This is a genomic window from Paenibacillus sp. V4I5, from assembly GCF_030817255.1.
Taxonomy (GTDB): domain Bacteria; phylum Bacillota; class Bacilli; order Paenibacillales; family NBRC-103111; genus Paenibacillus_E.
This window is the reverse complement of the sequence record NZ_JAUSZB010000002.1, coordinates 1960711-2076053: the sequence shown is the minus strand read 5'-3', so window position 1 is coordinate 2076053 and position 115343 is coordinate 1960711. Positions and strand designations below refer to the sequence as shown.

At 44.5% G+C, this 115343-nt stretch carries 87 protein-coding genes, 5 pseudogenes and 1 riboswitch (1 of these 93 running past the window's edge); of the genes and pseudogenes, 69 read left to right on the top strand and 23 right to left on the bottom strand.

From position 1 onward, the window contains the following. Window positions 1-98 precede the first annotated feature (98 nt). From QFZ78_RS11495 to QFZ78_RS11480, 4 genes are all read left to right on the top strand, one after another. Window positions 99-4799, top strand: coding sequence for an OmpL47-type beta-barrel domain-containing protein (locus tag QFZ78_RS11495; RefSeq protein WP_307547546.1), 4701 nt, complete (start codon window positions 99-101; stop codon window positions 4797-4799). Between the two features lie 258 nt (window positions 4800-5057). Continuing rightward, complete coding sequence (locus QFZ78_RS11490; protein WP_307547544.1) at window positions 5058-8255, top strand: right-handed parallel beta-helix repeat-containing protein; 3198 nt, start codon at window positions 5058-5060, stop codon at window positions 8253-8255. A gap of 360 nt (window positions 8256-8615) precedes the next feature. Continuing rightward, complete coding sequence (locus QFZ78_RS11485; RefSeq protein ID WP_307547542.1) at window positions 8616-9968, top strand: alpha-L-fucosidase; 1353 nt, start codon at window positions 8616-8618, stop codon at window positions 9966-9968. Between the two features lie 245 nt (window positions 9969-10213). Then, the gene (locus QFZ78_RS11480) at window positions 10214-14554 is read left to right on the top strand and encodes a carbohydrate-binding protein (protein WP_307547540.1); all 4341 of its coding nucleotides are present in this window, start codon (window positions 10214-10216) and stop codon (window positions 14552-14554) included. A 592-nt stretch (window positions 14555-15146) separates the two neighbouring features. On the opposite strand, the gene QFZ78_RS11475 is transcribed toward QFZ78_RS11480, so the two are convergent. Beyond that, window positions 15147-15956, bottom strand: a complete 810-nt coding sequence (locus tag QFZ78_RS11475; protein WP_307547538.1) for a helix-turn-helix domain-containing protein — start codon at window positions 15954-15956, stop codon at window positions 15147-15149. Window positions 15957-16093: 137 nt separating this feature from the next. Between QFZ78_RS11475 and QFZ78_RS11470 the strand changes: the two genes are divergently transcribed. The 7 genes and pseudogenes from QFZ78_RS11470 to QFZ78_RS11445 all read left to right on the top strand — a co-directional run bounded on the left by QFZ78_RS11470 (window position 16094) and on the right by QFZ78_RS11445 (window position 22651). Next, the gene (locus QFZ78_RS11470) at window positions 16094-17302 is read left to right on the top strand and encodes a hypothetical protein (RefSeq protein ID WP_307547536.1); all 1209 of its coding nucleotides are present in this window, start codon (window positions 16094-16096) and stop codon (window positions 17300-17302) included. A gap of 117 nt (window positions 17303-17419) precedes the next feature. Beyond that, window positions 17420-17605, top strand: coding sequence for a hypothetical protein (locus QFZ78_RS11465; protein ID WP_307547534.1), 186 nt, complete (start codon window positions 17420-17422; stop codon window positions 17603-17605). After that, complete coding sequence (locus QFZ78_RS11460; protein ID WP_307547532.1) at window positions 17556-19481, top strand: hypothetical protein; 1926 nt, start codon at window positions 17556-17558, stop codon at window positions 19479-19481. Before QFZ78_RS11465 ends, QFZ78_RS11460 begins: the two co-directional genes overlap by 50 nt. Window positions 19482-19500: 19 nt before the next feature. After that, complete coding sequence (locus tag QFZ78_RS38510; RefSeq protein WP_373461022.1) at window positions 19501-19686, top strand: hypothetical protein; 186 nt, start codon at window positions 19501-19503, stop codon at window positions 19684-19686. A gap of 43 nt (window positions 19687-19729) precedes the next feature. Next, window positions 19730-20402 (top strand): annotated as a pseudogene (locus tag QFZ78_RS11455) ((Fe-S)-binding protein). Continuing rightward, window positions 20389-21903, top strand: a complete 1515-nt coding sequence (locus QFZ78_RS11450) for a LutB/LldF family L-lactate oxidation iron-sulfur protein (protein ID WP_307547530.1) — start codon at window positions 20389-20391, stop codon at window positions 21901-21903. Before QFZ78_RS11455 ends, QFZ78_RS11450 begins: the two are co-directional and overlap by 14 nt. After that, window positions 21896-22651: a LutC/YkgG family protein gene (locus QFZ78_RS11445; RefSeq protein ID WP_307547528.1), complete on the top strand. Its 756-nt coding sequence runs from the start codon at window positions 21896-21898 to the stop codon at window positions 22649-22651. Before QFZ78_RS11450 ends, QFZ78_RS11445 begins: the two co-directional genes overlap by 8 nt. A 186-nt stretch (window positions 22652-22837) precedes the next feature. Here QFZ78_RS11445 and QFZ78_RS11440 read toward each other — a convergent pair whose 3' ends face one another. Together QFZ78_RS11440 and QFZ78_RS11435 are read right to left on the bottom strand one after the other, a co-directional pair. Beyond that, window positions 22838-23710, bottom strand: a complete 873-nt coding sequence (locus QFZ78_RS11440; protein WP_307547526.1) for an AraC family transcriptional regulator — start codon at window positions 23708-23710, stop codon at window positions 22838-22840. 214 nt (window positions 23711-23924) lie between these two features. After that, window positions 23925-24188, bottom strand: a complete 264-nt coding sequence (locus tag QFZ78_RS11435) for a cupin domain-containing protein (protein ID WP_307547524.1) — start codon at window positions 24186-24188, stop codon at window positions 23925-23927. 245 nt (window positions 24189-24433) lie between these two features. On the opposite strand from QFZ78_RS11435, the gene QFZ78_RS11430 reads away from it, so the two are divergent. Further along, window positions 24434-24679: a DUF5107 domain-containing protein gene (locus tag QFZ78_RS11430; protein ID WP_307547522.1), complete on the top strand. Its 246-nt coding sequence runs from the start codon at window positions 24434-24436 to the stop codon at window positions 24677-24679. Window positions 24680-25110: 431 nt separating this feature from the next. Here the strand turns inward: QFZ78_RS11430 and QFZ78_RS38505 are convergent, their stop codons facing one another. Both QFZ78_RS38505 and QFZ78_RS11425 read right to left on the bottom strand, forming a co-directional pair. Next, window positions 25111-25287 (bottom strand): HEAT repeat domain-containing protein, encoded by a 177-nt coding sequence (locus QFZ78_RS38505; RefSeq protein WP_373460386.1) that lies wholly within the window; start codon window positions 25285-25287, stop codon window positions 25111-25113. Between the two features lie 156 nt (window positions 25288-25443). Beyond that, a pseudogene (locus QFZ78_RS11425) lies at window positions 25444-26559 on the bottom strand (HEAT repeat domain-containing protein); the annotation flags it as partial. Window positions 26560-26831: 272 nt separating this feature from the next. On the opposite strand from QFZ78_RS11425, the gene QFZ78_RS11420 reads away from it, so the two are divergent. Beyond that, window positions 26832-27704: an AraC family transcriptional regulator gene (locus QFZ78_RS11420; protein WP_307547517.1), complete on the top strand. Its 873-nt coding sequence runs from the start codon at window positions 26832-26834 to the stop codon at window positions 27702-27704. A gap of 182 nt (window positions 27705-27886) precedes the next feature. Here the strand turns inward: QFZ78_RS11420 and QFZ78_RS11415 are convergent, their stop codons facing one another. From QFZ78_RS11415 to QFZ78_RS11405, 3 genes are read right to left on the bottom strand one after another with little or no spacing between them, the layout of a single operon-like run. Next, entirely contained in the window at window positions 27887-29029 is a 1143-nt protein-coding gene (locus tag QFZ78_RS11415) for a Ger(x)C family spore germination protein (RefSeq protein WP_307547515.1), read from the bottom strand. Beyond that, on the bottom strand, window positions 29026-30111 hold the full coding sequence (locus tag QFZ78_RS11410) for a GerAB/ArcD/ProY family transporter (protein ID WP_307547513.1): 1086 nt from the start codon (window positions 30109-30111) through the stop codon (window positions 29026-29028). Before QFZ78_RS11410 ends, QFZ78_RS11415 begins: the two co-directional genes overlap by 4 nt. Beyond that, window positions 30108-31607: a spore germination protein gene (locus QFZ78_RS11405; protein ID WP_307547511.1), complete on the bottom strand. Its 1500-nt coding sequence runs from the start codon at window positions 31605-31607 to the stop codon at window positions 30108-30110. Before QFZ78_RS11405 ends, QFZ78_RS11410 begins: the two co-directional genes overlap by 4 nt. A 210-nt stretch (window positions 31608-31817) precedes the next feature. Between QFZ78_RS11405 and QFZ78_RS11400 the strand changes: the two genes are divergently transcribed. The 32 genes from QFZ78_RS11400 (at window position 31818) to QFZ78_RS11245 (ending at window position 75678) form a co-directional block, all read left to right on the top strand. Next, window positions 31818-33011: a helix-turn-helix domain-containing protein gene (locus tag QFZ78_RS11400; RefSeq protein WP_307547509.1), complete on the top strand. Its 1194-nt coding sequence runs from the start codon at window positions 31818-31820 to the stop codon at window positions 33009-33011. Between the two features lie 205 nt (window positions 33012-33216). Further along, window positions 33217-34209, top strand: coding sequence for a formimidoylglutamase (gene hutG / locus QFZ78_RS11395; RefSeq protein ID WP_307547507.1), 993 nt, complete (start codon window positions 33217-33219; stop codon window positions 34207-34209). Between the two features lie 6 nt (window positions 34210-34215). Then, entirely contained in the window at window positions 34216-35880 is a 1665-nt protein-coding gene (gene hutU / locus QFZ78_RS11390) for a urocanate hydratase (protein ID WP_307547505.1), read from the top strand. 81 nt (window positions 35881-35961) lie between these two features. Continuing rightward, entirely contained in the window at window positions 35962-37245 is a 1284-nt protein-coding gene (gene hutI / locus QFZ78_RS11385) for an imidazolonepropionase (RefSeq protein WP_307547503.1), read from the top strand. A gap of 32 nt (window positions 37246-37277) precedes the next feature. Then, complete coding sequence (locus QFZ78_RS11380; RefSeq protein ID WP_307547501.1) at window positions 37278-38558, top strand: Glu/Leu/Phe/Val family dehydrogenase; 1281 nt, start codon at window positions 37278-37280, stop codon at window positions 38556-38558. Between the two features lie 39 nt (window positions 38559-38597). Continuing rightward, a complete protein-coding gene (locus QFZ78_RS11375) occupies window positions 38598-39878 on the top strand; it encodes an NAD(P)-dependent malic enzyme (RefSeq protein ID WP_307547499.1) in 1281 nt (426 codons plus the stop codon). Window positions 39879-39964: 86 nt separating this feature from the next. Next, window positions 39965-40588 (top strand): HutD/Ves family protein, encoded by a 624-nt coding sequence (locus QFZ78_RS11370; RefSeq protein WP_307547497.1) that lies wholly within the window; start codon window positions 39965-39967, stop codon window positions 40586-40588. A gap of 45 nt (window positions 40589-40633) precedes the next feature. Then, complete coding sequence (locus QFZ78_RS11365; protein ID WP_307547496.1) at window positions 40634-40816, top strand: hypothetical protein; 183 nt, start codon at window positions 40634-40636, stop codon at window positions 40814-40816. Window positions 40817-41070: 254 nt separating this feature from the next. Continuing rightward, window positions 41071-42552: a spore germination protein gene (locus QFZ78_RS11360; RefSeq protein ID WP_307547494.1), complete on the top strand. Its 1482-nt coding sequence runs from the start codon at window positions 41071-41073 to the stop codon at window positions 42550-42552. Then, window positions 42539-43693 (top strand): Ger(x)C family spore germination protein, encoded by a 1155-nt coding sequence (locus QFZ78_RS11355; protein WP_307547492.1) that lies wholly within the window; start codon window positions 42539-42541, stop codon window positions 43691-43693. Before QFZ78_RS11360 ends, QFZ78_RS11355 begins: the two co-directional genes overlap by 14 nt. Before the next feature lie 248 nt (window positions 43694-43941). Continuing rightward, entirely contained in the window at window positions 43942-45033 is a 1092-nt protein-coding gene (locus tag QFZ78_RS11350) for a GerAB/ArcD/ProY family transporter (protein ID WP_307547491.1), read from the top strand. Window positions 45034-45433: 400 nt separating this feature from the next. Next, entirely contained in the window at window positions 45434-47239 is a 1806-nt protein-coding gene (locus QFZ78_RS11345; RefSeq protein ID WP_307547489.1) for a sensor histidine kinase, read from the top strand. Next, window positions 47232-48839 carry a response regulator transcription factor gene (locus QFZ78_RS11340; protein ID WP_307547486.1) on the top strand — a complete coding sequence of 536 codons (1608 nt, stop codon included), beginning with the start codon at window positions 47232-47234 and terminating at the stop codon, window positions 48837-48839. Before QFZ78_RS11345 ends, QFZ78_RS11340 begins: the two co-directional genes overlap by 8 nt. Before the next feature lie 88 nt (window positions 48840-48927). After that, on the top strand, window positions 48928-49845 hold the full coding sequence (locus tag QFZ78_RS11335; protein WP_307547485.1) for a carbohydrate ABC transporter permease: 918 nt from the start codon (window positions 48928-48930) through the stop codon (window positions 49843-49845). A 4-nt stretch (window positions 49846-49849) separates the two neighbouring features. Further along, window positions 49850-50689 carry a carbohydrate ABC transporter permease gene (locus tag QFZ78_RS11330; RefSeq protein WP_307547483.1) on the top strand — a complete coding sequence of 280 codons (840 nt, stop codon included), beginning with the start codon at window positions 49850-49852 and terminating at the stop codon, window positions 50687-50689. Between the two features lie 112 nt (window positions 50690-50801). After that, complete coding sequence (locus tag QFZ78_RS11325; protein WP_307547481.1) at window positions 50802-52136, top strand: ABC transporter substrate-binding protein; 1335 nt, start codon at window positions 50802-50804, stop codon at window positions 52134-52136. A gap of 101 nt (window positions 52137-52237) precedes the next feature. Further along, window positions 52238-53890: an MGH1-like glycoside hydrolase domain-containing protein gene (locus QFZ78_RS11320; RefSeq protein ID WP_307547480.1), complete on the top strand. Its 1653-nt coding sequence runs from the start codon at window positions 52238-52240 to the stop codon at window positions 53888-53890. Between the two features lie 205 nt (window positions 53891-54095). Then, window positions 54096-54953, top strand: a complete 858-nt coding sequence (locus QFZ78_RS11315; RefSeq protein WP_307547478.1) for a MurR/RpiR family transcriptional regulator — start codon at window positions 54096-54098, stop codon at window positions 54951-54953. Beyond that, a complete protein-coding gene (locus QFZ78_RS11310; protein ID WP_307547476.1) occupies window positions 54946-55968 on the top strand; it encodes a serine hydrolase domain-containing protein in 1023 nt (340 codons plus the stop codon). The genes QFZ78_RS11315 and QFZ78_RS11310 overlap by 8 nt, the downstream gene beginning before the upstream one ends. A 40-nt stretch (window positions 55969-56008) precedes the next feature. After that, window positions 56009-57310 carry an ABC transporter substrate-binding protein gene (locus QFZ78_RS11305; RefSeq protein ID WP_307547474.1) on the top strand — a complete coding sequence of 434 codons (1302 nt, stop codon included), beginning with the start codon at window positions 56009-56011 and terminating at the stop codon, window positions 57308-57310. A gap of 29 nt (window positions 57311-57339) precedes the next feature. After that, window positions 57340-58266 (top strand): carbohydrate ABC transporter permease, encoded by a 927-nt coding sequence (locus QFZ78_RS11300; protein ID WP_307547472.1) that lies wholly within the window; start codon window positions 57340-57342, stop codon window positions 58264-58266. 87 nt (window positions 58267-58353) lie between these two features. Beyond that, window positions 58354-59178, top strand: coding sequence for a carbohydrate ABC transporter permease (locus tag QFZ78_RS11295; protein ID WP_307547469.1), 825 nt, complete (start codon window positions 58354-58356; stop codon window positions 59176-59178). A 1-nt stretch (window position 59179) separates the two neighbouring features. Further along, window positions 59180-60199: an N-acetylglucosamine kinase gene (locus QFZ78_RS11290; RefSeq protein WP_307547467.1), complete on the top strand. Its 1020-nt coding sequence runs from the start codon at window positions 59180-59182 to the stop codon at window positions 60197-60199. 39 nt (window positions 60200-60238) lie between these two features. Next, window positions 60239-61150, top strand: coding sequence for an N-acetylmuramic acid 6-phosphate etherase (gene murQ / locus QFZ78_RS11285; RefSeq protein ID WP_307547465.1), 912 nt, complete (start codon window positions 60239-60241; stop codon window positions 61148-61150). A 350-nt stretch (window positions 61151-61500) separates the two neighbouring features. Beyond that, the gene (locus QFZ78_RS11280) at window positions 61501-63324 is read left to right on the top strand and encodes a sensor histidine kinase (RefSeq protein ID WP_307547464.1); all 1824 of its coding nucleotides are present in this window, start codon (window positions 61501-61503) and stop codon (window positions 63322-63324) included. Further along, window positions 63314-64837, top strand: a complete 1524-nt coding sequence (locus QFZ78_RS11275) for a response regulator transcription factor (RefSeq protein WP_307547463.1) — start codon at window positions 63314-63316, stop codon at window positions 64835-64837. The genes QFZ78_RS11280 and QFZ78_RS11275 overlap by 11 nt, the downstream gene beginning before the upstream one ends. A 174-nt stretch (window positions 64838-65011) precedes the next feature. Beyond that, window positions 65012-66481: an ABC transporter substrate-binding protein gene (locus tag QFZ78_RS11270; protein ID WP_307547462.1), complete on the top strand. Its 1470-nt coding sequence runs from the start codon at window positions 65012-65014 to the stop codon at window positions 66479-66481. Between the two features lie 78 nt (window positions 66482-66559). After that, window positions 66560-67498, top strand: coding sequence for an ABC transporter permease (locus QFZ78_RS11265; RefSeq protein WP_171643243.1), 939 nt, complete (start codon window positions 66560-66562; stop codon window positions 67496-67498). Between the two features lie 29 nt (window positions 67499-67527). Then, window positions 67528-68445 (top strand): carbohydrate ABC transporter permease, encoded by a 918-nt coding sequence (locus QFZ78_RS11260; protein ID WP_307547460.1) that lies wholly within the window; start codon window positions 67528-67530, stop codon window positions 68443-68445. A gap of 46 nt (window positions 68446-68491) precedes the next feature. After that, complete coding sequence (locus QFZ78_RS11255) at window positions 68492-69811, top strand: glycoside hydrolase family 125 protein (protein ID WP_307547458.1); 1320 nt, start codon at window positions 68492-68494, stop codon at window positions 69809-69811. Further along, window positions 69808-72945, top strand: coding sequence for a beta-galactosidase (locus tag QFZ78_RS11250; RefSeq protein ID WP_307547456.1), 3138 nt, complete (start codon window positions 69808-69810; stop codon window positions 72943-72945). Before QFZ78_RS11255 ends, QFZ78_RS11250 begins: the two co-directional genes overlap by 4 nt. A 3-nt stretch (window positions 72946-72948) precedes the next feature. After that, window positions 72949-75678, top strand: a complete 2730-nt coding sequence (locus tag QFZ78_RS11245) for an alpha-mannosidase (protein WP_307547455.1) — start codon at window positions 72949-72951, stop codon at window positions 75676-75678. Between the two features lie 191 nt (window positions 75679-75869). Here the strand turns inward: QFZ78_RS11245 and QFZ78_RS11240 are convergent, their stop codons facing one another. After that, window positions 75870-76472, bottom strand: a complete 603-nt coding sequence (locus QFZ78_RS11240; protein WP_307547454.1) for a DUF2238 domain-containing protein — start codon at window positions 76470-76472, stop codon at window positions 75870-75872. Window positions 76473-76766: 294 nt separating this feature from the next. Here QFZ78_RS11240 and QFZ78_RS11235 point away from each other — a divergent pair. The 6 genes and pseudogenes from QFZ78_RS11235 to QFZ78_RS11210 all read left to right on the top strand — a co-directional run. Next, window positions 76767-76928: pseudogene (locus QFZ78_RS11235) on the top strand (NAD(P)/FAD-dependent oxidoreductase); the annotation flags it as partial. Between the two features lie 302 nt (window positions 76929-77230). Beyond that, window positions 77231-78286 carry a type I glyceraldehyde-3-phosphate dehydrogenase gene (gene gap, locus QFZ78_RS11230; protein WP_307547452.1) on the top strand — a complete coding sequence of 352 codons (1056 nt, stop codon included), beginning with the start codon at window positions 77231-77233 and terminating at the stop codon, window positions 78284-78286. Further along, window positions 78265-78441, top strand: coding sequence for a GapA-binding peptide SR1P (locus QFZ78_RS11225; RefSeq protein WP_171689955.1), 177 nt, complete (start codon window positions 78265-78267; stop codon window positions 78439-78441). The genes gap and QFZ78_RS11225 overlap by 22 nt, the downstream gene beginning before the upstream one ends. Further along, the gene (ppdK, locus tag QFZ78_RS11220) at window positions 78438-81122 is read left to right on the top strand and encodes a pyruvate, phosphate dikinase (protein ID WP_307547450.1); all 2685 of its coding nucleotides are present in this window, start codon (window positions 78438-78440) and stop codon (window positions 81120-81122) included. The genes QFZ78_RS11225 and ppdK overlap by 4 nt, the downstream gene beginning before the upstream one ends. Before the next feature lie 80 nt (window positions 81123-81202). Next, window positions 81203-81811, top strand: coding sequence for a helix-turn-helix transcriptional regulator (locus QFZ78_RS11215; protein WP_307547449.1), 609 nt, complete (start codon window positions 81203-81205; stop codon window positions 81809-81811). A 13-nt stretch (window positions 81812-81824) separates the two neighbouring features. Beyond that, window positions 81825-82625 carry a pyruvate, water dikinase regulatory protein gene (locus QFZ78_RS11210; protein WP_307547447.1) on the top strand — a complete coding sequence of 267 codons (801 nt, stop codon included), beginning with the start codon at window positions 81825-81827 and terminating at the stop codon, window positions 82623-82625. 84 nt (window positions 82626-82709) lie between these two features. Here QFZ78_RS11210 and QFZ78_RS11205 read toward each other — a convergent pair whose 3' ends face one another. Then, the gene (locus tag QFZ78_RS11205; protein WP_307547446.1) at window positions 82710-82901 is read right to left on the bottom strand and encodes a hypothetical protein; all 192 of its coding nucleotides are present in this window, start codon (window positions 82899-82901) and stop codon (window positions 82710-82712) included. 244 nt (window positions 82902-83145) lie between these two features. Here QFZ78_RS11205 and QFZ78_RS11200 point away from each other — a divergent pair, with 244 nt between their 5' ends. From QFZ78_RS11200 to QFZ78_RS11180, 5 genes are all read left to right on the top strand, one after another. Further along, window positions 83146-84978 (top strand): assimilatory sulfite reductase (NADPH) flavoprotein subunit, encoded by a 1833-nt coding sequence (locus QFZ78_RS11200; protein WP_307547445.1) that lies wholly within the window; start codon window positions 83146-83148, stop codon window positions 84976-84978. A gap of 38 nt (window positions 84979-85016) precedes the next feature. Then, window positions 85017-86738, top strand: a complete 1722-nt coding sequence (gene cysI, locus QFZ78_RS11195) for an assimilatory sulfite reductase (NADPH) hemoprotein subunit (RefSeq protein WP_307547444.1) — start codon at window positions 85017-85019, stop codon at window positions 86736-86738. 225 nt (window positions 86739-86963) lie between these two features. Then, on the top strand, window positions 86964-87293 hold the full coding sequence (locus QFZ78_RS11190) for an ArsR/SmtB family transcription factor (RefSeq protein ID WP_307547443.1): 330 nt from the start codon (window positions 86964-86966) through the stop codon (window positions 87291-87293). Window positions 87294-87311: 18 nt separating this feature from the next. After that, window positions 87312-87821 (top strand): SRPBCC domain-containing protein, encoded by a 510-nt coding sequence (locus QFZ78_RS11185; protein WP_307547442.1) that lies wholly within the window; start codon window positions 87312-87314, stop codon window positions 87819-87821. Window positions 87822-88441: 620 nt separating this feature from the next. Continuing rightward, window positions 88442-88597 (top strand): aspartyl-phosphate phosphatase Spo0E family protein, encoded by a 156-nt coding sequence (locus QFZ78_RS11180; RefSeq protein WP_307547441.1) that lies wholly within the window; start codon window positions 88442-88444, stop codon window positions 88595-88597. 115 nt (window positions 88598-88712) lie between these two features. Here QFZ78_RS11180 and cydS read toward each other — a convergent pair whose 3' ends face one another. The 8 genes from cydS to QFZ78_RS11145 all read right to left on the bottom strand — a co-directional run bounded on the left by cydS (window position 88713) and on the right by QFZ78_RS11145 (window position 96976). Continuing rightward, entirely contained in the window at window positions 88713-88817 is a 105-nt protein-coding gene (gene cydS / locus QFZ78_RS38500) for a cytochrome bd oxidase small subunit CydS family protein (RefSeq protein WP_373461021.1), read from the bottom strand. A gap of 5 nt (window positions 88818-88822) precedes the next feature. Continuing rightward, window positions 88823-89854, bottom strand: coding sequence for a cytochrome d ubiquinol oxidase subunit II (locus QFZ78_RS11175; RefSeq protein ID WP_307547440.1), 1032 nt, complete (start codon window positions 89852-89854; stop codon window positions 88823-88825). Then, a complete protein-coding gene (locus tag QFZ78_RS11170; RefSeq protein ID WP_307547439.1) occupies window positions 89851-91194 on the bottom strand; it encodes a cytochrome ubiquinol oxidase subunit I in 1344 nt (447 codons plus the stop codon). The genes QFZ78_RS11175 and QFZ78_RS11170 overlap by 4 nt, the downstream gene beginning before the upstream one ends. A 365-nt stretch (window positions 91195-91559) precedes the next feature. Continuing rightward, window positions 91560-91883, bottom strand: coding sequence for a luciferase domain-containing protein (locus QFZ78_RS11165; RefSeq protein ID WP_307547438.1), 324 nt, complete (start codon window positions 91881-91883; stop codon window positions 91560-91562). Window positions 91884-91914: 31 nt separating this feature from the next. Further along, window positions 91915-93291 (bottom strand): MFS transporter, encoded by a 1377-nt coding sequence (locus QFZ78_RS11160; protein WP_307547437.1) that lies wholly within the window; start codon window positions 93289-93291, stop codon window positions 91915-91917. Window positions 93292-93350: 59 nt separating this feature from the next. Beyond that, window positions 93351-93920, bottom strand: coding sequence for a TetR/AcrR family transcriptional regulator (locus QFZ78_RS11155; RefSeq protein WP_307547436.1), 570 nt, complete (start codon window positions 93918-93920; stop codon window positions 93351-93353). 152 nt (window positions 93921-94072) lie between these two features. After that, window positions 94073-95518, bottom strand: coding sequence for a MocR-like pyridoxine biosynthesis transcription factor PdxR (gene pdxR, locus QFZ78_RS11150; RefSeq protein ID WP_307547435.1), 1446 nt, complete (start codon window positions 95516-95518; stop codon window positions 94073-94075). A gap of 225 nt (window positions 95519-95743) precedes the next feature. Continuing rightward, window positions 95744-96976 (bottom strand): cysteine desulfurase, encoded by a 1233-nt coding sequence (locus QFZ78_RS11145; protein WP_307547434.1) that lies wholly within the window; start codon window positions 96974-96976, stop codon window positions 95744-95746. A 114-nt stretch (window positions 96977-97090) separates the two neighbouring features. Here QFZ78_RS11145 and QFZ78_RS11140 point away from each other — a divergent pair, with 114 nt between their 5' ends. Together QFZ78_RS11140 and QFZ78_RS11135 are read left to right on the top strand one after the other, a co-directional pair. Further along, window positions 97091-97918, top strand: coding sequence for a LysR family transcriptional regulator (locus QFZ78_RS11140; RefSeq protein ID WP_307547433.1), 828 nt, complete (start codon window positions 97091-97093; stop codon window positions 97916-97918). Window positions 97919-98057: 139 nt separating this feature from the next. Then, window positions 98058-99245, top strand: coding sequence for a benzoate/H(+) symporter BenE family transporter (locus QFZ78_RS11135; protein WP_307547432.1), 1188 nt, complete (start codon window positions 98058-98060; stop codon window positions 99243-99245). Between the two features lie 9 nt (window positions 99246-99254). Here the strand turns inward: QFZ78_RS11135 and QFZ78_RS11130 are convergent, their stop codons facing one another. Beyond that, window positions 99255-100445 (bottom strand): MFS transporter, encoded by a 1191-nt coding sequence (locus QFZ78_RS11130; RefSeq protein ID WP_307547431.1) that lies wholly within the window; start codon window positions 100443-100445, stop codon window positions 99255-99257. 417 nt (window positions 100446-100862) lie between these two features. On the opposite strand from QFZ78_RS11130, the gene QFZ78_RS11125 reads away from it, so the two are divergent. The 3 genes from QFZ78_RS11125 to QFZ78_RS11115 all read left to right on the top strand — a co-directional run bounded on the left by QFZ78_RS11125 (window position 100863) and on the right by QFZ78_RS11115 (window position 104989). Beyond that, window positions 100863-101060 carry a hypothetical protein gene (locus tag QFZ78_RS11125; protein ID WP_307547430.1) on the top strand — a complete coding sequence of 66 codons (198 nt, stop codon included), beginning with the start codon at window positions 100863-100865 and terminating at the stop codon, window positions 101058-101060. Window positions 101061-101152: 92 nt separating this feature from the next. After that, entirely contained in the window at window positions 101153-103789 is a 2637-nt protein-coding gene (locus tag QFZ78_RS11120; RefSeq protein ID WP_307547429.1) for a PAS domain S-box protein, read from the top strand. Further along, window positions 103790-104989: a metallophosphoesterase family protein gene (locus tag QFZ78_RS11115; protein WP_307547428.1), complete on the top strand. Its 1200-nt coding sequence runs from the start codon at window positions 103790-103792 to the stop codon at window positions 104987-104989. Window positions 104990-105067: 78 nt separating this feature from the next. Here the strand turns inward: QFZ78_RS11115 and QFZ78_RS11110 are convergent, their stop codons facing one another. Continuing rightward, the gene (locus tag QFZ78_RS11110) at window positions 105068-105529 is read right to left on the bottom strand and encodes an Lrp/AsnC family transcriptional regulator (protein WP_307547426.1); all 462 of its coding nucleotides are present in this window, start codon (window positions 105527-105529) and stop codon (window positions 105068-105070) included. A 172-nt stretch (window positions 105530-105701) separates the two neighbouring features. Between QFZ78_RS11110 and QFZ78_RS11105 the strand changes: the two are divergent. The 5 genes and pseudogenes from QFZ78_RS11105 to QFZ78_RS38495 all read left to right on the top strand — a co-directional run. Continuing rightward, a pseudogene (locus QFZ78_RS11105) lies at window positions 105702-105953 on the top strand (serine hydrolase); the annotation flags it as partial. Between the two features lie 109 nt (window positions 105954-106062). Further along, window positions 106063-106881 (top strand): serine hydrolase domain-containing protein, encoded by an 819-nt coding sequence (locus tag QFZ78_RS11100; protein ID WP_307547424.1) that lies wholly within the window; start codon window positions 106063-106065, stop codon window positions 106879-106881. Then, complete coding sequence (locus QFZ78_RS11095) at window positions 106878-108065, top strand: MFS transporter (RefSeq protein WP_307547422.1); 1188 nt, start codon at window positions 106878-106880, stop codon at window positions 108063-108065. Before QFZ78_RS11100 ends, QFZ78_RS11095 begins: the two co-directional genes overlap by 4 nt. Window positions 108066-108277: 212 nt before the next feature. Then, a complete protein-coding gene (locus tag QFZ78_RS11090; RefSeq protein ID WP_307547420.1) occupies window positions 108278-109921 on the top strand; it encodes an alpha-amylase family glycosyl hydrolase in 1644 nt (547 codons plus the stop codon). 47 nt (window positions 109922-109968) lie between these two features. Further along, a pseudogene (locus tag QFZ78_RS38495) lies at window positions 109969-110055 on the top strand (ion channel); the annotation flags it as partial. Window positions 110056-110207: 152 nt separating this feature from the next. Here QFZ78_RS38495 and QFZ78_RS11080 read toward each other — a convergent pair. Next, the gene (locus QFZ78_RS11080; protein WP_307547418.1) at window positions 110208-111212 is read right to left on the bottom strand and encodes a DUF3231 family protein; all 1005 of its coding nucleotides are present in this window, start codon (window positions 111210-111212) and stop codon (window positions 110208-110210) included. 47 nt (window positions 111213-111259) lie between these two features. Then, window positions 111260-112591: an MFS transporter gene (locus QFZ78_RS11075; RefSeq protein WP_307547416.1), complete on the bottom strand. Its 1332-nt coding sequence runs from the start codon at window positions 112589-112591 to the stop codon at window positions 111260-111262. 206 nt (window positions 112592-112797) lie between these two features. Between QFZ78_RS11075 and QFZ78_RS11070 the strand changes: the two genes are divergently transcribed. The 3 genes from QFZ78_RS11070 (at window position 112798) to QFZ78_RS11060 (ending at window position 115237) form a co-directional block, all read left to right on the top strand. Further along, entirely contained in the window at window positions 112798-113379 is a 582-nt protein-coding gene (locus tag QFZ78_RS11070; protein WP_307547414.1) for a CBO0543 family protein, read from the top strand. A gap of 155 nt (window positions 113380-113534) precedes the next feature. Next, window positions 113535-113828 (top strand): hypothetical protein, encoded by a 294-nt coding sequence (locus QFZ78_RS11065; protein WP_307547411.1) that lies wholly within the window; start codon window positions 113535-113537, stop codon window positions 113826-113828. A 133-nt stretch (window positions 113829-113961) separates the two neighbouring features. Further along, window positions 113962-114109: riboswitch (FMN riboswitch) on the top strand. Between the two features lie 159 nt (window positions 114110-114268). Beyond that, complete coding sequence (locus tag QFZ78_RS11060) at window positions 114269-115237, top strand: DMT family transporter (RefSeq protein ID WP_373461019.1); 969 nt, start codon at window positions 114269-114271, stop codon at window positions 115235-115237. A gap of 77 nt (window positions 115238-115314) precedes the next feature. Here the strand turns inward: QFZ78_RS11060 and QFZ78_RS11055 are convergent, their stop codons facing one another. After that, window positions 115315-115343, bottom strand: partial view of an FMN-dependent NADH-azoreductase gene (locus tag QFZ78_RS11055; RefSeq protein ID WP_307547409.1) — the end only. The gene runs 607 nt beyond the window's last position; only the last 29 of its 636 coding nucleotides appear in the window; its start codon lies beyond the right edge, outside the window; it ends in the stop codon at window positions 115315-115317.

The window sequence follows — 115343 nt, the reverse complement described above, 5'->3', positions numbered from 1 at the left end:
AAAGTCAATTCCGTTTTGAGAGCACGAATCAAGAGGGATATAGTTATTGTTATTAGACGATGACAACGCTTACAAATTGCAAATAGGAGGTAATGAGAATGCTTCAAGCAAGTGCAACTAAGACTTATAAATGGATGGCCCTGGTATTAGCGGTGATAATGATTTGCACACCAGTTTTATCGATACCGTCAAAAACTTTTGCATCGACGGAAACAAACTTCTATGTTGATGGCACGAACGGAAACGATTCTAACAATGGTCAGTCCACATTGGCAGCTTTTAAGACGATCCAAAAAGCTGCCAATGTTGCGGTTTCTGGCGACAAAGTCAAAATTATGGCCGGTGTTTACCGTGAAACAGTCATACCTAAAAGTGATGGGGTGACGTTTCAGAACTACAATGGTGACAAAGTTACCTTGTCCGGAGGTGATTTGGTCACTGGATGGACGCCCACAGCAACAAATGCTGCCATCTATTCGGCACCTATGGGTTGGGATTACAATAACGGTTATGGCAATATTGTCTATTATACGGATGCCAGTGGGAATACCACATCGTTGAGTCCGGCAAGATGGCCTAACATCCCGGACAGTAAGATGTTTGACAAGACAAAATACGCAAAATATACATCCAATCCTAGCAGTCCTGTTGCAACAAACGGAGGAGCTAATTTACAATTTAACAGCGTTGCGGTTAGTAGCTCGTACACGGTGCCTTCTACAATAGCAAATGATTTGCAAGGGGCTTTGCTTGTTTCCTCGGTAAATAATGGATTCGTGGTGTACACCGGAAAGATTACGGGTAACACCGGAAATACCTTGCAGGTTGAGTGGCCTTACACGGCTTCCGGTTACTATCCACAAAGCGGCAATCCAGGTTTTGGTTTTTATATCACTAACTCTTATAATGCATTGATTCATGATGTGGCAAATCCGGTAAGTGGCGTACCTACAGCAGTATGGTACAAGGATGTTGCGAACAAAAATTTGTATGTATCTGTACCAGGTGGAGCGGATCCAAATACTGGGACTATTGAGGCGAAGAGTAGAGAGTATGTTTTCGACTTATCCAGTCGTACAGGTATTACCATCAGTGGAATTAATATACGTTCTGCCGGTATCAACTTTGCGAATTCCAGCTCCAACACATTCAAGGGCGCTACCATTGAAATGGTCGATTCCACTAACCAACCCTTTGCTGCTAATACAACTTTGGGTGGTTTTGTTTCTGGCTTTACATTGGATGGCGACCACAACACCGTTCGCGATTGTGAAATTAAAAATATGTATGGATTTGGGATCATTGTCAAAGGCCATGATAACAATGTGATTAATAATGACATTCACGATTTTAATCGTTATGGACTTTATGCCGACGGTATAAACGTTAATGGGTACAATCATCTGATTAGTCATAACAGTGTGTACAACGGAGGACGTGCTGCCATTGGCGGTTTTTTCACCAGTTCAATATTCCAGTACAATGACATACATGATTGTATGAAGATTTCCTATGACGGCGGTGTGTTTTACGTCTCAAACAGCGATTTTGGCAGCTCAGAGATCCACCACAATACCGTGCATGATACTGCAGGTGAAGGCATTTATTTCGATAATGTGTCCTTCAATGCCGCGGTTTATAACAACATCGTTTATAACGTTAGTGTGGGTTTCCTAATCAACACCCCCAATGAACGCATGATTTTGTTAAATAATACGGTATACAACTGCCCTACAAGTCTTAGCAGCTGGGGTGCTGCCTATGATGGAACAGGCTCTTTCGGAACCACGGTCGTCGGCAATATTTTTGCGGCAAATACTTACAACTCTCAGACCTCAGGTGGCTCCTTTGAACAATTTAATACCATAGGTACTAGTTCAGCTCTTGCTCCTATGTTTGTAAATGCTGCTGGCAACAATTTTGCTTTGAAGAACCCGAACGACTACCGTAGTGTTGTGTTACCCGGTGTTACTGACGGATTCACTTCCACTTACCCTGTCATGGGCGCTATTCAGCCCGGAGTGACATGGAAAGCGGGAAGCGACTTAGCCAATGCTGCCAATATCAATCCAACTTTCCAGCTTCATAATATTCCTTACAAGCAATTGCTTGTAAATGGCGGTTTCCCTACTGGTGATATGAGTGGTTGGACTACCACCGGCTCTCCTCAAATCGTAACACAAAACGGATGGGATTTTAGAACCAGCGGTTTGATAAGAAGTGGTTCTTACGGTGTTGTCCTGAACGATGGAGATAAGATTTCCCAGACGGTTACAGGGCTGAAACCAAACACCACTTATAACGTTAGTGTTTGGGGTAAGGTAATGGGACAACAGGTATTGGCAAGCACCATGGATACCGCCGCAAGCACACCTGTTACGAATACGAAATACCGTTCAATGAATAGTTACATCATTCCGGGTACGACGACTACCCTAAAATTCAATCAAATTAATTTTGGGTCCTCTGCGCTGTACAACTCCGTGTACTTTGGTACAGTCGCTAATTCTAGTACCGGTACAATTAAAATGTATATTGATAGCCCTACTACGGGTACTCTAGTTGCCACGGATACAATGAACTTAGACACAGCACAAAATGGTCAATGGTTCTATAGAAGAAGTATACCGCTTTCTTCGGTAGCAGGGACGCATGACGTTTATTTGGTATTTTCTAACACCAATCCAGCGACGGCTATCAATTGTTATTTCGGTGACTTTACATTATTTAATTCTAACCCTAATCCTGCTACGGACAGCCTTGTATTGGGAGCTAGCGGATTTGATAACAGTGGTACTCCAAAGACATTAAGTAAAAGTACCATAAATGCTGGCAATAACGTTGTCGGTGCAGGAAGTCGTCCTGACCATTTTTCCTTTACAACAGGGTCAAACAGTACCAGTGCTACCATATATGCAACTAAAACTGGTGGCGGCGGATTGAGAGGTTATGTGGATGAGTTTGGTTTGGCAGAGAGTACAACCACAGCTCCTGTTTATCAATCCTTAAACGCATTGGAGGGCTTTGAAAACGGATTGGGTAACTGGGTAGCATCAGCAGGTTCTAAATCGACTTCTACAGCAGTGAAGCATTCCGGCAATAACAGCTATATTGTCAATGAAGATGTTGATAACATCACTCAAAATTTCGAAACTAGCTACAACAAAGTGGTTACGATGTGGTTTTATGACAATCTCAACAAGACGAACATGCAAATGGCAGCGTTTGTGGATGATGGGGTAACGAATCGGGCAATCATGGTTAATACACCGACTTCGACAACTAAATATTCATTGCGACTAAGTGGTGGAATTACGGCAACAACCGTAAACAGAAGCCTAGGCTGGCATGAGTTCAAGTGGGACTATAGCTCTGGTACGAAACTGGATATGTATATCGATGGGATACTCATTACACCACCGACAGGCGTGACTGGCGTGACTAGTTTCAACAAGATAAGAATAGGAGATTTTTGGTCTGGAAATCCGAACACCGTGTATTTTGATGATATCAGTATCAAAGATGCCAATAGTAAGCCTGTTGGCGTAAGCTCTGAATTGACGACTCCGCAAAATAGAGCTATTAGCGGCATTTTATCTGCAAGCGATGCAAACGGAGATCCGCTGACTTACAGCATTGTGAGCAATGGTACGCAAGGAACGGCAGTGGTTACGAATCCGTCAACTGGAGAGTTTACGTATACGCCAAACCCTGATGTGATTGGCACAGATACATTTAGTTTCATCGTAAATGATGGAGTTGTAAATTCAGATGTCTCCACAGTGACGGTTCGCATATTGGATATTACTTCGCCTGTGACGACGGATGATGCGCAAAGTGGTTGGCATCAAGATGCACAGACGATCCAGTTAACAGCAACGGATGAAGGCAGTGGCGTTGCGCAAACCTTTTACAGCCTAAATGGTAGTCTGTTCGCAGAAGGAAATACGGTTCAAATTGATGAAGAAGGCTTGAATGAGCTCAATTACTACAGCATCGATGCTGCAGGCAATCAGGAAACTCAGAAATCAGTAACAATCAAAATCGATAGAACCGCACCTGTCATTACAGCAGCAGTGACAGCTGCCTCTCCTGATGGACAGAATGGGTGGTATGTAGATGAGGTGACGGTAAGCCTAGCTGCCGAAGATACTTTATCAGGCGTGGCCACAATGGAATACAGCGTAGATGAAGGCGCTAACTGGCAAACTTACCAGGCACCGGTAACCATAAATCAAGATGGCAGTTATATCATCATGTATCGATCGGTTGACAACGCGGGGAACGTGGAAACAGCACGGAACATCTCGTTCAATCTGGACGCACACATGCCGAGCGTTACCATCTCTTCGCCTGTTAATGGTAATAGCTATAACGATTCAGGGGATTTAACGCTGCAATTTAACGTGACCGATGATTTGTCAGGAGTGGATAACAACTTGACAACTGTTACACTAGATGGCATGACTGTGCAGCAAGCAACAACGATTCCGCTCTATTCGTTAGCGCTTGGCACACACACGCTTACAGTGACATTGAGTGACCTGGCGGGGAATACGCAAAGTGTGACGGTGACATTCCAGACCATCACCAATATCGATTCTTTAATGGCATTGGTAACTCGCTTCAGCGGTAACAACGGGATTGATAACGGCGGAATTGCTAATAGCTTACAGAAAAAACTCGAAAAAGGTAACTTGAATAGCTTCATAAATGAAGTGCAGGCTCAAAGCGGCAAGCATATTTCAAATGAGGCAGCAGCCTATTTGCTTAGGGATGCAAATTTCTTACAAAAATAGTGTGATTTTATGATGTTTCAAATGGAAAATTAACTCTATAGCTTTCAGCAGCAGGAGCCATTGGCTTCTGCTTTTTCTCTTTTTGTTGGAGTCATATTTTATGTCGAGAAAATCAATTTAACGTCCATATCTTTATTTTGTCTCCCTATTCATATAGACCACTGTTTCATAAAATTAAAGATATAAATGAAAGGTGGTGATCAAACGATTGTTGGTTGGTGAAAGAGCTTTAAAAATTTTAACTAAGGAGGAATGACAATGACATCCAAGTTAGAACAAAACTTTTGGCTCGGAAAGAAAGCGTTTACAAGAAAGGTGGGAATGATTCATTTCATCTGCTTGATCATCTGTTCCTTGTTCGTCGGTTTAGCTCCAATTCAAACAGCACACGCTGCCGTGCAGGATACGTTCTATGTTTCACCAACAGGCAACGACACAACAGGTAACGGCTCATCCGGGAACCCTTGGGCGACTATTGAGAAAGCCCGAGATTATATCCGCACCAACAGTCTTAATGCTAACATGACGGGTGATATTGTCGTGTACGTAGCAGCAGGTGACTATTATGTCACCAGTACGATCCAATTCACAGAAGCAGATTCCGGCTCAAACGGGTTCAATATCATCTACAAAAATAAGGATGCTGTAGGCAGCGCCAAATTGATTGGTGGTCAACCAATTACAGGCTGGACTCTGCATTCAGGAAACATTTATAAAGTCAATGTGGGAACAGGTTGGAGGTTCGACACCCTATACGAGAATGGCACTAGGGCGATTAAAGCCCGTTATCCGAATTATACGGCAGATGCTAACTATGTCACAGCAAAAGCACCGTATCTTTATAGTGAAAATAGTAATTCCTCCACGGTACTCCAGTATAAATCAGGAGACCTTGATCCAACTGGCTGGGATTTGACAGATGCACAGTTATTCGTCTGGTCACTTGGACCTGCTGCCTGGTTCACAGATACGGTTCCTATCAGTTCCATCAATACCTCAACTAGACAAATCTCATTATCTCAATCTACGCGCTATTTGAATAGAGCCAACTCGCGATATGTGATCCAAGGGGCACTGGCGCTTCTTGACCAACCTGGTGAGTTCTATCTGGATACGACGTCTGGTTATTTATATTACTGGTCAAAAGATGGATCAATCTCGCAGCAAACGATCATCGCCCCTAAAGTAAAGAGCCTCATTTCTCTTCAAGGCGCTTCGGAAAGCAGTCGCGTACATCACGTTCAATTGGATGGATTAAACTTCCAGGACACTGATTTTACGGACTGGTACAGACATGCTTGGCCGAATAACGGCGATTCTGGAGAAGGCCACACGTTTCCGCAATATGACAGGCAGATGACTATGCCGCAGCACCGAACAGGGATGCTGCTATTGCAAAATACAGACCATATTGCGATTACCAACTCGCACTTCCTTAATTCCGGTTATTCGGCTGTCTACATGCTGTTTTACAACCAGAACAACACCGTCAGTGGAAACTTGATTGAGCATGCCGGACATTCGGGAGTTATTCTTGAAGGCAAGTACCCGGGTGAAGGCGATGTAAGCAAAAATAACCTCATAACGAACAATGTCATTCATGATGTAGGTGAATTGGTCGGACATGGCAGTGGCGTATATCTGATGAACAGTGGAAGTAACGAGGTTTCGTACAGTGATATTTACAATTCTCCCCGATATGCAGTTGCCTTTGACACGTATGTGGGCATCGCTACAACCAATATTTATTTAAAAAATAATGTAATGAAATATTTAAAGATTTCTAATACGTCTCAAGACAGTGGAGACACGGCATCCATCTATTCCTGGGGCCGTAGTGCAGCTGCTAACACGGTGGATCAAGTGACTATTGATCATGTGTATGCTCATCCATCCATGCAAGATTATGCCCCGAACGGCATCTTTATGGATAATGAATCTTCAGGTCAAATATTCAGTAATATTAAAATTAGCAACACGCAAGGAGGGCCATACCGTTTGAACTCCTCAAGCGGGCATACCCTTACCAATGTCAGCTGGCAATCAGAGTTTAACGATTCTTTGATGGATTACGCGAATATCGGCATTAAGGCAAGCTTTCCTTATGCGGTCACACCTCTCGGTTTAACGACTTCATTCACGGGATCCCAAGTGAACTTGTCCTGGCAAAATGTGAACAATGCCTCGAGCTACGACGTATTGCGTTCAACGGTGCAAGGCGGCCCTTACACAACGACTGTGTGCAGTGCGGTAACGACGACGACCTGCGGTGATGCAACGGGTACACCCGGAACTACTTATTATTACGTAGTGAAGTCACGAACTTCAGCTGGTTTGACCAGTGGAAATTCCAACGAAGCTACTCAGTTGTACAAGGAATTAGTCTTTGATGGATTTGAAAATGGACTTACGATTTGGACTGCGGTTAAAGGAACTGCGTCTACGAGTACCGCTCAAGCTCATTCCGGCAGCAATAGCTACGTGATCAATCAAGATACGGATGTGATTACGCATTCATTCAGCACGAACATTAACAAAATCGTAACCCTGTGGTTCTATGATGATGCTAGTGACACGTCTATGCAAACGATGGCCAAGGTGGACAACACCATATGGAGCGACGCTACGGTATTCAGAGGTTTAGGCGTGAATACCCCTACATCGACCACCAAATACGTGACACGTATTAACGGTCCTATTACGGCAACATCAGTAACGCGTACCACGGGGTGGCACGAATTGAAGTGGGACTACACCTCAGGAACCAAAGTGGATATGTACATCGATGGAATACTGGTTGCTTCCCCGACCGGAGTGACAAACTTCAATCAGATCTCCATGGGTGACTGGTGGACTAGTAATACCGGTACGGTGTATTTTGATGATATTAGCATCACCAATCCATTTAATGATGGCTTTGAGAGTGGGCTTAGCAACTGGACAGCTGCGAAAGGTACCAGCAGCACAAGTACGGCTCAGGCTCATTCTGGAAGTAATAGCTATATCATTGATCAAGACACGGACGCCATAACGCATTCCTTTAGTTCAAGTGAAAACTCAGTCGTGACCCTATGGTTCTATGACGATGCTGCTGACACGAGCTTGCAGACGATGGCCAAAGTAGATAATACGATTTGGAGTGACTCGCAGTGGAGAGGTTTAGGCGTGAATACACCAACCTCTACAACCAAATACGCGACACGTATTGGCAGCTCTTATGCGGCGACTTCCATATCTCGAACTACGGGATGGCATGAATTCAAATGGGATTACACCTCAGGCACGAAAGTCGACATGTATATCGATGGTGTACTTGTTGCATCTCCTACTGGAATGACGGAATTCAATCAAATCTCTATCGGTGACTGGTGGTCAGGAAATACAGGAACTGTTTATTTTGATGATGTGAATGTAATTCCTTACAGCATAATAGATGAAAAAAGTTACTTTAATTGATTTTAGTAACCTTTATTACTCAGAATAACAATTTAATATTATTATCTTTATTTTGACTCCCTATTCATAAGTAGTCCTATTTCGTAAAATTAAAGTAAGATCATTCATAGAAAGGAGTCATTGTAAGTAATAGCAATGGCTCCTTTCTACTAGGGTTAAGTAGCGAATGTCATATTTCATAAATAAAAAAGGGTGCTTCGCATATTCGCTCCAGAAATTGTCTTTCTATCTTTTTTTTATTATAAATCATACACGATTAATGATTATGGAACAGGGAGGCATGAAGTTGTATCTTTGAAAGCGGATACATCTAGGCATAACAACGAAATGTGAATCAAAGACTTAGGAGATGAGAGAACCATGACTAAGACAAAGGGCAATGACGGCAATGCCGTACAAGACCAACATCAAATGATCGGAGCTGCAAGTACGCAGATTGAGGGGGAATTCGTAAGCAATTCCCATTCAGGTGCGCAATGGTTCAAGAAAGCGGGGCTCGGATTGTTCATCCATTGGGGGATCTCCAGCGTTCACGGGGATTGCGAGCACTCGTGGGGGATGATGGCGGAAACGCCCTGGGATCCAAGCCCTAACCGAGTGAAACCCGAGGATTACTTCAAATTGGCGGAGAAGTTCAATCCTGAGAACTACGATCCCGATCTATGGTTGAAGCCCGCTGCCGACGCCGGCTTTACTTACGCCGTGCTGACGACGCGCCATCATGACGGCTATACGATGTGGCCAAGCCGATACGGTGAGTACGGAACCCGAACACACATGGACAGCCGCGATTTGGTACGTCCGTTCGTCGAATCATGCCGACGCAACAACTTGAAGGTAGGGCTCTATTATTCTCCACCTGATTGGTATTACAACAGAGCGAATATGTCTTTTGGATATAAACACAGTAAAGGGGAAGGACCGGCGTTGGGACTTGGGCACGAACCTATTGAGCTGCCCGCCAAGCCGGAGGGCTGGGAAGAGCAATACCGGCAATATGTCCGAGGGCAAATCACCGAACTTCTCACGGAATACGGCGAAGTCGATATCATCTGGTTTGACGGCGGATTAGATGTGAAAGACGCGATCTCAATCGAAGAAATCCGCAAACTGCAGCCGGGAATCATCATCAGTCCGAGAATGCATGGCGTCGGAGATTTTATTACTTCCGAGTGTTACAACTGGGTGAAAACCATCACATCTAAGCCCAAGGAAATATGGGAGCATTGCGACGTTTGGAGTAGTCATCCCACGGGAATATGGGGATATACACATAAGAGTGAGGCCTACAGACCAACGGCTTGGATGCTGTCTCTTCTGTCCCGCGTACGCGCATGGGGCGGCAACTTCCTGATTAACATAGGCCCCAAGCCGGACGGCACACTGCCAAGTGACGTGCTCGTACGCTTTGATGAAATAAAGCAATGGATGAGCGCACATCGTCAGGCAGTCTTCGGCGTGGAGAGCGATGATTATCAGGAGTACAGCAGTGTTCCCGTAACGAAGCGTGGCAACATCTGGTACCTGCATCTTCTGCCGGAGCACACGGGTCCGGTTACGGTGGAATGCATTTCCAAGCCGACTTCCGTTCGACTGCTTCGTAACGGGCAAGATTTGACTTTTGCCTGGAACGACTCAGACCACCGATTCACTCTTGAGCTGCCTGCATCATGGAGCAGGGAGACAGTGGACATTGTGGAGCTTCAGTTATGATTTCGATACGTAACACAGGAGGATAATGTCATTGAGACAAAGGAGTCATTGTCTCATATTAGAGCAAGCATTGACTCCTCTTTACTATATGGGTGGCAGAGGCTGTTCGTGTTGTCCTGTTTCATGAGCAGCCTCTCACATATAAGTGTACTTATAAAATTAAGGATAGGGGGAACAAGTAAAGATTGGTTTAACTCTGCACAGACAGATATCTTGCAATAAAAGACAAGTTGAGGAGTGAAAGTATGACTAAAAAAAGTTGGCACATCATGATCTGTTTCAGTTTGCTTTTCGCATTATGTTCTGTGGATTTGACGAGATCGAATATCGCAAATGCTACGGGTAACATCTATTATGTCTCCACCTCTGGAGATGATAATGCGAATAATGGGTTGACGCTCGGGGCACCTTTTCAAACGATTCAAAAAGCAGCATCGTTAGCACAGGCGGGAGATACCGTATATATACGTGGAGGGACCTATAGAGAAACCGTAACACCAGCATATTCCGGTTCAGCAGGTAATCCAATTACCTTCCAAAATTACAACGGAGAGACCGTAAATGTAAGTGGTGGTGATTTAGTCACTGTTTGGACTCAGCATGCCGGATCCGTTTATAAAGCACCCATGAACTGGACTATCAATTCTGGGGATGGGGACATTATATATGTGGATGGTCAACCGGCCCATGAAGCCAGGTGGCCGAATGCCAGTGACCCTTTATTGAGATCAGGATTTGCTTCAGTCGACTCGGGTACGGGTTCAGCTACGGAGTACACCATTACAGATGCTGCACTATCTTCTTTTGCTCCTGGCTATTGGAACGGAGCCAAAGTATATGCAATAAGTGGACATGAATATTATGCATTTATCAGTACAATTACGAACCACGAAGGTAGTCCGACCAATAAATTACATTTCGCTCCATTTGCTTGGACCTCTTCCGGTTATTATCCTACTGGAGGAAATGAATATTATATTTTCCATTCGCTGAATGCGCTAGACCAACAAATGGAATGGTATCGGGATAGCGCTACGAATACCTTATATCTATGGGTACCTGGAGGGGACAGCCCGGCTAATCATATAGTTGAAGCCAAGAGTAGGAATTATGCGATTGACTTGTCCAATAAATCCTACATTACATTTTCTGGTGTAAACGCTTACGGGGCTCAAATTACGACAAATGGCGGCAGTCATAGTACCATTGCCAAAGCCATCATTGAAACAACAGATCTGGATTATTCATCTCAGAGCAGTCCGGAATTCGCTCGAGGTCAGGGCATCTTGCTTGGCGGAACCTACAATACTGTCCGTGATTCAGAAATTAAGAATATGTATGGAAATGCTATTACGATGTCTGGTTCACATAACAGCGTTATTAATAACTATATTCATGATGTCACTTTTGAAGCAAGCAATGCTGCTCCCATTCAAGCAGACGGAAGTAACCAATTGATCAGTCATAATACCGTTAATCGAGCTTCACGGGGTCTCATAAGAGGGTTTCCTAGAGCAAGTTCCATTCAGTATAACGATTTCAGTATTGCTAATTTGACAACAACAGATTCCGGGGTATTAGCACTTGGTAATGGGGAATACCAGAATACACAAATTCACCACAACCGGATCCATGATAACAAAGCGCCTTCATTCGCAGGTGGTTTATACGCGGATGCCTTTACCGAAAATTTGATTATGTACAAGAACGTTATTTATAACATTAATCCAGGGTTACTTTTAAATTCACCAAGTAACTTCAATCTTGTTTTTAATAATACAGTCTACAATGCGAGTAATTTACAAAATGGGGCACCTAATTCCTATGCCGGTGATACGTATGGGGATAAAGTCTATAACAACATCATAAGCAGTGTTGCAATTAGCGGCGAGGCCGATGTAACCTCCAACCAAATATTTACCAACTGCTCGTATGTGAATACGGCTTCCTACGATTTTCGTCTTCAGTCTGGCTCAGCGTGCATTGATGGAGGCAGAGTGATAGGGGGAGTAACAGATGGGTATGTAGGAAATCAACCAGATGTTGGGGCATTTGAATTTGGTGGCGTCGATTGGACAGCCGGTCATAACTTCTCGAGTCCTCCCAATCCGACGTTTGCACTCAACGAGATTGAATATAGCAATAGAGTAAATGATGGAGGCTTCGAGTCTGGTACTTTAGCCTCTTGGACATCTGCAGCTGGCTCGCCTTCCTTAGCTACAGGAGCATCTTGGGATTATAAAACGAACTCGATGAGCCGGATGCATAAGAAAGCTGCGTATCTAGAGGCAGGAGACAAGATCGAACAAACAATAACGGGACTTCAACCGAACACCAATTATGTCTTCTCGGCTTGGGCCAAGATCAACGGATTAACAACGCAAGCAGAAGACTACAGTAGTGGCAGCGGCAGCGCACATTGGGATTATACAAACGGCGATTTTAGAGTCTATCGAGATGCTAAATATGTGGGTCCTATGCAAAATGACGATTACCTGGTTTTCAATAACATCGACTTTGGTGCCACTGCCAAATATAATAAATTGTCCGCAGGAATCAATACAACGGTTGACAGTGGAAGCATTGAAATTCGGCTAGGCAGTACGACTGGAACACTGCTCGGGACCGTAGACCTTGCCAATTACGATAGTATATGGAAATGGCAAGATACGGATATCAGCGCTGCAACAGGTATGCAAGACGTTTACCTAGTTTTCAAAGGAACAGGAAATATAGCTCTCTTTGATGGCTTTAAGCTTTGGAATTCAAATATGGCTGATGATGTAACGCTAGGTGTTACAAATTATGGAGGAACTGATGTTACGACATCTGTAAACTCGACATCGTGGGGATCAAGCGAATATCAAATCAAATTTACGACCGGTGCAACGAATACTAGCGCAACCGTATATGTGAATAAGCCGGACGGTGATTACTCAGCATATATCGACAATGTAGGATTGCTTAAAGACCACTTTATAACGAAGACTGCGCTTGAGGATGACGGATTTGAATCCGGCACAAGCAAGTGGGCTACCGGAAGGGGAACTTCAACAACGACTACGGCAGAGAAGCATCTTGGTGATTCCAGTTTCCCAATAAATGATGATACAGAAGTTATTTACCAGAAGGCTACTTCAAAGGTGAATAAAGTCGCAACGCTTTGGTTCTACGACGATGCAGCAGATACGTCAGTAAGAGCACAAGCACGAGTTGACGATGCTGCTAACTGGAATGAAAATGGAACAACATGGCGTTCAATCGGCGTTGATACGAATTATTATCCCGATCATTATTTCTATAGAATCGACGGAACTCTGACGAATTCTAATATTGCCCGCTCAACTGGCTGGCACGAATTCAAATGGGATTACACATCGGGTACGAAAGTGGATATGTATATCGATGGAACGCTTATTGCTTCGCCTGCGGGAGTGACTGCTTTTAGTTTGGTAGCAATGGGCGATTGGTCGGGGTCATCGATTACAGGCAACGTCTATTTCGATGATTTTACGACTCAGTCCACAGCTCTTATCAATGACGGATTTGAATTCGGCTTTGGCAACTGGACGATCGGCAACGGTACCGCAAGTAGCAGTACTTCAGTCTATCATGGAGGCAGCAAAAGCTACGCAGTTGATCAAGATATGGATGTTATTTACCAAAAGGTTAGTTCTAGCGTTAATAAAATCGCTACGCTTTGGTTTTATGATGATGCAGTAGATACAGGAATGAAAACATTTGCACGAGTTGATAATGGTACATGGAATGATAGTACGGGTTGGCGTGGAATCGGCGTGGATACGCCTACCTCTGTCACTAATTATGTTTATAGGGTCGGTGGTACTGTTAAGGCAACTACTATTCCCCGTTTAAGCGGCTGGCACGAATTCAAATGGGATTACACATCGGGTACAAAAGTGGATATGTACATTGACGGAACATTAATTGCTTCCCCTACAGGGACTACTGCTTATAGTATGGTAGCCATGGGGGATTGGTGGAGGTCAACGTCAACAGGCGACGTTTATTTCGATGATTTTAAAGCTTATACGGTGGATTTCACTGACGGATTTGAATCCGGATTTGCCAACTGGACTACCGTTAACGGTACAGCAAGTACAGGCACTCCATTAATTCCTAAAGGAAGCTATAGCTATGAAGTTAATGAAGATATGGATGTTATCCAACATGCGATAGGTGCAACGACAAATCAAGTCGGTGTAGTGTGGTTTTATGATGATGCAACCGATAATAATTTGAGAACATCGGCTTTTGTCGACAAAGGCACGTCATCCACGCAAGTCGGATTAGGTGTAGATACGCCTACATCAACTAGTAAGTATGTATACCGCGTTGGCAGTACGAACACAGCGACCACTATCGACCGAACAACTGGTTGGCACCAGTTGGTTTTCGATTACCGCTCTGGCACTGATGTCAAATTATACATCGATGAAACACTGGTTAAGACGTCCACGTCTCAAACGGGCTTTGACGTTATCCGATTAGGGGACTATTGGGGTGGTGGTTCGACGGGTACCGTTTATTTCGATGACATAAGTGTTCAGTCAGAATTACCTTAAAAAGAAGAAATATGAGTACATGCTGATTTGGTCGAATACTTCAAAAGGTTTAATTTTATTGTCAAAAAAACGAAATCCAGACATACATGTCGATAGCAGTATTTCCAACCAAGCTATCGATACGAGATGATCAATGCAGGATCTCATGGACATTCGGTTCCAATTATAGATGGCTGTAGACAAGGGTTCGGAAAATCATACCGGTCTGAGATTGCATACAGCCAAATTTCAGAAGATAACGTTCATATTGTCATGGATTGCTCCGTACAGCCTCAGGAATCAGGATTCGCAATATAAAACAGGGACTCCATTTTACCGAATCGTGTTGAATCGCACGCAGGTGGAACGGGAGATCATTTCCGAGTTTCGTTTTGAAATGAGGTGAATATCGGATTGGAGTTATCATACTCCAGTCCGGCTTTTTTTCTTTATGGATCATGTATGCAAAATATCAACAAAATTGTGAAAACCAGCGAAACTTTACAGCCAAGTTATGAAGTACGATAAGGGTATAAAGAACATCAAATCGAAGAGCGGTCACAAGCTGGAAAACTTGGCAATTGGCTGCTTTCTTGGGATGTCGCTCCATCAGTTATGGAAGTTCAGAAGATGTACTTTTACGTAAATCTGAAGCTTTCTTTCCCGTAAATTGCTTGAACTGTCTACTGAAAAAATAAATGTTACGGTAGCCTAATGCTTCCGCTACTTCCGTCACTTTCATGCCGCTAAAGCGCAAAAGATGTTCGGCCCGTTCAATTTTTGTTTGAATGATGAAAATTTCTAACGTGACCTTCATGATTTCTTTGAATTTGATGGAAAAATATCGGGGAGATAGTTCGGTGCGTTCAGCTAGGTTTTCCATGCTATGTGACATGCTGGGATTTTGCCGAATAAAACTAGCTACCTCCCGAATGGATTGTTCAAGATGATGTCTTGCCGAAGTTTCCTTTGAATGACCATCCATATCGTCACGGTGTAAATAAATGAGCAGTAAATTTAACATTAGCTTGGCTTCTTCTGTACTACCAAACCTTGGATTGAGAAGCGTTTCCACGTATCGATTCAACATGGTTTCGAACATAAAAGAGTCCGAAACGATCCGGTAAGCATCCGGCAAATCGACTTCTAAGGATGGAAACGGAAAATGAATATATGTGATGGTTAGCGGTTTATGCGGATTATGTTTAGCCAAAGTAAGGTCACCCGGACGAAACAGAAAGCAACTGCCCCGGGAAAGTGCATACGTATGCCCGTTTAGAAGCATCTCGCCTTCACCGCTCCATACATACCACAAATCGCAATCTTCGAAGGGGCGATCGATCCTATCCCATTTCCACGAATCTTCGCAAGTGATTTTGCCATATGATAAACCTAGTTCAAGTGATAATGGTAGTATAGTCACAGAGGTCCGCTCCTTTAAATTTATGTAGTATAGTGTAAATGTTTTACTGCTATAGTGCATTTATTTTATCACATTTATTAGATAAACTGAATTTATATTAAAGGTAAAATAATATAAATGAATTGGGGCAATGACATATGATGAAACCGTTTATGGAGATCGAAGACTGGGACAGAATAGGATTATCTGTGGCTGAATCAGCAAAAAGATTGCAAAGAATTGCTTATATCGATCGACAATTGATGAGAATTCAAGCGGGTCATATGATCGCAAGGCCAGAATATGAAATCAAAGGCGCTTTAGGAAGAATGGTCTGGGAAGATGCCAGCCACTATGATCAATTTCGCAATCGATGCAAGCAGATGCGTATGAGTACGGTCGCTTTTGATAAATGTCCAGATCCGTTTCTTGAGCGTACCATGATCAAATTGCTGGATTCAGGAAATACCTTGACCTTGCTCACGGCGATGTTTGAGGTCATCAAACCGGCGCAGATCGAAGCCATTCAAGATTATCTCTCTCTAGCTCAGCCAATCGCCGATTATCCAACCATTCATATGCTGAGACATCAACTGATGGATCGAGAAAATCAAGTCCAGTGGGGGTTAGAGGCCATTCGTGCCATCTCCGAGCAGACAAATGAGGAAGAACGCACGCAGGCAGAGAATTGGAAAGCTTGTATGAAGGATTACTTGCTAGCTGCCGGTGGCGTAAATGGCCTGGGAGAGCGTAAAGAACTGGACCCTACACTTGAAGTCGCTTCCACATCGTTTGAATTACCGGAGTCGAGTACGCGTGACAGTCGGTTCAAAAAAACCGTTGCCAAATTTACGGACGTTACTTTTGAAGATAGTGATGCAGGACGGTTTAAAAGAATGATGTTCACCCGTTTTAATGAAATGACCCCGGCGGAAGCCGTTGCCTGTGTTCACTTTGCTTCCGAAGGGAAGCCATGGTTATTTTATTATGATACCGCTCGTCATTTATGGGATGAAATCCGGCATTCCTGGTTTGGAGAAGCTGCATTGCGAATCCACGGTTTCAACATTTATGAGTCAGCTAACTGGACAGGCTGGTATGATATGACCCAGAATCTGTTTAGCATCGAGGAGGCTTATACCCATTTAACGATTGCTATCGAAAAATCAGCGATGAAATATCCTCCGGGGAAACGGGAGGAATGGGAATTTTGCCGCGACGTTGTGAAGGACTCCTTAATGACCACCTTTCAGGACTTTGATTGGGCGGATGAAGTCGTTCATGCCGGCTTTGGACAGAAATGGGTCATTGACCATCAATATAATGGAGATAGTACCCAAGCTCAGCAAGCGGCCGACCTAACTTAGGAAAAGCGAAACGCATTTATGGCTCGTTATGCAAACGAGGGTAAGGAAACGAAGAACTTTTTTGCCGGAGACTATTGAGATATGTAAGGTGACAGGACAAATTATCGGAGGTACAGCATGTTTACAGCGAACGAACTGGACTATTTAGAAAGCTTATCCGGGGTAAACCCGATTCAGCAAGATATCGACGCGTTTAAACAAAAAGGCGATTTAGAAAATCTCGAAGAAACTGGATTTAACTCGAGACAAATATTTGGACTTTTCCGAAGCGCGAATTCGTCAATTCGCCCCATGCTTAAGTGAATACGGGGGGATACTGGATCCAGGCGATGGGAAGGAACACGAATATGCAACCGCTGCATTTGTAAAAGCTGGGGCTATTCTACTAGCAAACGATCGCTGCAAGGATCTCAAAGAACAGATTTTGCTCGCGATGGATTGGGCCAGTACCTGTTTGGGAGAGAATAAAGTCCCTGACGATCATGCCGATTTCACTACGCACATGCTGGTTAGGGCGTATCAGCTTTTGGCACCGATAGTAGATAAGGAGCGGAGCGATAGCTGGAAAGCGAGTTTGTCCAACGTTGAGCCTGAGGTAACGTATTGCCAAACGGTTCGAAGTTTTCCAGACATTCGTACCATACGTAACTGGGCTACTTATGCCATGCATGGCGAAATGATGAGGCTAAATGAAGGGTTCACGGACTCTATGGCTTTCATTGTTAAGTATTTGAAACCGCAAATGCCGCGTTTTGCGCGTGAAGGGCTATACCGCGATCCGAATATTCCGGTCGCCTATGATTTGGCTGCGCGTCAACAGCTTAGCGGGTTATTAGATGCCGGTTATAACGGCGAATGGAAGACATTTCTAGAAAGGCAACTTCGCAAAGGTGCTCAAACGATGCTGTTTATGCAGTCTACCACCGGTGGAACGAGCTGCGGAGGCAGGAGTAACCAGATTATTTGGAATGAACTGACCTTTGCCAATCTGTGTGAACGGGAAGCCTCGCTTTATGCCAAAGAAGGAGATCAAGAATGGGCAGGTATCTTTAAACGAGCTGCACGCAAAGCACTACAATCCATTCTGCGCTGGATAGAGGATCCCACCCAATTTCGGTTGTTGAAAAATCGGTTTGATAGCGGGCTCCGAAACGGTTGGGAGTTCTATGCCTATTATTCGACGTACAGCTTGTATGCCGCTCAAATTGCAGCTTCATGCTTTGAAAGTGCTGACGAGAGCATTTCCGAAAAGGCAACACCGGCCGATTTGGGCGGATATGTAGTGCCAATTAAATCCTTCAACCGGATCTATGCCACTACGGGACCAGAGCAAGGTGCTTATCACCTCGTTATGGATACTGCCGCGCAAATGGGTCATGACGCAACCGGATGGGTGCGGCTCCATAAAGCGGAATATCTAGAGGAAACGGCGCTCTCGATGGGGATAGCTGGGCTCAACGGCAATATTCATTTGAATTATTTTGTGGCTAAACAAATCATTCCGCGCCCCCATACGCCAGCAGCTATAGGCTTGACATGGAGGGATGCACACGGTACGTGGCACAGGTTAGCTAACTATGGCAGAAGAAAGCATGAAACGTTTCATTCCTTGAGTGAGGACGGGGAGCCGACTAATCCTGAAAAGCTGCATTGGAATGCTTTGCTTGAAAGTGGGGATGGAAATAGCGATGTGCTATCTTTCAAACTACGCTACGAGTCTACGAGACTTCAGCTAATAAACGACATGGATTTGCGTTCACCGTATGAGGATCAACACCCAGTCATTTTACGTGCTATCGGTGATTTGATGCCAAGGCCTGGCATCGAGGGTGTAGCGGCGATCACGGAATCTTATCGCATTGCACACGATGGCGTGACAACGGCATGGTCGGTGGAGGCTGCAGAGGATACGGAATTATCCGCAATTGGTGTAACGGTTCCGGTGCTCGTGACGAACGGAACCGATGAGACGGTCATCCGTGTGGATGGGAATAAGCTTTTCGTCTTGTATTCGAATGCCATTTATGTTATTCAGCCAGATGGTGAAACTGGCGATGTCGAACTTGAGCTTCTTCCTGGGTTGATGCCGAATCGAAATGGCAACTATCGTCTCGCGCAATGGAGTAGCAAGGATGCTCAGAAGGAAATCAAGCTTCATTTCTCATTAGAGCAGGCTTAGATTTATAACCAACGATCGTTTGATTACTCATCTTGGTGAAGATCAACAAGCCTACAAGCAAACAGGTTGGCCAAATCTACCGCTTGATTATTTCCGATCCGATAAGTTCAGCTCACCACATGGCATTTGTGTCGATTCAAAGCACAATGTATATGTGGCGGAGTGGACGCAATTCGGCCGTATTACCAAGTTAGCTCGCATGTAACGAGAAGACCATTTGCTATCGCTTTAGGAAGGGAAGAGATCTCATGAAAGTTTCTCTATTCATCACATGTTTAAGCGACCTAGTATATCCCGTTGTAGGTGAATCCATGGTTAAGCTCTTGGCTAGATATGGAGTGAAATTGGATTTTCCTGGAGGGCAGACATGCTGCGGTCAGACAGTGATTTTGTCATATCGCCATCTGGTTCATGTACGAGTATGATCCATCATTACTATCCGAAGCTTTTTGAGCATGATCCTGTGAATTTAGTTAAGGCGAACCGTCTTGTTGAGAAAACGTACGAATTTACGCAGTTCCTCGTTCAAGTACTGGGTGTTTCCGACCTGGGAGCTATGTTTCCTCACAAAGTTACCTATCACCCGTCTTGTCACGGTAGTCGGTTATTAGGCGTAAAAGAGGAGCCAAAGCTGCTCATGCAGCATGTTCGTGACATGGAACTGGTACCACTCCCGCATGCGGAGGATTGCTGCGGGTTTGGAGGCACGTTTGCTGTGAAAATGTGTGATATTTCCGGTGCCATGGTGTCCGAGAAATCCGATCATGTATTGGAGACGGAAGCAGAAGTGCTGGTGGGTCTGGATATGGGATGCTTGATGAACATTGCTGGGATTTATCATACCGTGGAAAACCCGTGAAGGTCATGCATTTAGCGGAATTACTGGCTGAAGGAGTGAAGCTGGCGCATGAGCGAAAATAAAGGAAGCGGGACCGTCAAAGAAAGATCGAAAGTCGCTCTGAATAATGATTTCTTGCGAAATGCCGTAAAGTTCACGACCGAACGGCTCAAGAAAGGGAAGCTGACTGCAACGGAAGAACATGGGAACTGGGAAGAGTGGCGGGAGCGTGGTCGACAGATTCGTTTGCACACGATTGCTCACGTAGACTACTACTTAGCTCGATTTGTAGAAAATGCAAGAGCTCAAGGCGTTCACGTACACTTCGCTTCTGATGCAGCTGATGCTGTTCGTTTGACGATGCTAATTGCTGAACACAAGAAAGCCAAGAGTGTTGTGAAATCCAAGTCGATGGTATCTGAGGAACTGCATATGAACCATGCGCTTGAACAAATCGGGGTCGAGGCTATAGAGACGGACCTTGGCGAATATATAATCCAACTTGCTGGTGAAACGCCTTCGCATATTATCATTCCGGCTATTCATAAGAACCGGTATCAGATCGCTGAGCTGCTCTCTGAGGATGCGGGGGAGAAGCTCGCGCCTGACACCGGTATTTTGGCTGGTTATGTACGCAGAAAGCTGCGGGAGAAATTTCTGGAAGCCGATATCGGCATGACGGGATGCAACTTTGCCATTGCAGAGACGGGCTCAATCGTTCTTTTCGAGAATGAAGGGAATGCCCGGATGGTGAGCACCATCCCCAAAACGCAAATTACATTTATGGGTATGGAGCGTATCATCCCCACCTTGGACGATCTAGAAGTGATGGCGACACTACTCCCTCGTTCAGCTACTGGTCAAAAGCTAACGGTATATATGTCTGTCATATCGGGACCCCAGCGTGAGCAGGATGGGGATGGTCCGGAAGAAATGCACGTCATCATCTTGGATAATGGACGTTCCTTGCAGCTCGGAGACCCACAATTCCAGGAACTGCTTAATTGCATTCGCTGCGGCGCCTGCCTTAACGCTTGTCCGGTGTATCGTCATATTGGAGGTCATGCTTACGGTGGAGTGTATAGCGGACCCATAGGTGCTGTACTGACACCTGCACTGAATAAAAATGTCGACCAATGGGATGACATTGCAAGTGCATCGAGTCTTTGTGGGGCCTGTTATGAGGCGTGTCCAGTGAAGATTCCGCTGCACGATATGCTGGTTTACTTGCGTCAGCGTAAAGTGGAGCGCAGGGCGACCGATCTCGTGGAAAAAGCCGGAATGAAAGGCTTTAACTTGTTGATGTCAGATGCCAAGCGAGTTAAAGCATTAATCAAGTTTGGGCGCATTGGGCAAAAATTGTTAGTCCGTGATGGACATATTAAAGCCAAAATAGGCCCTTTAAAAGGTTGGAATTCGTATCGCTATGCGCCAAGCCTAGCAAAGAAGACGTTCAGTGAATCTTGGAAAGATATTGAGCAAGGATTGGAAGGCACATTGCCGGAGCTTGATTCGGTGATGAAAGCACGAATGGAGAAGCTTGTGGCTGCTCGTAAAGAGGGAGGAGGAAATCATTATGGCTAAATCAGATATGTCTTTTCTCCAGAAGCTAGAAGTAGAAGCACGCAAGGACCAGGCATCATTCTTCGAAAATATTGCTGCACGGCTAGGAAGAGCAAAGCCTTTGCAAAGTGCTCCGGCGCACAGCATGAAGGGGGCCCCTGAATTTTGGGATCTGGTGGATCTGCCTCTTGAAGGACGCATTCAATTATTTATGTCGAACTGGCATAAGGCTGGTGGCCATGCAAAACGATTGATAGGAATGGCTGAAGCCGAAGCCTTTATTGAACATTTCATTGAAGAGACACAAGCAAAGCACTTGATCATCCAAGATCAACCCGAGCTAGAATCCCTCGGAGCTGCACTTACGGATAAAGAAATTGACATCACGGTTTGGAATGCTTTCGGAGTTGATTGCGATGGCAAAGATGAACTCATCGCTTTCGCCGCAGGAGCCGACATTGGTGTTATAGCGGCTGAGCATGCAATTGCTTATACAGGTTCGCTTGTTATTACTTCAGCCCCGACTAGGGGAAGAAGTGTCAGCTTGCTGCCCACAACGCTTATCGCTATCATACCTGTGGAGCGACTAAAGACAAGTTTGGGTGAAGTGCTCCAGCCTTTCGATGATTTGGAAATGACGGACATGCCCGCAGGTATTCATTTTATCTCTGGTCCCAGTCGTTCCGCTGATATTGAGAATGATTTAACCATCGGTGTTCATGGCCCAGGTATTGTATATGCACTTATAATTGAATATAAGCCTTTATAAAAATCAATGCGCTAGGATCGGAAGCGGTTATTTTCAACAGTCTCGAGAATAGTATGGGGCAAAATAAACGGAGCCACGCGGGTCACTTCAGGGTTTGCGGGCTCCGTTTTACATTTATTTATGAAACTGTGCAATTCCTTTGTTGCAAGGTTCAAAAGAACCCTCCTTCATTGCTTCAATCCGTAATTACTTTTTCAAAATCGGTATCCATATTTCACTTTTAAAAGTTGGTGAGGTTACATCTTTATTCTCATTCCACAGGATTTCTGGACCTTCTATTGATTCATAGTTTGAGGATGGAAACCATTCGGAATAAATGCGTCCCCATACATTTTGCAGTGTATCAGGAAAGGGTCCGATTGCTTCGAATACAGCCCATGTTGAGGCAGAAACATCCAGCTGTGTTAGGTTATCTGGACACTCCTTCGTTGTTGCTACGCCAATATAGTGATCAAACTCCCCTTTTTCCTCCATCCTGCCCTCAGAAAAGTTTGTGGATGCACTAAGCAGTCCCATAGGCTCGACATTAGAAAGTTTTTTGAGGTTATTGATCGTTTCGCCATCTAAACTTTTCCACATAGACGCAATCTCCGGATTAACCCCGTTGAATTGGATAGGAACTCTTTTCTTAATTCCAACAATGCGAAATGCCTCTTTTTCTTCAATTCGATAGATCATTTCATTTCCTCCTTTGATAGATAACTGGAAGGTCATTGGTGGATAGGCTTTAAGTGAATGGCCATTATTTCTGGCTTCTGACGGTGCAATACCATGCAAATTTTGAAAAGCTCTTGCAAAAGAATCTGGTGAGTTGTACCCGTATTTCACTGCAATGTCAATGACCTTTACACTGCTGCCTTTAAGCTCAAATGCTGCAAGAGTAAGACGTCTACGGCGGATGTATTCCGATAGCGAAATACCTGCAAGAAAGGAAAACATCCTTTTAAAATGGTATTCGGAGCAGAAAGCCCTTCTTGCTATTTCTTTAAAGTCAATATCGTTCGTAAGATTTTCTTCCATATACTTTAAAGCACCATTCATGTTTTTGAGCAAATCCATTTATCTGACCTCCTTTATCAAAAGAATAGCAGGAATTGCATGTATCCATCCGACATATCGTGCACAATTATGTAGGGTCTATTCTTAGGTACATCGTTACCCTTGGAATTTTACGATATTCGCTCTCGTACAAATTGTACATTTTAATTAATGGAGCGATATGATCGCCATGCAAATGAAACCAGTGAATACTCCAGGGTGAATGGGAAGATGATCAGTAACGGTGCGGTATGCCTGCAGGTATTACAGCCAAATACCTGACTGATAGTTGCAGTGGTTTACGGTTTTCAAACTCGATCCATCCTTCGCCATCTGTGCAATAGATAACAATATGGGCGTTGCAGCCGTCAGAACGTTCCCGATAATGGTACTGGGCTCGCGGAAATACGCCGATATCGCTGATATATAGGTTCTTGGTCAATTCCGATTGCTCTAATTCTTTCACAATATATTCGGGCATGACATGAAGCAATTCCACTTGGAAGCTCTCAGGCTTCATAATCGTTTCATAAATCTCACACCTCTAGTTGAAATAAGAATATCGTCCATCATAAACTGCATTTCGTCAATTGGCAGAACGAAATCCTAGAAGTAAATTAGAGATATAATCTAGCAGGAGGTCATCCAATGAGGAATGAAAAGACAGATTGAATAGCTCAGCATAACATTCAAGCGGTTCGAGTATGGGATGAAGCAGTTGAAATACCCACTTACGGAATCGGAGTGCCCAATCCAAATCCAATGTTCTTGAAAAAAACGGGTGTATCAAGGAAGCTCGGCCGCGTCTATCCGCATCCTGTCATTGATAAAATAGAAGATGAGAAAGTAATGAAAAGCTATCGACTGGTTATTCTTGAAAACGAATATGTTCGAATTGAAATGATGCCTGAGCTCGAAGGACGGATCTATCGCGCGCTGGACAAAACGAATCATTTTGATTTCAGAAGACACGGACTCCTGGCATGCTAGTCGGTCGAAGAGCGAGTAGGCGCTATCGCCAGATTAAACCGGATATGGTATCGAGCTATATCTATTATCATTATCAAAAGCAAGAAGAGTCACCTGACAGCTTTAATCAGAGCTATGCGTAAAATGTCGCGAATGATGTGATTTTTGCTTGATGAATATCGAAGGCTATCAAATCCTTACTTCCATTGGATAAAATCCAGTGGAAGTAAGGAGTTGACAGCCTGGAAGCCAATTCCATTGGAATATTTCCAATATAAATGCGAATTTTGAAGCATGAGAGTCGATTCTATTGGAAAATCACCAATGGAATTATTAATTCCATGCTGAATACGATTCGAATGTTCCATAAGTTCAAGAGAACCTAAAGGGCTGTCCTCAAGTAGATTATTACCTACTTGTAGAACAGCCCCGCTGAGTTCGTAATCGGGTCCTTAAAAAGTACTGACTTTACTTGTATCCGGACACCAGCGGGAAGTGCGGTAATATCGAATCAAGATATCGACCGCTTCCTCCGTTCGCAGATGGGTGAGTGCTTCCGCTGCATAAGCTCTGACGTAACGGTCTTTGCTGTAAAGCGCTTGCTCCAAGGAGCGGACAGCTTCCTTCACATCGCCAGCATTACCGGTGCGCAGCAGTGAAAGTGCTGCAGTATATCCGACCTTGTTGGTAATGTATGGCTGATTGCTTACATACGACTTTTTGGACTCCGTATTATTCGATATTGAAGCATCTTCAGTTTCACAAAGTAGAGAATCCTTCAATACTTTCGCTAATGCCGAAACAACCTGGTCACCTGCATTTTTGAGCATACCTAATGATTCAACCGCATTCCGGCGTACCCATTCGCTCTGATCCTGCAAGCTCGAGATCAGCGAGGGCACAACGTCACCTTCGGAAGATCCTATCATCCCGAGTACGAAAACCGCCAAAGCTCTTCGCTTCTCATCCTCATGCTTCAAAACACGGAGAAGCTCGGGAATCGCCTCAATGCCAGCTCCTTGCAATCCGTAAGCAGCCCGTTCCGCTGTCAGGCTCGACCCCTCCGTTATTTGCTTGATCAGCATTTCGATCCCTGGAGTTCCAAGTTGTCCTAGCGCATAGGCGGCATTCAAAGCGGTCGTTTCCACTTGATCGTTTAATAAAAACCCTAGCAAGGGAGCACAAGAAGCCGCTTCTGCTCCGATGCGCCCCAATTCGTCCGCTGCCCGCCCGCGTTCGGTCGGGTTCTCTGACTCAAGCTCTTGCCGTAATGCCAACAATCGCTCCTCAGTCGTTGTCGTGCCAACCTGCTTTGTTGTAGGTTCTCCGCGTAGCCAATCCCATACGTCTTGCCATAAATTAAAATGAGTAGCGGGTGTTCCTTCCGGCACAATCATCTCCCTGCTTTGATGATTCCAGCTCGGAAACTCCGGTGCGCTTAATCTGAGAAATTGAAATTTAAGCATATAACGATCTAGTTCTGATATATTAAGCGAAGCTCTATGCCACAAGTCGAAATGCACGAGTACCATAGTACCCGCCTTGCCTGTGGGCAGCAGTGTCTCACCTTGGTCTCCGAGAAATTTTTCGTAGTATTGGGTGCCTGGCATGATCGCTGTAGGCCCTAAATCTTCGGTAATATCATGGGTATAATAGAAAATCATTGCCCACCAAGGTCGATGGCTGCGCATGGAAGACCAATAGCCGTCTTTGTGCCATTTTCCGCCACCCGGTGTCTGATTTCCCGGTTGGTTGTAATGACAGTGGCGATGTGGATGCATGTAATAGTCTGAACCAAGTACACTGCTTAAGGCTCCCTTGACGATTGGCGTATCGAACAGCTGCTGAATGTCCGGAACACGGGGGAGAATGTTGTTGCCGGGGTTGCCTTCATTATGCATAACATGATTGATCTGGTTCATGATGCTCAAATGAAGTTGATGAGGCATGTCGTTCTGAAGTACAAGATATCCTTTGCTAATAAATTGCATCATTTGCTCATCTGTCAACAAATACTTGGTATCTAACATGTTAAATCCTCCTTAGAAATCTTCGTCCTTACTTAAAAATACTACAGTATTCGGTTTATTTTGTATTTGCAAAATCGTCAATTATTTGTACAATCGTCATATCAATTACATTTTAATTTTTTCGAATAAGGTGGTGATCATGGATGGATTTCGCCGACTTACATCCTTATGTGTACTTTGCAACCCGGTACCCATTCTCCAAAGGACAGACTAGCAAGAATCGGATCTGTTATGCCTCCTCCCTATATTTGATCAGCGAGGGAAGAGGTGTCATTCACACCAATGGTCGCACTTATGAAACGGTAGCCGGCTCTCTCGTGTACATACCAGCAGGGCAGCCCCATCATTGGGTTGCCGACAGCCAAGACCCGATGGTCCACATCTGCTGTTATTTCGATTGGTATTACATAGATCGTAGGGCCGAATTCACCCACCCGAGCATGATCTGCTATGATGCAGCCACGCTGGTTTCTACCCTGATCGGACCTGCATTTCCTTATTCTTTACCCGAGCATGTGAAAGTGGAGAAGCTGCGGCTGTGGATAGATTTATTCGAGAAGTTTTATACTAACAATTACTATACAAACGAGAGGACTTACGTTCGCAGCTTAAAGATCCAGAGCAGCTTCCAGCAGTTTATCGAGTTTTTTCTCACTTTTGCCCTGAAAGAGGAGCATATCCCCAATCTCCGCATGTCCAAGTTGCTCGAGCGATTGGATCAGGATCTGGTACAAGGAAATCTGCAGCCTTTGGAAATCTATTACAGAGAGCTGCGCATTAGCCGTGGTTACTTTTTTGATTTGTTCAAAGATGCAACCGGATTGACACCAACCCAGTATGTCATCCAATTCAGGATCAATCGGGTGAAGGACGACCTCCTCTTTACGAATCTGAACATCACCGAGATCGCAGACAAGCACGGATTTTCATCTTTGCATTATTTTTCGAAGCTATTCCGCAAGATAAACGGTCTATCACCACGGGAGTTCCGAGAAATGAACAGAGACGGTCTATGACGAATGAAGACGAAAGAAGCACGAGAAGGGCAGCAGTTGCGGCGTAAAATGGTGCGAATGATATGACAACAGCCGGTTAGGAGTCAAGCGACTCTTAACCGGCTGTTGCACTTTCAGCGACTTACTCGATTCCGATGATTTGGAAATGATGGACATGCCCGCGAGTATACCTTCCCATACGTTCAGTTGATGACACCTGTACTTGTTATGTGGACTTGAATACTAGGCTTCAACTTCACTTCTTTGTATTTGTTCTTCCAGTCGATGTTTTTCCACAGCTCAGAGTGATTTACTCTCAGCTTTCTGCCGATTCCAAGAGCATCGCAGTTCGCTTCTAGCAATTTGTTTGCGACACCTGCTGCTTGTGTGTTTAGTGATGCAGATAATTCTTGATTTAGCTGCTCGCGGTCGATTTTTTGGCCCATACTGCTTGGGGAGCTGCTAATGGCACCGAAGAGGTCAACCTTAATTGAACATTCAATTTCCTGCGTATTTTTATCAACAGAAACTTCGAATGATCTCTTTAATTTACGTACTTCAAATGAAATCACATTAGTCTCCAACTTTTTAGGCTTGCTCTGTCCAGAGCTCTGATGAATTGGAATATCCATGAATGCATGTTTGTTTAGCTTGTCTTTTAGAAGCAATAAGATTGTACTGCTTTCCCGCGACAATGTCACTCCGGTATATTTGTCTCCATCAAATAATCCGATACTGTCAACGATTAGGGCTTTATCCTTAATTCTACGAATCATAGGCAGCACCGTATCTTCACCAGGGTCAGAGATTTGACTCCATAAGGAGTACAGAGTTTGCTCTGGAACAATCGTTGTTTTCTCTGCTCCATTAATCATTTGCTTAATGCCAAAAGCGACTGGACTCTTCTCTATTTTTTTAAATGATAGTATTTCAGAAGCTAATCCCGTACTTATTAAAATATTCGTTTTCAGATACCCTTTAGGATTCCGGTAGAAGGTCTCCAAAGGGAGCATAATCCCTCGTCTCGCCAGATCTTCCCCAATGATCATAACATGAGTCTTGCTTGCTTCAATGGTACCTGGAAGCATACTGTCAATCGTAGAACCAATTTTGAAAACGGAATCCCCGGTTGCTTGCATGACTTCATCCTTCACATCGAATTGTCCGCCGCCTTTACTCTCCAAAATGATAGCTCTAACAGTCCCACTAATTTGGTTATCTTTAGCAGCATCAAGGCTTATCCCATTTACCATCTTTTTAGTAGTTAAATATTGAATGTCCCAGCACCCTGTTAGGATCATTAAAAGAATTCCTAGACAAACCGTAAGAAAAAGTTTTACTCTCATGTTGACCCGACCTTATTATTATTTTTTATCAGGAAGGATATCATCCACAACAAAATTGGAATTGCTGCAATCATAATCAGGTATCCATATTCAAACCATTTACTGAATAAATCCAAATTTTCCAATTTGGATAGATACCAAGCAAATAGATAGATAAGAACCGCACTGATCCATACCATCTTTCGATAAGAACTTTGACTTGCAGTTAGACTTTTTCCGGCTATGCATAGGTAAGAAACGATGGTGGAGGTCATTGGAATAATCCAAATCGTCAAAAAGATCAGATCTAAGCGGTCAAACAGTTGATAAGTTAATCCTTTAAAAATAAACAAAACGGGTTCATTCACCTGTTGTAACGCTTTAGGACTAAATCCGATCAGGCAAATGAATACAAAATACGTATAAAATAAGGTAACAAAGCAATTTGCTAATGAGATTACACTAAGCAAACCTCTGGGACTTTTTTGTACGTGGGCGGAGAAATAGAGGATCACCTCAAAACCGAGCATTGAAAAAAAAGTGCTTTCACTTCCCTTGAAAATTTGCGCACCACCTGATTCACCTATTGGCAAAATGTTAGAAAAGTGCATGTCATTCGAAAAGGTTAAAAAACTGATCAGGAGCAACAAAGCGAATAGTACGGAAGTTAATACAAAAAATCTTGCAATGACGCGCAAATTTTCCGTAGCCAGATAAACACTGGTCCCTATGATGAGCAAAAGTAGAACCCAACCAGGAGTAAGTGAGAGCATCCAAGTATGAACTAATTGAATATAGAGTGTACTCGCATATCCAGCTATAACAATAAAAAAAACATAATAAAGGAGGTTTAGAGCTTTACCCATATAAGGTCCAAGCATTCGAACCGTAATTTCTCTTAAGGTGTGATTTGGAAATTTTTTGAGCAGATGCCAGTACACGAAAAGCAATAGCTGAATGGCGACCCCTGCGATAAGAACCGAGATCCAGGCATCTCCCTTAGCTGTGCTCTGAATTTTCGAAGGCAAGGATAAGAGACCTATTCCAATTTGCGTCTTGATGATCAAAAAAAACAATTGGAATCTGCTTATCGTAGGATTCAAGAGCGTTTCCACCTCACGAAGAATGACTGTTTACTGTGGCCGGGTTCTGCATTTTGTGGGACTTTATTGAACCTCCAAATAGGAAGTCTTAGAAAAATATCTTTTACACCCTCCTTACCATAATAAGGACCAAATGGTTCGAAATAAGGTATCCCTAATGTCTCTATTTTGCAAAGGTGAATAAAGATGATCATCATCACGATGGAAATTCCAAAAAAACCAAACAAAGATGCGGCAAGCATTGTCGGAAACCCTAAAATTCTCAAGCTGGTGCCTAACTCGTTTAGCGGAGTTACAAAAGATGCAATCGCCGTCAGTCCGATGACAACGATCATTGTATGAGAAACCAAATGGGCTTCCACTACGGCTGTGCCAATAACTAATCCCCCTACAATACCAATCGTTTGGGCAATGGGTGATGGCAACCGGATTGCAGCCTCTTTCAGCAATTCAAGAATGATTTGCATGACGATCGCCTCCAAGATAGGGGGTAATGGAACGTATGTTAATGAAACCTTTACGGAATATAGAATTCCGATCGGAAGCACTTCGGAATTGTACGACACGGTAGCAATATAGATCGCGGGTAAAGAAATGGCCAAAATGAAACTAATTAATCGAATCAACCGAAAAAATGATCCTGTGGTCCATCGGTTGTTGTAATCATCAGGAGATTGATAAAATGCAAAAAAAGTGATGGGAAGAACCAAAACACTGGGGCTGCCGTCAACGAGAATATTAATTTTTCCTTCCATTAAATAAGAAACAGCTCGATCCGGCCGTTCGGTCTGAATGGATTGAGGAAAAGGCGAAAATGGGTGCTCTTCGATCATCTCGTTAATAGTACCAACGGAATACAAATAATCAAGATCGATAGTCTTAATCCTTTTCTCACATTCTTCAACGATAGTTGGAGCAGCTATGTTATCCATATAAATCATAGCTACCTTCGTATTCGTAACATTGCCTAAAGTAAAGTACTTTACCTTCAATTTAGGACTTTTGATTCGATTGCGGAGTAAATAAATATTCGTGCTTAAACTTTCTATAAAGCCTTCATGCGATCCCTGAATGATTTGTTCGCCTTTGGGTTCTTCGATAGATCGGCCTTGTGATAGCGCGGCTAGCATCATGATCGCGGCGGAATCATTCTCGATGACCATCATGCAAAAACCATTCATTAATAATTTTCCTATTTGAAGAACATCGGAAGATTTCGTGATTTCGATTGATGTCACGATTTGTTCAACAACGCCTGAGTTTGTTTCCAACAAAGGCTTAATAATATTGGATTGAATGAACTCGGCCTTTACAAGGGATTCAACGTATAGCAATGCGCAAGATTGATTGTTAAATACGAGCTTATGAATTTTTAGGTCCTCAGTATGTGATAAATGTTCCCCAATCTGAGCAATTTTCAGTTCGATATCTCCAGACTCTAACTGGATTGTCTCTGTTTCCGTGGGTGTTTGGATTCTATTTTTAAAGTGTTTCATGTCACTATCACCCCGCCGTTAATAATCATTACCTATTATTAACAACTACGCTCGTAATTATTTTCATAAATATGGGGTATTGCGGAAAATATCGTAAAGGTTGTTGAAGTCATGATAGGTGAGATAGAATAAAATAACATGGAAGCGGTTTTCTCTGAAGTTTAGGAGTAAAACGGCTTCTTTTTTAAGATAGGGGGAGGTGATTAGACCATGAAATTGGATACGGCCCAAGCTTCCTTTTCGCAACTTCTCATATCCGGGACGTTAATCCATGAAGCGGATTTTGATGAAATGCGTGAGCGGCTTGGCATCGAACCGCGGCCCCAAGTCGTTATCGTTTTATCCATCGACCGTTATACCGATTTGGCTTTAGACAAGTCATTGCAATGGAGTATTGAGATCGGGCAGGTGCTGGTGGAAGCGATTTTTGAGAGTATCACCTTGCCATTCCTGTGGGTATGGGTAGGAGAAGGCGTATTAGCTGTATTATTGGAACTCCAATCGGTTCAACCCGTAGAACCGTCCTATAAGCAAGTTACGTATGGCATGGTCCGGAAAATTCAAAACTTCGTAGATGCGAAGGGCTTTTCTGTCTCAGCTGGAATAGGCACCTATTACGAAGATCCTTACAAGCTTCATCTTTCCTACAGCGAAGCCAAAGAATCATTGATCGACCGTTTCTTTCAAGGAAACCGGATGATTTTTCAATATGAAGGACAAAGAAGCATTCAGGAAGAACGTGCAAAGCCGGTGACCCACGAAGAGAAAATCGAATTGCTGTCACGTGTCCGAATCGGCGATGAAGAAGGTTCGATTGCTTATTTGGTCGAGTTATTAGAAAGTCTTTCCCGATCGTATAAGCACAATATTGATCTATTTAAGTCAGAAGCCTATGATCTAGTACTCTCTTTGTCAAGAATGGTTGTCGACTTAGGCGGTAATGCTTCTGAAATTTTATCTGAAAATGCAAGAATGCTTCAAGACTTGTACAGTACCATTCGGTATGACAAATTTGTTAAAAAGCTGTGCGCATACTGGAGGAAGCTAGCCAAGCAAGTGTCGGACGATCATGCCCTAGAGGTGTCCCCTATTGTGCGATCCGCCATTGTCTATATAAGAGAGCATCATCAAGACAGAATGTTATTAAAAGAAATTGCCCAGCATTGTTACTTGAGCACCCATTATTTTGCCCATGTATTCAAGAAAGAAGCGGGAGTAAGCTTTGTCGACTTTCTAAATAAGGTTCGTATTGAGAAGGCGGTTTATTTCTTAGAGAAAACGGAATTAACCATGCAAGAGATTGCAGCGAGAGTCGGTTTTCAGGATGCGAACTATTTTGCAAGGAAATTTAAAATGATTATGGGGTGCAGTCCGACGGACTATCGGTCATCAGCCCAGTGCTAGTGTTATAGGAATAATCACTTTAAGCCAACCCTATTAGGGGTTGGCTTTTAAGCGTTTTCATAAGAATGATCCGTTTAAGGTTAAACCGTAATATTGTGCTACCTTTCCGCAAATTCGGCTAGATTCAGATGCTCCTATTTTAAGTATGATGGAGTCATAAGAACAAACAAACATTGTTTCATCAACCTACAGGAGGGAAGCAGCTTTGAGACAAATTGAACTGCTGAATCCGCCAGAATTCGTACGAAACTCCAATTGGCGGGATCGATTCGAGACCAAGGTATCCCAGTGGTTGACCCCTTGGGAAGGCGAGGAAGAAGTCCAAGTCGGTTTCATCGGTGTTCCGCTTTCTAAAACGTCGATCAGTATTTCAGGCGCTTCGATGACACCGAATGCATTACGGGAACTATTTACAAATGTTACAACATACAGTATCGACCACGGTGTCGATTTGCAGGAATTACATGCACGTGATCTAGGTGATATTCAGATGCATGTGACGGATCTGCTGCGCTGTCATGCCAATATCGAACAAGGGCTGAAGAACATTTATGCCGCAATGCCTCATTTGTTTCCGATTATTGCTGGCGGCGATCATTCTATCACTTGCCCCTCAGTGAAAGCGATTAAGCACCATGTCGGTGGTAAGGTGGGGATCGTTCAACTAGACTCCCACATGGATGTCCGGAATCTGGAGGACGGTGGTCCTTCCAACGGAACGCCAATTCGCGGGTTGATCGAATCGGGCACGGTTGAAGGCCGCCATATTGCACAAATCGGACTTCACAGCTTCGCCAATTCAAGAGCGTACCATGAATATGCCATGGCGCAAGGAATCACCCAATATACAGCGCGACAAGTTGCCAAGAATGGGATCGAATCCTTGGTGAAACAGGTGCTGGAGGTTGCCGGTGACGGGACGGATGCTATCTATGTAACCGTTGACATGGATGTATTGGATCAAGCTTATGCACCAGGTGTGCCAGCGCTCGTTCCAGCCGGAATGACCTCATGGCAGCTGTTGGAAGCCGTATTCCTATTAGGGCAGCATCCTAAGGTACGAGGCTTTGATATTGTTTGTGTAGATCCAATGCAAGACCCCCGCAGAGCGACGGTTAGGACTGCCTTGCATGTCATATTGACTTTCTTGACGGGATATATGAAACGAAATGAATTCGAACACAACATAGAGGAGTGACTATTCATGGAACAATCAACCAAACGTACGATTCGAGCAGCGCACGGAACGAAGCTAACAGCAAAAGGTTGGCAGCAGGAAGCTGTCCTGCGTATGTTGATGAACAATCTGGACCCTGACGTAGCAGAACGTCCGGAAGATCTCGTCGTTTACGGCGGAATCGGCAAGGCTGCACGGAACTGGGAGTCTTATGACAAGATCGTAGAATGTTTAACAAACCTGGAAGCGGATGAAACCCTGCTAGTACAATCCGGGAAACCGGTTGGTGTATTCAGAACACATTCGCATGCGCCGCGGGTTCTCATCTCCAACTCGGTCATTGTTCCGGCCTATGCCAACTGGGAGACGTTTCATGAACTTGATAAACAGGGACTTATGATGTACGGACAAATGACGGCTGGCAGCTGGATTTATATCGGTACGCAAGGCATCTTGCAAGGGACCTATGAGACTTTCGCTGAGGCAGCTAGGCAGCGTTCGGGAGGCACATTAAGAGGTACCTTGACATTAACGGCTGGACTTGGCGGTATGGGCGGTGCTCAACCACTCGCCGTAACGATGAATGATGGCGTGGTCATCGGTGTAGATGTAGATCCAACCCGTATTCAACGCAGAATCGACACTCGTTATTGTGACGTCATGGTTTACGATCTGGATGAAGCTTTGAGGCTAGCGAACGAAGCGAAAGCTGAGGGAAAAGCACTCGCTATTGGGCTAGTAGGAAACGCAGCAGTGGTTTTCACAGAATTTGTGAAACGGGGAATTGTGCCTGATTTCGTAACCGATCAAACATCGGCCCACGATCCGCTTAACGGATATGTGCCGGTCGGTTATTCATTGGAAGCTGCGGCTGACTTGCGTAAAAACGATCCGACGCAGTATGTGAAGCTGTCCAAAAAGTCGATGGCTGCGCATGTGCAGGCGATGCTTGATCTTCAAAAACTGGGGTCAACCGTATTTGATTACGGCAACAACATCCGCCAAGTGGCTCTTGATGAAGGGGTTAAGGATGCCTTTAACTTCCCTGGTTTTGTTCCGGCTTACATTCGTCCGCTCTTCTGTGAGGGAAAAGGACCGTTCCGTTGGGCGGCATTGTCCGGTAATCCGGAAGATATCTACAAAACCGATGAACTTGCTTTGAAACTGTTCCCAGAAAATGCGCATCTGCGTAAATGGATCGAATTAGCAAGAGAAAAAGTTGCATTCCAAGGTTTGCCAGCTCGTATTTGCTGGTTGGGGTATGGGGAACGGGCCAAGATGGGGCTAGCTATTAACGAAATGGTGCGCACTGGAGAATTATCCGCGCCGATCGTTATCGGACGTGATCATCTGGATTGCGGGTCCGTGGCTTCTCCAAACCGTGAGACCGAGTCCATGAAAGACGGCAGTGATGTTGTCGGTGACTGGGCCATATTGAATGCGCTTGTGAATACAGCATCAGGTGCTAGCTGGGTTTCCGTCCATCATGGCGGCGGCGTAGGCATGGGGTACTCGCTGCACGCAGGTATGGTCGTAGTTGCGGACGGTTCCAAAGAAGCAGACGAAAGATTAGCCCGCGTCTTGAACACGGACCCTGGAATGGGCGTCATCCGTCATGCAGATGCCGGTTATGAGATTGCCATTGAAACGGCGAAGGAACGCGGCGTTCGCGTACCGATGATGGGCATTTAATCAGTAATGAATATATAAAATGAATGATGATAACTCGCAGCAAGCCCAATCGGGCTTGCTGTATTTCGAGGGGGAGAAACGATGGAGAACAATCGAATTGACCTGCTGATCTATAACATTGGTACCCTGATCACCATGCAAGGAACTCAGGAACCACGCCGAGGCGGTGAAATGTCTGAGGTTGCGGATGTTCGAAGGGGAGCTGTGGCAATCAGAGACGGTATCATTGTTGCAGCGGGATCGGGAGAAGAAGTTTTGGCTCAAATCGGTGAACTGCCGGTAACTCATAAGTATGATGCTGAGGGTAAGCTTGTTACCCCGGGACTTATTGATCCTCATACCCATTTGGTTCACGGCGGATCTCGCGAGAATGAGCTAGCCTTAAAGCTGAAAGGCGCTTCTTATTTAGAAATTTTAGCTCAAGGCGGCGGTATTCTCAGCACAGTCCGTTCAACCCGTCAGGCTTCGGAAGAAGAGTTGTACGTAAAGGCTAAGAAAAGCTTGGATACCATGCTTTCTTATGGGGTTACCACAGCTGAAGCTAAGAGCGGATATGGTCTAACTCTGGATGATGAGCTTAAGCAGCTCAGAGTCACTCGCAAACTCAATCAAGAACATCCAGTAGATTTGGTATCTACTTTCATGGGTGCTCATATGGTGCCAGAAGAATATAAGGGCAGGTCTCAAGAATTCGTTCAGTTTATCATTGAAGAAATGCTTCCCGAAGTGAAACGTCAGGGACTTGCTGAATTTTGCGATGTGTTTTGTGAGCATGGCGTATTTTCTGTGGAAGAATCAGAGCAAATCCTGTTGGCCGCAAAAGTGATGGGCTTCGGCTTGAAGATCCATGCGGACGAAATTGAGCCGATGGGCGGCGCGCAGCTTGCCGGCAAACTGGGCTGTATCTCTGCCGAACATTTGATAGCTGCTTCAGATGAAGGATTGGAAGCGATGAAGCGGGCTGGCGTCATTGCCGTCTGTCTGCCGGCCACTTCTTTTAATTTAAGGCTGAAGCATCACGCCCGTGCGCGTAGGATGATAGAAATGGGACTCCCCATAGCTTTATCCACGGATTATAATCCGGGTAGTTCGCCAACGGAATCTATGCAGCTTGTTATGACGCTGGGCTGCCTGAACTTAGGGATGACGCCGGAGGAAGTTCTGACGGCTGTGACCATCAATGCGGCTCACGCGATCGGAAAAGCGAATACAATTGGCAGTTTGGAAGCGGGCAAACAGGCCGATCTGGTTATTTTCAATGCGGATAACTTGGCCTATCTGCCTTATCACTTTGGGATCAACCATGTCCATTCCGTATTCAAACAAGGAAAAATGGTGGTCTTGGAGGGAAAACGGATTCATTAAATAGTCTGTACTAAGACTCGAGGGGGATCATCATGGAAGCTCCGACGGATTTAAAAGAGAAGCCTATGCAAGCGGAAAGCTTGAATGTTTTGAGCAGAACGCAGCTTGTTATCCAAGCTGCTCTCGACAAAATGGGATGCGCGGAATCCTTATACGAATTGCTAAAGGAACCGCTTCGGTTGCTAACCGTACGTATTCCCGTGAAAATGGACAACGGTTCGGTAAAGGTATTCACAGGGTACCGTGCGCAGCATAATGATGCGGTTGGACCGACCAAAGGCGGGATTCGCTTTCATCCCGGGGTCACCGAAGACGAAGTGAAGGCTCTTTCCATGTGGATGACGATTAAATGCGGCATTGCCGATCTTCCCTATGGCGGAGGAAAAGGCGGAATCCAATGCGATCCGCGCACGCTATCCTTCGGAGAGCTGGAACGGTTAAGCAGAGGCTATGTAAGAGCTATTAGCCAGCTAGTCGGGCCGACAAAGGATATTCCAGCGCCGGACGTGTTCACGAATTCACAAATCATGGCGTGGATGATGGATGAATACAGCCGGATCCGGGAATTCGATTCACCAGGTTTTATTACAGGCAAGCCGCTCGTTTTAGGCGGATCGATTGGAAGAGAATCGTCTACCGCCTTGGGCGTGGTGCTATTGCTTAGAGAAGCTGCTCACGTCGCAGGGATTCCGATTGAGGGCGCGCGAGTCATTATCCAAGGCTTTGGCAATGCAGGCAGCTTTCTTGCTCAGTTCCTTCACGAGGCTGGAGCCAAAGTGGTAGGCATCTCGGATGCTCAAGGGGCTCTCTACGATCCTGAAGGCTTGGACGTGCAGTATTTATTGGATCGACGTGATTCTTTCGGAACGGTGACGAATTTGTTCCCGAATGCGATCTCGAACCAAGAGCTGTTAATCCAAGACTGTGATATCTTAGTGCCGGCTGCAATTGAAAACCAGATCACAGAAGACAATGCGCCCGATATAAAGGCAAAGATTTTGGTGGAAGCGGCCAACGGACCGACGACTTTGAAGGCTACGGAAATTTTGACGAATAAAGGCGTTTTGATCGTTCCGGACGTGCTTGCCAGCTCGGGCGGGGTGATCGTTTCTTACTTTGAATGGGTCCAAAACAATCAGGGATATTATTGGAATGAAGAAGAAGTGAATGAAAAGCTTCAACAAATTTTGAAGAAATCATTTTACAACGTCTATCAATTATCCTTGCAGAAGCAAGTAGATATGAGATTGGCAGCTTATATCGTTGGTTTAAAGCGAATGGTGGAAGCGATAAAATGGCGCGGCTGGATCTAATCGATGCTCTGACCCAAATTCCTTGGAAGGTGATGAATCATGAACAATTTACGTGAAGATTCTCTTCACATGCATAAAAAGTATGCCGGAAAGCTTGAGGTTATTGCCAAGGTTCCGGTAGGCACTGTCCGTGATTTGAGCCTTGCCTACTCCCCAGGAGTTGCAGAGCCTTGTAAAGAGATTTTTATTGAAGAAGATAAAGTCTACGATTATACGATGAAAGGAAACCTCGTTGCCGTCGTTACGAATGGAACGGCTGTGCTCGGTTTGGGCAATATCGGTCCGCATGCTGCTATGCCGGTGATGGAGGGAAAGGCTTTACTTTTCAAAGTATTTGCTGTAGACGCGATTCCGATCTGTTTAGATACCAAGGATAAAGAGAAAGTGATTGAGACGGTCAAGCAGCTTTCACCTTCGTTCGGCGGAATTAATTTAGAAGACATCGCGGCCCCGGATTGCTTTGAAATTGAAGAGAGGTTGAGAAAGGAATGTGCTATTCCTGTTTTCCATGATGATCAGCATGGTACGGCTATTGTCATTGCGGCTGGATTAATCAACGCTCTCCAATTAGTCGACAAAACGATGGACCAAATTCGTGTGGTTATTAATGGGGCAGGCGCAGCCGGCATAGCGGCCATGAAGCTTCTTGGCCATATGGGTGCTAAGGATATCATCGTATGTGATACGAAGGGTATTATCCATGAAGAAAGACAAGAAGGCATGAATCCATTTAAGCAGGAAATCGCACGGATCACCAACAATGATAAACTAACAGGGAAGCTCGCCGATGCAGTGAGAGGAGCCGATGTTTTCATTGGTGTTTCTGCGGCTGGCGCACTTACGAAAGAAATGGTCAGCTCCATGAACCGTGATTCTATCATATTTGCATTGGCGAATCCGGTGCCGGAGATTATGCCGGAAGAAGCGAAAGCTGCCGGAGCAGCAATTGTTGGGACGGGTCGCTCCGATTTTCCCAACCAAATCAACAATGTGTTGGCGTTTCCGGGTATTTTTCGCGGCGTACTAGATGTGCGTGCTAGAGAGATTAATGAGGCAATGAAACTAGCCGCTGTGTATGCCATTGCCGGTTTGGTTCCAGCAGATAAGTTGAACCGGGACTATGTGATTCCGAATCCGTTTGAACCGATGATTGCTGCCAATGTGGCTGCCGCCGTTGCTCAAGCAGCCATGGATACAGGGTGCGCACGCATAAATGTCAATGCGTATGAGATAAAGGATAGAACAAAGAAATTGATTCGTAAAAACGATGCGGTAGGTTCGTATTTTTCTTGGTATGCTGATATGACTGAGAAAAAATAGGGCATTGTTCAGACTACTACGTGGGACTTGGTATTTCCAGGTCCTTTTTTTCATTAGTCAGAGAATAAATTCAAGGAGATATCTACATGTCTTATTCGATCAAAGTCATTAAAAAACATGAGCAAATAACGGCCGCTTGGTCAGGCGGAACAACAACGCAGCTTGCCATATATCCTGAACATGCGGAGTATAATAAACGAAATTTTTTATGGAGAATCAGCACGGCCAGCATTCAAGATGAACAATCTTTGTTCACCTGCCTTCCTGATTTTTGGAGAAAGCTTATGGTTATAGAAGGCGAGGTGATTCTAGCATATGAAGGATCACATCATGTGAGGTTAAAGCCCTACGAGCAGGAGAGCTTCAGCGGGGGATGGGTCACACGTAGTATGGGGAAGGTAACAGACTTCAATCTCATCACAGCAGCAGGCTGCCGTGGAGAATTAGAAGCTTTATATATCAAAGAAGGAACTTCTCATGAGATCAAATGTCCCACGGATGATGTGGAATTTTCTTTAGTGACAGAAGCTTTTTATTGTACCGAGGGTCGACTAAGATTAAGTATAAATGAAGATCAGTCTCTATGGTTAGAGAAAGGCGACTTCTGCTTATTATCATGGAGAGCTTCATTGGATAAAGTGAGTATTAGCATTAGTCATTGTCACGATGAATCTACAGCCTATGTCATTCGAGCCCGTATTGTGAGTTGAACCATTTCTCGGAAAAGCGGATCTATATTCGATTAACGTGGAAAATTGGAAACCTTGCTGGCCGACTTACTGGAATTGTACCCTACCGCCGCAAGCGGTATTCCTCCAGTGAGATTGGCACATCTGATAACAGGCGCATTGCGCGGCTTTAAAACTGTTGCCAAGAGCTCGGACGAGCTTCGACATATGATTCAGGACTTGCTCCAAATCGTCTCTGCCGGTCAATAGGGAAAAGCCATCGATGTAAATTTTACTCCAATGGAGCGCGGTGCAGTATGAGGTCAGCCAGTTTTTACTGGTTGACCTCTTTTTATTAAGTGGTGTATTTATCGGTAGCCGGGACAGAACGTTTTATTCTTACTCATGATGGCCTACAGGACCGTTAGGACGCTGTCAAGCGATCGGGAGCATGGGTTGAATAACTTAAGTTCAACTAGCAAATACTCCCATTAAGAACTTTGAACCTCTCTGGAGGAACTGTAATGAACATGCGAACGGATACAATCGATCCTTCAGTTGCTCGGAATGTGACCAATCTTCGGCACTTATATTCGGATAACGAACTAATTAGCTTCCATCATTTCGATAACGTCGAGGGCGAACTACTCGGATCGGTTGCCTATTTAAGCGTTCTAGTCGATGAACAAAGATTACACCAATATATTGTCCCGAAAATTCACGAGGATCTTCACCTGCGGACGAAACGCGCGGATGAATCCATTTTTGAATCAATAAGCTCGTTGGGATTGGTGTCCGCTTTGCCGAATATGAGTTCGGCAGCAGATTTGATTGCAGGTGCCGGCATCATTGTTTTTATTGAGGGGCGATCCGAAGCGTACGGGATATATTTACCGGGCTATGAGAAGCGTGCGATAGAGGAGCCGAAAATGGAGCCGAACTTGCGCGGGCCTCGAGAAGGGTTCATCGAAGACCTTCAGATTAATTTGGGATTGGTTTATCGCCGGCTAAAGACCGCGAAGCTAAAATCGAAATCTTATATCGTCGGACGACAAAGTCAGACCAAAGTCATGATTTTATATCTCGAGGATCAGGTGGACACAACTGTATTGAGTGAAGTTCAGCGAAGAATGGAATCCATTCGTCTTAACGTGGTAGTGGATAACGCTCAAATCGAAGAGTGGATTCAGGACAGCCCTTATTCCCCATTTTCTCAAATACAGAATACGGAACGACCGGACCGGGTCGTTACAGCCATGAATCAGGGGAAAGTTGCAATCTTGACAGATGGGAGCCCGAATGCGCTTCTTGCGCCTGCTATGCTTACCGACTTTCTGCATCCAAGTGAGGATCTCTACGAAAAGTTTTATTTTGCCAATTTCCTGCGCATTTTACGATTGTTTACGCTATTTGTTTCCTTATTTGGCCCATCATTATATATCGCTCTTACAACATTTCATTTGGAGATGATTCCGACCCCGTTGATACAAGCTTTCCTAACGACCAAAGCCGGCATACCATTGCCGACTTTTCTGGAAGCATTCATTATGGAGGTAGCCTTTGAAGTGCTAAGAGAAGCCAGCGTGCGGCTCCCTCGTTCCGTGGGGCAATCCGTAAGCATCGTAGGGGCACTCATTATAGGAGAAGCCGCAGTACAATCGGGAATCGTGTCCAGACCGATGGTTATTGTGGTAGCCATGACGGGAATCGCATCTTTTACAATACCCTCGTTTAATACGGCAATTTCGTTGCGAATGCTTCGGTTTCCGCTCATTTTTATTGCTGCTTGGACTGGCGTATTAGGGCTTGCCCTCAGCATGTTCGCCATCATCCTGCATTTATGCTCTTTGAGATCATTCGGCAAGTTGTACTTACCCACGTTTGATCCCCAACACTGGAAAGATGCAGTCGAACATTATGTTCTTCTCCCGATTAAAAACAGAAGAGTCTCGAAGAAAGATACGTTGATTACAGGGATGGAAGGGCAGGAGTATGAAGAACATTAAAAGGCATTTGGTGTGGAGTGTGCTCTTATGTCTTCTTACAGGTTGCTCGCCGGATATTCGCGAAATCAGCGATATCGCGCTGGTTATGATATCGGGTATAGACTACGATGAGCAGAAAAGTAAATATATTATCACTGCGTATTGCATCCAAGCAACGACGAAAAGCACGGAAAAGACGGGGAAAATTGAATGGGTAGCAAGCGCATCGGGGGATTCTATCATGGACGCCACTCGAAATTTGCGAAGCCGTGCCGGAAAAATCTTGATTGGGGAGCATAATAAATTTATCGTCATCGGGGAGAGCGCGGCCCGTCACTCTTTTTATGAAATCGTGGATTATTTAACCCGCGCGCGCGAAGTTCGAATGTCCAGCTACGTGTTTATCAGCGAGGGAATGGCAGCGGACAAAATGATGATCAAATCCGAAAGCGGCGATCTGATGTCGAACGAATTTCTCGGAAAAATCATGAACGAAAATGTATTGGGCAATACCTTATCGTTAAAGCTTAAGGATATTGCCAATTACTGCACTGATCCTTACAGAGGCTTTGTTACAAGCAAGTTGGGCACTTCAAAGCCGAAAAACAGTGCCCATGAAGTTCTCATCCTTAGCGGGGGATCCGTGTTTAACAAGGGAAAACTGGTAGGCTGGTTGATGGGTAAGGACGTCCTTTCACTTCATATGTTAACGAAGAAAAAAGAATCTAAAAACCTTGAATATCCCGTAACCGTGTCGTTTAAGTCTTCTAAAGTTACACTGCTCCTGAACGCAACCAAAAAAACAATTCATTCCGGCCATTCTAACGGAAAGCCCATGTTGGCAATCGATCTTCATTTTAGAGGAAAAATGGTCAATATGAATCGATCGTTGCCTGTTGCCGATCCAGTTACTCTAAGACAATTGGAGCGAGCTGCTGCCGAGCATATTGAGGAAAGTTTAAAAGAAAGTCTGGCGTATTTCCAAAACGAGTTGAAGGTTGATGTGGTCGGATTTTCTGATTATTTTAGCCAGCATGACCCTAACGAGTGGAAAAGAATAAAAAACGAATGGACCAACGTATATCCCTCGATTCCGATTAAAGTCAACGTCGACGTAAACATCTTCACACCTGGAATGAGTGAAACTTTAGGAGGGAATTAAATGCTTATCCTTACAATTTGTGCTCTTTACGTTTGTTACGAAATAAGGATAACGGTAAATCTTTGGAAACAACGAAAGCGACGCGACGCCATCGTTCTGTCGGTCCTTTCGGCTGGTATCACATGTTACTTTATTCCGGTCATCGGCGATATAATGCCAACGACGGAATCCATAAATACGTATGTTTTCAAACCGCTTTCTGAATATGTACAAGAAGTTTTGAATGTTAGGTCGGAGGTTCATTCAACGTGAATCAAGAAAAAGTATCACATTTCCAACTAGGCTGCCTCTGTTTTACGTTTATGTCAGGATTTTCGACTTTATATTTATTGGAAGCGAAATTGATAAAGCAGGATGTCTGGATGGCTTACCTATCTGCCATGATCGTCATAGTTATCGTATTGTGGATGGTAACCTATGTACAAAAAAACTTTAACAACTTAAACATGACTGATATTATCGAAATCTTGCTTGGGAAGTGGCTGGGAAAAATCGTGCTTTCCGTTTACTTACTGAACGTTATTGGATTGGGGGTATTATCCCTTAGATCTCTTTCGTTTTTTTATACAACTGCTATTCTCCCCAAAACGTCTCCCATCTTGATCATATTAATGATAACAATCGTGACCACCTATGCCGTTTCGCTCGGCCTCGGATCGATCGTACGGTCCGTCCTCGTGATTCTCCCGTTTATTTTAGCTTCAATGGTGGTGATCTGCTTACTAATCATTCGGGATATGGACATCAATCCATTACTTCCGCAATTTCAAAGCCGCTTTTCACTTATCTTTTACGGATCATTGATATCCTTTGGATTTCCCTTCGGAAAAGCGGGAGTGTTGGCTTTTCTCTTCTCAGAAGTGAAGAATCCAAAAAAAATTTTCGTAAGCTGCAGTGTCGGAGTGGTGTTTTCTTGCGTGTATCTTCTTATAGCGACGTATATATCAATGGGTTTTTTAGGGTTGAATCTGTTCAAAACAGCCTTGTTTCCTTTTTTTTCAGCCATTCAATTGGTTAAGTTCGGAGTATACCTGGAACGAATAGAGATTATCATTATCAGTATTTGGACCATTTTTACGCTTTTTGAGATCATTATTGTCCAATATGTTGTTGTAAAAATACTGGGCAAAATGTTCGCGATAAAGGAGACGAAACCTTTCATTCTACCTGTAGGAGCTTTGCTTCTTGCCGTAGCCATGAAAAGTTATCTGCACCTTACGGATTTGACAACATACGACTCTGACATCCTTCCATTATCAATTATTTTGCCGGTCATTGCCTTTAACCTGTTATTAGTGATTTTAACCTGGGTGAGGAAGCACAAGTTGAGACCGACCTGACATATTTACAAGATAGTAAGGTTGAGCAAATTCGATTAACAAAACCTTTCGCCAAACGAGAGCATACTACCCATGTGCTAAACGTCGTTTCAGGATTACTAAATTCTGGCTGCTGCTTAAGGGTAAGATTTCACTCGGAGTACCCAGTAATATCCGTTCCCATTTCTGGTTATTTAGCGCACTTCATTGAAGATCAATCGCTTTTATTCAAAGGGGACAGCTCAATAAAACAAATAGGAACATGTCGGAGCCGAAAGGCTCCTTTTTTTAGTTCCTACAACAATTTGCAAGCAAGGCTTCGACACCTCGCAAGTATGTTTATAGTTGACAAACCCCAGCTTCTAGGCGTTATATGGATGTAATTAACTAGCGATGGTTGAGCAGACTGAGGGGGGTTACGATGTTCTATTCGCTCAAAAACCGATTGATCGTTTTTTTTGTGGTTTTGTTGTTCGTTTCGTTCGGGACGATGTCCTATCTTTTTTTCACGGAGTCCCGCTCAATCATTCGCTCCTATATCGAGTCGTCAGCTTATGAAAAGATGGACGAATATGGGTCGTTCGTCAATATGGCGCTTATGCAAATTTACGATGTTTCCTCGATTGTGTTTAATAGCAGCACAACGAAAAATTGGGATACGGCGCTCTCTGATCTGGCTTTGCCCGCCGGTGAGAAGATGCTCGCGAACATTAATCTAAGTCAGTTTTTGACACAGACGACGAACAATTATTCGATCGTATCGTCGGTAACGGTGTATCGGCAAGAGGGGATGTGGATCTCCTCGGATAACCAGATCACCAATGATACATCGTTTAAGAGTGAGCGGTGGTATGATCATTTTAAAACAAGAGGAATCCAATGGGTATCCGCTCATCAAGACCCGATTGAGGTAAGACGCTCGAAACCATTTGACGTCCTGAGTTTATTGCTTCCTATCGGCACTTTTGAGCCCTCTCAATCCAAAAATATGATGAAAATCAATGTAAAATCCGAATTCTTTCTCGAACCGCTAAGTCGGATTCATCTTGGAGAGAAAGGTACCATATTCCTGTTGGATGGGCAGGGAGACTCAGTTCTAGGTCAACATGAATATGCTTCCTCCCATCCGGAGGCAGCGAAACAAATGGAGACGATCCGCACGAACCATCTCCAGAATGGGGTTGTCTATGTAAAGAATGAGCAGGGCACTAAAGACATTCTCGTCTATAAAAAGCTGAAGCTTAATAATTGGCTGCTGGTTGGGATCGTGCCTGAAGCTGATCTATACGGCAAGCTTTACAAGCTTCGAACGAGCATCCTGATCTTCGCATCGTTATTGCTTGTTGCAGCGATCGCTACAGCAATATGGCTTTCGCATGGGATTTCCAAACCGCTCTCTCGGCTCGCCTCCGCGATGCGTTATGTGCAAATGGGCGATTTCCACGCCGCTGAGAATCGGATTCCGGAAGAGGCAAAGGTTCGGAATGAAGTCGGCTATGTGACGACAACGTTCCGGAACATGGTGAGTCAGTTGCAGCACCATATTAAGACGGAATTTGAACTAAAGCTGTTGAGGCAGCAGGCTGAGTATAAAGCGTTATTCATGCAGATTAACCCTCATTTTCTATTTAACACCTTAGAGCTGCTGAGCAGTCTGGCGATGCAGCACCGCACACAAGATACTGTGAGAGTAATTGAATCTCTAGGGAAAATGATGCGCTTCTCATTGAAAATAAGTGACGACCTTATACCACTGGACGAGGAGCTGAAATATGTTCGCCATTATATGTCTATCTTACAAATCCGATTTGCCGACCGGCTTCATATTACGGTTGAGGAAGACCCAAATATGCGTCAATGCGCCATACCTAAATTCATTTTGCAGCCTTTAATTGAAAATGCCGTGAAGTACAGCTTTAGGGAACAAGCTGAGGCTAATGTAATTATACGGGTACGACATGAACATGACCGACTCATCCTTTCAGTTGCGGATAACGGTCCCGGGATCCCGGAGGAACTGGCACAGCAACTGAGATCGGAATCGTTAACCTCGCAGTTCGAGCAAATATTGAACAGTCGATCACAGCAGATCGGATTACGCAATGTTTTAGCCAGATGCCAACTTTATTATGGGCCGTTGTTTGCTTTTGAGATCGATTCCACAAAGGAGCAGGGGACCTATATAGCACTTATTTTGCCGCTGCAAGGAGGAACGATCGATGTATAGTGTACTCATAGTCGATGATGAACCCGAAATTCGGCAAGGGCTTAGACTCAAAATTGACTGGGAAAGTCTCGGGTTGTCCATCGTAGGGGAGGCGGGAAACGGGGCAGAGGCTGTAGCATGGTTGACGAATCATCCAGTTGACATTGTAATTACAGATATGAACATGCCCATGATGGATGGGGTATCCTTTTTGGAGGCATGCCATGAGCACTATCCTTCTTTAAGGCTGATCGTCATTACAGGCTATGAAGATTTTCATTATGCCAAGGCAGCTATTCGTACTCAGGCGAGGGATTATTTGCTGAAGCCAGTCACGCAAGATGAACTCAGAGAAGCTATGCTAAAGGTTATCTATGAGCTCGATGTGCAGCGAAATGAGCGCGATCAGCAAGTTATGATGGAGTGGCGGCTTTCGCAATATTATAAAGAAATGAAAGAGCATTTTATCGTTCATCTAGTTAAAGAGGAATTGGCACGGGAAGCAACGATTAGGGAGAAGGCTAAGTTGTTTCAATTGGATACCTGGGAGGAATGCCGTGTTTGTTTCCTTACAGCGGGATTCATGGAACGCACGGGTGACGCGGGGCGATTAGAGCGTTCACCGGACAAGCTGCGGCTGCCGTTTGAAATGGTTTGCAGGGAAGTTGCAGAGATCATCCCTGGTCAAATTCAAGTTTTCCGCGATGCGAACTATATCGGATTAATGCATTTTATAGCTGTGGCGTCGAATACAAACCTAGATCACTTGGTCGATACGCTTCGCATTGCCGTGACTGATCATTTGGGATATCAGCCAGTGATTAGCATCGGTAAGACGGTTATTGGGCTTAATCAGTGGAAGGATGGTTATTTGTCTTCACTTTTGGAGTGGAATTTGAAGGGCAATAAAGATGCACAAACCCTGAGCAATCTATCAACGCCAGAGGCTGTACTCTCAGAGGAAACGAATAAGGTCATGCAGCGTTACTTGGCTCGTGGAGAGCTTGCTGCTTTCGAACAGGCGATTCACAAAGAATTGAATGAAGCTTTCGCAGCATCGCAAGCCAGATTCGTTAAACTTATTTTTCAACTATATCTCATGTTGGACACGCTTGCCTATGCGGCTCGCATTACCTTGGATAACGGAGAACAGCTGTGGATTCGTCCCGAGCAGGTATGGGGGTTCGATACGGCAGCTAAAGCAAAGCAGTTTTTATATAACCTGGCACACAAAATTGTCAGCACCGGTAATGATCCTGTCGGAGATGAACTTTCCATGATACAAGCAGCTGAGCAATTCATTCATGATAACTATATGTACGATATTAATTTGACCATGTTGGCCGAACGCTTTAATTATAATTCTTCGTATTTCTCCGAAATGTTTAAAGCCAAAGCCGGAAAAACGTTCATTCAATACATCACAGATGTGCGTATGGCAAAAGCTGTACAGCTGCTTGAAGAAACGATGCTGAGCTTATGGGATATCGCTGAACTGACAGGCTTCTCGAATGCCAGCTACTTCAGTTCTAAGTTTAAACGCACGTATGGGATGCCGCCATCTGATTATCGTCTTCGCAAAGCATCTGAAAAAATTGATAATCAAGTGCCGAAGAAATAGCATTCAAAGGAGCGCCTATAATCCTTATGATGATCTTACAAGTGATGAATATTCATCACTATCGATCACGAAGGAGGAGGGCGCTCTCATGTCATCATTAGGTAAAACCGCCCTTTCGCGGCAAAATCGCACAGCCTATTTATTCCTATTGCCTTGGTTAGTTGGTTTTTTCTGCTTAACATTGGGGCCAATGCTGGGTTCGCTGTATCTATCCTTTACGAAATTTAATTTATTGAATGCCCCCAGGTGGCTAGGACTTGACAATTATGTGCAAATTTTTAACGAAGATGACTCCTTTTATCACTCAATGGGATTAACCTTTCAATACGCCCTATTATCTGTGCCCCTAAGACTTATTTTCGCATTAATAGTGGCCTTGGCGCTGAATAAAGGGATTCGTGCACTTGGGGTTTATCGGACGGTTTATTACATTCCCTCCTTGCTTGGGGGTAGCGTTGCGATCGCTATCGTTTGGAGGAAAATATTCGATGGGGATGGATTATTCAATCAATTCCTAAGTTGGTTTGGTATTCAAGGGCCATCTTGGGTGGCTCACCCGGACTACATTTTGTCCACAATCATCACTTTATCAGTATGGCAATTTGGATCGGCCATGGTCATCTTTCTCGCAGGTCTGAAGCAAGTGCCTGCTGATCTTTATGAAGCTTCGCAAGTGGACGGAGCTGGCAAGGTAAGGCAGTTTTTTCGAATAACGCTTCCGCTGCTATCCCCTGTTATTTTTTTCAACCTAGTGATGAGCATTATTAATTCATTCCAAGTTTTCACACCCGGTTATGTCATAGGAGATGGTCGTGGAGGACCGTTAAACTCCACTTTATTTTACACCTTGTATTTATATTTGAAAGGATTTTCCTTTTTCGATATGGGATACGCCTCTGCGCTTGCTTGGATTATGCTTGTTGTAATCGGTGTGCTAACGGCCATTGTATTTGTGACATCGAAGTATTGGGTATTCTATGGGGACGGCAAGGATGAAAGGGGATGAACAGATGAGTTTGAACACGAACTACACCAAACTGCTGAAGCATCTGTTGATTATCGCTTTTGGCTTGTTGATGCTCTATCCAGTCTTATGGCTGCTTAGCAGTTCCTTTAAGCCGAATCAATTGATATTCTCAGATACAAGTCTTTGGCCTAAGAAAGTGACATTTGACAATTATATGAACGGTTGGAAAGGGCTGCAGGGCACAACGTTTGGTCGTTTCTTCCTGAATTCAGCTCAAATCTCGGTTCTCTCCGTCCTAGGCAACATTATCACATGCTCCTTTGCCGCCTATGCGTTTGCACGGTTAGAATTTAGATTCAAAAAGCTTTGGTTTAGCCTAATGCTGGTCACTATTATGCTTCCGTACCATGTCACGTTAGTTCCTCAATACATTATTTATAACAAGATTGAATGGATCAACACGTATTTACCGTTGATCGTACCGAAATGGTTAGCGCACGATTCGTTTTTCATCTTACTCATGGTTCAGTTCATTCGAGGAATTCCGAAGGAATTGGACGAAAGCGCAACCATTGATGGCTGCGGGCAAGGCCAGATTTATTTTCGCATCATTATGCCTCTTCTTGTTCCTGCTTTAATCACAACCGCTATTTTCACGTTCATCTGGACATGGGACGATTTTTTCTCGCAAATGATTTACCTCAACAATATCAAGCTATTTACCGTTCAGCTCGGAATTCGCTCGTTATTTGATCCATCCGGAGAATCCGATTGGGGAGCGCTGCTCGCAATGTCCGTTCTTTCGCTAGTTCCGATCATGACGATTTTCCTCTCATTCCAGAAGTACTTTCTTGAGGGAATTGCGACCACCGGACTTAAATAATCCGAAAAAATGATGAATCAACACCCGAAGAAATGACATTCTATTGGTTTTAAAAATGAATTACGATCAGGTTGAAAACGTTTACTATCATGTATTCAGGGGGAGATTTCATATGAAAAAACGCTTTGCGATAACAACACTTGCCATGCTGATGGCCGTTACAACGGCTTGTTCTTCAGGGACCGGCACGGGAAGCAGCTCTCCAAACGCAGCAGCTACAAGCGCTGCTAAAGAAACCTCAAAGGCAGAGCCAGTAGAGTTAAGAGTGATGTGGTGGGGTGACCAAAAGCGAGCAGATCGCACCAATGAGGCACTTCGCAAGTTCGAGGAGAAAAACCCGAATATCAAAATTGTCGGTGAATTTGCTCCGAGTTCAGGTTATTTTGATAAGCTAAATACGCAGTTGGCTTCGGGTACTGCGCCAGATGCATTTTTCCTCGGAGGGAACGTAGTCGATTATGCGAATAAAAACGTGCTGCTTGAACTGGATCCATTCGTGGGGAAAGAGCTTGATTTAAACGATATGGACAAATCGATGATCCAATATGGCACGCTCAAAGGAAAGCTGCTTCACATCTCAGCCGGAGCTAACGCACGTGGTATCGTCGTTAATACGGAGTTGTTCAAAAAAGCAGGCATTCCAGTTCCGCAAGATGGCTGGTCTTGGGAGGATTATGCACGAATCAGCAAAGAAGTTACGGATAAACTCGGTAAAGATGTTTTCGGGACATATAATTTTACGGTAGACGGTATGGATATTTACCTGAAACAAAGAGGCAAACAGCTCTACGATATGGATAACGCGAAGCTAGGCTTTGAACAGAAGGATGCGGAAGAGTGGTTCACTTTATGGGATACGATGACAAAAACAGGCGGGGTTGTAACACCAGCTTTGCAAGTATCCAATCCGCCTGCAGATACAAGTAAATCACTCGTTGTAACAGGCAAAGTAGCGATGAGCTTACTCGCCTCCAATCAACTGGGCGCTCATCAAAACCTGATCCCAGACAAGCTGGCACTTGTTCAACTGCCGCGTGGACCGAAAGGGACCGGTGTTGTTTTCGAATCGAGTCAAGGGTTATCGGGTTATGCGAAAACGAAGCATCCAAAGGAAGTTGCGATGCTCATGAACTATTGGATCAATGATCCGGACGCGGCGAAAATTCTTGGTAATGATCGTGGTGTTCCTGTGACTTCCAAAATGCGGGATCTTCTGAAGAAGGATGCGAATCCGGTTGAGCAGGTCATCTATGATTACACAAGCCGCGTTTCGGCAGCGACAAATAAAGAGCCGTTTGCGATCAGTTATAACCCTCCAGGCAATACGGAATATACGAAACTGATTGAAACAACTGTGCAGGAAATTGGCTTTGGTAAAAAAGATGTGAAAAAGGGCGCTGAGGATTTCTATAACGGAACCGTAAAAATTTTCAACAATAACAAATAACGAAAGCCGCTTGTCGGAGAAATAGGCTGCCAATGGCAGTCTATTTCTTTTCAATTGGATGACATAAGGCGTATTCCTAACTAGAGAGAAGAGGCGGATATATGAGAGAAGCATTGTTGAGCAAGCTGCGCGGGATTCGTACGGAGGAGCGGATTGGCACTTTAAAAAAGGAATCCGATGGCCCCGTTCTTGCGGAATGGAACCAATCTGGAGTGAAGTTTGCGGCATCTTCCGATAAATTGGAGGGCGTGTACTACGAAGCTCTGCGTAAACTATTGGACTGTGTCGTACCGACGGGTGGAGAGAAGCCTATTTTGCATGAAGGGGGTATTTATCTAGGTTGTTGGCTGGAGAGCACGGGGACGATTAACGCTGAACTGTTATCGCGTTTCATTCCTTCTGTTTCGCAATCGACTTATGAATTGTTTGCTGATTATCAGCGTGAAGATGGTCTAATGCCTTATAAACTCACGGAGTCGGGTCCTTCTTACAGACAAATTCAATTGGTGACGCCGCTTGCTAGAAGCGTATGGAATCATTATCAGTTGAATGGGCAGGATAAGACGTTTTTACGAAAAATGTATACAGCTATGCAGAAGTATGATGATTGGCTGCATACCTATCGCAATACGCGCGGGACGAATGGGGTGGAAGCCTTTTGCACATTTGATACGGGACATGATTTATCACCACGCTTTTGGCATGTTCCGGATACGCCCCATGGGAATGACGCAAGAAATTGTAATCCGGACTCTCCAATCTTGCCATTCGTTGCGCCTGACTTAACGGCAAATGTCTACTGTCAGCGAGTCTACCTCGCGAGAATTGCAGAAGAACTCGAGGAGAGTGGCGAGCCTTGGCGGGAAAAAGCGGAAATGAGCTTAAACAGCTTGTTCCAGTTTTGCTTTGATGAGAGGGATCAGTTCTTTTATGATCTGGATAAAAATGATGAGCATGTTCGTGTACAGTCCGATGTCCTTCTGCGTGTGCTCGCATGCGAAGTGGGAGATCGAGCATTCTTTGATCAAGCATTGCGCAAATACTTGCTGAATACGCGAAAGTTTTTCGCCAAATATCCATTTACGTCTATCGCAATGGACGATCCAAGGTTTGATCCTTTTTCCAGTTATAACAGCTGGGCAGGGCCGTCCAATTTCCTTAGTTTGATCCGTGCACCTCATGCTTTTGAGCATCATGGAAGGTTTGTAGAACTCACCTATGTGTTATATCCGTTAATGGCTGCATTTCATAAAATGACACGCTTCGCTCAAGCGCTAAGTCCATGGACAGGTGAGGAGGGTTTCACGGAGACTTATTCACCAGCGATTTTGTGTATGTTGGACTATATTGAACGATTGAGTGGTATCATGCCTAGACCGGAAGATGAACTTTGGTTTACAGGACTGCTGCCTTATGCAGTTGATCACGGGGAAGTGATTGCGGATGGGACTGCATACAGTCGGATTATAAATGGTGTTACATTTGAGCTGGTTAATACACGGGATGAATCGGTTGTTTATCGAGACGGTGTGGTCACTCTACTATTTCCAAATGGCTTAAGAGCCGTGACCGACCGTCAAGGAAAATTGAAGTCGCTTATCGGTATGACGGTTCGAACGGTAGAAGGAGTTATCTCGTATGAAGGGCACGAATGGCATGTTGCTGTGAAAGGAAATGAACGAATCGATTTGGTAAACGGTTTTGAGTTGATAAAGCATGCAGCCGATCTAGGTGTTATTGCACCAACTTATTAATACACAGCGCCACGCAAAGATAAGATCAAGCTCTCAATCAAATGAGACCTGATCTTTTTTTAGTTATAAGCTTAATTGATATCGATCCAAACCTATGCAAAGAGTGAAATATTATTTCAAAAATATATAGACAAAATGAAATAAAACTCTATAATAAGGGTATGCAAGTTCAAAGTTACACATGAAACCGTAGAGGGTGACTCCTATGTTAAAAGGTGGATTAGTAAGTATAGAAGCGGCTATGGGGAGCTTAAAGCCTATGGAGCGCAGGGCTGCACAATATATAATGGGGCATCCGGAACAGGTAGTCAGTCTTTCCGTTCAGAAGCTGGCAGAGTTTGCTGGCGTAAGTGAAGCAACGATTGTTAGGCTTTCACGCTCCCTTCACTGCAAAGGATTTCAAGAGTTGAAGCTTAGAATCGCTGGTGATTTAACACAATCATCGCTACCTACAGAATCGTATCAAGAAATCCGTACCGACGGATCGATCGTAGATCTCATTAAATCAGTATCCAATAACAATATTGTTTCTATTCAAGATACTTTGACGGTGCTCTCTCCGGAAAGTGTGGAAAAAGCCATTAATTCGCTGAGCAGCGCAAGAAAAGTCGGCGTGTTCGGCGTAGGTGCATCGGCAGTTATCGCGAAGGATTTCATGCAAAAGCTAACGCGTATTAATCGTTGGTGTGAAATCGGCACCGGGTTCGATGCTCAAGCAACCATTGCAGCCAATCTAATTCCTGGTGACGTTGTCTTCGGAATTTCCTATTCAGGCCAAACCGAAGACATGATTCGTGCACTGGCCGTCGCTAAGAATAATGGTGCCTCGGTCATTACGCTGACCCGATTCGGAGCCAATCCGGTATCGGATCTTGCAGATATACAGTTGTTTATAAGTACCTTAGAAAAGAGTATCCGCAGCGGGGCGATGGCCTCAAGGATTTCTCAACTGAATGTAATCGATATTTTGTACGCCGGAATTGCTGGCCGACATTATGAGGAAAGCATCAAATCTCTGGAAAAGACGCGACAAGCCGTCATGGTGGGGAAACGCAATGGATAAAGTGGATCGCTTAGTGGAAGGATGGGTGCGCGATGGGCTCTTGCCCGGCGCTGTGCTCGATATTACTGTAACGAACCGATTTCGATTCCAAAAATCATACGGGTTATACTCAGACGGCACAAGGGAGCTTCCGATCCAGCTGAACACCATGTTCGACATCGCATCCCTTACGAAGATTACCGTAACGCTTCCATCGATTCTCGTTCTAGTGGCACAAGGGAAGCTGTCGCTGGATAGCTCCGTGCAGGCTTACTTGCCTGCATTCCGACATCCGCAAATCACACTGCGTCATCTATTGATGCATGCGTCTGGGCTGCCGCCGGATTTACCTTATCTTCCGCGCAAAGCAGCAAGGCCAAGTCTCATCGAGGAAATTCTCGCGCAAGAGCTTTTATTTCAGCCAGGTAAGGACAAGCTGTATAGTGATCTCGGTATGATCCTCCTTGGGATCATTGTAGAACGTGTGTCTGGCGAGCCGCTGGATCGCTTTGTTAAGCAGCATATATTCGATCCACTTGATATGCGGCATGCGATATTTAACCCAAGCTCCGAACTTCAAGATCGCATTGCTGCAACCGAACTGGTAGATGGAGCTTATATCATCGGCGAAGTTCACGATGAGAAGAGCTACCACCTTGGCGGTGTTACCGGCAGCGCGGGATTATTCGCAACAGCGGACGACCTTGCACGCTATGCGGCATGGTGGTTGCAGCCGGAACAGTGGGGTATCGTTCCGCCATCGCTGATGCGAGAAACCACAGCGGCTCCCGCACGTGGCCGCGGACTTGGCTGGGAGGTCAAGCATGATCCAGCAAACGTTCCGAGCTGCGGAGAAAGCTGGCCTGCGGGTAGTTTCGGTCATACAGGTTTTACTGGAACGAGCTTGTGGATTGAACCCGAACATGGCATCAGTGTCGTATTTCTTACCAATGCGGTTCACTTGGGTCGAGATAACAAGATCCGGGAGCTGCGTCCAATTTTACATGAAGCGGTTTTGTCCTCATATCAATCTTGAGGTTTAACATATAAGTAAACATTAAAGGGAGGCTTTCTAAATGAAACGTTTATTCAGTGGGGCATTATTAACTATGGTCGCTGCTTCTTCCATGCTTGTCGCTTGCAGCAACAATTCCGCAACTCCTAGCACGACTCCTGGTGGAGCAAATACGTCACCAACGGCAGCACCTCAGGAAAAAGTGAAGTTGACAATGGGCAGCTGGCGTACGGAAGATGCGGAAGCTTACACTAAAATCATAGCTGAATTTAAGAAAAACAACCCGAACATTGATATCGAATTCAAGCCGATTAAAAATACGGAATACAACACAGCCCTAAACACAGGTCTGCAAAGTGGAAATGGCCCTGATATTATTCATCTTCGTCCTTATGCTGCAGGTGCTGCTTTGGCAGATGCCGGTTACTTAGAGCCGCTAACAAGCGTCAAAGGAATGGATGTATTCTCGAAGGACACTTTGCTGGCCGCTACAGGAACAGATGGTAAAGTTTACGGCGTACCGACTGTATTCAGTTCGACGCAAGTTTTTTACAACAAGAAAATCTTTCAAAAATATAATCTGACAGAACCAAAAACGTGGGATGAGCTGTTGAAAACGGCGGATACTTTGAAGAGCAATAAAGTAACTCCTTTTGCTTTCGGTTCTAAGGAAGGTTGGATTCTTTCCCTGACCCAAGGTACACTCGCACCTTCCGTCTACGGTACAGATTTCATTAAGAAGATACTTGCCGGAGAAGCGAATTTCAAAAGCCCGGAATATGTAAGTTCGATTAAAATGCTCAAAGATATGACCCCGTACTTCCCAGATAATTATGTAGGGATTGGTATGGACGATATGAGAAACATGTTTGTTTCCGAGCAAGCAGCTATGATGGTCATGGGTGATTGGGAATATGCCGTCATGAAGAAAACGAATCCAGATCTGCAAATGGATGTATTCCCTGTTCCTCCGATGAAGGCAGATGGCAAAGCAACGGTTACGACTTGGGTAGACGGCTCTTTTTCAGTGAATGCGAAATCTGCTCATAAGGCGGAAGCTCTGAAATTTATGGAGTTCTTGACAACGAAAGAGTTCGGCGCGCTTGCTGTAAATGAACTGCAAAAACCAAGCACTATCCCAGGTGTAGCGGCGAAAGACCCGCTTGTAGCCAAAATTGCTAAAAATGCAGATACGATTTCTACACCTTACGCTTCCGTTGTCTATTTCAATGCAGGCAACCCTACGACCAAATCTACTTTAGAAAACTCAATTCAAGGCATGTATTTGAACAAATTGACTCCAGAGCAAGTGACGGAAGAAGTTCAAAAGAGCGCAGATACATGGTTCAAGCCTAAGAAATAAATCAGTTTTAAAAAGAGGGGTGGGAGCACATGAATAACTTTGCAAAATCAACTTGGTGGAAAAAGGGAGCAGTTCATCTGTTCCCGGTTCCTGCCCTTGCAGTTTACATTCTCTTCGTGATCTATCCGATCCTTTCGGCTTTCGGTTACAGTTTTTATGACTGGAAAGGTCACACCCGCGGGGAGTTTGTGGGGCTAGGCAACTTTGTAAGCCTGTTTACGAAAGAACCGTTCAACCATTTATTTTGGAATGCGTTCGGTCACAATCTTTATTATTTTGCTGTTGAGATGGCTGTTCAGAACGTGATTGCGTTTGTGCTTGCCTATCTTGTTTATAGCAAACTTAAGGGTTCGAACTTTCTGAAAATGGCTTACTTTTTACCAAGGCTGCTTTCTGTCATCGTCGTAGGCTTTTTGTGGAAACTCATGTTGAACCCGAACAACGGTATTGTCAATGTGCTGCTCAAAAAGATTGGTCTTGTTTCGTGGGCTAAGCCTTGGCTCGGTGATCCGACTTATGCGTTAACATCAATTACACTGGTCAACAGTTGGTTTGGCATAGGTTTCTCCATGTTGATTTTTCTCGCTGGTCTGCACGCTATTTCGACAGAAGTCATTGAAGCGGCGCGGCTGGACGGAGTAAAAGGTTTACGCTTGATCCGTTCCATTATCCTGCCGATGATGAGTCAGTCATTAATCATCATTACGGTGTTTACGTTTATTCATGCTTTCGAAGCGTTCGAACTCATCTATGCCATGGAAGGTTCGCAAGGGGAACCTTACAACTCCACCGACACGCTTGCTGTGTTCTTTTATCGGATTGCGTTTGGCGGCTCATCTGGCGGCGATTCGGTCGCATTAGGCCTGGGCTCGGCACTGGCAGTGGTACTATTTTTCATTATCGCAACGATTTCCGCTTTGTTCCTGTACTTTACTAGGAACCAATCGGCTCAGTGATAATGAGAGACTTTGAACTACGTCCAAAGATCCCAGAGCGGAGAGACTTTGAACTACGTCCAAAGATCCCTATATTAGGAGGCACACATGAAAACCAACAAATCCGTTCGGGGGCTCCAATACGTTGCGGCGTACTTTGGTGCACTGGTCAGTTTGTATCCGATCTTTCTGATGCTGACCTCCTCTTTCAAGACGAATATCCAGATTTTGAAAAACCCGATGTCGCTTCCGACTTCTATATCGTTTACGGCATATTGTAAGCTAATCCATCAAATTCCGTTCGGAACTTATTTTTGGAACAGTGTTGTGGTTAGTGTCGTTTCCGTAGCTTTCATTCTGCTGTTTGGCGTTTTGGCGTCATTTTATATCGCAAGATATCCGTTCCGTTGGAATGGTGCGCTGTTCTTCTTTTTCCTCTTAGGCATGATGATTCCAATTAAGCTTGGGATCGTACCTTTATTCCTATTAATGAAAAAGCTATCTCTTTTGAATAGCGTTTGGTCTCTTGTCAGCGTGTATACGGCGATTGGATTGCCCCTTGCTGTCTTGATCTTAACTGGTTTTTTTAGGACGCTGCCGAAGGAGCTAGAAGAAGCAGCGCGTATCGATGGTGCTTCGGATTTCGGTGTCATGTGGAACGTTTTGCTGCCGCTTATTCGCCCTGCACTGGGAACGGTTATGATTATGAATTTTATTATGGCGTGGAACGATTTCTTTTTCCCGCTGATTTTTATCCAAGATGATATGAAAAAGACGATACCGGTTGGCATGCTGTCGCTGTTCGGACAGTACTCAACGGATTTAAGTATGCTATTCGCCGGGCTCACGTTGGCTTCAGTGCCAATGATTATCATGTTTTTCCTAGCGTCTAAACAGTTTATGGAAGGCATGACGGCAGGAGCGGTGAAATAATATGGCTGAAACTAGATATATTGGAATTGACGGCGGAGGGACCAAAACGGTATGTATTCTCGGCGATGCGGAAGGTAACATTTTGGCTGAAAGCCGCGGAGAATCCAGCAGCGTGAAGTCCCGTCCATGGGAAGATGTTCAGCGAGTTCTGCTCACACTCATCCAAGACGTAATAGATCAATCAGGTACGGAGATGTCCCAGTTAGGTGGGATCTTCCTTGGGCTGGCTGGGAGTGACCGTCCCGAAGACCGGAAACGGATCAGTGACTGGCTGCAAACCGAATTGCCGGAAGGTGTTCCGATCACCGTGCACAATGACGCAGTGACTGCTTTGGCCGCTGGTACTTGGGGACAGAAGGGGATTGCGCTCATTTCAGGCACGGGCTCGATCGCATATGGATTCGATCCGGCGACGGGCGAATTTGTAAGAGTCGGAGGCTGGGGTTATTTACTCGGTGATGAAGGAAGCGGGTTTGATCTTGGGCGGAAAGCGCTAGTGGCCGTTATGCGGGCGTATGACGGCCGAGGGGAGCCTACAGCTTTAACAGGATTAGTGCTTGAACGTTGGTCCTTACAGCATCCTGGGCAATTGATCAACACCATTTATGGCCAGGATAATGTACGGACCGCGATTGCGGATGGATCTAAGCTCGTCATGCGGGCTGCAGCAGATGGGGATCCGATTGCTGTTAAGCTCGTGGAAGAAGCGATTCAGGAGTTAGAAGAGCTCGTAAAGACTGTTATAACTTCCATGGAGAAACAACAGACGATTGAGGTAAGCGATAGCCCTCACTTAGCTAAGAATACAATTCCTCTTGTGATAACAGGTGGCTTATTTTCAGATCAAATGTTCGAGCATCGCTTTATGCAAACACCGTTGATGCTGTCCGGCATGTTTGATGTCCGGCTGCTCGAACGCCCACCAGTGATTGGAGCCTATCTTCTTGCCTTGCAGGAACGGGGCTTCGAGTTAACGGAAGTAAGGAAACAACGGATAGCAGCGTTTGTCTTTCGTAAATAGAGGCAATGTAACGCATCCATAAAAAGGAGGCAAGGTAACGTGGTACAACAAGTTAATCAAACGGTTACCGAGCAGAGAAATGCAAAGTCAAGTCACCTTGACCGACTGACCGTTCGGGAGATCGTGACGCTAATGAATGAAGAAGACCAAACGGTAGCTCTCTCCGTAAACGGAGCTTTACCTCAAATCTCTGATGCAACTGAAGCGGTGGTCGAAGCGATGACTCGCGGCGGCCGACTTTTCTACATTGGAGCTGGAACCAGTGGCCGTCTCGGCGTTCTAGATGCATCCGAATGCCCGCCTACGTTCGGTGTTGAGCCGGAGCTTGTGAACGGTATTATTGCTGGAGGAGAAATAGCCATTCGTTCAGCTGTAGAGAATGCTGAAGATGATGAAGAAGCTGGTACACGTGCGATAGCAGATGTTGCACGAGCAGGTGATGTGGTCATCGGTATTACAGCAAGCGGAACTGCTCCCTATGTGATCGGCGCCATACGAGAGGCTAACCGGTTGGGTCTATTGACGATCGGCATTAGCTGTAACCAAGATACGCAGCTAAGTGCAGTTGTGAAATATCCGATCGAGGTGCCCGTCGGACCTGAGATTATTACGGGGTCGACAAGGTTAAAGGCGGGAACGGCGCAAAAAATGGTTCTCAACATGATCTCCACGACCGTGATGATTCAGATGGGTAAAGTTTATGGTAATCTGATGGTAAATGTGCAGGCGACGAATAAGAAGCTTAGGGATCGTACCGTGCGGATTATTCAAGAGGCGACTGGCGCTAATGAAGAAACAGCCCGCCGCGTCGGAATGGAAGCTAAAGGAGACGCAAGAGTCGCGATTCTGATGCTGATGTTCAACGTAAGCCGTGAGAAAGCTTTGGATGCGCTTGTACAAGTAAATGATCATTTCGGTAATGCTGTAAAGCAGCTCGAACAAGCTCAATAAGAAATCATTCTATTTAAACCTTATATGCCTAGCTGATAGTACTCAGTTTAGGCATTTTTATTTTGTGTGGAGAATTAAGGAAATTATGAAAGGTGCCGATCTATGGATATGTTTGGGTTTTACGTCCTGAGAAGGCAGAAAAGGCCGTCTCAGAGGCTCGAATGCAGCGAAAGAGGTGCGAGACGTCAGAAAAGGACCTCTCAGCTGCTAAGAGCAGGCGAGTTAGTGGGTTTATATGCTACAAGAGGTTATGTTGATTTTAGGATGTTAACGCATAACCGGATGCGAATTCATGTGCGATCTCTGATATGCTATAATGTACCCGATTAACAGCAGGAGTTGATGGCAGAATGGGGTTACGCAAGATGTACCGAAATTACTTGAAAAATAACTTATTTATGAAGCTGCTTCTGCTATTCTCCTTGATAACTGTCATTACGATTATTTCGTTTTCTTATTTCATGTATCATTCGATGTCGCAAGCGGCGATTAATCGTGAGCTGGATATACAGAAGAAGGCAATGACGAATGTGAACAATTATTTGGGGGGGAAATACGATTCAGCGCAGTCTATCGTGTTCGGCTTATATCGGGATAGTTCGCTTGCCGCGGGCATCTCTTTCATGCTGCAGCACCCGTTCCAAGAGTATGTACAGCATGGTCTGGAGCAATACAATTTAGGCGGCAACAGCACGTGGAATGCCGGCCTGCAATATTTTAAAAATCGGGTGGAAGATGACCAAGATATTCGCAGTCTGATGCTGTACAGCGTGGATCAACAGACCTTATACGTGCTAGATCATAACCGGCAATTGAAGATCGTTCCTACGAATGCAGCCCACTCCTACATTCCTGAAGTCATGGCGCTTGATACCAAGAGCGTTACCTTGCCGAATATATGGGTTCGTGAAGCCGCAGGTCAATGGGATAACCATCTGTACTCGATTAGGACACCCATCAACGACAAGCAAACCTTGAAAAATATAGGGCAACAGGTCGTGTACTTCAGCTCAGACGGCATTTGGAAGATTCTGACCAATGATAAGGAAGATTTAAAGGGGACGATTCTCGTTCTATCACCGGATGGAGGCGTCCTATTTGATTCTTCGGATCAGTATTATGGCGAACCCTATCCTTTCATGAATCAGGTTAATTCGTTATACGAGAATAGCGGCTCGAATCAAAGTGGATATGTGACGAAGCTGACGCAGAGTAAAGGGGACTTTATTGTCGTTGGTATCATTCCGAAGAATGAACTTGAAGCATCCTCAAGGCGAATCGGAAGCACGATCTTTATGATTAGCGCGATATGTATTTTTTTCGCCATTCTGATTCCTTCTCTGGTTGTACTGAATGTCTCTAAACGCACCAACCAGATCATTCGCTTTACACGGAAGGTTAAACAAGGCGATCTGAATGCACGAATTCCGGATGAGCGAGAGGACGAGCTGGGACAAATTTCTCGCAGCTTTAATGAAATGATTGAAGAGTTGAATCAATATATCGATAGGGTGTATAAGGCGGATATTAAGCAGAAGCATACAGAGTTAACGGCTCTGCAAGCTCGCGTCAATCCTCATTTTTTATACAATACACTAGAAGTCATTCGGATGCGGGCAATCTCTCATGGGGCGCATGACGTTGGTGAAATGATTTACAGCTTATCGGCATTATTCCGAAGCCTGGTACAGCAGAAAAAGATATATACCCTGAAGGATGAGCTGGAAGCCTGTCGCTTATACCTCGAGCTGTTCCAAATTCGCTATAAGGACAAGTTTACGTATTCGATCGAGTGGGATCGGAAGCTGGCGCCTACACGTGTAATGAAAATGTCACTGCAGCCTGTAATTGAGAATTACATCGTACATGGCTTGCGAAGCGAATGCACCGACAATGAGCTTCATATTCGTGTGAAACAAACGGATGAGTTTCTTCATGCGCAAGTGGAAGACAACGGGAACGGCATTACGCCTGTGCGTTTGAGCGAGCTGGAGTCATTCTTACAAGCAGAGGAAACCGAAGGGGAATCCTTCGGCCTGCGGAGCATCAATCAACGCCTCAAGCTGCTCTACGGCAGCAAGTTTGGCGTAAAATTATTGAGTGAACGTGGCAAAGGAACGGTAGTCGACATATGGCTGCCTATGGACGACGGAAAAGAGGGTTATGATGTTTAGGGTTTTTCTTGTGGATGACGAGCCTTTCATTATCGAAGGGTTGTATGACATTATTGATTGGGCCGAAGCAGGGTTGGAAATTGTCGGACATGCCAGCAATGGGCAGAGGGCTTTGGATGCCCTGAAGGAAACATCGGTGGATATATTGTTGACGGATATTTCCATGCCGGTGATGACCGGTTTGGATCTGATTCGCCATGCCCGAATGGTTCATCCCAATTTGAAAGTCATCGTGCTCAGCGGTTTCGATGAGTTTACCTATTTAAAAGAAGGCATGCAGCTCGGCATCGAAAATTACCTGCTGAAGCCCATCAACATTCAAGAGCTCAAGGCAACGCTTTACAACACTGTCGAGAAGCTGAATACGTTCGAAGAGACACGACAGGTTCAGGCCTACAGCAAACAAATATTGAAAGATAACACCCTTCACCGTTGGTTAACCCATCAGATTGCGCCTTTGGAATTCTACGAACGCGCGGACCTTCTGGGCATGAATCTCGATCGTGCCTACATGATAGCTTCTGTACTCCGAGCGACATCTGATGCTGCCGAGATTTTCGAGTTTATCTCCGATCGGGTGCAATCCTATGATTGGATCACGTCATTCTTCGATATGGATGGCGATATCGTTCTGCTTGCAGCTATGGATGATGCCGACCGCGGCAGAACGGATTTGACCGCTCTGCTTCAGCAGCTTCAGGCTGATCTTCAAGATCGTCCTCTCCGCATATCTATCGGCAGTGTAGAGCTTCTGCCTGAACAAGCTGGACAAAGCTATGCGGCCGCGAAGAAAGCGCAGGAGTATTTCTGGGTATATCCGGAATTGAACATGATTGATTATACGGACCTTGCGATGAAGCAAGACAATCGAAAGGTTGATTTCTCCATCATTGACTGGCCGGTCTACGCGAAACTAATTATTGCCAAAGATCAAGAGAATTTGCGCGAGCAAATTCAAAGCGACTTCAAACAAATTCGAGCGATTCCGGGTATTACGCCGCACGATTTTCAGAATATCGCATTTGAGATGATCATTCATTTCAAGCTGGAGATCAAAGCGATTCGCCATACCGAGGAACTAGATGTCTATAATCACGCTTTTCACCAAATCAGGAGCGCAGTTACGTTGGAAGAGCTGGAAACGGCCATCCTCGAAATTGCCCATACGACTATCGGTTTCTTAATTTCAGACGTTCGAAGTCCGATTGTGCAGCAGGTTTTAAAATATATCCATCAGTCCTATGCGGAAGAGCTATCGCTCAAAATGCTGGGGGCGCACTATCATATTCACCCCGTTTACTTGGGTCAATTGTTCCATAAGGAGATTAATGAGACTTTTACGGAATATATCAATCGCTACCGTATAGAGAAAGCAAAGGAACTGTTAAAGACAACGAATTTGAAGGTTCATGTTATTGCCAATGACGTGGGCTATTCGGAATTAGGTTACTTTTATAAACAATTTAAAAAGTATGTGGGAATCTCCCCAACGGATTACAGAGGATTGCTCTAGGGAAAACTGAGGAGCAGTCCTTTTTTTTGCCAGAAAGGATAAATAGCTGCTTTTTTCTTAACTTTAGACAGGGTTCATTTAGTTTATCGTCTATTTGTAACTGCTTTCATGCGGTACTGTAAAGGTAGCCCCACGGGGCGTAAACAATAGAGCATTTAACAGGGAGGATACAAAATGAAAAAACGTTTGGTCACCACACTAGGATTGACGCTAGCAGTTTCAATGGCGCTTAGCGCGTGCGGCAGCAAAGAAGCCGGCGGTGCGAAAGGGAATGAAACGACAAATAAACCGGTAGAGTTAATCTGGTACACAATCGGAACGCCGCAAAAAGACGTGGATCGCGTTATGGCTGAGGTTAGTAAATATACCGCGGAAAAAATCGGTGTTACCGTTAAAATGAACATGGCAGACTGGGGCGACTATGCACAAAAAATGCAAGTCATGACAGCATCCGGCACACCAATGGACATTATGTTTACGTCTTCATGGGCTTTTGATTACGTGCAAAACGTGCGCAAAGGCGCGTTTAAGCCAATTGACGAGCTTCTTCAAAAAAATGGACAAGGCATCGTGAAAGCATTAGATCCTGCTTTTCTTAACGGCTCCAAAGTGGACGGGCACAATTACGGCGTACCTGCCAATAAAGAGCTGCCAGCTCAAGACGTATGGCGTTTCAACAAAAACCTGGCCGACAAATACAACCTTAGCTTAGATAATGTGAACACGCTTGAAAGCTTGGAGCCACTGCTCAAAGCAATCAAAGAAAAAGAACCGAACATTTACGGATTAGCCGTTGATAAAAATTACATGCCATATGTGCCTTATGATTACATTATTGAGAAAATGCCGATGGCCGTGAAAGTAGAGAATTCGGATTTCAAAGTGGTTAACATTTTTGACACTCCGGAAATGAAGCAAGCGCTTAAAACCATGAACAAATACTACAAAGCGGGATATGTTCCAACGGAAGCATCGACACTTTCCTCGCTTAATGATGTTCAAGTAACTGGCAAATGGTTTGCGGATAAAGCGACGAATCAGCCATTTGCGGACAACCTTTGGTCAGCTAGCTATGGCTATCCGGTTGTTTCCAAGGCAGCAAGCCCTGCTTTGATTTACAACTGGTCCGTTATGGGCTCCATGCAGGCAATCTCGGCTAATTCCAAATATCCGGAAAAAGCTATGGAATTCCTGAACTTGCTGAATACGGATCCTGTACTTCGTAATTTGGTCGATTCCGGTATTGAAGGCGTTCACTACAAAAAAGTTGATAACGACAAAATGGAAAATTTACCAGAATCCAAAAATTACGATATGCCGACTTTCTCACTTGGAAACGTTCTGCTGACGTATAAAGATGTCAAAGATCCTGCGAACAAATGGGAAGAGTTCAAGAAGTTTAATGATACAGGTGTACCTGCACCTCTGCTTGGCTTCAACTTCGATCCATCCAAGGTGATTAACGAAATCGCGGCGGTTCAAAACGTAAAAGAAGAATTCTGGGCAACTTTAATGACAGGTACAGTAGATCCGGATAAATACATTCCGCTAGCCAACGAAAAATTCAAAAAGGCTGGATTGGATAAAATCATGGCGGAAGCGCAAAGCCAGATTGATGCTTGGAAAGCAGCTAACAAGAAATAATTTCAGCATAGTTGATTAGGCGAATGTTCAACATTCGCCTGATCTTTTTACTACAATGTGATCTTGAGGGGTGATTTTATGAAGGGAATAGGAGCATTTTTTAAAGATGTTAAACAAAGTAGAGTTCTGCTGCTCATGGCATTGCCGGCGACGCTTTGGTTCCTGTTCTTCTCTTATTTGCCGATGGCCGGCATGGTGATTGCTTTTAAGCAGTACCGCTATAGCCGCGACGGTTTTTGGGCAAGTATTATGGAAAGCAAATGGGTAGGACTGCAAAATTTCAAATTTTTATTCAGCACCAATGACGCCTATATTATTACGCGGAACACGCTGCTCTACAACATTGTCTTCATTATTGCAGGACTTGTACTATCCGTGGGGTTAGCCATTGTATTATCGGAAATCGTGAATAAAAAACTGGCGAAGCTTTATCAAACAGGGATGTTCTTGCCTTACTTCCTATCATGGGTAATCGTCGGTTACTTCGTGTTCAGTTTTCTTAGTGTAGATAAAGGCATGCTGAATCACATTCTCTCCGGGTTTGGAATCGATCCGATCCATTGGTATAACGACAAGACGTATTGGCCTCTTATTATCATTTTTGTTTACCTGTGGAAATCGGTCGGTTATAGCAGTGTTGTGTACTTAGCCGCGATCATGGGGATCGACAAATCGCTGTATGAAGCCGCTATGATTGACGGAGCGAGCAAATGGCAGCAAATTAAACACATTACCTTCCCTATGCTGAAGCCGCTCATGACAATTCTGACATTGCTGGCAATCGGACGCATTTTCTATGCAGACTTCGGATTGTTCCTGCAAGTGCCAAGAGATTCAGGAACGCTGTATTCAGTGACGAATGTTATTGATACGTATGTATATCGTGGTCTTAAATCTACAGGAGAAATCGGTATGAGTACGGCAGCCGGTCTATATCAATCGGTTATCGGGTTCATTCTAGTTATGACTTCGAACTACATCGTTAGAAAATTCGATAAGGACAATGCGTTGTTCTAAACTATTTTCATGGAAAGGAGGACATTCAAATGATTGCTAAACCAATGAAAAGCCGTGACTTTCATACATTGCCGCCTGCTTTGAATATACTCTTTAATCTTGTCGCGGGCCTCTTTGCGCTCGCTTGTATCTTTCCGTTTTTGTTTGTAACGATCATTTCATTTACGGATGAGAAGACGTTAAGTGCGAACGGATACCGCATTATTCCGGAAAAATGGAGCCTCGATGCCTATCGTTATCTCTTCAAAGCGGGTGATCAGCTGCTGCTTTCCTATGGAGTTACCATTCTTGTAACTGTGGTAGGGACGCTTGTAAGCTTACTTATAACAGCAACGTTTGCCTATGCGATTTCACGTAAAAGCTTTAAATTCCGCAATTTCTTCGGTTTTTTTGCTTTCTTCACGATGCTGTTTAACGGTGGACTTGTACCGACATATATCGTTGTTACACAACTAATGGGACTTAAAGATTCGATTTGGGCCTTGATTTTACCGCTGGCAGGAAATGCATTTTATATTATGATTATGCGTACTTTCTTCATCACATCTGTTCCTGACGCCATTATTGAATCTGGGAAAATCGACGGGGCCGGCGAATTTGGGATTTTCGTCAAACTGGTGCTGCCGCTCTCGCTTCCGGGATTGGCCACTATAGGTTTGTTCAGTACTCTGGGATACTGGAACGATTGGTTTAATGCACTGCTCTATATCGATACGCCGAATCTGGTGCCTTTGCAATCGATGCTGATGCGGATTGAGAACAGCATGCAGTTCCTGCTCCAGAACACAAGCAACCCTTCTATTGGCGTGAGCTTACTTCAGTCGCTGCCGCAAGATACGTCCCGTATGGCGATGGTTGTTCTTGCAACCGGGCCGATTATTTTTGCTTATCCATTCTTCCAGCGGTACTTTATCCAAGGCTTGACGATTGGTGCCGTGAAAGAGTAACGTATTCGTACATTCTTCGATACTAGAAAAATTTGGAGGACTTACCGTGGAACAATTCAGACTGCCGAAAATTCCGATGCCGAAACTGGAACTGCCAAAGGTGATCCAAGACGTATTGCTGGAAGCCGAAGAGAAGCTGGCGCATCGTCCGAAGCTGCTGCAGCTATTTAAAAATTGTTTTCCTAACACATTAGAGACGACGACCAAATTGATGGAGGATGGAACTACATTCGTCATCACCGGAGATATCCCGGCCTCGTGGCTTCGCGATTCGGTTGAACAAGTCATTCACTATGTGCCATTTGCCAAACAGGATTCTGACCTACAGCGCATCATTAGCGGTTTAATCAAGCGTCATATTCAATATATTCATATCGATCCGTATGCCAATGCGTTTAACGAATCAGCGAACGACTGGCACTGGAACAAAGCGGATCAAACCGATATGTCGCCATGGGTATGGGAACGTAAATTTGAACTGGATTCGTTATGTTTCTCGATGCGGCTGGCTTATGCGTATTGGAAGGAAACGGAGCTAACGGATATTTTCGACGCGGGATTTAAAGCCGCGATGTTTAAAATCTACGAATTGTTTAAGACGGAGCAAGTTCACTTTGAAAAGTCTCCTTATCGTTTCACGCGCAATAATGGAATTCCGACGGATTCGCTGCGCAATAACGGGATGGGGATGCCTGTGAATTATACGGGAATGGTATGGTCAGGCTTTCGTTCAAGTGACGACGCTTGCGACTTCCATTACAATATTCCGGCGAATATGTTCGCGGTTGTGGCCCTTCGCCATATGCAAGAGTTTGCGGAATGGGTGTTCAGGGATATGGACTTCCTCCAAGACCTGAAAGCCCTTGAAGCGGATATTGACCATGGAATCCAGCTGTATGGTATCTATCGCCATCCAGCGTTTGGACCGATCTATGCCTATGAGACAGACGGCTTCGGCAACTACTGTTTAATGGATGATGCGGGCACGCCAGGTCTGATGTCGATTCCGTATCTGGGTTATGTTTCGGCGGATGATCCGATCTATCAGAACACAAGACGATTCGCGCTAAGTAAAGAGAATCCGTTTTACTTCGAAGGCAAAGTTGCCAGAGGCATCGGCAGCCCGCATACGCCGGACGATTACATTTGGCATATGGCTTTATCTATGCAAGGCTTGACGGCTTCCACGGCAGAAGAGAAGCTGGCGATGATCGCGATGCTTGAGGCAACGGATGCAGACACCGGGTTTATGCACGAGGGCTTTCATGTTGATGATCCAACGATTTTTACACGGAAATGGTTCGCCTGGTCGAACAGTTTATTCTCCCAGTTGGTGTATAAAGCGATGAAGGATGGTTTACTATGAGTCGACCGGTCATTATTTTCTATGATGCCACATTTCCGATCAGCAATTGTGGTGAAGTGAATGCCGATCTACTCACGGCGCAAGGAGCTATTGTTGTAGGCGCTGATGCATTAGGAGAAGCTCTCCGGTCGGCGGTTGGAGGATGCTTTGTTAATCTGCATGCCCCGTACTTCCCTAAGTCCGAATGGACGGAAATCCTTGCATTCTTGAAACGCAGCGGCGGGCTGCTTAGTATTGGCGGCGCAGCCTTCAAGCGTCCGGTGCGCCGGGAAGCGGATGGCTGGCATATAGAGTCGGAGCAGACCGCCTATCATCAGCAGTTGTACATTCATGAAATACTTCGTGTTGAAGCCGTACCAATGCGCTCCTATACCGCGTTAGAAACCTTGCCGCTGCTTCAAGGGCAGGAATCGATGTTCGCGCTTGGAGATACGTGGAATCTGGTTCCGCATACGACACGCAACAGCGACCTGCCCGATCAAATGGGCGCTGCGGGTACCATGAGCACACAGATTTATCCGCTTTTGAAAAGCATCAGTAAGGAAGGCCGTGAAGTTGCTGCGCCTGTTGTTCTTTGGGAAAACTCGCGCGGCGCGTTTATCGGTTCGCGTTGGATGTTTGTCAATGTACCGCTTAGTCCTTCGTTTTGGAACGAGGGCGGTGCCCAAGCATTGATGACGTGGGCGGCATTTTGCGAAAGTGGCGTTACGGAGCTGTGGATCAAGCCGAATTATGCCAGCTTTGAGCCAGGAGAGCATGCCATGCTGACACTCCAAACTCAGCTTATCGGAAGGATCGAAGCTGGAGCTGCCTCTAAGCAATGGACATTTGATCTTCGTGTATCGCATGAGGGTGGTGCACAGGACATGTGGACGCATCGTTTGACAGTCCAAGTGAATAAAGAATTCAACGTGGTGCGCATTCCGGTGCCGCTTGATATACAACGTGGTTTATATCGTGTGACTTGCAAGGCAACATCAGAGGATGGGGAGTTTCGCGTGCTTCGCCAAGGCTTCTGGGGGCACGATCCCTTACTGCTTGCCGAGGGACAACCGATTACCTGCGATCGCGATTATTTCATCAAGGATGGACGTCCGCTGCCGATCGTCGGCATGACGTATATGACCTCCGATGTCGCTCGCAAATTTCTGTTTCTGCCCAATAGTGATGTCTGGGATCGAGACATGGCCCAAATGGCCAAAGCAGGCATCAATTGGATTCGAACAGGGATTTGGACAGCTTACCGCAATATCATGCAGGTGGACGGACATGCTTCTGAAGAGGTTCTGAGAGCCATTGATGCTTTCTTCTTAACGGCTAAGAAGCACAATCTCCAGGTAACGTTCACCTTCTTCTCCTTTACGCCAGAAACTTGGGAAGGGGTTAACCCATATCTCGATCCGCAAAGCGTAGAGGCACAGAAGCGGTTTATCCGCTCCATTGTTTCGCGTCACCGTGCGACGACACATGTGGATTGGGATCTGATTAACGAGCCTTCCATGTTTGATCCCGCTCTGATTTTTTCCGAGGGACCGCGTTCCACCCGGGATATCTATGAACGGCAGGCTTTTGTAGAGTGGCTTAAGCATCGTCATGGCAGCATCGAGCTTCTTCAAGAACGATGGAATATGTCGCCTGAACAGCTTCCGACTTTTGCAGCGGCGGCTATTCCCGAGGCTGGAGAAATCAATTTCGACGTGCAGGATATGCACAAGGGCAAGAAAGGAACACGCTGGCTGGATTACTGCTTGTTCTCGATGGAGATGCATAACCGTTGGGCCAAAGAGCTCTACAATACGATTAAAGAGATCAGTCCGGATCATCTCGTGGTGGTCGGACAGGATGAAGCGCTTGGCGCGCAGCGACCTTCCCCATTGTTTTATGAGGAGGCGGTGGACTATACAACCGTGCACTCTTGGTGGTTGAACGATAACCTCGTTTGGGACGGTATTTTTGCAAAAACAGCGAATAAGCCGAATGTCATTCAAGAAACAGGCATCATGTACGTGGAGACACCGGATGGACGCGCCAAACGTTCGGAGATTGAACTGCGTAGTCTGTTGGAGCGCAAATATGCCTATGCATTTGCAACCGGAGGCGCCGGTGCTATTCATTGGATTTGGAATACCAACTTCTATATGGATAATGCGAACGAATCGCATATCGGTGCACTTCGGGCTGACGGCACAGAGAAGCCGGAAGCTGATGTATCTTACGATTTCGGGAGGTTTATGGCTGAAATCAGAGATTTATTCCAGGATCGTGCGCTGGAAGACATCGTAGCGATTTTCCCTTATTCAAACGATTTTTCCAACCGGAAATTGGCGTTCGATGCAACGACTAGAATGACGCGTGTGCTGTCCTATCAAATGAAGATGCCGTTCCGTTCGGCATCGGAATATCATTTGGATGCGCTGGAGAATCAACCAGCGAAGCTGATCATTCTGCCGAGCGCGCATAATCTTGAGGAACAAGCTTGGACGAAGCTTGTAGATATCGTTCAGCGAACAGGTGCGACGCTGCTTGCGACAGGTCCACTCAGCCTTGATGCGTATTGGAAGCAAACGCCTCGCCTAATCGATGAGCTAGGCGCAGCTGAGCTTCAAAATATACGGCGGGAAGAAATGCTTCAATTGCAGGGCGCAGTGCTCCCGGTTTCCTTTGACAAGCGCCGTATAGCTGAAGTCGTGAAAGAAGTGCGGGCTGGATATTCGGAAGCGGGGACTGTTTCTGAGTCTGGCAGCGCAGGCGATGCGGTTGTCAATATTCCGCTGGGCAAAGGCAGACTCATTTGGAGTCCGCTGCCCGTTGAATTGAACGAACGACTGGATACGGTCGCCAGCCTATATCGTTATGCCCTCGATGCCGCGGGCTGTGAAAGCGGAATGCAATGGCTGCAAGGTGGCGATATTGCAGGTGTATACGGAAGGAAGCTACGCTTTAAGAACGGCTTCCTGTATGTATTCGTATCTGAATTTGCATGGAATGTGAATATCGAAGTGAAAGATACGGATAGTGGAGCAACCTATACATTTACGCTAGAGAGAGAGCGTTCCGTACTCTTTGCTGCAGATGCGCAAGGTAATCTCATCTCCGTATACCGTCCGGAGGAAGTCCATATTGAAAGGAGTTAAACGATGAGCACCAAGAGAACCGCTCATATCATTTCCCATACCCATTGGGATCGGGAATGGTATTTACCATATGAGAAACATCATGTTCGTCTCGTCAAGCTAGTAGATACACTGTTGGATAAAATGGATCAGGATCCGAATTATCGCAGCTTCTTTTTGGACGGACAAACGATCATTTTGGAGGACTACCTCCAGGTTCGACCGGATCAAAAGGATCGATTGACCAAATTTATTCAGGACGGCCGTATTTTGATAGGTCCGTGGTATATTTTGCAGGATGCGTTTCTGACGAGCGGTGAAGCCAATGTACGAAATATGCAGATCGGGCATCAAGATGCGAAGAAATATGGCGATGTATCGAAGATCGGTTATTTTCCCGATACGTTCGGTCTCGTAGGCCAAACGCCGCAATTGATGCAGCAATCCGGAATCACGAATGCTTTGTTTGGCCGCGGCGTGAAGCCGACAGGCTTTAACAATACCGTTTCTGACGGTGATTACGAATCGTCATTCTCGGAGCTGCTTTGGGAAGGGCCCGATGGCTCCCAAGTGCTCGGCATTCTGTTCGCCAACTGGTATTCGAATGGCAATGAAATTCCTGTGGACCGGGAAGAAGCGAAAGCGTACTGGGAGCGGAAGCTAGCGGACGCGGAGAAATACGCATCGACTGGCGAGCTGCTCTTTATGAATGGCTGTGACCATCAGCCGGTTCAGTTGGACTTGCCTGAAGCGATTCAAGCTGCGCGCGAGCTGTATCCGGATACGACCTTTGTTCACTCGAATTTTAACGATTACTTGCAGGCTGTTCAGCGTTCCTTGAAGCATGAGCTTTCTACGGTAAAGGGTGAGCTCCGCAGTCAACGGACAGACGGTTGGTCTACGCTCGTGAATACCGCTTCGGCTCGTGTTTACTTGAAGCAGATGAATCAGCTGGGACAAGCGATGCTGGAAAAAGTGGCTGAACCTCTGGCCGCTTTCGCACATGTGCTCGAAGTTGGGGAGAAATACCCGCATCATCTGTTCACGTATGCTTGGAAAACATTAATGCAGAATCATCCGCACGATAGTATTTGCGGCTGCTCCGTGGACGAAGTACACCGGGAAATGGTGACTCGCTTCGAGAAAAGCCGGCATGTGGCGGAAGCGATCGTCGATGACAGCAAACGAGTGATTGCTGAAGCGATCGATACGTCGAGCTTTGCGCAAACGGGCGAAAGCGCCCTGCCGGTCGTTGTTTTTAATACCTCCGGTTGGGAGCGTACCGGCGTCGTGAGTATCGAGGCAGATGCCTTGCGTTTGTATTTCCGTGATGGTTACACACTAGAAGAAGCAAGCAGTTTTGCGAAGGCGGCGGATCTTAAGGGCCGTACGCTCGTGGACGCGCTGGGAAATGTCGCAGCATGTACTTTTGAAGATCTCGGACTGCAATTCGGTTACGATTTGCCGGACGATAAGTTCCGTCAGCCGTATATGTGCCGTAGAGTGAAGCTGACTTTTGAAGCGGAGAAGGTTCCTGCCTTAGGTCTGAAGACGTACGCTTGGGTTAAGAGGGAAGAAGAGATATCATCTACCTCGCTGCTAGCGGGTGATCGGGTACTGGAGAATGAATCGCTTAAGATCGAAATTGCGGATAACGGTTCATTCATGTTAACGGACAAGAAGAATGGCCGAACTTACCGGGATTTAGGCGTATATGAGAATACCGGGGATATCGGCAACGAATATATGTACAAACAACCGGAAGGCGAGACAGCTCTAACAACCCACGGCTTAGCAGCATACATTCGTGTGTTAAAGGATACGCCTTATCAGGCAGCTATTGAAATTGTACATGACTGGGAAATTCCTGCGTCAGCGGATGACTTACTGGAGGAAGAGCAGCGCGATTTGATCTACTATCCGCACAGAAAAGCGCAGCGATCGGCTCGCATGGTACCTATGCAGATCCGTACCATTGTCAGTCTGAGCCGCGGCGGCAAAGGAGTAGAGATCGAGGCATCCTTCAACAATCAGGCCAAAGATCATCGTTTACGGATGTTGTTCCCATCGGATCTGAATACACAAGTTCACCGCGTCGACTCCATGTTTGAAATCCCGCAGCGCGACAACACGCCGACAGCTGAATGGGAAAATCCAAGCAATACGCAGCATCAACAGGCATTCATTGATGTAAGCGAGGCAGAGTCTGGTCTTGTTGTTGCTAACCTCGGATTGAACGAATACGAAGTTCTGCAGGGCGGACGCAATACGATTGCCGTGACACTGCTTCGCGCAGTTGGCGAGCTGGGCGACTGGGGCTTGTTCCCGACGCCGGAAGCGCAGTGTCTGGGCGAACACACCGTCCGAATGACCATCATTCCGTATAACGGCGAAGACGAACAATACGGCGCTTACGAGCAAGCCTACCAGTTCCAAATTCCGTGGACGTTATGTCAAACGGGCATTCACACTGGACGCATCGCATCTACTTATGCACCATTCCGTTGGGAAGGTGATAAGATGGCCTTTTCCTCCATGAAAATGAATGAAGGAACTGGCGATCTGCTGCTCCGTTGGTACAACATGAGCGCCCAAAACACCGAGCTCAAACTCAGTTCCAACATACCTCAATACTCCTTCTATAAGAGTACGATTATGGAAGCATACGGCCCAAGGATTGAAGCTGACGCCGGAGGCCAAATGTCTTTACCGACAGGTCCTTGCGAAATTGTTACAATCGGGATTCAACGATAAGATTAGCGTTTTGGATAAGGGGCTGTCCCACAAGTTGGATAAATCTACTTGAGGACAGCCCTTTAAGTTCTTTTGACCTTATGGAACATTAGACACTGGATTAATCCAATGCAATTAGCAATCAGGCTTCGAAATTCACAAACTGGGTCTGAATATTCAGAATATGGCATTTTAGGACAGTCTCGTTGAGGTCAGGATTGCACATCAATCAGTGGCATTTTTTTGCGCTTCGCCTTGAAAGCTAGATACATACTTGTCACTACGGAGCCTATGGTTCCGCAAATGATATCCGCCATCGTGTCGACCAAGCTTCCGTTTTGCGAATGGAGACCGAAGAGACCGTCCGTCGTAAACTCATATATTTCCCAGACCCCGGCCATGGCGATGGAAAAGAAAAGGCAAAACCACACGGCAACTTTCGCATTCGGCACGTCCGCTTTCTCGCCTTTACTTGCTCTCATATAAATCAATAAACCGACGAAGCAAAGGATTAAGCCCGAAAAGAGATGCTCGATTTTATCTAGGTAAGGGATTACGCTGTAAAATCCAAACTCGTTTGCCATAAACATTGTGATAAAAATGAACAATAGGACGGAAAACCGTAACGCTGCAAACATCGTGGTCTTTGTGATTTTGACGACGATTCGGATGATCAGCAGCACAGCAACAATCAAAATGGCCTGAAGCATTTTTGCTTGGATGCCGTTCACCCAAAAATAAACAAAGCAGACTGCGGCAGTCACATACATGGCCAGTTCGAACAGGTCGTTCCATTTGTCTTTGTGTTTTTTCATTTGCATCTCCATCACTCGCTTCGAATTCCGAAATTAGTCTTTTTGGTAATTATTAAACATTATAGTTTGTTCTTAAACAAGACAGCACAATCATTGATGGATAAAATCGTATGTTGCCTCGTTCAATAATTGCCCGGGAAATGGTAAACCGAGTCCCGTCTCTTCATTGTTACCCATTATCCATATCGCATTATCCTTTTCGGGTGATTCTATTTGTTCAAATGCTATTGGGGAGAGGACTATCTTGGCACATCTAGAATAAATCGACATTATAGATATATGAAGTCTATAATGGGTGGAATTAGGACGGATGAGTTTGGAAGAAGTTCGGTCACGGGTTTATATGCCGCCGGGGATGCGTCGTATTTCATGCCTTCGCAATTAATTTTTGCTGCGGCCGATGGCAGCAAAGCAGCTATGGGTGTGAATATGGATTTGATGGAAGAATTCATATAATGACCGTTTTTATTTCAACGATAGGGATGACCTAAAAATCTTATCCGTTTTTCAATCATTGAAACCGCCTTACGACAAAATCGTAAGGTGGTTTCTTTATTATATAGGAAATTATGAAAGATGCCGGCCGTTAAGCGCCGAGATCCTTTGTGTCTTAAATACGACACTATATATGACGTCATATATATAACAATCCCCGATAATAGTGATAAATGATGATATTTATGTGAATTTTTAAATATATATTGTGTATTATATAACCGTATGATATATTTATGACATACTAAATAACGAATTGGAGGATGGAGATGCGAGTTGGAATTACTGGTACAGGGAGAATCGGAAGGCTTTGTTTGAGAAAAGCTTTGACCGAGAAGCAGCAGGGTTTTGAAATCAACGTGATCAACTCAACAAGCCCCATTCATGTATTGGCTCATCTGTTGAAATATGATTCGGTTCATGGTACATGGGACGCGAAAATTGATGTGTTAAATGACAACTTAATGAGGATTAATGGAAAGCTGATTTCCGTCATTTGTGAAAGAGAGCCGGATTTATTGCCATGGGAGGATTATGGTGTTGAATTGGTTGTGGATGCAACCGGAAAGTTCAATCATCGGCATGGTGCTGAACGACACTTATTTGCTGGAACCAAGAAAGTTTTGATTACTGCACCAGGAACGAACATGGACCTCACGGTTGTCATGGGTGTGAATGAAGAGAAGTATGATCCTAAGCAGCATCGTTTGCTATCTGCAGCTTCTTGTACAACCAACTGTATCGCACCAATTCTACATATCCTAGATGAAGCTTTTTCCGTCAAACAGGGTTGGATGACAACGGTTCATGCTTTTACGAATGATCAAAATCATATGGACAACCCGCATAAAGATCTTCGACGCGCTAGGGCATGCACCAATTCTATTATTCCGACTTCGACTGGCGTGGGCAAAGCACTTATTGATGTTATTCCACATCTGGCTTCCCAAATTCAAGGCGTCTCTATTCGCGTGCCAACACAAGATGTTTCTCTGCTAGATCTTCAAGTTGTGGTCGACCGTAAAGTTAGCGTTGATGATGTGAAGTTCGCCATTAAAAAGGCGATTGCTGGGCAAATAGGATCCTTTGTTGACTACAATGAATTGCCGCTTGTTTCTACGGATTATATAGGTAATGAGAAATCAGCCATCATCGACGGACTCAGCATTATGACGCACGAAAACCAAATCAAGCTGCTGGCCTGGTATGACAATGAATGGGGTTACGCAAGCCGAGTCATTGATTTAGTAGCTCATATGTCACGTGCGGAAAGCACACAACTAAAGGGGGAAACGAAATGTCTAACACAAACCATGTAACATTGGCAGCCATTCATCGGTATGATCTTGGTGTTATCATTTGTAAATCATGTAATGAAGTGATTGCAACGTTACCAACGGACGGATATAAAAAATTCTATGGCCTATGCAATTCAACGCTATGTATCGATAAAAATAAGGAGGCTAACAAATGACGATTCAGAAACAAGTGGTACCCTTTCAGGAGGGAAATGCTTCAATGAAAGCTTTACTGGGAGGAAAGGGGGCTAATCTCGCTGAGATGACACGTGCCGGCCTTCCCGTACCACCGGGTTTCACCATTACGACCGAGGCCTGCTTAGCTTTTTTTAAGGTTGGTAATCGGATCTCAGAGGAACTGCTTGAACAAATTGCAGCAGCTCTCAAGCAGTTAGAGAAACAGAAGGGACAAACGTTCGGGGATGCGAACAATCCACTTCTTGTTTCCGTACGATCCGGTTCTGTCTCTTCGATGCCGGGTATGATGGACACCATTTTGAATCTCGGTCTCAACGACGTAACCGTTCAAGGTTTGGCTTCTCTTACGAACAATGAAAAGTTCGCTTACGATTGCTACCGGCGTTTGATGCAGATGTTTGGAAACGTGGTGCTTGGCATTGAAGCCTACCATTTTGAGCAGCTGCTGCACCGTTTGAAAGAGAAAGAGGGCGTCCATCAAGATCAGGAGGTTACAGCTGAGGGTTGGAAGAATCTAATCGAAGATTATAAGAAATGCATTATGGCTAAAACAGGCCTAGCTTTTCCTCAGCATGTCTACGAGCAGTTGCGAATGGCCGTCGAGGCTGTATTCAAGTCATGGAACAATCAACGAGCTCAGATTTACCGCAAAATAAATCGGATTCCAGATGAACAGGGGACGGCCGTTAACATTCAGAGCATGGTATTTGGCAATATGGGCAGCAGTTGCGGCACAGGCGTTGTCTTTACGAGAAACCCATCCACGGGCGAGAATACATTTTTCGGTGAATACTTGATTAATGCACAGGGGGAAGATGTGGTTGCAGGTATCCGAACACCGCTGGAGATCGCTGCGCTGAAAAGCGAAATGCCCCTGATTTATGAGCAGTTGTTTGCGGCATCCAAGCAGTTAGAGAAGCATTACAAAGATATGCAGGATATCGAGTTTACGGTTGAAAATAATAAGCTTTATCTGCTGCAGACCAGAAATGGGAAACGAAATGCCCAAGCTGCGCTCAAGATTGCCGTCGATTTGGTGCATGAAGGTTTATTGACTAAGCAGGAAGCCGTTGAGCGCATCGAAGTGTCACATCTAGATCAGCTGCTCCACAGAGGTATTGATGAAGAGGCTGTAAAGGATGTGTTGGCCAAAGGACTTCCTGCTTCGCCGGGCGCAGCGGTTGGACAGCTTGTGTTTGACGCTGATACGGCTGCAGAATGGAACCGCGCTGGCAAGACGGTCATTCTAGCCAGAAACGAAACAACACCCGAAGATATTCATGGCGTGATCGCATCGGAAGGCGTACTCACGAGCCGCGGAGGGATGACGAGCCATGCGGCTGTTGTGACAAGGGGAATGGGCAAACCATGCGTATGCGGCTGCGAAGAAGTCCGAATTGTCCTTGACGAGAAGCGGATGTTGGCGGGAAGCAGGGTCGTAGAAGAAGGCGATTGGATTACGCTCGACGGTGCAACCGGACGCGTTATTGTCGGTGCAATGCCATTACGAGAAGCCAGGATGACGGATGAGCTTCTCGTTATGCTGAAGTGGGCGGATGAGATTCGTACGCTGAAAGTATACGCGAATGCAGACAATCCGGAAGATGCGAAAATCGCCAGATCGTTGGGAGCCGAAGGGATCGGATTATGCCGAACAGAGCATATGTTTTTCTCACCAACTCGTCTGCCTGTTGTTCAACGAATGATCCTCGCGGATGACAAAGAAGATCGCTTGCATGCTCTTTCACAGCTGCTTCCCATGCAGCAGTCAGACTTTGAAGGCATGTTCGAGGAAATGGATGGCCTTCCGGTAACGATCCGGTTGCTGGATCCGCCTTTGCATGAGTTTTTACCGAACCTCGAAGATCTGCAAAAAAAACATACGGAGCTGACTTATAATAAAGGTGCGTCAGACTTAGAAAGAGAAGAGATCGCTCACCTTCTCCGCAAAGTGCAAGCTCTCCATGAGGCTAACCCTATGTTAGGACAGCGGGGCTGCAGATTGGGAATTGTCTATCCGGAGATTTATGATATGCAGATAGAGGCCATCTTCCGTGCAGCTTCAGGCTGTATCGACAGAGGCATCCGAGTTCTTCCGGAAATCATGATTCCGCTTGTGGGTCATGCCAACGAACTGAAAATTTTAAGGGAACTTGTTGACTTTGTTGCAGAACAGGTGCTGGGGAAAGACAAACTGCGGGATTGTCCGTACAAGGTCGGGACCATGATAGAGGTTCCACGAGCGGCTCTTACTGCGCGCCAAATTGTGGCTTATGCCGATTTCTTCTCTTTTGGTACCAATGACTTGACGCAAATGACGTATGGTTATAGCCGTGACGATGCGGAGGGTAAATTTCTAACCCACTATGTCGATCAGAAGCTTCTTCCGCATAATCCGTTTCAAGTGCTTGACACAGAAGGAGTCGGACAATTGATTGACTTAGCCGTGAATGCGGGTAGGCTCGTTAAGCCGTCGCTCAAAACTGGCATATGCGGGGAGCATGGCGGAGATAAAGAGTCGATTTTCTTTTGCCACTTGACCGGATTGGATTATGTAAGCTGTTCCCCTTACCGAATTCCTTTGGCTCGAATAGCCGCAGCACAAGCGTTCATCCTGCATGGTGTTATCGGTGAACAAAAGGTAGCTCAAGCGATTTGATATAGCGAGAAAATCGGTTAAAATGGGGATGAACATGAAAGTTCGGGGAGGGAAATACGATAGAACTTACATCCCGTCAAATGGAAATCATTGAACGCGTAAAAAAACATGCTCCGATTACCGGAGAACACCTAGCAGAAATGCTCGGAATCGCTCGTCCTACTATTCGTTCCGACCTTGCCCTGCTTGTTATGCTAGGTTATTTGGATGCGAAGCCAAAGGTTGGTTATTTTCTTGGCAAAACGCTGGAACGTGAGGAATCATCGTACAAAAAGCTTGATGGCATCTATGTTAAAGATGTTATGGGTTTACCTGTCGTTCTTCAAGAAACAGCTACGGTGAATGATGCCGTCGTCTCTCTGTTTCTTGAGAATGTGGGTACTCTGATGATTGTGAGCAGTAATCGGGCATTAGTGGGCATTGTCTCTAGAAAAGATTTGTTAAAGGTAACGTTAGGCAATGCGGGTGCTCCATCCATGCCCATTAGTCTTGTGATGACGAGACACCCGAACATCGTTACCGTAAGTCCGGAGGACCACGTCATTGATGCAGCGCGCAAAATGATTCATCATCAAGTTGACAGCCTGCCAGTTGTGAGTTTGGACTCTGAACAAGACCAGTATGGCGTTACAGGACGAATAACGAAAACAACCATGACCAAATTACTGTTGGAACTAGCTGCGAATTAGGAGGTATTCACGGGTGGAGGAGAAAGTCCATACGATATTTGTTTGTTCGGACTCGGTTGGGGAAACGGCAAACACGGTTGTTCAAGCTACAATTCGTCAGTTTAACGCCAGTCAAGTTCATGTGAGACGTTTTGGAACTATGCGTACGGAGGAAGAAATCCGAAGTATGATGGAGGAAGCTTCCCGACTTGGCAGTTTTGTAGTCTACACGCTCGTTCTTCCGGAATTAAGAGAGATGATGCGTCAAGAAGCGATTCGATTAAACGTGACCAGCATAGACATCCTAGGTCCTGTTATGCAAGCTTTCATTGACACTTTTAATGATTCTCCCAAAAGGAAAGCAGGGTTGCTGCACCAAATGGATGAAGAATATTATAAGCGTGTCGAAGCGATTGAGTTTGCTGTAAAAAGCGATGACGGTAAAGACACAAGCGCTCTAAAACAAGCTCATATTGTTTTGTTGGGCGTTTCGAGGACGTCGAAAACACCGCTAAGTATTTATTTGGCGCATAAAGGCTATAAAGTAGCCAACTATCCACTAGTTCCGGAAGTAAAACCTCCGCAAGGATTGTTTACACTTAACAAAAGCAAATTGATCGGATTGACGATGAGCGCTGAACAGCTTGTTAAGATCCGTACAGAACGGCTGAAGGCAGTTGGGCTGCCATTTGGCGCTAAATATTCGGCGTTAGAAAGAGTGGCGGAAGAGCTGGAGTTTGCATTCGGATTGTATAAGCAGCTTGGATGTACTGTAATCGATGTCACTGAAAAAGCGATTGAGGAAACGGCTGGTATCATACTGGATGCCATGTAACCGCGAATACTTGGTTTAATAATAAAATGCGAAACGAACTTTAGAAGCAATTCAAGAGGTTCGTTTTTTTTGCTATTTTTTTGCTTATTTCCGTTCGTTTGGCCGTCGCTTCAAGCCGCTTAAACTGATCGGTTTTTCAATTTCCGCATAGTTATCATCGATATCAGAACGAATCGAATTCAGCAGATGAAGAGCGTGGCTTCTTTCGTCGTACTCAGGAATCAATTGAATCAATTCTTCCAATCGTTTTAATCTTGTTTCTGTAACAAATCTCATTTGCGAAGCTCCCTTGCTTAAATCCTGTATCCTATACTATTCGTCTATGATTGTTTATATCGGTCTGTACTTTTGACATCCGGTAAAAGGGGTTTTATCCCTTTATCAGTATTACTGATAGATCATATAAGATCATTCTAATTGACCTATTTCGACATACATGATAGTTTCAAGAGAGTGAAAATAATGAGAAAAATGTATAATAGGAAATAATATCATTGCAGGCTATGAGAGGTGGATATTCTTGGTACTTCAAGTAACAAACAGTCCTTTTAATCAGGAACAAGTAGAATTACTTAATCGATTACTTCCTACACTAACGGAATCACAACGAATCTGGCTGAACGGGTATCTTGCAGCACTTCAGGGATCGGCTGTAGTGACGGCTTCTGGTGCAGCTCCTGTAGCTCCCTTAGCAACTTTGGCGGCGAATGCGCCGGTAATCTCCAAAGAGGTGACCGTACTCTTCGGATCACAGACAGGTAAATCTCAAGGCTTAGCGAAGAAAATGTCCAAAAAGCTTGAAGAGCAAGGTTTTCAGGTAACGCTTTCCTCGATGGCAGATTTTAAACCGAATAACTTAAAAAAGATTCAAAACTTGCTTGTTCTAGTGAGTACCCACGGAGAAGGAGATCCACCGGATAACGCGATTTCCTTCCATGAGTTCCTTCATAGCAAGAGAGCTCCTAAATTGGAGGATCTGCGGTTTTCCGTGCTTTCACTTGGAGATACATCTTACGAGCTTTTCTGCCAAACAGGTAAGGATTTCGACAAACGCTTGGAAGAGCTGGGCGGCAAACGCCTTGCGCCGCGTGTCGACTGCGATGTGGATTTCGATGAGCCAGCTGCAGAGTGGATGAATTCCGTTTTAGGCTCTTTAAGTGAAGTTTCAGCGGGCACGACTGTTGTAAGTGGCGTCGGAGCAGCGGTTGAAAGTGGCACTGAATCCGAATATTCGAGAACAAATCCGTTCCAAGCCGAGGTTCTTGAGAATTTGAATCTGAATGGCCGTGGATCGGACCGTGAAACCCGCCACATTGAGATCTCCTTGGAGGGATCCAATCTTCAATACGAACCGGGTGACTGTTTAGGTATCTATCCGGAGAACCACCCACGTCTTGTGGATGAATTGATCGAAGCCATGGACTGGAAAGCCGAGGAACTTGTTACAATTAATAAGAACGGCGAGAAGCGTTCATTGCGCGAGGCGTTGCTTCATAATTATGAAATTACTGTATTAACGAAGCCGTTGCTGGAGCAAGTGGCAAAGCTTACCTCAAGCAATGGGCTGCAAGAGCTGTTGGTTGCAGGACGTGAGCAAGATCTTAAATCGTATATCAGTGGTCGGGATTTATTGGATTTGGTGCAGGATTACTCCCTTAAGGGAGTACCAGCGGGCGAATTCGTAGCGATCCTTCGGAAAATGCCTGCTCGACTGTACTCGATTGCAAGCAGTTCCAAAGCTTTCCCGGATGAGGTTCACGTTACCGTCCGTACGGTACGTTACGAGACTCAAGGTAGAGAACGTTACGGCGTGTGCTCCGTACAGCTCGCTGAGCGAATCAAGTCTGGCGAAACGCTGCCGGTTTACATTCAAAACAACCCGAATTTCAAGCTACCCGAAAACTCGGAAACACCTATTATTATGATCGGACCTGGCACGGGCGTCGCTCCGTTCAGAGCTTTTCTAGGAGAAAGAGAAGAGACTGGGGCCGAAGGCAAATCATGGCTCTTCTACGGTGATCAGCACTTCTCCACTGATTTCCTTTATCAGATTGAATGGCAGAAGTGGCTTAAAGACGGCGTGTTGACGCGCATGGATGTTGCGTTCTCCCGTGATACCGACCAGAAAGTATATGTGCAGCACAGGATGCTTGAGAAGAGCGCCGAGCTCTATAAATGGCTTCAAGAAGGGGCAATCGTGTACGTATGTGGTGACGAAAAGAAGATGGCACACGACGTCCATGCGACCCTAGCAACCATTATTGAACAAGAGGGCGGTTTCAGCTCGGAGGAAGCAGCGGAGTATTTGACCCGTATGCAACAGCAAAAACGTTATCAGAGGGATGTTTACTAAGTTCAAATCCCAAAGATCGCGAGAGGAGAAAGGCCAATATGTCAGAAAACAATTTACTTTCAAAGAACAGTGCGCCGCACAGCGAAGTAGAGCACATTAAAATTAGAACCAATTACTTGCGGGGGAGTCTCGAAGAGACGCTGAAAGACGCAATTACGGGGTCCATCCCCGAGGATGATAACCGTTTGATGAAGTTTCACGGAAGTTATATGCAGGATGACAGGGATCTGCGCAACGAACGGCAGAAGCAGAAGCTAGAGCCGGCTTATCAGTTCATGCTGCGTGTGCGTGCCGCTGGCGGAGTCGTTACACCAGAGCAATGGTTGATGATGGACGAGGTCGCACAGAAGTATGCTAACGGTACAATTCGTCTGACGACTCGTCAATCTTTCCAGCTTCACGGCGTGCTGAAGTGGAATTTGAAGAAGACGATTCGTGAAGTGAATGATTCGTTGCTGAGCACGCTAGCTGCTTGCGGTGACGTTAACCGAAACGTCATGTGTAATCCGAATCCTTACCAGTCAGATGTTCATGCTGAAGTATACGAATGGGCCTGCCGCGTGAGCAACCATCTTGATCCACAGACCAAGGCCTATCACGAGATCTGGCTTGACGGCGAGAAGGTAGTGGACAGCCAAGATGGGGTAGAGCAAGAGCCGATCTATGGAAAGGTGTATTTGCCGCGTAAGTTCAAAATCGGTATTGCAGTACCTCCTTCCAATGATGTGGATGTCTTCTCGCAGGATTTGGGTTTCATTGCTATTGTTGAAGATGGACGTTTGAAAGGCTTCAATGTATCTGTAGGTGGCGGCATGGGGATGAGTCATGGCGACCCGTTGACTTACCCGCAGGTAGCCCAAGTGATCGGGTTCATCACGCCGGATCAAATGGTTGATTTGGCAGAGAAGACGGTTACGATTCAACGGGATTATGGCGATCGCTCTGTACGGAAACATGCACGTTTTAAATATACGATTGATGACCGCGGCATTGATTGGTTCGTTGGTGAATTAACTGCTCGTTTAGGTTGGAAGCTCGAAGCGGCGCGTCCATACCATTTTGATCATAATGGAGATCGCTATGGTTGGGTTAAGGGAAGTAACGGGAAATGGCATTTCAACCTGTTTATTCAAAACGGTCGTGTTAAAGACGAGGATAACTACCAACTGATGACCGGACTTCGTGAAATTGCCAAAGTGCATACCGGGGATTTCAGACTTACGGCGAACCAGAATCTGGTGATCGGTAATGTAAGCACTCAGAAGAAGAAAAAGATTGAAGAGCTGATCAAAGAATACGGACTTACGGATGGGCTTCAAAACTCCGCGTTGCGCAGAAGCTCTATGGCTTGCGTGTCTCTGCCGACTTGCGGTATGGCGATGGCTGAAGCCGAGCGCTACCTTCCCGACTTAATCGATAAAATCGAGCCGATGTTGGAAGAAGCTGGTTTGAGTGACAAAGAAATCATCATTCGCATGACCGGTTGTCCGAATGGATGCGCCCGCCCAATGCTGGCGGAGATCGCGTTCATTGGCAAGGCTCCTGGCAAATACAACATGTATTTGGGCGGTGGACATTCCGGAAACCGACTGAACAAATTATATAAGGAAAACATCGGAGAAGCGGAGATTCTGGAGTCGCTACGACCGATTGTTAATCAATATGCGAAGGAACGGCAAGAAAACGAGCATTTCGGCGATTTTGTCATTCGCGCCGGTTATGTCAAAGAAGTTCGTTCTGGGCAAGATTTTCATTCGTAAGAAATGGTTAACTAATTTCAATAGCTTCCCGGAAATTATCGGAAATAGAAAGAAGTGCGTTTACTTAGACGCACTTCTTTTTTTTGACTCAGTTTTGATTTTATTTTTATAATATTCCTTGACAGGAATATTCCAATTAAGGTATATTGTAAATAGAAATAAGGTAACTTGCTAACGAAACGAGGTGGCCTGACTTGACTAGAACAGGAAGTGGAAAACATCATCATGAATAACACAACATTTAACGCACTTGCCGAACCCAACCGTTTACGCATTGTTGAACTCCTGTTAGACGGTCCCTTGACCGTAGGGGATATCGCCGATGGCCTTGGGCTTCGCCAGCCTCAAGCCTCGAAGCATTTACGTGTCCTGCTGGAGGCTGGACTAGTCGAAGTGCAGGCTGTCGCCAATCGCCGGAACTACAAGCTTCGATTGGAACCATTTCAAGAACTGGACACTTGGCTTGAAACCTACCGCAGTGTCTGGGATGAACGACTTGACGCTCTGGAGAATTACCTGCAGAAGCTGAAAGACAAACAAAACAAACAAAACTAAATTTTAGGAGGATTTTCAATGTCAAACCAAATGATTACCAAAGTAGAGGGTCAGGAACTAATTTTGGAGCGTGTTTTTAACGCGCCGCGCGAGCTTGTATTCAAAGCATTCTCCGAAGCTGAACATCTAAAGCACTGGTGGGGACCTCGCGGTTGGACGCTTACAGTTTGCAATGTCGATTTTCGTCCGGGTGGTATCTGGCATTACTGCATGAAGTGTATCGATGAGAAACAAGGGGATTTCTACGGATACGAATCTTGGGGCAAGGCAGTCTATGGAGAAATCGTTGAGGCGGAGAAAATCGTTTATGTCGATTACTTCTCAGATGCCGAAGGGAATGAAACGGAGGGTATGCCATCGGCTCATGTAACGATGACTTTTATAGAGCATGAAGGCAAGACGAAGCTTGTCAACCGCGGACGATACGCTTCACCCGAAGCGCTCAAAGCCGTCATGGAAATGGGAATGGAGCAAGGAATTACTGAAACTTGGGATCGTCTCTCCGAGCATCTGGAATCCATTCAATAATCTCTTATCACAAGGCCGTCCGGTATATAGCCGGCGGCTTATTTTTTTAAGGGTTAGGGGATAGGCGACGAAGCTTACCTGATTTTGGATAGTTAGTTAGCTGCGGATTATTATTAGGCTAAGTGAGATTGTGGGAAATGCATAGTCATTTATTCGGTAAGAAACTATGTTTTCCTAGTATTTATTTTCTGGTTTTTTGAAGAAATGGAGAATTAGAAGGGCAAGTTGCACTCCGTACAGTAATTTCATTGATTTCTTCTTGGTAAGCTACGAATATAGTATGTTATACAACAATTTAGCCTTTTTTGTAGGAAAAAGAGCTACTTTCGGCTGAAATTGTTTTATTTATTACAATATTCGAATGAATAACGCGGATTAACTTGCTTATTGTTGTATAAAACACAACTTTGTCGTTCCATCCAACCATGTTCGATCATGTTAGATACCCATCATCAGCATATGACATGAAGGTGCAAAAAAACAGAATTAATATTCTATGTTGAAATAATATTTCACAAATTTGTCATAAATTTAGCCGACCCAATCATTACCTTTTCCAGCATCCTGTTTTATAATAGGGATACAAACCATATTGAACAGAATTGGTGTGAATGAGGGATATGGAACTACTATTATTAGAAAAAATCGAAGCATTACGCATTGAAATGATAGAAGAAGCATATTTACACGGAAGTTTAACGCATGAGAAAGTAGTTAATCTTAGTCAAAAATTAGATGAATATATTGTTAATTTTCAAGAGTTAAAATTTTCATAGAATGACTCAAGGGATATGCAGCTGCATATCCTCTTTTGTTATTTAAGTTCGATAAGAGAAATGTTTCTCAAATCAGCCTGTTTCTTTATATTGCTATAGCATGAATTCAAATGGATTATTCAGGAAACTTATCCTGCCCTCTTGCGAACATCATGAATAAGATCCCGAGGGAAAACGCCACAAGAAGAAAAGGCGCAATCATAAGCAGAAAGAAATCCATAATCATCACCCTTTCTTGGAGGGATTCCCTCGCACATACTCAGCGTCGAATAGGAACAGCCGCATCAGTAGAACAAGTGATGGGATAAGCAGACATAATCCAGCAAGGAAAACGACAATTAGCGAGATAGCCATAGCATCGTTCGTGAAATTTTGGTGAATCGTAATAAACGGGTAAAGGATATACGGCAAGTGGGAAGCTCCATATCCGAAGAAGGCAAAGGCAAATTGCAGCATAACAAGAATAAATGCCCAGCCATAGCTTTTTCGTTTATAAATCAGATAGACGGCCGCTATGAAGCATAGTAACGAAGCGACGAACATCCAAGACAGATCCAGCATAGCCCGAAAATGCTCCGGATTGTGCCAGCGAATAGCGAAAAAAACAAATATACTGCACACAATTGTGGGTGGACTCCAGCCTAGTGCGTAGCTCCGGACGATTTCAAGAGCTTCATAATCCTGGGCTTTGTTGGCATAGTAGGAAAGAAACATCGCAGAAATGTACAGAACGCTAACAAGTGCAAGCAGCACAACCGACCAGGAATAGGAGCTTGTGAAGAGCTTGCTAAAGTGTAAAATAACCTTGCCATTCTCCTCTGTCATATAACCTCCCTCGGATATCGTCAGGACGGTTGATAAGGAAGCGGGAATGAGGAGGCCGGTGGCTCCATACAAAAATGTATACAAGTGGCTTTGTTTTTGCATTTGACCATAAATACTAAAAGCATAGTAAGAGCCGCGTATCGCAAGTAGAACAATCGCGATGCTGCCAGGCACCAGAAGGGCAGTTCCAAAGTAATACGAGCTATCCGGAAAGAAGCCGACTATGCCGACAAAGAAGAAAACTAGGAAAACATTCGTTACTTCCCATACCGGTGATAGGTAACGTTTGATGATGTTTTCAACGAGATGTTTTTTTCCTGTAGCGTAGGAGTAATAGCTAAAGAAGCCTGCCCCGAAATCAATGGAAGCAACGATCAGATAGCCGTACAGAAATATCCATAGGACCGTAATGCCCATTAACTCGTACTTCATTGTGTTGGCCCCCCCTCAATTCCTCTGCTCTTGAGTTCTTCTTGTACATCGCTGTTCGTGAACATTTTCCTTAGTACTTTGACCAAAGTGAATCCAATAGCTATATATAGGATGCAGAACAAAAGGAGCATCAAATCCACATGTGTGGAGGTGGTCGCTCCATGGACGGTCTTCATATAACCTCGAAGTATCCAAGGCTGTCGTCCTACCTCGGCGTAAATCCAACCCAATTCAATTCCCAAAATGGCAAGAGGGCCTGAAAGGACGACCAACCTCAACAGCCAACTGGGATATTGGATACTCTTTAATTTGTAAACCATCCAAACAGATGCCATAGAAAGTACCGTAAGGAAGATGCCTATCGTGACCATCGAATCAAAATAGTAATGAACAATAAGAGGGGGTTGCTCAGCAACAGGTGTTTCATTTAAGCCCTGAACTTCTGAATTCGGGTTATCGTGAGCTAGAATACTTAGGGCGAATGGGATTTTTAACCCATATTTAATCTGATGATCTTCTGTTAATATCCCCCCTAGAACAAGCGGCACTTGTCTAGCCGTCTCAAAATGCCATTCAGCGGCAGCCAGCTTCTCGGGTTGATATTTAGCCAAAAATTTCCCGGAAAGATCTCCAATAAGTGCAGTTGTAATTGAAAAAATAAGAGCCGCAACCATCGTTAGCTTGAGTGCTTTACGGTGATAGAGCGAATCGCGCTTCTTAAGCAAAGCAGCTCCGGCTATCGCCGCAAGGACGAAGGCGCTTGTCATATAAGCAGAAGAAAGCACATGTGCGACCTTCGTTGGAGTAGCGGGATTAAACATGGCTACGAGCGGCTGAATGTCAGTAATGGAGCCGTTGTTCATCTTAAAGCCCTGCGGGGTATTCATAAACGCGTTAACCGTTGTGATAAAAAAAGCAGACGCTGAAGATCCCAGCATGACCGGAATATTGAGTAAGAAATGAGTGATGGGCTTGCGGAATCGATCCCATGTGTATAGATAGATGCCTAAAAATATAGCTTCAAAGAAAAAGGCGAAGGTCTCCATAAACAAAGGCAAGGCAATAGCTTGGCCGGCAACGCGCATAAAGCTTGGCCATAGCAGGCTGAGCTGGAGACCTATTGCGGTTCCAGTGACAACACCAACTGCGACGGTTATAACGAAGCCGCGGGCCCAGCGCCGCGCAAGAAGCAGGTAGTAAGGATCGTTTCGTTTAATGCCAGACCATTCGGCGAATGCGATCATGATCGGAATACCGACACCTACGGTGGCGAAGATAATATGGAAGGCGAATGTGAGCTCTGTGAGCATTCGGCTATAAAGCACGGGATCATAAGTCATATGTGATGTACTCCTTTTCAGCTTGAAAATTGATTGGGAAATCAGTTATTACGATTATGCGATCATCTGCCGAAGCCAGGAAAGCAGCATGAGGGAAGCGACGATGATACAGAGCCATATTAACCATTTCTCTTGCTTTTTGTACTTATCTATTTGATCACCTACTGTACGGGTCAGAATGAATGGTTACATCCTATTAGAATGCCAATATTATGAAAATTTACACCACATACTTGATTGCAAATCCGACATTTTGGTGAAAAGTAACCCTGTTGATATTCATACATACAGAAAAACCCTCAGGCATAGTGCCTGAGGGCTCTCCATCGACAACAAACTAAAAATAATAGGGAGTGCTCTTATCATCATTCATTTCGTTTTGTCACTAGATAATCATACTTGAATCGTAGAAGTTCAATGGCGTTAGTAACATCCCCATTTGACGTTAAATAAACAGATACCCAACCGGAATCAGGATACATATGATGGGGTTGCGCACGCCCTGAAACTATAAGCTGATCGCGAAACGATTTTGGCATGAGCAAGTCGACTAGATGATCTCCATGTAGATGACCAATTTCTTTTCCGATAAACAAAAATTCAATCCCTCCGAAACGGTGTGGCTGCTGAGTTACTTCTGGCCATGAAAACAATTGGTCGATAATAATTTGCCTCACATTACCATTCATCTTTTTGCTCCCTCCCAAATCAATGATTTGTTCAGTGTTCTATTGCAACACTTATTTTCTTGGTACGGAATTGCAAGTGATAGAAGAACAAGATCCCCACATGCATTGCGGCAAGAACGAGATAAAAATTGCTGAATAGGTAACTGTTCGAATCCACATTTAACGGATTCCAATGTACGGAGGGTCCCTGGGTAGCCACAATACCGTATATGCCTGCAGCTATCCCTTGAGCTATAAAACTGACCATCGAAAAAAGACCCATACCCACGCCAACCTGATCATTGGGCAATGATCTTGAGATGGAATTGGACATTGCAATCTGCATGAAAGATTGGCCTACGTTACCGAAAATCAAAAAGAATGAGATCCATAGCGGCGAGATTCCTGTAAAGATGGACAACAAGACAAAACAGGTAATTAACGAACCGGAAGCAACCGAGAACAGATAGGAGTTGCCTTTTAGATCCGCCAGTTTCCCGCCTTTTCTCCCTAGAAGGGCGGAGGCTGCCGCCGCAGGGACCATGGCGAAACCGATCCAATTGGAACCAAGATGATAAACTTCCGAAAACAGAATCGGAGTTAAAAAATACAAGGAAACGCCTATGCCACTGATGAGAAACGCCAGTGTTGTTGCGATGGAATACTTCTTGTTACGAAACAACTGAGGTTGGATAAATGGTTCTTCGGCGGTGCGAATTCGTACGATGAAGAGAAGTAAGGACGCTAATCCGATAACCAAATACCACCAGGTTCGATTCGTGACCCCAAGCAGAAGCAGCGCAATAGATGCGGCGAGCAAGCTTCCGCCAAGCCAATCGAATTTTCGCGGAGCTTGTTTCACTTCATGCTCGAGATATTTTCGATACAGCGGCAGCAGTAACAAAATCAACAGGGAAGGCAAAAACAGCCATCTCCAATTCGCAAAGCTGACGATAGCAGCGGAAATAACAGGCGCAAGAGCGCTTCCGAGCGCAATCCCAACGGCTGACATGCTTAATGCGGAGCCCCTCTTCTCAGGCGAAAAATATCGTACAGGGATAATCAACGCAATGGCCGGAATAGCTGCAGCCCCCGCAGATTGCAGGCACCTTCCGAGAAGTGCGAACCAGAATGTTTGGGAAACGAGTCCCATTAGAGAACCAGCCGCAAATAACGTCAGACCGAACGTCAATAGGCTCTTCAGTTGGAATCTGTCTGCCAGTTTCCCATAAGTCACAGTTCCAAACGCATAGATAAGCGTATAGGCGGATGACAGCCAGCTCACCTGAGCAAGGGTAAGATGAAACTCCTCGCTGATTTGCGGAAGCACAACATTAAACATAAGGGCGCTCATCGATGACATCATAACCGTAAACATCAATAATCGCATTAAGATAGGGCCTTTTTGCAGCGTTGTTTCAGAATTCATGGTTCATCGCTCCTTAGTATGAATGCAAGCACATACTTGCATTATGGTTTGTAAAAAAGCTAGGGAGTTAATGCCCTAGCGAATAACCGCACGCCTTCCTCGATAAATTCGTCCAAATCTATGGGGGACATGTTAGTATTGAACGCACCATGATTCATCAACATGAAAGCATATGCCTGTATGTCAGGTTTTGAAGTTAACACTTTACCTTGCTCAGACATGGAAACCAAATAATTCGTTAGAAGCTTCCTAAGTTCCTGAGGATGGCGGTGTGCCTCCTGATAAACTTCTGGAGGGAGACTGCTGCTTCCTTTTTGAATGATCTGAAACAGTTTTCTATTCCGATTCATGAGAGTATGATACTTTCGGCTGATGATAAGAAGGTCCTCATGCAGCTCGCCTGTCAGAGATTCGCTAAAAAGCTTAGTCATCTCTAAGGCATAGTGATAACGGTTAAAGGCAGCCGCTAGCAGTTTCTCTTTCGTTCCGAAATGGCGAAACAACGTCACTTCGTTTACTCCGGCAACAGCAGCGATTTCCTTCGTTGTGGTACCATCGTACCCTTTTTCTGCCATGAGATCGATTGTTGCTAACAGAAGTTTATCACTCGTACTTGGATTGCTGCTCATTTATCTACCCTTCTTTAATGCAAGTACTTACTTACATTTTTATTGTATTAGAGTCATACTGCAATGTCAAGGACTGGAAGAATAAATTTTTAAGTCAGTATAATAGTAAGCAGCCCTTCCTATGTAAATAGCAAAGGGCTGCTTTCACAATCCTATTCACATTTCTGTGTTAATGCATGAAAAGCCTGAGCTAGTTTGGATATGCCAGGAGCGATCTCATCCATAGAGGGACGAGCAAAGCTTAACCTTAGATGTCCAGGCTCAGAGCCAAATATGGTTCCTGGCATAAAGACAACCCCGCGTTTTATCGCTTCCTCCAATAATTTCTGATCGTCAAGCTTGTCCTTGATGGTGCACCATATATTTAAACCTCCTCGAGCAGGGGTAAAGCTGATTTGATCATGTAACTCTTGCTGAAGGGATCGAATCATAAGATGCTGCTTCAGAGAAAGGGAGTCCCTTAGGAAGTACATATGTTTATCAAACAAATCCGATCCCAGAAATTTATTAGCAAGCCACTGTGGGACAATGCTTAGGCCAAAGTCCATTTGCTGGCGAGCATCAGCTAATCGTTGTACGACAGCCTGGGGAGCTACCAACCAGCCGATCCGTAATCCTGAAGCTGCAACCTTGGATAAGGAACCGACATAGAGTACAGAACCGTGTGTATCGATGGATTTCAACGTATCAGGTGGATAATGATCAAAGGAAGTAAGGCTGAAAGGATCATCTTCTACGATGGGTATACCAAGTTCAGCAGCGATCTTCAGTAAGGCCTCTCTTTTAGATGCTTGAAGGATCGTCCCTGTTGGGTTCTGATAGTTCGGATTCAAAAAAATCATGCGAATGCGATGTTGGCGGTACAACGTCATAATGTCTTCGGGGTCGATGCCATCTTCTTTTACCGGTAAGCGAAAAATGCGGAGCCCGGCAGATTGGAACATGGATAAAGAGTAGTAGTAAGACGGATCTTCAATGGCAACCGCATCCCCAGGAGCTAACAAACATTGCATGATCAAATATAGAGATTGCTGTGAGCCGGAGGTGATAAGGATGGAAGCTTCTGTCGCTCGAATACGTAATCTTTCCTCCAAAAAACCTACAAGAGTCTCTCTAAGCGGCAAATACCCACTTGGATCGTCATATCCTAAGTAGGCTTCGAAAGGAATGTCCCTCATTAATTGCTTAATCGCCTCATTGGGGAATAAGTCGGCAGATAACTCGCCACTAGCAAAGTCAATGATTGATTCTCGCTCACGTAGAACCTCACGGACCCGGCGGATATAGGGAAGATTGGGGGCAAATGTACCTCCTTCTACATATTGACGCCAATTGGGTGTTAAATTGGGCCTAATACCCCAAATATGGTTGCTCACCATGGTACCGCTTCCGCTGATACTTTCGACTATTCCTCTTGCACGTAATTCCTCATAGGCTTGTACGACGGTGCTTCGGTTTACTTCCAGTCGTTCGGCTAGCTTACGTTCAGAAGGCAAGAAACTTCCAGGTGGATATTCGCCATGTAGGATACTCCTCTCCATCTCATCTGAGATCTGTTGATAGAGAGGTTTTTTACTCGTTCGGTCAGGTTTGCGCATGTATACCACCATCTTTGAGAAATATCAATTTATTCCATAGTATAATACAGTTCACGAATTCGTAGTTGAACTCTCGCGTAGAATGTTTGACAAACTCGCTAATCTTTTCATAATGGTGGGGATAAAATGTGCAAGAGTGGAGAAATGACCCGTTTATTATTCACGTAACAACTGGAAAGTATTCCAAGGAATTGACGGCGGAGAACCCTTCATTCCTTCACATTCTCATTGAGCTACATATTTGAAATAAGATAGTGCCCGCTTTAAGCCCTTTATGAGAGCATCAATATCTTCTTCCGTATTGTATAGATAAAAACTCGCACGAGCTGTGGATGAAACGTTAAGCCATCTCATCAAAGGCTGGCAGCAGTGATGGCCCGATCGAATGGCGATTCCTTCCACGTCCAGAATGGTTGCGAGATCATGCGGATGCACGTCTGATAAGTTAAAGGTGACTAAGCCACTTCTTAGTTCGGGTTGCATTGGGCCATAGATCGAAATCTCTTCCATCAATGAAAGCTGCTCTAAGGCATACTTGATCAGTTGATTCTCATGATGACGAATGGTAGATAACCCGATTTGTTGCAGGAAATCGATGGCGGCACCAAGCCCGATAGCGCCTGCAATATTCGGCGTTCCTCCTTCAAACTTCCAAGGAAGCTCCTTCCAAGTGGATTCGTATAAGTCCACGTGATCGATCATTTCTCCGCCATATTCATAAGGCGCCATTTTTTCCAAGAGGGCTTTCTTGCCATATAGAACGCCTATGCCGGTTGGACCTGCCATCTTATGACCGGAAAAGGCCATAAAGTCACAATCCAAATCTTGAACATCCAGCTGAAGGTGTGGAGCACTTTGAGCCGCATCGACGCAAATCACGGCCCCGTGACGGTGGACAATTGCCGCAATCTGTTTCACAGGATGAATAGTTCCCATCACGTTGGAAACATGAGTTATGGATACGAACTTGGTTTTCGATGTGATGGCTTCCTCTACATCCTCTAAGCGAATGGTGCCATCAGGTTGGATGGGGATATAGCGAAGCGTTGCGCCTGTTTTTTTAGCTGCCTGCTGCCAAGGGATGAGATTGCTGTGATGCTCCATTAAGGTGGTCAAGATTTCATCGCCTTCTTTTAGAAACTCTCTCACATAACATTGGGCGACTAGATTTAATGATGCTGTAGTACCGCGAGTGAACACGATTTCTGCCGACTCCTTGGCATGGATAAACGACTTGACTTTATCTCTGGCATTCTCAAATGCATCCGTAGCTAGTGAACCTAACGTGTGTGCACCGCGATGAACATTGGAGTTGTAACTTGTATAATAATCCCGTAATGCTTCAATGACAGCATAGGGCTTCTGGGATGTGGCCGAACTATCTAAATACACCAGAGGATGTCCATTAACTTGCTGCTTTAAAATCGGAAATTGGTCTCTTATTTCTTGGATATTCAATGAAAACACTTCCCTTCAAAAGAATGACTATAGAATGACACGATTTGATCTATAATACAAATATCATTAAAATTATGTAATCATAATAATTTAGTTATATGTTTGGGGGCGCTTATGAATACGAAACACTTGTCTTTGTTCATGCAAGTTATTAAAAAGGGGAGTATTACTCAAGTAGCAAAGGAAACCTATGTGAGTCAACCTGCGATTTCCATGCAGCTTAAGCGTTTAGAGCAGGAAGTAGGAGTTCCCCTGTTTACAGTTGTTGGTAGGGATATCGCTGTGACTGATGCAGGACTTACTCTGATGGAGTATGCAGAATCCATGCTGTCCTTGGAAGGGCAGATTTATCGAGCAATGGAGGAATATCGGCTAGGGAATCGAGGCAAAATCATTGTTGCTGCCTCCCAGGTAGTTGCCGCTTATTTGTTACCGAAAATCATGTATTCGTTTACTCAAACTTATTCGGATATTACGGTAGAGCTGCAAACAAGAACGGATGAGGAAATTGAGAGATTAGTCAGAATGGGCAGTATTGATATCGGAATGACGCTGCAGCCACCAGACGACCATTTTTCATTTCGAGTCACGCCATTCGCTCAGGAGCGATTGATAGGTATTCAACCTTCGTTGTCATTCCATAGCCGAAAGATGATTGTTCCTCGAGACATTGTATCCTTACCCTTAAACGATACATGGGATATGGAGATCATGCATCTCGATTCCACCGAGACTGTTAAACAATTTGTTATGCAGGGAATGGGGTACGGAGTGGTCTTGGAATCAGCAGCAAGTTTAGAGCTATCTTATGGGAGGCTGCTGCCTTGGACAACGTTCACACCAATACCTGTGGTAGCGAGTGTTATTACACGGCCTGCTGAACGTTTATCCAAGAGTGTTTGGTATTTCTTGAATCATCTAAGGAATGGAGAGGACGGATGAGATGAGAAAAAGTGCGGGATTGGTTGGGAAAGAAATCTCGAAATTGGGTGGTTACTTACCAATAAGGCTAAGCTATTATTATGTAAATGAGTAGTCACCTCTTCATATAAAAAAAACAATAGGATAGATTGGGGAGTATATGTCAGCTCTGAATACACAAAACCTATCGACCGGCGTTATGTCTGCATTGATGGCCTGCACAGGTGGCGCCATCATGATCATAAATAGTGCAGAAACAGCGGGGTTTAGCCGCTCGCAGCTGATTTCCTGGTTGTTCTGTGTCTACTGCTTAGGCGGTATTCTAAATTTGGTATTGACGTGGACATACAAGATCCCTTTTGCCGGGGCACACTCGATCACGGCTGTTGCTTTTCTAAGCACGGTTGTCGATCAATTTACGCTGAATGAATTGGCAGCCGGTTTCATTATGGCGGGGGGACTTATCGCTGTATTCGGCTTTACGGGATTATTCAGTAAAGCGTTGGATTTCATCCCAAAGCCTTTTATTGATGCTATGCTAGCCGGCTTGCTTCTTCAATATGTGGTGAATATCATTCCGGCGTTAAAGGATTCACCTCTTATTGGCGGATTGGCCATTTTAGGTTTTTTTATCGCACCCAAAATTTCGAAATCAATACCGCCGTTACTAGGGGTGATACTCTTCGGTGTCTTGGGGCTTTTTATCGGCTATGATTTTCCGGGAGTACCGGAGGCTGCTGAGTTTGCTTTACCTCAAATCATTATTCCTTCCTTCACCGTTCACAGTTTCTTTTCGATTGCGATTCCGATTGCCGTTCTGATTTTGACAAACGATATTGCAGTGGCTTTGGCTGCGCTGAAGAAAAACGACTATCAACCTCCAGTTAACCAGACGCTTGTGCTTTCAGGGATTGGTACGTTTATCGCCGGTTTTTTTGGAGGCCATGCCGTGAACATCGGGGGGATGATGACTGCGCTATGCAGCAGTAAGGAAGCAGGGCCAAAAGAAAATCGGATAGGTGCGGCACTAGTTTCCGGAGCATTAGTCACTTTATTCGGTTTTTTTGCATGGAAAGTCATTGTGATTATTGAAATGCTGCCATCCGCTTTTATTACGATGTTATCCGGATTTGCCCTCCTGGCTGTATTGTTAAATAGCATGCAAGCAGCGTTCTCAGAGTCGTCTTATCGATACTCGACCTTGTTTGCTTTTCTAATCGCGATTTCCAATGTCTCATTTGTTGGGGTATCCTCTCCTGTATGGTCTTTGTTAGTAGGGATTATATCAGCTCAAATTTTCGGTGAAGGAAAGTTCAATAAGAGAACAGTACGGGGAGAGCAGACTTAACGATATTGGCTATCTTCCTAAAGATCCTGATTTCAATATTCTCTTCTCCTTATAAAGCACATTCATAATAATAACTAGCGCAACCATCACCAATGTGATCGGTATGATAAAAATAGTTGGCGATATACCTTGGATCAACACGGGCAGTAAGTAGCCGATGAGCGATGCTGCTTGGGAGATAAAAAGGTATAAACTGGCCCCAAAACCAGTGTGGTTGATAAACATGCGCTGAACGTAACCCATTGCTACTCCATATAAAATAGAGATGGACAATGAATAGACAGGCTGAACCGTAAAAAACAGCGCTAAAGGAGAAGCTAGTGCATAGACGGTATAAGTGACGAGCGCACATACTCCGCCTAATACCATGATGGATTTGCTCCCGAACTTGGCTGCCCAATAACCTGTTAAGGTCATGAATAACAGTTCAAAAACGGCCTGGCCGCTCCACAGGTAAGACATTAGATCTGGCCTACCGAACCTTTCATTGAAAACTAAGGGTAAATACAATCCACGGATGGCGTCAGCACATAAAAGCATCAAGAGCGCGATCAACATGGCCAAAGAGAACGGTTCTCCGGCCTTGATGTCTGCGTTTTCGTTCGTCCCTTTAACTTCGCTATAAAACAGCAGTAGTAAGAAGAGACCAGCAAAACCTGCTGCATTGCCCCAGAGTACTCCTTGGAATCCTGTAATCAGATACAGATTAGCACCGAACAACAGGCCCATAAAAAAACCAACGCTATACCCAGCACGAAGCCAAAGCATCGCTATTTCCATAATAGATTCGGCATGTTTCTTGAAATGATTGCGGGCCATAGCAAAGAGTTGTCCCATGATCAATCCAGATGGGCCAACGGCAATCGACATGCCGGTCAGAGCTTCTATATAATTGTCAGCATGCATGTAGATAATGAGCCCACTTGCGCAAATTACAGCAGCAATCATCGGAATTGGTTTTTTTTCCTTGATCCTGTCACTGACAATGCCGACGGATAAAGTAATTATCATATTCAGCAATAATGAGATAGAGAAAATGGACGCGATCTCGCCTTTAGATAAACCTAGATGATCCTTCAAATATACCGCATTCATAGGAGCAAGTATGCCAGTGCCGATCCCGTAAATAATGATAGCCAGAAGTAGGTATCCTGCTCCCTTAATACGCAGAAATAAATTGAAATCTGATTTCAATTGCATGATCAACGACCTTTCATTGTATAGGCATTATTTATAGAATAGCGCAGCAATAGGGAATAGGGAATATAATAATACGAGAATAGCCTATTTGCAGGACTTTCGCACTCCCATTCAACTTGAGCTAAGACGGCTGAATGCCGGGGAGAATGGCAACCTCGAAGGGTATTATCACTTTGGCTGGAGATAAATGGGTCTATCGTAATCCCTTTCAGCCAGGACGTTTGTCTGACGACGAAATAGTCATACAAGCAATCGTGGGCAACGTTTTAACTAGCAGATAGACTAACCTTGGCCGTAATAAAACAGGACTTTCCTTTGTCTTTTCAGACAATTGAGAAGGTCCTTTTTGATAGGACCTGCAATCGGATCCTTATTTATGCAATAATATAATCACAGTAAATTTAAAAGGAGAAAAACATGCCAAAACAACGTAAACTGATAGAACCTTCAGACTTTGAAAGGATGCGGGTATTTCGACAGCCAATCTCGATCTTTTTACAGGGTGAACAAATAGGTGAAAATGTCATCATTCAATCTCATGATAACGATATTGTTGTAAGCACGACTGGCGAACAATACGTGAAGGCAAATTGTGAATTTCTAAGTAAAAGATAATGACCATTTCAGTTCACATTAAAAGTCATGTTATATTTAAATAGCCATATATAGTAGAAATAGGGGGTACATTGACGACTGGAGGTTTACAAATGCCTAAGGTAGATTTCGATCACGATTCTGTTTTTCAACAAGTATATACCTTTGCTCCGAATGCTATAGCGTTGGTGTCCATAGACGGAACTATCAGGAGGGTCAATCCATCCTTCTATCCAACCCTCGGTTATACGGAGCAAGAAGCAATTGGACTTACACTTAAGGAAATTACCCATCCTGATGATTTGAATAAAATTAATGCACGAATCGAAGAGGTATTGCATGGAAAATCACCTTGCTATGAGTTGGAAAAGCGTAGTATTCACAAAAACGGTAACCTAATTTGGTCGTCTGTAAGGTTTTCATTGGTTCGTGACGAAAAACAAGGAACTCCACTATACTTTATCGTTCATATCGTCGATATTTCAGATAAAATAGCCACTGAACAAAAGCTTCTAAAGATTGAAGAATTGTATGAACTTATCTCTGAAAATGCTCAAGATATTATTACCTTAGTGAATCCAGAGGGCAACATCGTGTATTTATCACCCTCCGTACGTGATTTATTGGGTTATGAGCCAGAAGAATTGATCGGAAAAGATGTTTCTGAATTGAATCACCCTGAAGACTTAGCAAAAATAAGATCTGCCTCTTTTTCGGATAATGAGGTAATTACCTATCGTTCACGCCATAAGAATGGTACGTATATTTGGTTTGAGACCGCGATTAAACTCATTAGAGATGATCAAGGCCATCTACAGAAGGTATTAGGGATAGGGCGGGATATTACAGAGCGTAAGAAATACCAGGATAATCTTGCGGAGGCTCAGCATATTGCCATGCTAGGCAGTTGGGAATTGGATATTCTTGAAGACAAGATCACATTCTCTGAAGAATTTTACCAAATTTATAACTTATCCAAAAATAATTTACCATCCGATCCGACGGATCTTGCCTTTATGATTCATCCAGATGATCAACAACAATTTCATGAATTCATTGATCAAGCCATGCAAGGTACTGCGATTAGCTCGGAATTTCGCAATCAGCAGCTCGATGGAACCATTAAGTATATGCAAATTCGCGTTTCAGTAACATTCGACGAAAATGGAAAGCCTGTCAAAATGAACGGAACTACACAGGACATTACGGAACGCAAAAAAGTAGAGTTGAAGCTGCAAGAGTCCGTAGAGCGCTATACGTCTCTAAAAAAGTACAACCACGATGCTATTATTTCCCTGGATGTGAAAGGCAGAATCATTAACACCAACGAAATGGCAGAACGATTGACTGGATATAGGGTTACGGAGATGCGAGGAGAACTAATTTCAAAACTTATTGGTGAACGAAATCTCCGTAGGATACTCTCCTATTCCATCGAAGACGTTACAACGGAAAGAAAAATTAATAAAATCAGACATAAAGATGGACATGTTGTTGAAGTATTAACAACAATAGCGCCTATCATCATAAATAAGGAAAACGTCGGGTACTATGTGATTGCGAAAGATATGACGGAACAGAAACAACTGCTTATTGCTAAGGAAGCTGCTGAAAATACAAATAAAGCAAAAAGTGAATTTTTAGCCATGATGAGCCATGAAATCAGGACCCCTATGAATGGGGTGATTGGCATGACAGATTTGTTATTAACTACGACGGAATTGGATGATGAGCAAAAAGAATATGTAGAAATCATTAATAAAAGCGGAAACACGCTGATTAAGATAATTAATGATATTTTGGACTTTTCCAAAATTGAAGCAGGCAAGACTGAATTACAAGCGCAGCCATTTGATATTAGAGACTGTATCGACGATACGCTCGCTGTACTGATGCCAAAAGCACATGAAAAAAAGCTCGACATTCAAGTTTCTATGATTCCGGAATTGCCTAATAAATTAATTGGTGATTACGATCGTGTTAAACAAGTATTAATGAATCTCATTAGTAATGCGATCAAGTTCACGCATAGCGGCGGGGTGTCCATTAGGGTGGAAAATAATAGGCGCGAAAATCAAAAACTCCGGCTTAAATTTTCGATTAAAGACACTGGGATTGGTATCCCCAAGGAAAAGCTTAATCATTTGTTTGATCCATTCTATCAATTGGATAGTTTCATGACACGACAATCGGAAGGAACAGGATTAGGCTTAGCCATTAGTAAAAAAATTGTTGGGTTGATGGGCGGAGATATTTGGATTGAACAAACGGACGAACCTGGGGTTACTTTTGTATTTACAGTTTGGTTTAAAGAAGAGGTTTCGTATCCCAAAGACTCTTCTATAGAAGAGAACGTTTATGTTCAAGAACCATTGAAAGTTTTAATAGCCGAAGATAATCAAATTAATCAGCTCGTATTAAAAAAAATGATTGAAAAGATGGGGCATTTCACTAGTATTGTCGAAAATGGCAATCAGGTTATTCGAGCGCTCGCTTACGAAGCATACGATATCATTTTTATGGACATCCAGATGCCTGTCCTGAATGGTCTGGAAACGATCAAACAGATCAAAGAAACAATCCCACCAGAGAAAATCCCTTACATAATTGCTGTGACAGCTAACGCTTTAAAAGGTGATCGTGAAAAATGTCTTGAGGCTGGAATGGATGATTACATCAGCAAACCAATCAAAAGTGAGGTCATTTTCGATCGGATTGAAATGTTCCAAGAACTCAAAGGCGGGAAATAAATGGCGGAGCATCTAAATGTGGGACAAGACAATAAGCCGAATGTCAGATTTATCGTCATTACTGATACACATGTGGAAGATGATATAGAAAGCGTACATTCGCAAAATTTCATTCAGGCCTTACAGGATATCAGGGCAATTTCGCCCGATAGTCAAGGCATTATGCATGTTGGTGATATGACGAACAATGGCAAGCAAGCAGAGTTTGAAACGATGACTCAAATTTTGAAGGATCATAGAGAGGGTCTGCCACCCATCTATTTTACTTATGGCAACCATGATGTCCGTTGGGCGGACTTTGATAGTCAAATGTCTTATATTACGACAAATACGGGTATGGATAAAAAGTATTACGATTTTTGGATAAAGGACTATCATTTTATTTTCCTAGGGACAGAGAAAGGGTTAAAGGACTTTTCGTATTTATCAGAGACGCAGCTTGAGTGGTTAGATCTAAAGCTATCGGAGCACGAAGAGGCTCACAAACCATCCTTTATTTTCATTCATCAGCCTTTGAAAAATACTGTTTCAGGGTCACAAAACAAATTCGGTTGGTATGGTATTCGACAGGACAGGGAGCTTAAAACTATACTAGCTAAGCATCCACAATCTATGTTATTTACTGGTCATTCCCATTGGGAACTGGGCTCCGCAGACACCATGTACAACGCAAAGTATACAACTATGTTTAATGCAGCCTCCACAGCATACTTATGGACGGATGAGAATGTGGAGAAGGAAGGCTCCCAGGGATATTTCGTAGAGGTTTATGATCATAAAGTAGTCGTAAAAGGAAGGGACTTTCTCGCTAAAACGTGGATTGAGGATGCTACTTTCTCAGTACCACTTCCTTCGTTAATTCCGGTAGTGGACCCTGAAGACGATCCCGATCTGACGCTCGGTAGCCCGACAATGCAGATAGACAAGGCCTTTTATCGGACAAGCGATTTAATTGAAGTTACTTACAAGGGGTCAGTGGGAGAAGATGCGTTCGGTATTTTCCCAAGAGGTGCTTTACCGAGTGAGACGCAGCCTATAACTCCCATAGCGCATATTAAAAGCAATTCAAATAGTCAGCCGGACGGTAGGATCATATTCACTGATCTGAATCTTCCATTTGGATCTTACGATATCATCTATTTGGGGGAAACGATGAATACTGAGCTGGTTCGAATAACATTTGAGGTTAATGAGGATTAGATGATGATTGCGTGCATGCTGAACAATTAAAGTACTAGGAATCCGGTCTGATGCCGGATTCCTTTTTTGTTATCTACCTTATTCTAGCTCCGCAAGCAAGTTTGCCTCTTCAAGCGATGGGATAAGTAATTTTGTCTCGATTGGTGATGACATCACGATAAGAATCGTATACGTCCCATACTTATCACATTGGTTGCCGAACTCTTCGAGAGACCGTGTGGAATCGGTCATTACTTTCAATAAGTAGTTATGTTCTCCGCTTATGCGGTTGCATTCGACGACATCAGGTGATGAGCGGCAAAAGTCAAGGAATGCATGACAATCCCTCGTATGAAATAAGATGTAGGCCGCAGCTTGTTTCCCGATTTTCTCCGGAGAAATCAGGGTGCGATACTCCTTGATGATCCCTTTTTCCTCCATACGTCTTACTCTCTCCGTTACCGCGGGTTGTGATAACCCGACACACTTGCCTAGTTCCGTCATTGATATTCTCGCTTGGTTTTGAAGATAGTAAAGGATTTGCTTATCAACATGGTCCATCCAAATCGACTCCTTTAAATTTAAGGAATTGTATAAAAACTAACTTGTTTTCATTCGTTATAGGGCAAGTTTAACTTGAATGCCTTATGTAAAGCAAGTCACTTAATTTATATAATTAACTCACAATAGTGAAGTGATTAAATCTTTAACTATTCAGAGAGGATGAATACCAATGAGTAAGTTGAATGCTAACAAAATGAATCCTGACCGATTACAAGCACACGTGGATGAAGTAATCAATCGTACCCTTGCTGATAAACGGTTGGTTGGCGCTGTCATTAAAGTGGCGATAAACGGGGTACTGGTTTATAACCGCGCTGCCGGCTTCGCAGACCGTGAAAAGAACCGGACGATGCAAGAAAATGCCTTATTTAGGCTTGCTTCTGTAACTAAACCTATCGTTTCAACAGCTGCGATGATACTAGTTTCGCAAGGTCGCTTAGGACTTGACGACCGGGTTGATCGTTGGCTTCCAGAGTTTCGACCACGCTTAGAGAGCGGTGAAAATCGCGACATTGACGATTCGGCAGTTGATGACTCATACAGCGGGGCTGACTTACCGCTTTTTCCAGGAAGAGAATGGACCCTATCATCGCGCCGAGGTATCGGATGGTATGGATCAGGCCGGTATTACGTTGGAAGAAAACCTGCGTCGTATCGCCTCTGTTCCGCTCCTCTACACACCAGGCACTCAGTGGAAATATTCAATTGCCACTGATGTTCTCGGCGCCGTGATTGCGAAGGTTACAAATTCACCGCTTGACGAAGCCATTCGTACGCTAGTGACAGCACCGCTTGGTATGGACGACACTGGGTTTACAGCAGTTGATCCAGAGCGACTAGCGACGGCCTATGCCAATGCAGTTCCAGAGCCACGGCCTTTGAGTGATCCCGATAGCATTGATTTTATAGATGGGACGGCGGGCTTTCGGCTTGCCCCTGGCCGGGCACTTGACAGTACGGCCTATCACTCCGGTGGAGCTGGCATGGTCGGGAGCGCTGGCGACTTATTGCTGCTGCTGGAAGCACTACGCAAGGGCGGAGCGCCATTGCTGCCGGAGAGTGTGGTTCGCGAGATGACTACTAACCAACTCGGTGATTTGCCAATGGCCTATTGGCCAGGGCGAGGCTTTGGCCTAGGATTTACGCTGCTTAAGGATCCTATCACCGCAGAAACTCCGGAATCACCGGGAACCTGGCGTATGGGTGGTACCTATGGTCATTCCTGGTTCGTTGATCCTGAGAAGCAACTAAGTGTCGTAGCGTTTACCAATACAGCTCTGGAAGGTATGTTAGGCCAGTTTACCGTTGATCTTTGTAAAGCCGTTTATGACGGGATCAGTAACGAATGAATGAACTCAATAGAAGTCACATAAACCCCATATTCTTTATCGCTCTTGGCTTATTCGGCGTGTATACCATTGAGTTTGGCGTTGTCGGCATACTTCCAACTATTATGGAAAGATACAACGTCAGTACGTCTCAAGCCGGTATGCTCGTTGGTGTATTTGCGCTTGTCATAGCACTATGTGGTCCCTTTATGGTACTGCTGCTTTCTAAATATAATCGTAAAAACGTAATGATAGTGTCTTTACTCATTTTTGCTGGAAGTAGTTTATTATCAGCCTATGCTCCAAATTTTAATGTGCTGCTGGCGCTTCGTATTATCCCGGCATTGTTCCATCCCGTATATTTTTCCTTGGCCTTTGCAGCTGCAATTTCACTCTATCCTAAGGAAAAAGCCACTCAGGCTTCTGCGAAAGCATTTATTGGTACTAGTATGGGTATGGTACTTGGAATTCCGATAACAACCTATCTCGTAGATCAATTCTCATTCGAGGCCGCTTTTATATTTTGTGCCGTTGTAAACACCGCAGCTAGTGTGGGGATCGCCATCATGCTTCCGAAATCGTCCGAAACTGAGAAAGTTTCTTACGGGGAACAGCTCGGTATATTGCGTAAAGTCCCCCTATGGATCAATATTGGAGCTGCGACATTCCTATTTGCCGCTATGTTTTCGGTCTATAGCTATGCTGCCGAATACTTGGAACAAGTAATGGGGGTGAGTGGGACAATCGTTAGTGTCATGCTTGTCATTTTCGGTGTTGGGGGAGTGGCCGGCAACTTATTGGCAGGGAGACTGATTGGAAAAAACATGGTCAGAACGACTGTTTTCCATCCGATCGTATTAGCTATTTCTTTCTTAATTCTTTATAGGGGGGAAAAATCCATTATTGCTATCATTGTCATTATGGTTTTATGGGGGGCCGCTCATACCAGTGGCCTCATCGTAACCCAGATATGGTTAACCTCTGAAGCTCCGGAAGCTCCTGAATTTGCCACGGGGTTATATATTTCCTTCATCAATCTTGGTGTGTCGATCGGTTCGTTAGCAGGTGGGTGGTTTATTACCACTTCAGGCATGAAAGGGACAATATGGAGCGGCTTATTATTTATTATGTTGGCACTTCTATGTATTGGATTCAAAGTCTTTTACTTTAACCGAAAAGGATTACAGGTAAATCGGCTAAATTAATAAATGTTTCAAACAGATCATGGGCATTTCCTTCGCAGACTATGTGATTCACCGCAGAATCAAATAGGCCGATCGTCTCCTTTTGACCGAAGACTGGCATAGGCCCAATGATCACAACAGAATAGCATCATAATGGAGTAGAATCGGATATGGGCAGCCTCTTTCTTTACTGCTACTATAGGAGAAGAGATTAATACGAAGGAGCTCAAACAATGTCACCTGACTTTCCGACAAAAGGATCACATGGCGTACGATTTGTTTATTACACAGATATTGAAGTGGATAGTGTCGCTTTAGCAGGGACCTTTAATAACTGGAACGGCGATAGAAACTACATGAACAAAAGGGAAGATGCGAAAGGTTGGGAGATTGAATTAGCGATACCTAAGGGGAGACATCTTTATAAATTTGTGGTGAATGGGGAGGCATGGATTTTGGACCCATTGAATCCGAGTGTGTCGGAAGATGGGCAAAATAACTCCGCTATTACGGTTACCGAACTGGGAGAAGTATGGATCAGAACCTCAGAGGTTTCAAAAGAACAACCTGGATATATGTATGAAAACTTTGCGGCTATTCAAAGTCCAGAATGGATAAAAAAATCGGTGATTTATGAACTTCATCTCAGGGCGTTTACCGAAAATGGTTTTAATGGACTAACAGAGAAGATCGATTATTTTAAAAAAATGGGGATAAATACACTATGGCTGATGCCTTTCAACGAAGTTGGACAGGAAGGAAGATTAGGTAAGTATGGCGACCCCTATGCGGTAAAAGATTTTTATTCCATTGACCCCAGCTTCGGAACCAAAGAGGATCTACTTTCATTTATTCGAAAAGCACATGACAACGGGATCAAAGTCATTATGGATTGGGTGTTGAACCGCACAAGTGTGGATCACATTATGACAAGAAGCCATCCGGAATTTTTTACTCGAAATGAACAAGGTGAGATCTATTATGATGTGCCTAAACGGGCCTATTTCGCCGGGCTAGAATTTAGTAACCGCGAGATGAGGGAATATGTCATTGAGGCTATGAAATATTGGATCATCCAGTTTGATTTTGACGGTATTCGATTGGACGATTCGGACCTTACTCCTTTTGATTTTCTCTCTGAAATTAAACATGCACTGCAAGAAGTAAAAGCTGATCTCATCCTGATCTCACAGTCCTACGATGAGTATCATCATATTGAATCTTGTGACTTGACCTACGACGGCAATCCCCGCATTCTGATACGCGATTTGGTTGACGGAACGATCACAGAGAGCGATTTTATAGCGATTTATAACTCCTACAAGTACAGTTTTCCTAAGAATGCGCTAAGAATGAGTTGGCTGGAGGAAAAAGAACGGTCAAGAGCATGTGACTATTTTGGCGAAAAGCTTGCCAAAGCTGCAGCTTCTATCTTGTTGACGCTTGAAGGTGTTCCATGCATTATGATGGGGCAGGAATTTAACGAGAGTACGTTGGAAACATGGGCATCCTTATTCGATGAATACAAGCTGAACTGGAATCAATTCGATACGGATATGTTCGAACACTATAAATTTCTGATTCAACTTCGGACGAACAATCCAGCATTTTGGATGGGAGAATTAACGTTCATTCGCAATTCAGAAGAGTTGGTTTTATCTTACTCGAGGCATTACGAGGATAGTAAATATTTAATCGTAGTTAATTTGTCAAAGGATGCTTTGTTTGTTCAATTTGACCAAGACGCGTTAGCAGGCGACGTTATCAATGACAGTAAAAATGTGATCTATCGAACCGGAAGAGACGACCATCGCTCTGAGAAAGATTCATCCAGTCTATGGATCGATAGCTATGAAACCATCATATATAAAATATAAAAACTATATTTTATAATCAATCGAAGGGAAGTCCAGAAGGGCTCACTGTGATCAATGCGTTGTACTTTTGCATCACTACGCTCAGTACGGTTGGGCATCCGAGTTTTGAGCCCCAGACGACGTTGGGAAAAATGTTTACAATGATTTATATTATCGTTGGCACCGGATTGTTTCTGGGCATGATTGGACATATTGCTTATGCCCCTGATAAAGCAACCAGAAAACTGAGATCACCGAAAAGCCCTCTTTGTACACCTACAAAGAGGGCTTTAATAGTAATAACAAATTATTGGTCTTTAGCAATTTCTTTTCTGTTTGGTGCAATTGGAGGTTGCTCCAACCATTTATATTTTATCATGAGATCAAACCAATTTTTTGCTACAGTTAGATCTTTGAGAATGATTCGCTCATAATCAAGAATTAGATCAGACCTCATGGAACCCGCTAGTCCTAATCCATGATAGGATTGAGATGTCAGAAACAAAAAACCAGTGTGAAACATGATAAGTTTATCTGAAAACGGTGAATCTGTAGATTCGGTTATTTCCGTTTCCCATGACATCGGAACAGGTAAATTATCATCCTTTAGTTTTTTACTTAGCAATTGAATGTGGTCATTTGACGTTTGAACGGCATCTGTTAGAAATTTCCTTATTTCTTTGGATCCGGCAATTTGACTAAATGCAATTCCAAGTGTTTTTGCCATAATACTTTTCTTTAAGTTTAGGGAAATATTACCTATTTCTATGGCTGAAAGAGGACGTTTATCTCCCCAAAAACCATCGAGATATTTTTTGCTATCAATAAACTCTGGGTTTGCACGGGGGAAAAAATACGGGTCTCTTTGAAAGTGCCCCTTTTCAAGTAATAAATCAACGGTACGTTGGTACATATTTTTTCCATCCGTCAAACACGAATCAAAAAAATCCCTTAAATCTCTTCTAACTGATGTAGTAAGCGAATATACGTGACCGTTTAATCCATGTATGGTCATGAGATACAAATAATCCAAACAGAAAACATCTGAAAATAACCTTCCAATATTGGGATTGGTATCTGCTTCTGAAAACCCAATGGGTAATGGAAATCCATCATTAAGAATAAATGTGGAAACCTGCAGCATTTGATTCTCAGTTATTTTTATTGCATCGTCAAAAACCTCTTTAATAGATGGATCTTCTATAATGGAAAGCATGTATTTATTAACACAATTTACCATTTTACTATTTACGTATTGTCCCCATAATGCTCCGATTTCTGTCGATGTTAGTTTTAATTGAGTTGTATTCATCTCTTTGTCACCTCTGAAAATTAGATTGTCCAATTAGAGAAGATTTATCATTTATCCCCGTAGGAAGCTGCCAAAGGTGTTGTTAGCTTGTACCACATCAACATGCCCAGAGAACTCAGACCTATCAAAAATAAAAGGCCATAGACGTGTTTGAATGAATAAGGAAGTGACGTTTTCTTTTGAATTTCGAGTAGTAGGCCACAAATCGCAACCGAAATTGAACCTCCAAAAAATTGGATAAGCTGCATGAGCCCCATACCAGATCCTATTAATGATTTTGGAAGAATACGTGAGGTCTCGTTGTTCAAAGATGCTATCGTTGCTGAAAAAGCAGGCGAAAAACAAAGGTAACCAAGAAGTACAACAAGTGGTGAAGCGCCGAGAGTCAGATAAAAAGCGATCATTACTAAAGATAAAATACAATGCCCAACCAACATAAAGCGTAGATTACCGTATCGATCAATCCATCGTCCGACGAAACGTGTCAAGAAGGCCGACAAAATGGCCCCTGGCGCAATGGTTAAGCCAATCATCATAGCCGATTGATCGAAGACCTTGGCTAACACCAGAGGCATTAGAAATAGATTGCCAAGGTTCAACACTAAGATACAAAACCCAATCGTAACAAGTTTACGATAAGCTGGATTGCTCAATAATTCAGGGTTAATGAACGTATTGTTCGCTCGTTTCAAGTGCCGAGCGTGTACAAGCAACGAAAGACAACTTGCGACAAGCCAGGCGACAGAAACTTGCGTCACAGCTAACAGCAGCATAGTTGCATTGACGATCGTTAAGAGAGCACCCAGATTATCGAACCGAAAGGCAGTCGCATTTTCTTTGGGAAGCAAACGCACTAGAATCGGAAGAATGACCAGAACCAGACAGGTAACTCCAAATAATCCGTTCCAACCAAGGTATTCACTAATCAAACCGCCAACGATCGGACCGAGCCCGAAAGCCATAGCACTCCCTGCGGAAATCATGGCGATAGCTGACCCACGTCGTTCAATTGGAATATATCGACTTGCCAGTACTAAACCTAGACCTGCCATTACCCCTGCGCCTGCAGACTGGAGAATGCGAGCCATGAGCAAAGCATTGAATTCCCGGGCAAACAATCCGAAAATCGATGAAAGTCCCAGCACCAAGAGCCCCACGGTCAGCAGCTTACGAATGGGGAGGACATCTGAGAGCCTGCTGTAAATAACGGTTGATAAGGCATACCCGATGGAGTAACTTGAAATCACCCACGATCCGAGGTCAGCAGTGATGTCAAGATCATGAATAATACTAGGAATAGAAACATTGAACATCGTCGTATTCATGACAACAATGAACAAGCCAATTGTCCATACCGGCATTACAATTTTATCGTTCATCTACTACCATCCTGTCTAACTTGAGATGTGTTTTAGCTTTCCCCCTATTATACATATGTCAGTCCAACATAAAGAGAGCGGCCCGCGGCTGCTCTTTTTAGTTTCTTTGGTTAGCTGACTATTCCTTACATGCATAATAGAAAGTTCTTTTATCCACACTAGAAGGTATGAAGGAAAAAGCAAAAAAGTGAGGGGGAAAGTTCTAAATGGAAAAGATTTTATTACGAATTTTATTTGCATCATCAGTAGCAGCTGCCCCATTTATTATGAAACGAAATAACCTGCTGATGTATATGACCGTATTCTTTGCAAAATGTGTTTTATCAAGCTCGCTAGATTCAATCTTTATTAAAAAAGGGAATATATCGTACCCCGTTCGACCTTTCGCTAAAATATTTGAAACGAATATTCTGTACGACTTATTATTCTATCCGCTTTTAAGTGTACTATGGGTAAGATGGTCTTATCAAAGTAAACCACTTGAACTCATCACGAGAAGTCTAGTATTTAGTGGACCAATGACTTTGCTTCAATGGTTTTTAGAGATGAAAACCGATTTGTTTAGATGGAAATCCTGGTCTGCTCTTCATACGTTTGCGTCCATTAACTTTACTTTGTTTACGATAAGAGGGTTTGTGGGTTTATTAAGAAGGATAACGCCTGAGATAAATGTTAGAGGAGGAAATTTCGTAGAGGAACGAGCCAATAGCAAGATGCTTTCACCTGAGTTCATAGCAAGTACGGCAAATCACCGACTGCCAAATGACAAATATGCACAAATCCAATAAAATTGAGAAATTATTATGGGCCATCGCACTCCCTGGGTTTGGTCAGTTTTTAAACGGGAAATATATAAAAGGTATCACGTTGATTATATTGGAATTTATCGTGAATTACATGTCAGAGCTCAATCAAATTATTATCGACAGTTTCAAGGGTAACATTGCAAGATGCCATCCAGCAAACCAATTATCATTGGCTCATGTTTTACCCTTGTCTCTACATGTTTGGTATTTGGGATGCTTATAAAGACGGGGGAGATACGGCAGAGTATGCTTATGTTCCTTTTGTATTAGGCGCTTTCCTAGGGACGGTAGGAATCATCTATTCGGATGTGTTTCAACCTTTCGGCATTCTTTTGGGTCCAGTTTGGCTGCCTATGCTATTTTCATTTGTTGGTATTGCTATAGGCGTTGTTATATTTCAATTTTTAAAACGACGCCACTCGATGCTATAAAGGGTCTCTCTGTCAGATGTATAAGACAGTTAGAGATTCTTTTTTTATAAAATCAACTTATGTCAGTGGCTAATCGTCGCGAAAAAGGATTGCCAGTTAAACTGTAACATGTTATTATACACTTTATTAGAATATGAACCTTCGGGGCAGGGTGAAATTCCCTACCGGCGGTGAGGATACGTACGTGTATCTCAAGCCCGCGACTCCCAGTCTGTACAGATTGGGACTGACTTGGTGAAATTCCAAGGCCGACGGTATAGTCCGGATGAGAGAAGGTGAAGGACAACTTGTTAAAAATTCAATTTTTAATAGGTCTGTTTGTCAATGCCCCTGTTGATTGTAACAGGGGCATTGTCTCTTTCAGAAGGTTCAATTCAAAACATCATCTAGGGATCTTTGGGCTAATCTCTCAAAGTTTCTCCTATTGGGAGGTTTTTGAATTGGAAAATGTATTTAAGCTAGGAAGTAAGCGCGCAAGTTTGTATGCAACAAGTAGCAGGGGGATCAATGAGATCTGGTATGTGGCACTCGGAGCTATCCTTTGGGGGTTGGACCCTCTCTTTCGAATCTTATTGTTGAAGAGTTTTACCTCTGCTCAAATTGTGTTCATAGAGCATCTGCTGCTGGCTTGCTATGCCCTTCCAGTGCTGATAAAGTACCGTAAGTCCTTAGCCGGCAAACTAACACTAGCAGTTATTGGCGCACTACTATTTATTTCTTGGGGTGGATCGGCCATAGCTACCATACTCTTCACTTCGGCCTTCGCTCACGGCAGTGCAAACTCCGTCCTGCTTTTACAGAAGCTGCAGCCATTGTTCGCCATCGTATTGGCTCGAGTACTGCTGAAAGAGACACTGCCTTCCAAATTTTCTGGCTATATCGTAATGGCGCTGCTAGGCACGTATCTGCTGACGTTTGGTTTTGCTTCACCGGAGATGGGCTTGAAGGATTTAGGCACGTTAAGCTGCTTATTTTCAATTCTAGCAGCTGTCTTATGGGGCGGATCGACCGTCATGGGTAAGTTCCTGCTTCAAAAAAACTTGGATTTCCCTGTTGTCACATCGCTGCGATTTCTGATGGCGATCCCGCTGCTAACGGTTGTTCTTTTGGTAAGTGGTGATGCTTGGCATGTAGGCGGTTCTAGTGCAGTACTAACTCTTATCGCAGTCAATCTGCTGTTCCAGGCCTTTTTCCCAGGGTTGATCAGCATGCTCCTCTATTATAAGGGGCTGTCATCGACAAAGGCATTCTTTGCAACGCTTGCTGAGCTTGCTTTCCCAGCCGTAGGTGTGTGCATAAACTGGGTTGTATTTGGTCAAAAGCTGACCGTAGGACAACTTGTAGGCTTTGTATTTATTTGGTTAACCCTCTGGTTAATGAGCCGCAGTAAAGGAAATATTTCTGTATAAATATGGACTGATTACAAAAATTTCAATCATTGAACGTAAAAAGAACCCGCTAGATTTAGCGGGTTCTTACTATTTTCTTAGAAGCTAGCTGCAACTTCTTTTGCTT

Coding starts and splice junctions, on each gene's coding strand:
- QFZ78_RS11495 (WP_307547546.1), top strand. CDS start 99: ATGCTTCAAGCAAGTGCAACTAAGACTTATAAATGGATGGCCCTGGTA.
- QFZ78_RS11490 (WP_307547544.1), top strand. CDS start 5,058: ATGACATCCAAGTTAGAACAAAACTTTTGGCTCGGAAAGAAAGCGTTT.
- QFZ78_RS11485 (WP_307547542.1), top strand. CDS start 8,616: ATGACTAAGACAAAGGGCAATGACGGCAATGCCGTACAAGACCAACAT.
- QFZ78_RS11480 (WP_307547540.1), top strand. CDS start 10,214: ATGACTAAAAAAAGTTGGCACATCATGATCTGTTTCAGTTTGCTTTTC.
- QFZ78_RS11470 (WP_307547536.1), top strand. CDS start 16,094: ATGATGAAACCGTTTATGGAGATCGAAGACTGGGACAGAATAGGATTA.
- QFZ78_RS11465 (WP_307547534.1), top strand. CDS start 17,420: ATGTTTACAGCGAACGAACTGGACTATTTAGAAAGCTTATCCGGGGTA.
- QFZ78_RS11450 (WP_307547530.1), top strand. CDS start 20,389: ATGAGCGAAAATAAAGGAAGCGGGACCGTCAAAGAAAGATCGAAAGTC.
- QFZ78_RS11445 (WP_307547528.1), top strand. CDS start 21,896: ATGGCTAAATCAGATATGTCTTTTCTCCAGAAGCTAGAAGTAGAAGCA.
- QFZ78_RS11440 (WP_307547526.1), bottom strand. CDS start 23,710: ATGGATTTGCTCAAAAACATGAATGGTGCTTTAAAGTATATGGAAGAA.
- QFZ78_RS11420 (WP_307547517.1), top strand. CDS start 26,832: ATGGATTTCGCCGACTTACATCCTTATGTGTACTTTGCAACCCGGTAC.
- QFZ78_RS11415 (WP_307547515.1), bottom strand. CDS start 29,029: ATGAGAGTAAAACTTTTTCTTACGGTTTGTCTAGGAATTCTTTTAATG.
- QFZ78_RS11405 (WP_307547511.1), bottom strand. CDS start 31,607: ATGAAACACTTTAAAAATAGAATCCAAACACCCACGGAAACAGAGACA.
- QFZ78_RS11400 (WP_307547509.1), top strand. CDS start 31,818: ATGAAATTGGATACGGCCCAAGCTTCCTTTTCGCAACTTCTCATATCC.
- hutU (WP_307547505.1), top strand. CDS start 34,216: ATGGAACAATCAACCAAACGTACGATTCGAGCAGCGCACGGAACGAAG.
- hutI (WP_307547503.1), top strand. CDS start 35,962: ATGGAGAACAATCGAATTGACCTGCTGATCTATAACATTGGTACCCTG.
- QFZ78_RS11380 (WP_307547501.1), top strand. CDS start 37,278: ATGGAAGCTCCGACGGATTTAAAAGAGAAGCCTATGCAAGCGGAAAGC.
- QFZ78_RS11375 (WP_307547499.1), top strand. CDS start 38,598: ATGAACAATTTACGTGAAGATTCTCTTCACATGCATAAAAAGTATGCC.
- QFZ78_RS11370 (WP_307547497.1), top strand. CDS start 39,965: ATGTCTTATTCGATCAAAGTCATTAAAAAACATGAGCAAATAACGGCC.
- QFZ78_RS11360 (WP_307547494.1), top strand. CDS start 41,071: ATGAACATGCGAACGGATACAATCGATCCTTCAGTTGCTCGGAATGTG.
- QFZ78_RS11355 (WP_307547492.1), top strand. CDS start 42,539: ATGAAGAACATTAAAAGGCATTTGGTGTGGAGTGTGCTCTTATGTCTT.
- QFZ78_RS11345 (WP_307547489.1), top strand. CDS start 45,434: ATGTTCTATTCGCTCAAAAACCGATTGATCGTTTTTTTTGTGGTTTTG.
- QFZ78_RS11340 (WP_307547486.1), top strand. CDS start 47,232: ATGTATAGTGTACTCATAGTCGATGATGAACCCGAAATTCGGCAAGGG.
- QFZ78_RS11335 (WP_307547485.1), top strand. CDS start 48,928: ATGTCATCATTAGGTAAAACCGCCCTTTCGCGGCAAAATCGCACAGCC.
- QFZ78_RS11330 (WP_307547483.1), top strand. CDS start 49,850: ATGAGTTTGAACACGAACTACACCAAACTGCTGAAGCATCTGTTGATT.
- QFZ78_RS11325 (WP_307547481.1), top strand. CDS start 50,802: ATGAAAAAACGCTTTGCGATAACAACACTTGCCATGCTGATGGCCGTT.
- QFZ78_RS11320 (WP_307547480.1), top strand. CDS start 52,238: ATGAGAGAAGCATTGTTGAGCAAGCTGCGCGGGATTCGTACGGAGGAG.
- QFZ78_RS11315 (WP_307547478.1), top strand. CDS start 54,096: ATGTTAAAAGGTGGATTAGTAAGTATAGAAGCGGCTATGGGGAGCTTA.
- QFZ78_RS11310 (WP_307547476.1), top strand. CDS start 54,946: ATGGATAAAGTGGATCGCTTAGTGGAAGGATGGGTGCGCGATGGGCTC.
- QFZ78_RS11305 (WP_307547474.1), top strand. CDS start 56,009: ATGAAACGTTTATTCAGTGGGGCATTATTAACTATGGTCGCTGCTTCT.
- QFZ78_RS11300 (WP_307547472.1), top strand. CDS start 57,340: ATGAATAACTTTGCAAAATCAACTTGGTGGAAAAAGGGAGCAGTTCAT.
- QFZ78_RS11295 (WP_307547469.1), top strand. CDS start 58,354: ATGAAAACCAACAAATCCGTTCGGGGGCTCCAATACGTTGCGGCGTAC.
- QFZ78_RS11290 (WP_307547467.1), top strand. CDS start 59,180: ATGGCTGAAACTAGATATATTGGAATTGACGGCGGAGGGACCAAAACG.
- QFZ78_RS11280 (WP_307547464.1), top strand. CDS start 61,501: ATGGGGTTACGCAAGATGTACCGAAATTACTTGAAAAATAACTTATTT.
- QFZ78_RS11275 (WP_307547463.1), top strand. CDS start 63,314: ATGATGTTTAGGGTTTTTCTTGTGGATGACGAGCCTTTCATTATCGAA.
- QFZ78_RS11270 (WP_307547462.1), top strand. CDS start 65,012: ATGAAAAAACGTTTGGTCACCACACTAGGATTGACGCTAGCAGTTTCA.
- QFZ78_RS11265 (WP_171643243.1), top strand. CDS start 66,560: ATGAAGGGAATAGGAGCATTTTTTAAAGATGTTAAACAAAGTAGAGTT.
- QFZ78_RS11260 (WP_307547460.1), top strand. CDS start 67,528: ATGATTGCTAAACCAATGAAAAGCCGTGACTTTCATACATTGCCGCCT.
- QFZ78_RS11250 (WP_307547456.1), top strand. CDS start 69,808: ATGAGTCGACCGGTCATTATTTTCTATGATGCCACATTTCCGATCAGC.
- QFZ78_RS11245 (WP_307547455.1), top strand. CDS start 72,949: ATGAGCACCAAGAGAACCGCTCATATCATTTCCCATACCCATTGGGAT.
- QFZ78_RS11240 (WP_307547454.1), bottom strand. CDS start 76,472: ATGAAAAAACACAAAGACAAATGGAACGACCTGTTCGAACTGGCCATG.
- gap (WP_307547452.1), top strand. CDS start 77,231: ATGGAGATGCGAGTTGGAATTACTGGTACAGGGAGAATCGGAAGGCTT.
- QFZ78_RS11225 (WP_171689955.1), top strand. CDS start 78,265: ATGTCTAACACAAACCATGTAACATTGGCAGCCATTCATCGGTATGAT.
- ppdK (WP_307547450.1), top strand. CDS start 78,438: ATGACGATTCAGAAACAAGTGGTACCCTTTCAGGAGGGAAATGCTTCA.
- QFZ78_RS11215 (WP_307547449.1), top strand. CDS start 81,203: ATGGAAATCATTGAACGCGTAAAAAAACATGCTCCGATTACCGGAGAA.
- QFZ78_RS11205 (WP_307547446.1), bottom strand. CDS start 82,901: ATGAGATTTGTTACAGAAACAAGATTAAAACGATTGGAAGAATTGATT.
- cysI (WP_307547444.1), top strand. CDS start 85,017: ATGTCAGAAAACAATTTACTTTCAAAGAACAGTGCGCCGCACAGCGAA.
- QFZ78_RS11190 (WP_307547443.1), top strand. CDS start 86,964: ATGAATAACACAACATTTAACGCACTTGCCGAACCCAACCGTTTACGC.
- QFZ78_RS11185 (WP_307547442.1), top strand. CDS start 87,312: ATGTCAAACCAAATGATTACCAAAGTAGAGGGTCAGGAACTAATTTTG.
- QFZ78_RS11180 (WP_307547441.1), top strand. CDS start 88,442: ATGGAACTACTATTATTAGAAAAAATCGAAGCATTACGCATTGAAATG.
- cydS (WP_373461021.1), bottom strand. CDS start 88,817: ATGGATTTCTTTCTGCTTATGATTGCGCCTTTTCTTCTTGTGGCGTTT.
- QFZ78_RS11175 (WP_307547440.1), bottom strand. CDS start 89,854: ATGAAGTACGAGTTAATGGGCATTACGGTCCTATGGATATTTCTGTAC.
- QFZ78_RS11170 (WP_307547439.1), bottom strand. CDS start 91,194: ATGACTTATGATCCCGTGCTTTATAGCCGAATGCTCACAGAGCTCACA.
- QFZ78_RS11165 (WP_307547438.1), bottom strand. CDS start 91,883: ATGAATGGTAATGTGAGGCAAATTATTATCGACCAATTGTTTTCATGG.
- QFZ78_RS11160 (WP_307547437.1), bottom strand. CDS start 93,291: ATGAATTCTGAAACAACGCTGCAAAAAGGCCCTATCTTAATGCGATTA.
- QFZ78_RS11155 (WP_307547436.1), bottom strand. CDS start 93,920: ATGAGCAGCAATCCAAGTACGAGTGATAAACTTCTGTTAGCAACAATC.
- pdxR (WP_307547435.1), bottom strand. CDS start 95,518: ATGCGCAAACCTGACCGAACGAGTAAAAAACCTCTCTATCAACAGATC.
- QFZ78_RS11140 (WP_307547433.1), top strand. CDS start 97,091: ATGAATACGAAACACTTGTCTTTGTTCATGCAAGTTATTAAAAAGGGG.
- QFZ78_RS11135 (WP_307547432.1), top strand. CDS start 98,058: ATGTCAGCTCTGAATACACAAAACCTATCGACCGGCGTTATGTCTGCA.
- QFZ78_RS11130 (WP_307547431.1), bottom strand. CDS start 100,445: ATGCAATTGAAATCAGATTTCAATTTATTTCTGCGTATTAAGGGAGCA.
- QFZ78_RS11125 (WP_307547430.1), top strand. CDS start 100,863: ATGCCAAAACAACGTAAACTGATAGAACCTTCAGACTTTGAAAGGATG.
- QFZ78_RS11120 (WP_307547429.1), top strand. CDS start 101,153: ATGCCTAAGGTAGATTTCGATCACGATTCTGTTTTTCAACAAGTATAT.
- QFZ78_RS11115 (WP_307547428.1), top strand. CDS start 103,790: ATGGCGGAGCATCTAAATGTGGGACAAGACAATAAGCCGAATGTCAGA.
- QFZ78_RS11110 (WP_307547426.1), bottom strand. CDS start 105,529: ATGGACCATGTTGATAAGCAAATCCTTTACTATCTTCAAAACCAAGCG.
- QFZ78_RS11100 (WP_307547424.1), top strand. CDS start 106,063: ATGACTCATACAGCGGGGCTGACTTACCGCTTTTTCCAGGAAGAGAAT.
- QFZ78_RS11095 (WP_307547422.1), top strand. CDS start 106,878: ATGAATGAACTCAATAGAAGTCACATAAACCCCATATTCTTTATCGCT.
- QFZ78_RS11090 (WP_307547420.1), top strand. CDS start 108,278: ATGTCACCTGACTTTCCGACAAAAGGATCACATGGCGTACGATTTGTT.
- QFZ78_RS11080 (WP_307547418.1), bottom strand. CDS start 111,212: ATGAATACAACTCAATTAAAACTAACATCGACAGAAATCGGAGCATTA.
- QFZ78_RS11075 (WP_307547416.1), bottom strand. CDS start 112,591: ATGAACGATAAAATTGTAATGCCGGTATGGACAATTGGCTTGTTCATT.
- QFZ78_RS11070 (WP_307547414.1), top strand. CDS start 112,798: ATGGAAAAGATTTTATTACGAATTTTATTTGCATCATCAGTAGCAGCT.